The organism is Haloprofundus salinisoli (assembly GCF_020097815.1).
Taxonomy (GTDB): domain Archaea; phylum Halobacteriota; class Halobacteria; order Halobacteriales; family Haloferacaceae; genus Haloprofundus; species Haloprofundus salinisoli.
Genome location: NZ_CP083663.1, coordinates 2,580,962 through 2,694,394, shown reverse-complemented (window position 1 = coordinate 2,694,394; position 113,433 = coordinate 2,580,962). Strand labels below are relative to the sequence as shown.

Here is a 113,433-nt window from a genome sequence, read left to right as displayed (position 1 = left end):
GATGCCGAGTCGGGTCGCTTCGGCGTCGAGTTGGGCGGTGATGGCGTCAAGCAGCGTCGGGTCGTCGTCGGGGAGCAGAATCGTGCAGGTCAGCCACTCGGGGACGCCGCCGCAGGTAGCCACATCGTTCGAGACGATGGCCACGCCGAGCGTGCCGATTCGCTCCGCCGCGAGCGAGATGGGGTCGGTGCTGACGACGAGCGTCTCGCCGCCGACTCGCACGGCGGCGGCGTCCTCGCCGAACGCCGGGCCGACGAGCAGGTCGTCGTTCGGCGCGCCCGTCCGCGAGAAGACGTAGGCGGCGAGGTCGTCGGGCGTGAACTTGCCGGTCATGGCCCACACTGCGAACGGGCAGGACATGTGTCTTCCCGTCGCGGACGAGTGTGAAGGACTTCGTCGCGGACGTGAGTGAGAAGCGGCCGGCGATGGTCCCCGAGGGGTCGCCGTCGCCGACGAGCCACCGTCAGCGACAGGTCACTACCACCGACGGGTCGCCGCCACCGACGGGCTAAAGTTACACAGGACAGAGACACGAGTGTGCTACTCACACCCGGTCCGACGGCCGTTCCGGAACCCGTCCGCCGCGCGATGGCGCGCGAGCAACCGAACCCCGACGTAGAGAAGCGCTTCCGCGTCCGCTACGAGGACCTCACCGAGAAACTCGCCGAGGTCTACGACGCCGACCACGACGTCGTCGTCCCCGGTGGGGAAGGTATCCTGGGGTTGGAGGCGGCCATCGCTTCGCTCGTCGAACCCGGCGACCGCGTACTCTGCATCTCGAACGGACTCTACGGTAACGGGTTCGCCGACTTCGTGGAGACCTACGGGGGAGAACCGACGCTCGTCGGCGTCGAGCACACGGAGGCGCTCGACGTCGACGCCGTAGAGGCAGTGCTCGAACGGAGCGAGGAGATGGGCGAACCGTTCAAACTTGCGACGATGGTTCACTGCGAGACGCCGACGGGCACGCTTACGAACCTCGACCCAGTGCTCGACGCGCTGGACGACCACGGCGTGCTCTCCGTCGTCGACGCCGTCTCGTCGCTCGGCGGGACACCCGTCCCGACAGAGCGCATCGACGTCTGTCTCGGCGGGTCACAGAAGTGCTTCAGCGCGCCGCCGGGGTTGACGACGGCCGCCATCAGCGACGAGGCGTGGTCGGCGATGGAGGCGCGCGACCCTCCGTCGCTGTACACGAACTTCCTGCCGTGGCGCGACGTGAGCGAAGAGTTCCCGTACACGCATCTGGCGGCGAACGTCGCGGCGCTCGACGCCGCCGTCGACCTGCTTCTCGAAGAGGGGTTGGACGCGGTGTACGGTCGCCACGTCGCCGCCGCGGAACTGTGTCGCAAGCGCGGAGAAGAGATGGGGCTGGAGCTGTTCGCCGACGGCGCGCGGCCCTCACCCACGGTGACGGCGTTTCACGTCCCAGGGCGAGCGAGCGAGTTACAGCGCACCCTGGCCGAGGAGCACGACGTGACTCTCTCGACGGGGTTAGGCGACCTCGCCGACGACATCATCCGCGTCGGCCACATGGGCTACGGGGCGGATATCGAGAAAGTCGACCGGGCGATGGACGCGCTCGAAGCGACGCTCTCCTGAGTCGCCTCGAAGTTCCCCGCTGGTCGTCGCTCGTTCTCGGCACTCCCTCCGATCCACCTCTCGTCGAGACGCCCTCTCAGACTGTCGAGTTCGGCTCTCGTGGACTGTCCGAACCCGACGGCTGACAGTAGCCGAACATTTCTAATAAGGCTTATACTATCTCTATGAGTAATTAATAAAAATGTCCGGGCCGCTCGATAGTCCAAACGGAATCCACTACGACTCTGACAGAGAGCGGTACACGGTGGAGTACGACCGAGTCAGAGACACCCCCAGCATCCAACTCATCGTCGCGATAGCGGAGATAGAGGGTCGAAACATCGACCAGATCGACTCGCTGTACGAGACGATAGAGCCCGACGCGCTCGACGCCGTGTTTCGAGAGAGTTCCACGGCGGCCGTCGAGCGAAACGACCACCTCTCGTTCGTCTACAACGGTCGAGAGGTGACCGTGTGGGCAGACGGCCGAATCGACATTGGTCTCACGGAAACGGAACGACAGCGACTGAGCTCGGGGAACGACGCGAGCGAAGACGACATCGGTGAGTGCGACGAGACGCGCGAGGAGGGAGAGGAGAGCGGAGAGCGCGACGAGTCGACTGAGGAGTAACTGATCAGAGCGAAAAGCGGCGGCGTGGCCGCGGGAATCAGTCGGATTCGAGCAGCGAGTGCGTTCGGTCGGCGTCCTTCCAGAGCACGACGTCCCCGCTTCGAGGTTCGTAGTCGACGAACTGCTCGTCGGCGAGTTTCGGGAGGTGGCTGTGGTGCAGCATCAGTTCCAGACGGTCGGCATCGTCACCGGCGACCTCGCGGTCGGCCGCGAGCCGCTCGGATAGCTCCGTTCGGTTGAGTACCTCGTCAGCGGTGAGATACGAGAGGACATTTCGGCGGACGGGGTGGGCCAAGACGCCGACGCTGTTCAGCAGCATCGGCCCCAGTTCGTCGGTCAGACCGACCGTTGAGATTGCGATATCAGTAATCACCGTAAGTACCATGCTCTGCTTTCTGGACCCCACGCATATACGTCTCTCCGATGTTTTCGAACTACTTTATGTTCAGTGGTAACATCGGCAAGTAATCAGTCTATTGAGGGAAGTGTTGGTAGAAAATCAGTGATGCGACGACAACGCGTGCCGGGTCGATTCGCCGGAGGCCTACGCGTCGCCGCCGGTCGGCCACGCACCCGACTCGCGGACGCGGATGCCTTTCTCCGCGAGGTGCCGCAGCTGCCGTTCGGCGAAGTCCTCCTCAGGAGAGCCGCGGGTAGCGAGCACGTACATTAGCGCGTTACCGACGGGGCGCATCGTCCGCCCGGCTCGCTGGGCACCCTGTCGACGCGATCCGCCGAGACCGGAGGCGACGATGGCGATCTCGGCGTTCGGCAGGTCGATTCCCTCGTCGCCGACCCGGGAGATGACCAACGTCCGAAGGTCGCCATCGCGGAACTGCTGGAGTAGTTGCTGGCGGCGGTAGTGCGGCATCTCGCCGCTGATGAACGGCACGTCGAGTTCCTCGGCGAACGCTTCGCCCTGTTCAAGCCAGTCGACGAAGACGAGGCTCTTCGAATCGAGATGCTGGCCGCGCAAGTGGCGAACCTCGTCGACTTTCGCGGGGTTGAGCGCCGCGAGTTTGTACCGCTCGCGCCCATCTGCGCTGCGGTACTCGTTCTCCGCCATCTCGTCGGTCCACGGCACGTAACGAATCTCGACTTCGGGTTCTTGGACGAAGCCGGCGTCGAACAGCTTGCCCCAGTCGGTGCCGATAGGCGGGCCGACGAGCGTGAAGATGTCCTCTTCCTTGTCGTCCTCGCGGATGGGCGTCGCCGACAGGCCGAGTCGGTGTTTCGTCTGGAGGTCGGCGCTGCGTCTGAAGACGCGACTCGGGATGTGGTGGACTTCATCGTAAACGATGAGTCCCCACGCGCGCGAATCGAACAGTTGCCGGTGGCGGTCCATCCCCGCGGTCTGGTAAGTGGCGATGGTGACCGGCCGAATCTCCTTGGTGCCGCCGTGGTACTCGCCGATCTGATTCTCGGTGAGCGTCGTGTGTTCGAGCAACTTCTGTCGCCACTGTCCCGCGAGTTCGCGACTCGGCACGAGGACGAGCGTCTCGCCGCCGACGGCCGCGAGCACACCCATCCCGGCGATGGTCTTCCCGCTGCCCGGCGGACCGACCAGGACGCCGGAGCGTTGGTCCGCGAAGCGGTCGACCCAGTTCTGCTGGTAGTCGCGCAACTCGACGTTGAGTTCGACGTTGAGGGCGTCGCCGGTGTCGAGGTCGCGTTCGTCCGTGACGGGGTAGCCGGCCTCGTAGAGGACGCGTTTGATGGCCGCCTCCTCGCCCTCGCGGACCCAGCTTTCGGTGTCCGAGATGGGGGCGTGGAGGTGCTGTTCGGTGAGTTTCTCGCGGGCGACGTTGCCCATCAGGTCCTCGTTGGCCGCTTCGAGGACGACGTAGCCGTCCTCGTGGGTTTTCAGGGTGAACTGGTGGGCGCGTTTCCACTGGCGTTCGGCCCACTCCTCGAGGTGGGGCGAGCGCCGCGGCAGCACCGACCGCATGCTCCGTAGCAGACCCTCGAACTCGTCGAAGGGAGCCTGCCAGATGTCCTCGGTCCGAATCGTGTAGAGGTAGCCGCGCTCGCCGGTGTCGCCGCCGGTCGTGTCGACGAGGTGGGCGAACTGCGACAGTTGGGCGCGAGTGTACTGCTCGGGTCGGTCGACGACGATTTCGCGGCGCTCGGGGAAGAGAATGACGCGCTCGCGCGTGGCGACGTCGCCCCACTGCGTCGGATACCAGACGACGGGGTCGGACTCGACGTCGACGCGCTGGACGGTTCCGGCGTCGGCGAGCGCGTCGAGCGCCTCGGCGGCCTCCGCCTGCGAGATATCGAGTCGGCGGGCGACCTGCTGTGCGGTGACGACCGGTCGTCCTTCGGCCTGAAGCGCGTCGTAGAACGAGTCGAGCGTGACGGAGTCGTCGCCGTCGGAGTTCGTCGAGTCCGTGGAGTCCATGGAATCGGTGGAATGCGTGGAATCCGCGGAGTCAGCGGGCTTCGCGGAGTTCGCAGGGTCGGAAGGGTCCGCGGAGTCGGGAGGGTCCGCGGAGTCGGGAGGGCTCACGGAGTCGGAAGGGCCGTCGCTCGGCGGCTTCGATACCCCATCTCGGCGGCTCTCGTCGCCGTGGTCGTCGGTCATCGTCCCCGGTAGGAACGCCGACGGAAAACCGCTTCCGACTCTCTCGGAACCGAAACGGGAGGCGTTGACGTACCGTGAACGAACTCGCGCAACGCGGATACGAGCGTTCTTCGTTGCGCAACGCCGAGACGAGCGCCGTCCGCGAAACCGTATTCAACGAGCGAGCCAAAGGATAGTTCGATGAGAAAAGGCGTTGTGAGCACGCACGAGACCCTCCTGACCTACGGCGAGGACTGTTGCACTCGGGCCGGATACGCGGTTCGGCGTCCCGAGAGCGGGCGCGAGCCCGATGCCGTCGCCGAGCCCGTTAAGGTCCCCGACCCTCCCGAAGCCCGTAAACCGGTCGAAGTCCCCGAACCAGACGCCGCCGCCGAAGCGAGTGAGACAGCGTCGTCCGGCCTGGCCGAACCCGCGTCCACACCCACCAATCCTCCGACGTCCGACGGTGCGTCGTTTTTCGGCGGCGAACCCATCGCCATCGAACCGCTCGAGATCGACGAGGTGACCCCGACGACAGTGCTCTCGAAGCACGCAGACAACCGCGAGCGGGGTCGAAAGACGCTGTTCGTCGTCCCGCCCGCCGACCGAAGCCGACTCGTGGCAACGACCCACGAACCGTCGTCGGCGACGTCGCTGGTCGACGAGACGCTGGCGGCGACGGTCGCCGAACTGCTGTCGGAACCGGTCGGCGTCGAAACGGACGGTAGTGAACGGGAGTTCTACAACGGTCCCGACCGAATCGCCCTGGCGAGCGGCGGTGGCTCAGACGGCGGCTACGCGCTGTGTGCCGTCGCGCGGCCGGATACGCGACTGCGGTGGCGCGAGGAGCTGGGCGGCGGTCCCTCCCGCGACGAGAACGAGACGCGGACAGTTCTCCGCGCCGACGGAGACGTCGTGGCGGCCGTCGGCGAACCCGACGACCTGCGCTGTCCGCCGGCGTCGGTGTTCCCCTACTCGTACCGACGCGGTGCCGACAAACGCATGCACGTCCGCGACCCCGAGGGCGTCGTCGTCGGGTCCTTCGACGGCGTGACCGATATGCGGGAGGCGGGATTCGAGCCGATTCCGATGCCACTGGTTCCCGAGCATCTGTTCGACGCGTCGCTCAGCGGGACGTGGGCTGTCGCCGTCGCCGCCGCCACGACCGACCGATTGTATACGAGCAACGGGGTACAGTCGCTGGAGTCGACGTTCGAGGAGGAATGATCCGCCGCGTGAGTGGAGCGAACGACGAGAGTTACGGACGAGACCGGACGTTCACAGCGGAGACCTCGTGCTCACCGTAGAGACGAGTGTCACGACTGAGACCGGACAGCGACGGCGGAGACTGGACGGTTAGAGCGGAAACGGAGTCTTCGGCCAACCCTCCGGTGGGTGCGCACTCCGGCCGGCGTGTGCCCCCGACAATTGCGTACTTCGACAATTACGTACCCCGACAATCGCTCAGCCCGATTTCGTGCTCAGTGGTCTCATCCCAGTGCTCAGTGATCTTACCCCGGCGGGAGTTCACGTCGGTGCCGCTGTGCGAGCCGGCTGTAGGCTGATTCGAGGTCGGTCCGGTCGACCCAGTTCGGAAGCTCGTCGAGCGAACTGTAGCCGTCGAGATAGCAGTACTCGAACGGCTTCTCTGCGAAGTTCCGGAACGCTTCGACGGGGCGGCCATCGACGACGGCGACGAACATCCGCCCGTCGGCGTCGACGTGTGGTGTCACCCCGTACTGGAGATAGAGGGCGCTGACGGCGAGCGCGCTGGCGAGCGGAACGGGCCCTTTGGTGAGTTGCCACGTCACGTTTCTATCGGTGTACTCGACAGTTGCGAGATAGCCTTCGGCGACGCCGAAGCACTCGACGACGGTGTTGGCCTTGCGCCACCGTACGTCGTTTCGCGTGAGCCAGACGCGCTGCCACGACCGATTCGACCGCTCCGAAGTGAGCCGACTCTCGGCCCAGTCGGCACCCGAGCGAATCGACTCGACGACCGGTGAGACGACTCGCCGAACCGTCTGTCGTGTTCGTATCGCTGTTCTCTCGAATGCTGGTTTTCGCATAGTGAAATCTCCCGCCCCGAGGCCCGTCTAACCCCGTCGGACGATACCGTCCGTTCGTACTCTGAGTAGTTATATTTCCGCTTGTAGAGCCTCTACTAGACATTCACACAGTTTTGGGTGTCTGAATGAATTGACCGTTTTAGGCGACCGTTCTAGTGGCGAAACGACTGGGTCGTTTCAATGTCTGATGGCGATGCTGTTCAGTTTCTGGATGACGATGCTGTTCCAGTATGATGGTGCTGTTCCAGTTCCGGAGTCAGTTCTACGGCGGTCAAGTCCCCGAACGGAGGTCAGGTCCTCTCAGCCTCGACGGCAGACGGTCGTGAGTAGCTGCTGTTTCGACCTGAATCGATTGTCGCAGTCGCAGCACTCGACGTGACCGTCGCCTGCGGCGGTCGTGAGTCGGTGTTCGCCCACCTCGAACGGCCGTTCGACGATTCGCGGGCGGATGTGTGACGGGATCCGGCACTCGGGGTCTTCGCTGAGCGCCGCTCTGAGCCGAATCGTATGAACGTCGTCGGCCGTCCAGCGGTCGGCAGCCAGCGCCTCGTCCCAGTCGGCGATTTCGGTCCACGCGGTGACGACGACCGGCGAGGTCGTCTCCGTGTCGCCGATGACGACCAGAAACCGAACGCCGTCGCGGACGAGGGCGAACCGCCACCCTTCGGTCCGATTCCACCGGAGCTGTCCGTACTCGATAGCGTCGCTCACCGCGGAGAGCGAGACGTACCGACCCGGCTGTCGCAGTCGCTCACGGAAGTGATCGGTGAGCGCGTAGAGAGTCGGGTCTCTAATCGGAGGGTCGTGTGGCGTCCGTTTCGAGCGGATGCTCGGCGATTCGACGCGTTGACCGCCGTGTCGAGTGGCCACTGTTGACACGTATGCCCCCGCCAGATATTGACTGTTACGCCCATCGGCGCTGACTGAAAACTGGTCCTGGGAGATCACGAGTGCAGTATTGGTCTTTGTACTCAATGACCCGGTGTGATAGTACTATACAAATGATAGATCTATGTACCCGTATAGAGCGAATCGCAGTAGCGGCCGTGGCATCAACGGGCGTGCCATCACACCGCATTTCCGGTGAACGTGACCGTGCGGTAGATCGCGTCTGGGAGTTATATCCCGCGTGCGGTTCGACGCCGGAACAGTACTGCCCTCAAACGGAGGTGACTGACACCGAGTTTCCGGTGAATCCTGAGTGGGTGCGGGGGAGAAGGCGAGGACACCGAGTTTCCGGTGAAAGCCGAGGATGGCGCGGAGTCGTCAGAGCCAAACTATCGGAACGAAACCGTCGAAACAGGGGTATCGGAATGGGTCTTTTCGGGTTCCGCCGACGCTAGAAGTGACGTGTCGTCTACCAAATGCTGGAGAGACAGATGGAGAACGTCCGTATCTGTGTCAGGGAGACACCTTGTTTCCGGTGAAATTGGCTTCTCTGTGACGAGAGAAGATGTCGTCGCTTAGGAGGTACCACACCGCGTGGTACCCGGTGCGGAGTGTAAGGGTCAAACAGAGCACGAGAGTCGGTAAAGTATGCGAGTCGACCGAGAGTTGACGAAGTCCAAGAGTCGACAAAGCACGAGAGGTGGGCGAAGCACGAGATCGTCCGGATCCGTCTGCGGGTGAACGGAGTTGTCTGTTGGTAACTGAGTCGTCTACAGTAAGCCAGAGTGTCGCACACCACGTTTCCGGTGAAAGCGTGTTGACGTTGTCCGAGGGAGGAGACGCGTAGAACCTAGCGGGAGAATGACGTTCGAGGCCGTAAAGTCGAATTGTAACGTCTTACAATCGAAGCGAAATTCGTGTACGAGTGTCCAGAGGGTCGCGGACACACCACGTTTCCGGTGAACGGGTGAACGAAGGGGTAGGTGGGGACGGCAACTCGGACGAGGGAGCGGCTACGGTTATTGTTTCCAGGAACATCTCGCCGCTAGATTGCCCATTCTTGCCGCTAGTTATCTATCTACATTAGGGTAAAAGCCTATTGTTTTATTACTTGGGAACGATAACAGTCCAGTAAACTGGTTGCGAAAATTGTAGAATGAGGTTGCAAACGGGTTCCACGTGAACGGAGGGTTTTGGAGGTGCCCCGGACGGGGGCCGAACGGGCTTCGTATATCGATAGTAGAGTTGACCGGGTTTAGCTGGCTGACCGGTTTGAGTTGATCGACCGGTTTCGACTGATCGGCCTCCGTCGATCCGCCCAGAAAACGACTTTCCGTGGCTTCCGACTCCGTCGTTCTCACAGTTCTCGGCCCTTACCGCTCGAAATTCGCCGATATCTACCACTCGGAATCCGTCGAAATCTACCGCTCAAACCCCGTCGAAATCTACCGCTCGAACCCCGTCGAAAGAGGGGGTCACCTCGTTTCCGGTGAATCGAAACCCCCGTTTCGGGTGGACCCTCTCTTTTCCTTCGACCCCGTTCACCGGAAACGTGGTGTGTGTGTCGACGGTCGGTAATCCGGAAACCATTTCACCGGAAACGTGGTGTGCTCGGGTATGCCGGACGCAGGGGACGACCTCTTCACGCGTGAGGACCCGATATTCGCCAACAAAGAGTTACTCGAAATCAGCCACCTCCCGGGTGAGGGTCGTATCGTCGGCCGCGACGACGAGATTTCGGACCTCGCGACGGCAGTGAACCCCGCCATCTTCGGACAGAGTCCGAGCAACGTCCTCATCTACGGGAAGACGGGGACCGGAAAGTCGCTCTGCGCGAAGTACGTCTCCCAGCGACTCGTCGAGACCGCCAGCGAGGAGGCGGTCAACGCGACGTTCGCCTACGTCGACTGTGCGCAGGACACCACCGAGACCCAGGCCGTCCAGACTATCGCCGACAGCGTCAACCAGTCGGAGCTCACCGACATCAAAGTCCCCGACAAAGGACTCAGCACGGCGACGTACTACAAGCGCCTGTGGCGAATCTTGGACGTGACGTACGACGTCGTCCTCATCATCTTAGACGAGATCGACAAACTGGAGAACGACGATATCCTCATGCAACTCTCGCGCGCGGGCGAGGCCGGGAAGATCGAGAACTGCAAACTCGGCGTCATCGGCATCAGCAACAAGATACAGTACAAAGACCGGATGGACGAGCGGGTCAAGAGTAGTCTCTGCGAGCGCGAGTTCGTCTTCCCGCCGTACGACGCCAACCAGCTCCGGGATATCATGGACGCCCGCAGCGACGCGTTCCGCGAGGGCGTTCTCGACCCGTCGACGATACCGCGGGCTGCGGCGCTCGCGGCCCGCGAACACGGTGACGCGCGGAAGGCGATCGACATCCTCCGATACGCCGGCGAAATCGCGCAGTCGAACGGCGCACCGACGGTCAAAGAAATTTATGTCACGCAGGCGCGCGAGCGCGCGGAAACCGACCGGTTCCGCGAACTCATCCGGGGGTCGACGCCCCACTCGCGGTACGTGCTCCAGGCGCTCGCCGTGCTCTCGCTGTCGAACCAGCGAAAAGACGGCTTCCGGACCAGTCGGGTTTACGAGATCTACGAGAGCATCTGTCGCCAAGAGGGCTCCGACAGTCTCTCGCTCCGACGTGTGCGCGATTTGCTGAAAGAGCACGCATTTCTCGACATTATCGAACAGTCGAAACACAGCGGCGGAAGCGCAGAGGGGAGCTACACGAAACACCAACTGCTCGAGAATCCGGAAGTAGTCAAAGAAGTTCTGACCGAAAACGACGACTCGTAGCCGCTCTCGCGCTCTGAATCGGTCGAGGGCCGAAACGGGTCAGCGAACGCTGACTGCGTTGACTCGTCGGCGGGACTGTCATACATTTTATCACTGTAATACATCCGAAATCATCGAGTGTGACGGGGGTGTCTCAGCGATGCTCGACCCGGTGTCACAGCGACGTTCGATTCGGCGTTCCGTACCACCGAGTGTGAGATGATACTCCGGTGGGCGCTCTCGACCCACCCTCGATCGGTGAATCCTGGGAGGGCGCGCTGGACGGTTTCGCGCGTACAGGGACGCGTCTCCGCGAGTTCTCTCTTTTGTCCCATACGACTATCGGAGCGACCACCCGTAGTCGCACGAGTGCGTCGCTCCTGACAGAACGGTCGATGCGGTCGTCAGTCTTAACCGAGCAGACCGAGATTCTGGATTCGTTCGACGATCTCTTCGACGGCCGTTTCGGCGTCGTCGGTTCGCTTGCCGCCGGTGATGACGATTTTCCCGCTCCCGAAGAGGAGGATGACGACTTCCGGGAGATCCATCCGGTAGACGAGTCCCGGGAACTGCTCGGGTTCGTACTCGACGTCTTCGAGGCCGAGACCGATTGCGAGCGCGTTGAGATTGAGATTGTGACCGAGGTCAGCGCTGGAGACGATGTTCTGGACGGTGATCTCGGGGCTCTCTTCGACGGGGATGCGCAGTTCACGGAGCTTCTCGAAGATTATCCCGAGCGCTTCGTGGACATCGTCGATGCTCTTGGCACCCGTACAGACGATTTTCCCCGAACGGAAGATGAGCGCGGCCGCCTTCGGGTCTTGGGTCCGATAGACGAGGCCGGGGAAGTTGTCCGGATTGAAATCTGCCCCGGGAAGATCCTCCGCGAGCGCTTCCAGGTCGAGTTCTTGTCCGATACCAGTCGATGCGACTACGTTCTGTATCTCGATTGAATCTGCCGGCGTCGTCATTGTTCGCTCTGGTTTCCTCGCCCCGGCCTTATAAACCGACACGAATCTTGTTTCACACATGCGCGCGAATGACTATATGACTATCGCGTCCACCCGCTGTGTATCCCTCAACTACCGCATTGTCGCATCACATGAGAAACTGACCCGTTTCGTGTCGACGACTACCATGTTGGATGGTAACTCGAATTTCCAGATATTTTTCGTAGATAAGGTCGAATCAACAGTATTAAGTTCTACGTACCACTCAATAGAAATGCAGCAAGACGCAGTGTGATCCGGTGGCCGTTCGACTCGGTCACCAATCACGGGCCGCCAACGAGATTCGACGGGTTTATACCCGCGAATCGCATTGGTTCAGGTCCGAAGGAAATGAGGATTCCGCCCCTGCGGTCCGCCGTACAGACGGAATCTGATGTGAGCCAACGTAGTTCGGTGACACCCGACCGACCGACGGTCTCGTCGCCGAACTCGGACCATGCAATACCTATAACGGTGATTCGCTCCCGTCAGGGAGCAAATCCCGCCACGCCCCCCGAGCCTTGTGCTCGGGAGCATTCCGGTTGATCCTGCCGGAGGTCATTGCTATCGGGGTCCGATTTAGCCATGCTAGTTGTACGAGTTCAGACTCGTAGCGGATAGCTCCGTAACACGTGGCCAAACTACCCTACAGAGAACGATAACCTCGGGAAACTGAGGCTAATAGTTCATACCGTACTCACGCTGGAATGCCGAGTACTCGAAACGCTCCGGCGCTGTAGGATGTGGCTGCGGCCGATTAGGTAGACGGTGGGGTAACGGCCCACCGTGCCGATAATCGGTACGGGTTGTGAGAGCAAGAACCCGGAGACGGAATCTGAGACAAGATTCCGGGCCCTACGGGGCGCAGCAGGCGCGAAACCTTTACACTGCACGACAGTGCGACAAGGGGACCCCGAGTGCGAGGGCATACAGTCCTCGCTTTTGTGTACCGTAAGATGGTACACGAATAAGAGCTGGGCAAGACCGGTGCCAGCCGCCGCGGTAATACCGGCAGCTCGAGTGATGACCGATTTTATTGGGCCTAAAGCGTCCGTAGCTGGCCGTGTAAGTCCATCGGGAAATCCATCCGCTCAACGGATGGACGTCCGGTGGAAACTGCACGGCTTGGAGCCGGAAGACCCAAGGGGTACGTCCGGGGTAGGAGTGAAATCCTGTAATCCTGGACGGACCGCCGATGGCGAAAGCACCTTGGGAAGACGGACTCGACAGTGAGGGACGAAAGCTAGGGTCTCGAACCGGATTAGATACCCGGGTAGTCCTAGCCGTAAACGATGCCTGTTAGGTGTGGCACCCACTACGAGTGGGTGCTGTGCCGTAGGGAAGCCGCTAAACAGGCCGCCTGGGAAGTACGTCCGCAAGGATGAAACTTAAAGGAATTGGCGGGGGAGCACTACAACCGGAGGAGCCTGCGGTTTAATTGGACTCAACGCCGGACATCTCACCAGCATCGACAGTAGCGATGATCATCAGGTTGATGACCTCTATGTTGAGCTACTGAGAGGAGGTGCATGGCCGCCGTCAGCTCGTACCGTGAGGCGTCCTGTTAAGTCAGGCAACGAGCGAGACCCGCATCCTTAATTGCCAGCAGCAGCTCCGGCTGGCTGGGTACATTAAGGAGACTGCCGTGGCTAACACGGAGGAAGGAACGGGCAACGGTAGGTCAGTATGCCCCGAATGTGCTGGGCAACACGCGGGCTACAATGGCCGGGACAAAGGGTTCCAACCTCGAAAGAGGGCGGTAATCTCAGAAACCCGGTCGTAGTTCGGATTGTGGGCTGAAACTCGCCCACATGAAGCTGGATTCGGTAGTAATCGCGTATCAGAAGTGCGCGGTGAATACGTCCCTGCTCCTTGCACACACCGCCCGTCAAAGCACCCGAGTGAGGTCCGGATGAGGCTACCACACGGTAGTCGAATCTGGGCTTCGCAAGGGGGCTTAAGTCGTAACAAGGTAGCCGTAGGGGAATCTGCGGCTGGATCACCTCCTACTGACCCGTGACCACCCCGACGTGGGTGGCACACCTTTCATTGCAATCCTGAGTTCGCCGACGACCGCTCTGTCGGTCGGGCACCTCAGAACTACGTTGGCTCAAAAGACGCTCCTGCTTGGTTGAAAGCAGGAGTGGGCCCATAGCTCAGTGGTAGAGTGCCTCCTTTGCAAGGAGGATGCCCAGGGTTCGAATCCCTGTGGGTCCATCACTCGGACCGACCCGAGACCGTGTCCCTTAAGTGGGAGACGCCACTCGATTCAAGTCCGAAGCAAGACCGATGCACCACCTCGTGTAAGCGCGGGTGGGAAGGGTTGAACACGTGACCATTCACTCCGGCACGTGTCATGAAACCGTGTGTACGTGCAATCCAGACGTCCACTGGACCCGTTCAATCGAACGGATTACAGTGTCCATCACTATACCATCGTATGGCTACTTTGCCATCTGGTGGATAGCTCGGCTCGAGAACCGAAGAAGGACGCGCCAAGCTGCGATAAGCCTCAGGGAGCTGCATGGAAGCCAAGAACTGAGGATCTCCTAATGGGAATCCCTTCACAATTGCCTCTGCGCAATAGGGAACGTCGGGAACTGAAACATCTTAGTACCGACAGGAAAAGAAAGCAAACCGCGATGTCGTTAGTAACGGCGAGTGAAGACGACACAGTCCAAACCGAAGCCCTCACGGGCAATGTGGTGTTCGGACTGACCAACATCGGTCTGCCATTGACGAGAAGTCTTCTGGAACGAAGCGTGATACAGGGTGACAACCCCGTATCGTCAATGAACGACCGTGGGTCAACTCCAGAGTAGCGGGGGTCGGATATCCCTCGTAAATTTGGCTGGCATCCTCAGCCAAGACTAAACATTCCTCGAGACCGATAGCGAACAAGTAGCGTGAGCGAACGCTGAAAAGCACTCCGAGAAGGACCGTGCAATAGAGCTTGAAATCAGGTGGCGATGGAACGACGGGGCATGAAAGGCCTCACGACAAACGACACAGGAGCGATCCTGCAGTAGAACTCGTGAGGAGCCGATGTCGCGTCGTGCGTTTTGAAAAACGAACCAGAGAGTGTACCTATTCGGCGAGTCTAACTCGATTATCGAGGAAGGCACAGGGAAACCGATACGACCGCAGCCTCACGGCCAGGGTCACCGTCTTCAAGGGCGGGGAGCCGCGTGGGTACGACCCGAAACCGAGTGATCTACACGGGGGCAAGGTGAAGCGTGGCGAAAGCCACGTGGAGGCCTGTTAGAGTTGGTGTCCTACAATACCCTCTCGTGACCCATGTGTAGGGGTGAAAGGCCCATCGAACTCGGCAACAGCTGGTTCCGACCGAAACATGTCGAAGCATGACCTCAACTGAGATAGTCTGTGAGGTAGAGCGACCGATTGGGAGACCCGCCTCCGAGAGGAGTCGGCCTCCCTGTCAAACTCCGAACTTACAGACGTCGTAGACGTTGGGAGTCCGGTCTGCGGGGTAAGCCTGTGGACCGTAAGGGAGACAACCCAGAGCTGGGTTAAGGACCCAAAATGTGGACTAAGTGCAATCGAAGATAGTCTCGAGCCCTAAACAGCCGGGAGGTGAGCTTAGAAGCAGCAACCCTCTAAGAAAAGCGTAACAGCTTACCGGCCGAGGTTTGAGGCGTCGAAAATGATCGGGGCTCAAGTCCACTTCCGAGACCCGGCGGTACTCTTACAGAGTAATCCAGTAGGTCGGCACTCTGAGCGGGCGGAAGCACGGGTGAGAACTCGTCGTGGACCGCTCAGTGACGAAAATTCTGGTCACAGTAGCAGCGAGAGTCGGGTGAAAACCCCGACGGCCTAATGAGCAAGGGTTCCTCGGCACTGCCAATCAGCCGAGGGTTAGCCGATCCTAAGTCTCACCGTAACTCGAATGAGACAAAAGGGTAACTGGTTAATATTCCAGTGCTATCACCACTCAAAGTCGACGCCTGGGGGTAGATCGAGCTGAGCAGTCGCTCAGTCGAATCATCAAACTCCGTGGAAGCCGTCATGGCACGAAGCGGAAGAACGGTGAAACAGCGAAAGTCGATCCAACCTCGGGCCCGTGAAAAGACGAGCGTGATATTCGTACCGAGATCCGACACAGGTGCTCAGGCAGAGAAAGCCAAGGCCTGTCGGGATAACCGACGTTAGGGAATTCGGCAAGTTAGTCCCGTACCTTCGGAAGAAGGGATGCCTGCCCCTCACAGGGCAGGTCGCAGTGACTCGGACGCTCCAACTGTCTAGTAACAACACAGGTGACCGCAAATCCGCAAGGACTCGTACGGTCACTGAATCCTGCCCAGTGCAGGTATCTGAACACCTCGTACAAGAGGACGAAGGACCTGTCAACGGCGGGGGTAACTATGACCCTCTTAAGGTAGCGTAGTACCTTGCCGCTTCAGTAGCGGCTTGCATGAATGGATCAATGAGAGCGTCACTGTCCCAACGTTGGACCCGGTGAACTGTACATTCCAGTGCGGAGTCTGGAGACCCCCAAGGGGAAGCGAAGACCCTATAGAGCTTTACTGCAGGCTGTCGCTGGGACGTGGTCGCTGATGTGCAGCATAGGTAGGAGTCGTTACGCAGGCACCCGCGCTAGCGGGCCGCCGAGACATCATTGAAATACTACCCGTCAGTGACTGCGACCCTCACTCCGGGAGGAGAACACCGGTAGCCGGGCAGTTTGACTGGGGCGGTACGCGCTCGAAAAGATATCGAGCGCGCCCGAAGGTTCTCTCATTCGGGTCGGAAACCCGAAGAAGAGCGCAAGAGCAAACGAGAGCCTGACAGTGACATTCCCAACGAGTGTCGCTGACACGAAAGTGTGGTCTAGCGAACCGACGAGGCCCATAGATGGGGCCCGTCGATGACAGAAAAGCTACCTTAGGGATAACAGAGTCGTCACCGGCAAGAGCACATATCGACCCGGTGGCTTGCTACCTCGATGTCGGTTCCCTCCATCCTGCCTGTGCAGAAGCAGGCAAGGGTGAGGTTGTTCGCCTATTAAAGGAGGTCGTGAGCTGGGTTTAGACCGTCGTGAGACAGGTCGGCTGCTATCTATTGGGGGTGCGAGGTATCTGACGTGAACGATCGTATAGTACGAGAGGAACTACGATTGGTTGCCACTGGTGTACCGGTTGTCCGACAGGGCAGTTGCCGGGCAGCCACGCAACACGGGGTAAGAGCTGAACGCATCTAAGCTCGAAACCCACATGGAAAAGAGATACCACCAAGGTCACTCGTAGAAGACGAGTTCGATAGACTCGGGGTGTGCGCAACGAGGCAACGAGTTGTTCAGCCCGCGAGCACTAACAGACCAGCCATCACTCATACCGCATGGGTATAGAGGTTTTCAGACGCTGCATCCATTCGATCGAATGGGTCCAGGCGTTCACTGGATTGCACGTACACTACGGTTTCCGCAAGCCCAAGACAGCATTCGTCTTGCACAACCGACTTTGGAAGAAAGAACGGTTCGACTCCGTTCGTCGGCGTTAAGGCGGCCACAGCGGTGAGGTAACACCCGTACCCATCCCGAACACGGAAGTTAAGCTCACCAGCGTGAACGCAACTACTGGAGTGCGCGAGCCTCTGGAAACACGTTCTCGCCGCCTCTCACTCATACCTCATTCATCGCCCACAGAGCACGCGCTCTGCGGGCGTTCTTCATTTCGAAGGACCGTGACTATAGTTCGTCACGGCTAAACACAATCATCAGACTACCGACACACTTATCTTTCTATCCCGCACGACATGGATTAGGAACATCACTATGGGTGACTCGTCGACAACAACGGCCACCGGTTCGGGATTTCACCTCCGGAAAACGGGCGACGAAGCGCCGCTGCCGTCGACACTCACCCGAACACCGTCGGTGGATGTCGTCGCCGTCCTGACCGAGACGACCCCCGACGAGTGGCTGAACCGGTGGCGAGCGGAGGTCGGCCCAGAGCCGGCCGGACATACGATCCTCGCCGTCGACGAGCCCACACGGAGTGCGGCGTCCTCGGCGTCGAACAACTCGCTTTTCGGCGGCGTCGCCCTGAGAAACACGTCCGTACCGGTCTCACCCGACGTCGTCGCCGACACGCTCGAGACCGCACTCACGCGACCCGCACCGGAACGACTGCTGTTCGTCTGGGTCGAGTCGCTGACGGCGCTTTTGGAGGGCGAATCGGCGGTTCCGTTGCTGCGGACGCTCCACAAACTCGCCGAACGCGACACCGTTCTCGCGGTCTGTCACGCCGAGGCGGACTCCGTCGACGCGTCCATCGCCGGCCTGTTCGACAGCGTCGACGTCTGCGAGTCGATGTCGGCTCGCATCGACCGACTCCGCGCGGAGAACCCGACGAACTTCGGATATCTCCGTCGGCACTGGCGAGACACCAAGCGCGCAATCGAGAAGTCGACCCGAAGCTACCCGCAGGCACGCCAGCTCCACGCCGGATTAGAGGACACCGAGACGACGCCGCAGAGTCTCGGCGTCGCCCTGCAGACGCTCGTCGAACTCGGCGTCATCGAACTGTGGAACGACACCGTCGGCTCGAACCGGTACGACCTCACGACGTACGACGCCGACTTACTCGACGCGGTCGGCGAGTTGCTGGCGGGGATGGGCCACAGCGAGTAACTACGACTCCGGGGACGGCGAACGAAGCGACTCGTCGACGACGGTTCCGTCCGGTTCGAGCGTCACCGTCCCGAGAGAGACCGTCTCGCCGGTCGGTGTCGATGCCGAGATCTCCCGGAGCACCGTCTTCTGGTCGAGTCGCTCCCAGACAACGCGCTCGACGAGCCGCTGGAACTCTTCGGGGTCGGTCCATCCCGAGTCGATGTCGGAGGGAACCCGGACGACGAACTGGAGGTCGGTCTCGGTGACGTGGATGCCGACGCCGAACGTATCGCTCATGGGCGAGTATTGACCCGACGGGCCCAAATGTACACCGGACGACGGCGACGCGCAGTGCTCGGTGTGCCGACCGATCGACGCACGACAGAGTGTTTCACGCACACGCGATGCGGGTAGAACGGTTTTTGAGCGTCGCTACGCCAGAACGACCAATGAGTTACAAGATCGGTCTCGTGGGCAAGCCCTCGGTGGGCAAATCCAGTTTCTTCAACGCGGCGACGATGAACGACGTGCCGGAGGGCGCGTACCCCTTCACGACCATCGACCCGAGCATCGGAGAGGCGTACGTCCGCGTCGATTGCGCGGCTCCGGAGTTCGACGAGACGTGTACGCCGAACGTCGGCTTCTGTAGCCACGGCACCCGCTACGTTCCGGCGAAACTCGTCGACGTGGCCGGACTCATTCCCGGCGCTCACGAGGGGAAGGGCCTCGGCAACCAGTTCCTCACCGACCTCAACGAGGCGGACGTGCTCGTCCACGTCGTCGACTTCTCCGGCGAGACGGACATCGAAGGCGAGGCGACGGAGGGCCACGACCCCCGCGACGACATCGATTTCCTGGAAGACGAACTCGACATGTGGTATCTCGAAATCCTGGAAAAGGGCATCGAGCGCTACCACAGCGGCTACGACGGCGACGAGAAGCACGTCGAAGAGGACCTCGCAGAGCAGATGAGCGCGTTCAAAATCGACAAGGACCGGATGAAGCAGGTCATCCTCGCGGAGGGACTCGAACTTGACCCCGAGACGTGGGACGAGGCGGACCGCGAGTCGCTGGCGCGCGAGATTCGCAAGCGGACGAAACCGATGGTCATCGCGGCGAACAAGATGGACAAACCCGTCGCCCAGGAGAACTACGAGGAGATCGCCGCCGACCCCGACTACGACCACCTCACGTTCGTTCCCGCGAGCGCGCACGCGGAGAAGGCGCTGAAGAACGCCGACGAGGCGGGCGTCGTCGAGTACGACGCGGGCGACTCCTCGTTCGAAATCGTCGGCGACGTCTCCGAGGAACAGGAGGCGGGACTCGAACAGGTCCGAACGTTCGTCGAGGAGTACGACGGAACCGGCGTGCAGGCCGCGCTCGAAGCGGCGCTGTTCGACGAGCTCGGCTGTATCGCCATCTTCCCCGGCAGCGCCAACGGGAAGAAGGACGAGAAGGGCGTCTTCCGCGACTGCTTCATCCTCCCCGAGGAATCGACGACGGAGGACTTCGCCTACCACCTCCACTCCGATATCGGCGACGGACTGCTCCACGGCATCGACTGCCGTAGCGGCCGTCAGATCGGGTCGGGCCACGAGCTCGGTCACCGTGACGTAGTCGAGATCCTCACGACGAACTGAGCGGTCTCACCGCCGTCGGCTTCGCCGTCATCGTCTACTCGCTGTACGCCGACTGAGTTCGACGACCGACCGCGAAGTCAGTACCACGTCGAGTTCCGCGTTCCGCTCTCTCCCGTTCTGTTCGAGCAGCGCCGCCGAGTCGGTATCTGTATCCTCGATGTCTCGTCGCTATCACGCCGTGGGAGTCGCCGGAACCCGTTTGTCCTCCTGACGAGTACGGCACGCATGGCTCTGGAGACGGTTGCATCCACACTCGACCTCTCGGCGGACGACCGGAGGGGTCTCGCGGCGTGCATCGCCCTCTGCGAACTCGCCGGCGTCGCCCCCGGCGCGCTGACCCGCGAGGAGACCACCGAGTGGTATCCGACGCTCGAACGCCCCGAGTCGACGCCGCCGGGATGGGTGTTCGCCCCGGTCTGGGCGTTTCTGTACGCCACTATGGGCGTCGCGCTGTATCTGGTGTTCCGCGACGACGCCGGGTCGCTCCGCGGCCGACAGGCGCTGTGGGCGTTCGTCGGGCAGCTCCTACTCAACGTCTCGTGGACGCTGGTGTTCTTCGGACGACGGTCGATTCTCGGCGGGTTGGTCACCATCGCAGCTCTGTGGCTGTCGGTGCTAACGACGCTCGTGGCGTTCGCGCGCGTGAACAGACGCGCGGCGCTACTGCTCGTCCCGTACTTCCTCTGGGTGAGTTTTGCCACGGTGTTGAACGCCCGTCTCTGGCGACTGAACCGCTCGTGAACGGGTGAGATTTCGCCTCGCTACCGCTGTAATCGACGCGACTGACACGATTGTCTCGATAGTCGTGTGTCAATACTGAATATACTCTCACGAGATAGTGAATATGCATGCGTTCGACAGGCACGGTTCGCCACTCGGCGTCGTCGCACGCGCCTCTGGTGCGGTCGACGCCGGCCACCGTGTCCGTCCCCGCCGACGCCCCTCCACGCTGCCCGGTCGCAGCGGTCGGACGCATGCCGGACCGCGGCGTCGTCGCCGCCGGTCCGCTCCCGTCGGGAGGTCGCTCCCGACTCCGACGCACTCGGTTCCCGCCGACGACCGGCCCTCGCCGACGCTTCGGTCCTCCCGCCCCGGTCCGCCCCGATCGAAACGCTGACGCTTCGGCCCTCCGCCGACGCCCGCCCTCCGACCGCCGACATCCACGTCGGTATCCGCCGTCGTCCGGTTTTTCGCTCCGTACTCGCTTCCGAAGATTGATTATCTCGTTGCCGACACTGCGAACATGGACGGCAGCCGCGACATCCGGTCGATGCGCCGAGTGCAGATCGCACCGCTCGGCTACGAACGCGACCGGGTGTTTCTCCCGGCGACGCGACTCAACGCCGACCGCCTCTACCTCCTCGTCGAATCCGGCGACGACTCCACCATCTCCTACCACGAGACGCTCCGTAGCGACCTCGAAGAGGCGGGTGTCGAAGTCGACGAGCGGGAACTGAACCTCCACGACGTGTACGACGTGATGGGAGTGACGACGACAGTCGCGGCGAAACACGCCGACGACGAGGTGCTCGTCAACATCTCCAGCGGGACGAACGTCGCCGCCGTCGGCGCGGCTATCGCCTGCATGACGACCCACGCCACCGCTTTCAGCGTCGAACCGGAGACGTACGGCCACGACATCCACGAAGCGCCGCTGACCCGCGGTGTCGTCGACATCGGCCAACTGCCCGACTACCCCATCGAGTCGCCGACGAGCGAACAAATTTCCGTCATGGGCTACGTCCGCGAGCGCACCGACCGCGGTTACACGGTCCACAAACGCGACCTCATCGAGTTTTCCGAACGCGAGGAACTGTCGTTCATGACCGAGAGTCCGACGGAGAACCGCCAGTCGAAGTACCGCCGTCTCGACGCGCACGTCGTCGACCCGCTGAAGTCGAAAGGCTATCTCCACCTCCGCCGGGCGGGCCGACGAACGCTCGTCTCGCTCACCGAGACGGGAGAGAGCGTCTATCTCGCCTTCGAGCACAAGCTCCGATACGGCTGAGTGAGGGTTACTGTCGGCGGAAAAATCGAGTAAGCGACAGTGTCTAGTACGCCTCGTCGACAGAGGGAGCGTTCGACCCGCTTCAGTCGCCGTCCCGAGTCGTCGCGGTGTTGGCGTCGGTGGCTCGCCCGCGGCGGCGCGAGACGAACCGCCCGACTTCGACGGCGACGAGGCCCACGAGGCCGACGAGACCGACCGCGAGCGCGAACAGTTCGGGGATACCCATCCACACCGGCGTGATGTACATCAGGCCGTTGAGATACTTCCCGGGTATCACGTTCTTGAGACCGATCCAGAACTGCTCGTCTATCGAGGGGTTGCGCGAGCCGATGCCGGCGGACTGCGCGCTCGGACCGCCGGAGGACTCGTCACCCGTGCCGAGTCGCTCGGACTCGTACGGGAACGCGATGTTGACGCTCCAGACGATTTCGCCTTCCTCGTTCACCTCGAAGACGCGGTTACCGTTGGAGTCGGAGATGAGCGTGTGGCCGTTCGGCAGACGGTCGGCGTCGCGGGGCCACTGCATGCGGGCGTCGCGCCACTTCCACGTCTCGACCCACTCGCCGTCTTGGCGCTGGTACTCGACGACCCGGTTGTTCTCGGAGTCGCCGATGATGACCGCCGGCCCGCCCTCGGATTCGGGGATGTAGTCAGGGTTGTGCTGCTCGTTGAGGATGTCGTAGTTGTCTTCCTCGCCGAGCGTCCAGTTCTTCTGGACGCCCTCGCCGGGTTTGACGAAGAGGACCCGGTCGAGGTTGCGGGGGCTCAGCATGAACCGGCCGTCGTCGAGCACCTCGACATCGTTCATGTGCGTCCAGTCCTCCGCGTAGGGGCCGCCCGTGTCGTCGGTGTCGAACTCCTCGCTGGCGTTCCACGTCCACTCGACTTCGTCCGTCTCGGTGTTCACGACGAACATCCGGTCGAAGAGGATGTCGGCGACGGCGTAGTGCGTCTCGTTGACGCGGTCGCCGTCGTGCCAGCGCGAGGAGTGCTTGCCCGGCGTCTCCACCGAGTACACCTGCTCGACCTCGCCCGTTGTCAGATTCACGCGCTCGATACCGTTGCGCGTGCAGGCGTTCACGTCGCTGTGGGCTTCGAGGTAGGTGTCGAGCGTCTCCCGGTCGACGCCGAGCGTCTCGGGATCCCACTCGTCGGGGCACTGCTCGGGGTCGAGGTGGTCGGCGTACAGATACTCGACCGTCGCGTCGGTGCCCTCGACGGGGTCGACGTCCCAGTAGCGCGTGTGGGTGTCGTTGTAGTACAGCGTCGACCCGTCGGGGTCGAACGCCACCAGCTCTGCCCGCGCACGCGGTCCGTCGGCGCTCTCGCCGCGCCAGGAGTTCGAGTCCGTGGCGACGACGGTGATGCCGTCGGCTTCGGGGGCGATTTGGGCGCTCGGGTCGGCGACGCCGTCACCTGCGAGGTTGCTCTCGAATGTGGATTCGGTCGCCGACGAGACGTACCCGACTCCGACGGCGAGTACGGCAAATGCGATGAGGGCGGCGAAGATAACTCGCAGACTAATCCGTCCGGCCATACGAGTGACCATCGGCGACTGCGGGTTTATTGGTTATGTCAATTCTCACTGAGTAGGGTTGGAATACACCGGGAAATCATCATTTCAGATATAAGTTTTCGGATTCGAGCGAAAAAATCGTGGTGATTGCGATAGCGTTACGCTGACGCCATGTTTCGACAGGACTCCGCACACTCGCGGAGCACTTCGGCGCAGACCTGACAGTGTTCGTGGTCGTGCTGTTCGCACTCCTCGGCGCACTCTTCGCACGCGTCGGCACACACTTCCGCGAGGTGGGTGCTGTAGTTCGAGTTGCGAGCCATGAACCGCGCGTGCATCGACGCCACGTCGGCGACGTCTCGGCAGAGTCGGATGCAGCGTTCCATCCCCTCGCCCTCGTCGATGCACTCGTCGGCACACCACTCGCACACCTGCGTCGCTTCGAAGCAGTTGTCGAGGCAGTCGCGCTGTTCGTCGGACAGATGGGAGATCTGTTGAAGCGCCATGCACGGTAAAGTCAACGCCCATTTTTTAGCCCTTTGCGCCTACACGAACGCCCTCTCTCCGTGGCACCGACTTCGGTTTCGAATCCGAATCGAGGCGAAAGTTGTGCTTCGAAACCGCGTCCGCGCCGACCGGGGCAGTCGAGACGGGCGACGCTCCGACCGAGCGTCTGTCACCGTTGACACTATCAACGAGCGTGGGTATCACAACTGCTTAGGGCCGTTGTGTGGTCCTTCGCGTATGAGAGTAGTCGGTGGGTGGGTATAGCATGACTGAGTACTCAGACGACCGGACCGACTCGTTCGGGCATCGCATCACCGAAGAATCGTATCAGACGTTTCCTATCGCCGGAGAGCCCGTCAGCGAAGTCGTCGTCAGAGCCGTCGCGAGTACGGTCGGCTGCGACCCCCTCGAACTCGACCAACTGTACGGGACGGTCAACCCGGACGCGCTCGACGACCTCTTCACCGACGGTTCGCCGGGCTCGTCGACGGTCGACGGTCAGTTCGTCTTCTCGTTCAACGACTGTGAAGTCGTCATCTCGCCGGACGTCGTCGCCGTCCGACCGCTCGACGACTGACGGTTCTGCAGTCGCCTCTCACGCCCCGACCGGTCCGGCCGCCGAGAGCGACACGACCGATTTCAGCGAGGTGAACGCCCGTGCGACCCAGAACGACACGGGGTTCGTCGGCCGCGTCGGGTCCGTTCCCGCGCGGACCTCTCGCTCGTCGTCGTAGCCGTCGCCGTCGGTGTCGGCCCTCTCGGGGTCCGTGCCGAGTTCGCGCTCGGTGGCGTCGGCGAGTCCGTCGCCGTCCGTGTCGACCGCCGTCTCGTTCGACCCGGAATGCTCTTCGGCGTCAGCGGTGGAGCCGTCGCCCGCGCCGTCGGTTTCGCCGTCGTCTTCGGCAGCCGAGTCGTTCGTCCCCGGTCGTTCGTCCCCCGCCGCGGTACTGTCGGCGTCGGCGACGAACGGATTGGTCCCGGCCGCCCGTTCCTCGGCGTTCGTGAGGCCGTCGTCGTCGGGGTCGTCGCCCGGATACTGCGTGTAGCGGGTCGGTCGGTCCGGCACGGGCGGGGCCGTCGTCGTTCGGACGTACCGGTCGAGGTCGTCGGCAACGGACTCGTCGCTCACGTCGACGACGATCTCTCGGAACGCCTCGTAGTCGAGTCGTCCCTCGTGGGCGTTGACCCGCTCGAACACCGCCGTCAACGTCCGCTCGCCGTCGGTCGCCTCGTGAATCGACGCGTCCAGCGACGCGAGCACCCGGGGACCTTTCCGGTACGGCACGAGCGGGCTCGACCAGTTCGCCGGCGTCGACAGCACGGCGTCGGCGTGAGCGTCGGTACTCACGGTGCCCCGAAACCGCTCGTACGCGAGGTCGCCCGACTGCAGCGAGAGATAGCTGGCGTAGTACTCCGCGCTCGCCTCGCGGAACCACCGCATCTCCTCGCTCGCGCGGTACGACTGCCGCAGGTGGACGTACTCGTGGACCCAGACGTTGCTGTCGGCGTCGACCGAAGCGTCGTCGCGGACCCACGCCGTCGCCCCGCCGTCGAAACTCAGGCCGCCGGCGGTCGTCCGCACCGACTCCGCCGGAATCGCGAACAGATGCGTCGCCTCGTACTCGCTCTCCGGCAGCCGGGCACCCGCCGAGGTCACCGAGTCGAGCACCGCCGACGGTTCGGACGCCATCGACGCTGCCTCCGGGACGACGAGGGTGACTCGTTCGTCGCCGACGGTCTGCTCGTACACGTCGACCGGACCTAAGAACGCGAACACCGACGTGGCGTAGCCAGGGCCCTCGACGGTGACGTTCGTCGAGACGCCGGTCGCACCGGCGGTCCGCCCTCGAATCGAGGGAGTGAACCGACGGACGTCGACGGCGGCCCACTCGCCGGTGTCGACGCCCGCGCCGTAGTGGTCGAGCGTCGTCTCGCTCACCGGTCGCTCGAACGCCAGCGTGGGTCGAGGCGTCTCCTGGTCCCAGCGGTAGACGCCCGGCTCGACCCGCTCGAACCCGTCGGAGCCGGAGACGTTGTGAGACGAGTTCTCTCGGAACCGGAGTTCGAGCGCCGAGGTCTCGCTGGCGAGGTGGTACGTCACCTCGGCGGCGATCCGTCCAGACGCCTCGGGGTTGGAGAGCCGAACTCGCTGTTCGACGCCGATAGCCGCCGTCGGGTCGGTCTCCGACTGCTGGAGGGCCGTCGTCGCGGCGGACGGAGACGACGTCCGGTCGTCGACGGCCCCGCCACTGTCGCCGCTCTCAACGCCCCCGACGCCACCCCCGACCCCGATTCCGGCGCTCGCCGGTTGAACGAGTAGTAATACGGCCAGAAAGACGACGACAGGCCGCCGAATACGTCCGGTCACGGCCGTACTATCCACGGAAGCGACTATCAGCGTTTTGCCCATGTCGTCCGATCTGCACTGTTTGGTCGACGAACGTCCGGCGTAACCCGTTCGAAATCCGACGGAACGTCGATTTATGCTCGTGCAACCCCTGAGTAGCGTGCGAACAGACCACCGAACTTCGCCTCGCCGAAACACACCAGGGCGACATATGACTTCGACACCAGACGTTCCAGACACGACAGCAGAATCGACTCCGGACCCCGTCGACGAACGCGACGTGCGCGCGCTCACCGAGACGATGTTCGTCGACAGAGAGGCCCCCGACTTCTACCGCGTCCGAACGGGGAGCGGCGACGAGTACGTCGTCGACACGCGCGAACCAGCGTGCACCTGTCCCGACTTCCAGTACCGCGACGTCCGCTGCAAGCACGTCAGACGGGTGCAGTTCGAGGTCGGCGACCGCGACACCGACACCGTCGCGGACGACGTCTACGCCGCGCTCGACGATCTCGACGACCGACTGGCCGCGCTCGCTGCCCGGCGGGCCGAGTACGTCGGCCTCCTGTCGACGCTCGAACGGTTCGACCGTCGATAACGCCCCGACTGCGGCGGCTCTGCGGGACGGCGACGCACTCTCTTCTCGGCTACCGACCCCGATACAATTTCCACACAGTTTCGAAATTTTGCGATGTGGGGCGGTTCGACGCAGTCGAAACTCGATTCTGGAGGAGACTCTTCGAGGTTACAGCGACGCTCTCGGTCGTTTCGGGGCGGCGGCGAAAACAGTCGGGCGAGCTACAGCTCCCCGCGTCGGCCGTACTCGTCTTCGGCGTCGGCGGTGAAGAGGTTTCGCTCGACTTCTGGTTCTGTTCTGTCGGCGACGTCTCGGTAGGCTTCGAGTCCGGCCGAGAGCAGTCCCTCTATCGCGCGTTCCTCGTTGAGGAACTCCTCTTCGGTGAGACGCTCGAACTGTGCCTGTTTGTCGTTCGGGAGTGTGATTTCGATCTGCGCCACGCTGTCGACGTATGCGCGCCTTCGGCGTGAAGATAGCCCCTTAAGAGATAGGGACTCCGTCACCGGTTACAGACGAATGCCGCCGATATCGTCGGTGAGGTCGGTGACGACTCGTTCGCCCTCGTCGAAGTGGAGGATGTTCGCTTCGTCGAGTTTCGGTAGGTCGATGTGGTACAAACTGACTCGGAGCCGCCTTCGGACCGTCGTCTCGTCGGGGACCTCTCTTGGGTTCTGTGCGACGACAGCGTCGACAAGCGTGTCCAACGACGTCGGCTGCGAGCATGCTCGGAGCGCTCGAACGACCCGTTGGCGTCGACTACTGGCAAAGAGTATCTGGAGTTGTCCGGAGGAGAGCGACGCGACCGGACGACCGCCGAGTTCGGGCGTAGATGAGTCGACAGGGCTGTCCTGCATCGCTCGAACCCACGTCTCGAACCATTATTAGTGGACGGCCGAAAGAAATTGGTTCTCCAACGAGACAGTCCGGGTAACCGTACCCGGGCCCCAGCAATTATGGGTGTTCGGACGCTAAAACCGGTAACGACAGTCGAGCGCGAATCGAACGTGACCGCTCTCGTCCCGACTGTCCGTAGCTCGGTTGCGCGCTGGGAGCGTTCCGGTTGCGAACCGTGGTAGTTGACCGACACAGAGCCGTCTCACACATACGACCCATCGGTTTGCGACGCGCGTCTCGACAGAAATGACACGCCAAAACTCGCCAGAAGATAGACGCCGAATCGCTTCGGAACCTCCCGAGACGACACATCGGTGCACGATTTGGCTCAAGACCGACGGCACTATCGCCGCCGTGACCGATCTGTTCTTAGAGACGACCGGCTTCACCCGCGAGGAGTTCGTCGGCCACGACGCGCTGACGCTTCTGAGTCGCTCCGCCGTAGAGGATGCGCCCGTCGAAGACGGAGGCGACGACGCGCTCGCCGAGGCCATCCAGCGCCTACTCGACGCCGACACCATCGCAGTCGAGACCGTCGAGACGGAGATACCGACCGCCGACGGCGACACCGCCTCGTTCACACTGGACCTCGTCTCGCGGCCGTCGGACGAGGAGTTCCGCGGCTCCGTCGGCGTCCACCCGACCGAGAGCGAACAGGAGATCCGCGACCGCGAACTGTGGGTGAAAACTCACGCGATGGACGACGCCGACATCGCGCTCTGTCTGTCGGACCCGAACCGCCCCGACAACCCGCTCATCTACGTCAACAAGGGGTTCGAGGAGGTCACCGGCTACACGGCCAGCGAAGCCATCGGACAGAACTGTCGGTTCCTCCAGGGCGAAGAGACCGACCCCGAGACGGTCGACCAGCTGCGCGAAGCCGTCGACGAGGGCGAGCCCGCCTCCGTCGAACTCAAAAACTACCGGAAGGACGGCACGCCGTTTTGGAACCGGGTGGAAGTCGTCCCCATTCGGGACGAGAGCGGCGACATCGTCCACTTCCTCGGCTCACAGCGCGACATCACCGAGCGAAAACAGCGAGAGCAACAACTCCGCGAGCAGCGCGAACAGCTGTTGGCGCTCGACCAGCTCAACCGCGTCATCAGAGGCATCAACAGCGCGCTCGTCTCGATGTCGACCCGCGAGGAGGTTGAGGAGATCGTCTGTGAGCGCCTCGCGGACTCCTCGTCGTACGCCGCGGCGTGGATTGGCGAGGTGAACAGCGCCCGCGGGACGATCACGCCGCGCGCCAGCGCCGGCATCGACACCGCCTCGCTGAGTTCAGAGACCGAGTCGCTCGACGCCACCGACGGCGAGCGCGCCTCCCCGGCGATGCGAGCGACGCGAAGCCAGGAGGTCGAAGTCGTCACCGACGTCGAAGACGAACCGGACAGCGAGTGGCGCTCGTGGGCGCTGGAGAACGGTTACCGATCGGTCGCCGCCGTCCCCATCGGCTTCCAGGAGTTCCAGTACGACGTACTCACCATCTACTCGTCGCGCGAACACGGCTTCACCGGACAGGAACGCGACGCCGTCGCCCAACTCCGCGAAATCGTCGGCCACGCCATCAACGCCATCGAGCGCAAGGAAGCGCTGTTGGACAACATCGTCGTCCAACTGGAGTTCGTCATGCGCGACCCCGAGAGCCCGCTGTTCGCGGCGACCGACGGCAGCGACTGTACGGTGACGTACGAGCGGACGATTCCGCTCGCAGACGACAAAGCCATCCAGTTCATCCGCGTCCACGGCATGGGCTGGGAGGAGGTCAGAACCGCGCTCACCGACGACCCCTCCGTCGACCACGCCCGCGTCGTCTCCGAGCGGGAGGACGGCTGTCTGGTCGAGATTCGCTCGCCGGAGACGCCCATCACCTCGAAGTTGGCGGGCTACGGCGGCCAAGTAGTAGAGGCCGTCGTTGAGGACGGCGAGTTCCGCGTCGTCGTCGAGGTGCCCCACGAGATAGACCTCCGCGAAATCGCCACCGCGGTCCAGCGGGCGTACCCCGACGCCGAACTCGTCGCTCAGCGGTCGACGACGCGCAGCGTCCAGACGCTCAAGCAGTTCCAGTCGGCACTGGCTTCGCGCCTGACCGACAAACAGCAGGCCGCGCTCGAAGCGGCGTTCGCCGCCGGTTACTTCACGTGGCCGCGCGAGAGCACCGGCGAGGAGATCGCCGAAGGGCTCGGTATCGCTCCCGCGACGTTCCACGAACACCTCCGAAACGGCCTCTCGCAGTTGCTCGGCGCGTCGCTCGAAGGCGCTGACCGCTCGGACTGACTGGCCGTCGCCACACCGTGAGTACGGACTCCACCTTCTCTCACTCGTCTCTCAGACGCCCCACGGGTACGTCTCGGGCTCGACCGTCCCCTCCGGTTCCCCGTGGAGCGGGTGCAGTGCCGTCGATTCGTCGACGTGGACGAACGCGTCGTACCGCCGCGGCAGCACCGTCGGCACGTAGTTGCCCCGGTCGCGCTCGGGGTGGTAGACGACGCCGATGGCCCGGTGGCCGCGCGGTTCGGCCAACGCCTCCTCCCCCGCCATCTCGTCGAAGACGACGAATCCGTCGGCGGTCTGGTTGCCGCTCTCGCCGAGCGCGCGGTGGAACGCGTCACCGTAACTACCCTCGCGCGCGGGCGGGACGCGCATGCGCTTGTGGGGGTCGCCCCACGAGTCCGCGGCGACGACGCTCCCGCGGTGCGTGCCGAACCCGACTATCGCCACGTCGTCGTCGGCGTTCGACTCCCGGACGAGTTGGCCGAGGTTGAGTTCGCCGCGGCGGGCCATGTCGGTCGCACGGGCGTCGCCGACGTGGGTGTTGTGCGCCCAGACGACCGCCTTACCGCCGTCGTGGTGTTCGCGGAGTCGGTCGAGCGTCTCGGCCATGTGGCGGTCGCGGACGTTCCACGACTCGCTGCTGCTGCGAACCATCGTCCGGTAGTACCGCTCGGCGTTCTGCGCGACGAACGCGTTCTGCTCGGCCGAGAAGTAGGCGTCGGAGTTCTCGGCCTCGTACTCTCGGGCTTTCCGTCGGAGGTCGGTCAACGCCTCGACGACCTCGTCCTCGCAGGAGTCGGGGACCATCCGCGTAGAGCGGGCGTACGACCGCGCGTCCTCGCCGTACGGCGAGAAGCAGTTGTAGGCGTCGCGCGCCTGTTCGAGCGCGTCGGGGTTGACGTCTTCGAGGTACTCCAGCACCGCCTCCATCGACTCGTAGAGGCTGTACACGTCGAGGCCGTAGAAGCCGACTCGCTCATCTTCGGGCCGCTCGCCGTTGCGCTCGCGCATCCACTCGACCAGTTCGACGAGTTCCCAGTTCGCCCACATCCACGTCGGCCAGCGGTCGAACCGGTCGAGGGTATCGCGCGCACCGTCGACGTCGTCACGATGCTTAATGAACTCGTTCACCTCGTAGCAGTCGGTCCAGTTGCCTTCGACGGCGACGAACGAGAAATCGTGTTCGTCGAGTAGACGGGCGGTCAGCCGTGCACGCCAACGGTAGAACTCGCTCGTGCCGTGACTCGCCTCGCCGAGGAGGACGTAGTCGGCGTCGGCGACGCGCTCGACGAGCGGGCCGAGGTCTGCCGGTCCGTCCAGCGGACGCGCATGCGACCGGAGGCAGTCGGCGACCGCCTCGACTCCCTCGGTAGTCTCCGTGCCGCGCTCCCAGAGCGAACTCACGGTGTCACCTCGAATTCGCGCGAGACCGTCCGGTCGCGTCTCTCCTCGTAGTCGGTCGTCGTCTGGCTAACCGCATCGGACATAGCATGTGAATAGCACGCACTCGGCGCGTTTAGAGAGCGACCGAGTAAATACCACGTCGGCCCGGTCAGTCGGGTTCTCTCGCCATCGGGCTGCCGACTCCTTTTTTGAGTCGTCGACTCCCGGTTTCTCGGGCCCGTTGACGTTCCTGTCCCGACGACAATCGTGACGACGTGAGTTAGCTACATCGTCGTCTCACCAGTACATTGTCTCCCATGGCCGAAGCCGTCTCCACGCTCTCGACCCTGTTGGCCGTCTCCGCGCTCGCGCTTCTCGTCCGTCTGGTCACCGACCGCTTCTCGAACGTCTCCTACTCGGTGACGCTCGTGCTCGTCGGCTTCGTCGCCGCCGCCCTGAACGTCCCCGTCACACTCGCGCTCTCACACGACCTCATCGTGGCGGTCTTTCTCCCGACGCTGCTGTTCCACGGCGCGGTCGAACTCGACCACGGGATGTTCGAGCGGAACTGGGAACTGCCGCTCGTCCTCGTCCTCGTCGGTCTCCCGCTCACAATCGTCCTCTTCGCCGTTTCGACGCACGTCCTGCTGGCGTTGCCGCTGGCGGTTGCGACGTTGCTGGCGACTATCGTCTCGCCGACGGACCCCGCGGCGGTGCTCTCGCTGTTCGACGAACTGGACGCGCCCGAACGCCTCTCGGCAATCGTCGACAGCGAGAGTCTGCTCAACGACGGCGTCGCCATCGTCTTCTTCACCGTCGTGCTCGGGACGCTCTCGCTCGGCGCGCGCCCACCGTCGGCTTCGCAGTTTCTCTCGCTGGTTTCGATAGAGCAGTTGGCGGTTCGACTCGTCGTCGTCGGCGTCGGAGGATTTCTCGTCGGCGCACTCGCGGGTTACCTCGGACGCTTCGTGACGCGGTACATCGACGACCCGATGGGGACCGTGTTGTTCACACTGCTTTTGGCCTACGGTAGCTACGTTCTCGCCGAGCACTATCTGGGCGTCAGTGGCGTCCTCGCAACGGTCGGGGCGGGTCTCGCGTTGGGTCTGTCGGGTGAGTTCACCGAACGAAGCGACGAGACGCGATTCGTCCGGACGGTCTGGGACACGGCGGCGTTTCTCGTCACGACGGTCGTCTACCTCCTCATCGGGACCAACGTCCGGTTCGACGACTTCGTCGCACGACTCGACCTCGTTCTCGTCGTGACCGTCCTCGTCGTCCTCGCACGCGCGGTAGCGATCTACCTCCTCTTCGGCCTCGCAAACCGCGTCGCCGACGAGGACGTCCCGTTCACGTTCCAACACGTGATGGTCTGGGGTGGGCTCCACACCGTCGTTCCGGTCGCGCTGGTGTTGAGTCTCCCCGACGGCGTTCCGCGCCTCGGTACGCTCCGCACGCTCGTCTTCGGCGTCGCTGTCGTCGGCACCGTCATTCAAGGGCTCCTGATGCCGTTCGTCCTCCGCGCGACCGGAATGACGCAGTGACGCAGTGGCTCAGTGATTCGACCGACGTATCAACGAACTGTTTCGATGCTTGACGTTCTTCCGTCGTGGTTCCGTAGTCCTCGTGGTGCCGACCAATGACCGACCATCCACTCACCGACGACGTACTCGACGCCGTCGCCGAAGCGCGCGAGATCGACCGCGGCCGACTCGCCGAGACGCTGACGGCCGTCCAACACAGTTTTGAACGCGAAGACGGCGGGTACGAGTACTCGAACCGACACAACTTCGGGTGGCGCGACGACCGGGCGTACTACCTCTATGGGAGTGAACATCTGTGGGAACGATTGAGCGAGGACCTCGGACTCGACGACGACCTGACCGTGACAGCGCGGGACGCGCACTATCGCGAGATGGTCCGCTCGGCGGACGACCGAGGTGAGCGTGACCGCGTCACCGAGATGCTCGACGCCGACAACGAACCGCTCGTCCTCGCCTGGTTGGACGGAGAGGGACCGCCGCCCGGTATGGAGGGCTGAGGCGTCGTTCACGGCGTGGCGTCGTTCGCGGGGTCGCTTCACTCCGCGTGAGCGGCGCGGCGATCTCTCTACGGAGCGGTTTTCTCGCTGAGACAAAAAGCGTACGTCGAGACGCAGGCACTCGATTCGCGGTACTCGACTGACGACCCGAATCAGCCGGTGAGCTTCTGGAACAGTTCCTTGAGTTTCGACCCGGTCGCCATCGCCTGGAGTTCGTCCAGCGTCCGCTGCTCTTCGTCGAGGTTCTGCTTCAACGGGTCGGTCACGTCGCTGCCCATGTCGAGTCTGTCGGCCAGCATCTGGAGACTCTCGTAGCTCGTTATCTCGAATCGCTCGGTCTTCATTCCGGCACCGAGGTAGTGGACGTTGCGGAGTTCGTCCTCCCCGACCATCTCGTCGAACGACTGTTTGTCTCGCAGCAAGCCGTCGAGCGCGTCCACCTCGTGCTCGAACGGTTTGCGGTCGATGGCGTCGAACACGCGTTCGAGTCGTTCGACCTGTTTCTGCGTCTCGTCGCGGTGGTCGGCGAAGCCTCGACTGATGTTCTCGTTCGGCGTCTGCATCGCGAGCTCGTCGAGCGTGTCGACGAGCTGGTTCTCGACGTAGTACATACAGCCGAGTTCGTACTCGAACAGGTCTCGAAGCGTCTGCAGGGATTGTGTTTCGGTGGCCATGGGTCTGCGTATAGTCGGGCCACGAGCACGTGAATAAATGTTCGTCGACCGTCGGTGTTCGCTGACTGTTTCGTCTCGAAGTGTGTCTAGTATAGCCGAATATCCCCAGTACTAACTGGCCCCGGAAGCGCGGTCGGAAACCGAAGCGGCGGTCGTTACCCCTCTCGCGTCTCGACGACCACTGCGGCGATGTCGTCGGCGTGTTCGGCTGCGACGCGCACGAGAGCGTCGTGGAACTCCCGTCCGGTTACGTCGCGGACGCCGTACTCGCGCCGGAGGGCGACCTCCACCTCGAACTCCAAGTCTTCGAGCGCGTCGAGCGTCCCGTCGCGGACGTAGACGCTCTTGGGCGTCGTCTCCTCGAAGGAGAAGGCGGGCCCCTCATTCTCGTCGGCCGACGCGTCGGAGCCGGTTCCCTCTTCGACCGTTTCGTCGTCTTCGCCTGCTTCGTCCTCGCCGGTCGCATCGGAGGGCCGGTCGGTCCCCTCGGGTTCAACGGTCTCCTCGGGTTCGACAGTCCCGTCGTCCCGCTCCGTCTCGTCCCCGAGTGCGTCGCTCAACCCCGCGAACCGGTTGCCGTCAGGCACTGGCCGTCACCTCTTCCGTCTCGCTCTCGCCGACGTCGACGGTCCCGGCTTCGACGACGCGTGCGAGTTCGTCGAGTCGGCCGACCATGTCGTTGTCCGGTTCGTACTCGCGTAGCGTCTTGCCGTCGCGCCACGAACGTCGGAACGCGATGCGTCGACGGACGCCGGGGCCGGGGGAGTCGTCGTCGTCGAACTCGGCGCTCCGGGCGAACGCCGGGAGATAGTCGGCGAACGGAGAGGTTTCGAGGTCGTCGATGATGCGCTTCTCCTCGTTGTTACCGCTGAGGTCGTTCGGCACGATGGCGAGCAGCTCGAGGTCCACCTCCTGGCGAATCGGAACGATCTGTTGCTCCCACATCCGCTCGAATCCGCTGACGCTCGGTTCGCTCATCAAAAGCGGGACGATGACGTTCCCCGACCCGATGAGCGCCGCGTCCGACAGCGGCCCCAGACTCGGTGGCGAGTCGATGACCACGTAGTCGTATCTGTCGCCGAGGAGCGGTTCGACGATGCGTCGGCGGACCCACAGGACGCCGAACGTCGAGTTACGGATTCGGTCTTCCGCACCGTCCAAGTCGACGTGCGCGGGGACGACGTCGAACCCCTCGCGTTCGCGAATCACCGCGTCGATGTCGACGGGGTCGTCTTCGGTAAGCACGTCGCCGATGTGCGGCCCCTCGGACTCGTAGTACTCCTTGAACCCGACGCCCTCCGTCGCGTTCCCCTGCTGGTCTAAGTCGACGAGGAGGACGTCGTTGCCGCGTGCCGCGAGCGCGTCCGCGAGGTTGATGGCGACGGTGGTCTTGCCGACGCCGCCCTTCTGTAGCGAGACGCTCACCGCGCGACTCATCGGCGCTCACCCGGCCCGGACTGGGTGGACCGTCTACAATTTGTACACTGTCTACGATGTGAGCACCGCGTACCAACTGTCGGCCGTTTCATCGGTTCACCACGTCTCTCCGGCGTGTCTTAACGTTATCCACGTATCGACGACTGTATGAAAATTATACAATTTGTGAACCGTGTTTCGATTGGCCGACCAGGAGAGGTCCGATTCGAGCGCCTGCAAAACTGGTCACGTATTCAGTTCTCGGTTCGATGCGTCGCTCCTCGCAGAGAGCACCGTACCCCCGTCGGCCGATTCAACGAAAACTCAAAGAAACAGACGCGAAATTGATTCGGATACGTCCATTTTATATACCCGCTTGCGGTAGCGTCGCACGCGACGCCCGCGCACACTCTGGTCAGTCACGGTTCAGACATGCGTTGGGTACGGGCGTCGCATCGGTCTCCGTTTCTCTGTACTGGAGTGGCCGACGTCGAGAGTCGAGGCGTCGCTCGCGGTACCGTCCTGCCATCAGTTATTCACGTCTCGCGTCCGTTCTCTACAGTATGGCGTCACAACTGTCCGAGGACGACGTCGGCAAGTCCGTGTACGACGACGACGGAAACGAAGTCGGTACCGTCGACGAAGTGACCGACGAGGGTTTCTTCCTTCGGTTCGGCGAGGGTGTCGAAGTCACGTGGGGCGGCGCAGACGAGGACCGATACCCCATCGGTTCGGGCTCCGTCGCGGACGTGACGGCGGACCGCGTGACGCTCGAAGGCGACTTCGAGGGTTAGTCCCGCTTCAGAACTCGGTCGACTTCTCTCGCCGTCTCGGCCGCCCGGATGTCGGAGTACGACTCGTGGGTCGTCTCGATGCTCGCGTGTCTCAGCGCCGATTGCGCGAGCTCGGCGTGGCCGTTGGCGTACAGTTCGTGGCCGAGTCCGCGCCGCGCCCCGTGCGGCTTGAGATACTCGCCGCGCACGTCGATTTCCGCGTCGGCGCAGAGTCGCTTCATCACGCTCCGCGCGCCGTCCGTCGTGAGCGACGGCGGTGTCACTCGCTCCTCGCGGAGCACGGCGGGTAGAGGTAGCTCCGAACAGCGTTCGTCGATCTCCTCGTCAGTCCACCCTCGCTCGCCGAGCTGTGTCTCGACGGCCCGCCGAAGCGACGGACCGTGAGCGGTCGGGAACACCGGCCACGACGCATCCGCGGGCTCACACCGCTCGCGGTGGTCGAGAAGCGCCGCACCCGCACGCTCCGGTAACTGCGCGTACTCGTACTCGCGGGACTTTCCGAACACCCGGACGGCGTTGGCGTCGAGGTTGACGTCCGTCCATCGAAGTCCAACCCGTCGCTTGTCGGCGGTCGCGGCGAACACCTCGCCGCCGCGGACTCCCGAGAGCGCCAGCAACGAGACGAGCGCTCTGTTCCGGAACGCTCGGCGAATCTCTCGGTCGGAGCCGTCCGACTGGACCTCCTCGGTCCGCCGATCGACGTAGGTCAGTATAGCATCACGTTGTTTACGACGCCAGAACTGCCGGTCCCTATCACCGTGGTCTTCGGGGAGTTCGTCGGTCGCGCGCGCCGATTTTGCCGGATTCGTCGCGGCGAGTTCGTCGGCGACGCAGAAGCCGAGAAACGCTCGGACGTACGCGTAGTACGTGTTCGCCGTGCTCGCTCGGAGGTTGCCGTCGCGGACGAGTCTCTTGAGGTGGCGGGCGTAGCGCCGACAGTGCATGACCGTCACCGCGTCGACTGCGGTCACACCCGCCTCCGCTCGAAGCCACGCGGCCCACTCGGTCAACACCGACCGGTAGTTCTTCCGGGAGTTGCCCGCCTCGACGCCGTCGAGATACCGCTCGATAGTCGATTCGATAGCTGCCTCCTCGCGCATCGCTTCTCACTGGTGAACCCATCGGTAAATAGCTGTCAGTGGCTCGGTGCCGGAGACCGGTGAGTCAACCTGCTCGAAACGGACTATATACACCGAAAGATGCTATACGAACTATCGGACCAGCGCATCTCGTCAAGACAGGGCAACAGGCGGCGTGTCCCGCCGGTAAGATACAGAAGTTGATAGCGACGTAGCTGGTGCGTCCGTCACGCCGGCACCGAGCGCCGAGGTCGACGGCGACATCACTGAGACGGCCTGAGACGACCCGCGGACCCGACCGATCGGCCCTCCCATTTTAGCGCGAAGCGAGCGTAGTACACCGAACGATGAGATCGCCGACGCCGGGCGAGAGCTACACCGTCGAACGAACGTTCACGCCCGAGGAGGTCGACCGCTTCGCCGACCTCTCCGGCGACACGCAACCGCAGCACACAGACCCCGACGACGAGGGGCGGCGGATGGTTCACGGCCTGTTGACGGCCACGCTGCCCACGCAAATCGGCGGCGAACACGAGGTCCTCGCGCACACGATGGAGTTCACGTTTTCGCGTCCCGTCTACACCGGCGAGCGAGTCACCTGTAGGTGGACCTACGAGACGGTCGAGGAGCGGGCCGACCGCTACGACCTCACTGCGGGGGTCGTCTGCTCGCACGCGGGCGAGCGCGTGCTGTCGGGGAGCATCACAGGGTTGATCTGGAAGGGTGAGGGTCGATGACCGGCGTCTACGAGCGCGCGCTCGGCGACGAGGCCAACGACCTCCACCCAAAACTCAGAGAGCGGTACACCCTCGACGCCGACGACGGCGCGCTCTGCGTCGGCCGCGGCGAGATGGATATCAGTCGCGGAACGCACGTCCTCCCGGCGCTGTACGCGATGGCGTCACAGGACCTCCTGTTTCCGGAAGGCGGTCACGGCGTTCCCTTCACCGTCAAAACCGTCGGCTTCCGCGACGACGCCGGAGACGAAGCGCTGGCGACGGTTCGGGAGTTCTCCTTCGGTCGAAGACGCCGCCGGTTCGACTCGCTGACCGTTTGGGACGAGGACAACGAGCGACTGCTCGACTTCCTCGGCACCGACGGTCTCCTCGTCTCGGAACTTCTCCCCTCGGTCGAAGCGGGCGCGCTCGTCGTCGGAAGCGGTCGGCAGTGGGTCCGCCGCGACGAGCGATACGTTCGACTTCCCGGACTGCTCGCCGCGAACGTCGAGGTCCGCGACCGGTACGACGACGCTGACGAGCGATACCACGTCGACGCCGTCGTCGAGAACGTGCTCGCGGGCCACGTCCTCAGCTACCGCGGGAGCTTCACACAGGAGATGGAGACGCTCGACGCCGTCTCTGACGACTTCCGGCCGACGCACCGACTCGACGCGCTGCCACCGCGGTGAGCGGCCGGGGACCTCCCCGGGCCGACCGCTCGGCGTCCGACTCGTGGTGCGTCGACGACCGGTTGTTCAGGTCTCAACTCGATTCCGGAACGCCGCCGTCTCGTCGTTCTCCACGAGTCGGTCGACGTCCTCGGCGACGGGGGAGGCAAGCGTCGTGGTCGTCTCGGGGCGGCCGGCGGCGAGAGTGCCGGTGCCACAAGAGGCTACTGTTTCGCGGCCGTCTGTCCCTCTATGACGGTCGAAAATCTAAGCGACACGTTCGACATCGGCGGCGAGCTCACCGTTCATCGACTCGGCTACGGCGCGATGCGCCTCACCGGCGACGACATCATCGGCGAACCCGACGACACCGAGGAGGCCCACCGCGTGCTCCACGAGGTCATCGCGACGGGCACCGACTTCGTCGACACCGCCGACTCCTACGGCCCGGCCGTCAGCGAACGACTCATCGGCGAGGCGCTGCATCCGTACCCCGACGATCTGGTCGTCGCCACCAAGGGCGGCCTTCTGCGGAACGAGGACGGCGACTGGCTACCCAACGGCGACCCCGACTACCTCCGGAACGCGATTCTGGGAAGTCTCGACCGCCTCCGCGTCGACAGCATCGACCTCTACCAGCTCCACCGCCCGGACCCCGACGTCGGCTTCGAGGACTCCGTACAGGCGCTGGCCGAGCTGAAGGACGAGGGGAAAATCGGCCACGTCGGCCTCAGCAACGTCTCCGTCGAGCAGCTCGACACCGCCCGCGACATCGTCGATATCGCCACCGTCCAGAACCGATTCAACATCGGCGACCGCGAACAGGAAGACGTCTTAGCGGCCTGCGAGGACGCCGGTATCGGCTTCATCCCGTGGTACCCCCTCGGCGCGGGCGACCTCGGAGACAAAGCCGACGCCGTCGACGACATCGCCGACGCTCACGACGCGACGGCGCAGCAGATCGCGCTCGCGTGGTTGCTCCATCGCTCGGACGTCATGCTCCCGATTCCGGGCACTTCCAGCGTCGAGCACCTCCACGACAACGTCGCTGCCACCCACATCGACCTCTCCGACGAGGAGATGGCGCGACTGAACGAGTGACGACGCATCGTCGCGGACCTCCCGTCGGACCCCCGATTCCGTAGCATCTTAACGCGTCGCGCCCCTACCTCCGTCCATGAGCAACACAGAGACGGCGACGCTCGCCGGAGGCTGCTTCTGGTGTATCGAAGCCGCGATGAAGGAACTCGACGGCGTCCTCGAAGCCACCTCCGGCTACACCGGCGGCGACGTGGCGGACCCGACGTACAAACAGGTCTGCGCGGGTAACACGGGCCACGCCGAGGTCGTCCAGATTGAGTACGACCCCGAGAAACTGGGATACGAGGACCTCCTACAGGTGTTCTTCACCGTCCACGACCCGACGACGCTCAACCGGCAGGGCCCCGACGTCGGTACGCAGTACCGCTCTGCGGTGTACTACCACGACGACGAGCAGCGGAAACTCGTGGAGGCGTTCGTCGAGGAACTGGAAGCCGAGGGCGCGTTCGAGGACCCCATCGTCACCGAGATCGAACCGCTCGGCGAGTTCTACGTCGCCGAGGAGTACCACCAGGACTACTACGAGAAGAACCCCGGCGACGCCTACTGCACGTTCAACGCCGAACCGAAGATCAGGAAGGTCAGAGAGAAGTTCGCCGACAAAGCCAAGAAAGCGCCGGCCGACGACTGACGAGCCTGACACGAACTCCGGCGTATCGTACCTGTTTTGTATCGGTGTCGGGAGTTGGAAGTATGGGTTTTGGTAGCTACGACGAATCCGAGCAGCGAGACCAGAGCGTCAACGCCGACGCGAATGACGGTGTGAACGTCCACGAGAAGGACCACGACGGGAAAGTGACGTTCGACTCCGACGCGACGACCGACGACCTTCTCTCGAAACTCGAAGACATCAAGACCGCAGACGCGGACGACTGACGCCCGTCTGACACACGTTTATATTCTGGTTGTTCATATGCGATGATACAGACCGCAGGGTGTCGGGAACGCGGGTAGGGGTACACGTCGTTCACGCGCTCTGCGGAATTTTTAGTCCCCGAGCGGCCGCGCCGGGCGGAGCTGTCCTCCGTCGAACGTCGTGGTCTGTCGGACTCTCGTTACCAACCGGGGCGAATCCGCACGCTTATAGAGGGGAACGGATTTGCCGAATCCAATGTGGTTCCCCGCCCATCTCGCCCTCGGCTACCTCCTCGGCGTCCGCGCCCGCCTCGCGCTGGGGTGGTGTCTGCTGGGCACCGCGCTCCCCGACGTCGTCGACAAGTCGCTCGGACTCGCCGGCGTCCTGCCCGCCTACCAGACCGTCTCGCACTCGCTCTTCGGTCTCGTCCTCGTCGGGGCGGCGTTACACGTCGCCGTCGGCGAGGCCGCCAGTCGAGCGGGTGTCGCCTTCGCCGCCGGATGGCTCTCGCATCTCGGTGCCGACCTCCTCCAGTTGACGCTCGACGGGCGCGGAGCGCACGCCGCCGGAATGCTGGGATGGCCGCTGACGCACTGGTCGAATCCCATGGCCGACGGGTCGGTACCGGGGTACACCGATACGCTGCTGTCGGCGGTGCCGTTCCTCTCGGAGGGGTACGTTCTCCACTACTTCTCCTCGGCGTCGTTCCCGGTCGAACTGCTCGTCTGTCTCGTCGCCCTCGGACTGTTCGTCGCGGAGCGACGCCGGGGGCCTCGGCCGACTTCCGAGCGGTTACGACGATAACGCACGAAGGTCGGCTGTGACGACCGCCGTGTGTCGGCTTATCTCGTTGCTAAAGCCGCTCTTCGGGAAGCAACAGTCGAAACGGAGCTCTGGATTTATCTGACTCCCGACCCCAGTACTCCGCTAGTATGAGGGTCCACTCTCACCCAACGACAGCGCCGTCGAAGGCGGTGACACCGTCGACGAGCAGGTCCCGTCTCCGTAGGTGGACGGCCCCGTGCCGCTGAGCATGGGCGGCGACCCCGACGACCGTTCCGAACGGCGAACCGACGGCTCGCCGACGGCGTCCGACCTCGGGACGGACCACTACGACCTCGTCGTCGAAGCGTATCTCGCACACCCCTCCATCCTGCTGTGCCCGACGCTGGACGCCGCCTCCGAGGCGACCGTCCGACCGCAGTCACAGACGACGTACCGCGGCCGACGAACGCTGTTTTTCACCGCCGCGAACGTCGATTACGACGCGTTCGAGCGGGCACTCGTCGACGACCCGACCGTCGACGACCCGACGCTCGTCGGCGTCGAGTCGAACCACCGGACGTACCGTATCGGACTGGATGACTCGGCGCGGTGGCCGACCCAGATTCCGGAGGCGTTGGGCGCGTCGGTGATGGCGGCCGAGAACAACAGCGGCGGGTGGCACGTCCGCATGCGCCTCCCCGGTCGAAAGACGCTCTCGGAGTTGAGCGCCCGCTGTCGCGAGAACGACGTCGACTTCCACGTCCGGCAACTGTACAGCCCCGACGCGGAGAACGGCCGAAGCCGCGCGACGCGGTACGGTCTCACAGACGACCAGCAACGACTGCTCCGCGCCGCCTACGAGATGGGTTACTACGACGTTCCGCGACGGAGTTCACAGAACGAGTTGGCCGACCGGTTCGGCGTCTCGCCGTCTGCGGTCTCACAGCAGCTTCGCCGCGGCACCGGAGCCCTCGTCGAGAGCACGCTCGTCACCCCCGGCTTCGACCCCGAGTCGTGACCACCGTCCCCGACGAGGATGTTCGATGGGAGACCGTACCCCTCGACGTTGAGTCATAAAAGCTACACTATATCACATTTGTCTGAGTCTTAACACAAACACTGGTCCTCACCCACCTCCGCCGACTCTCGACCGCTCGTTGCCGCGATTCAACGAACTATTCCAAACAGCGGAAAAACACCGCGAGAGCCGATTTAGCAGGCTCATAACCCGCTGAGCCGTCGGATCGAAACCGGGAATGACCACCGTCGTCAGCGAGTCGAACTACACCTACTGCCGGCTACCGGTTTGGCGGCTAGTAAGCACCGATTAACCCCCGATTATCATCGACCTGTACTTAAAACCTACAGTGATGAACGACTGTCTATTAGAACTGATTGTTCTGTATTGTTTCCACGAACGTTGCACGCCAACCAAACGGATGGCCGCGTTAGGGGCACGATAACGGGGTGTCGAACACCGTTTTCGAGGATGAGTGGGGGTGCGACGGGTCAAACACTATGCCGAACAATACGTACGTCTGCGGAAACGAAGGGACAGTAGAATCGAACGACGATGCGACGAACCGAACACGACGTGGCTATCTCAAGGGCGTTCTCGGCGTGGGGGTCGCCGGAGCCGGTATCCGGTTGGGCACCGGTGTCGGCGCGGCGTCTTCGTCCGACATGACCGACCTCTTCGCGGAGTACGACCGCGTGTACGACGTGGTCGAAGCGGGTGCCGACAACACCGGCAACCAGCCGATAAACGACGTGCTGGAGAATCTCCGCGGCGACAACACGCTTCTCGTCTTCCCGCCGGGTCGCTACCGGATGGACCGACAGTTCCGGTTCTCGGGCTTCGAGAAGTTCGGCGTCGTCGGCAACGACGCGACGCTCGTTCCGGCGGACTACCACGAGTTCGAGGGACCGCAGTATCGGCTCTTCCGACTGGGCGTCCACTACGCCCCGGGTGCCGACATCCGATTCGAGGGGTTCGAGGTGGACTTCACCGCCGACGACACGGGTATCCGCGTCATCGACGCCCTCGCGTCGAAGCGACTGCAAGTCCGCGACATCGACATCGTCGGCCACCACGACAGCGGCACGTGGGGACCGGGTCGGTTCTGCGTCACCGACGCGGACGGCGTCGGTATCGTCGAGCGATTCCGCGCTCCCGGCGGCGGCGCGTGGGTCGACGAGACGCCCAACGACGGAAATCTCTGGAAAGGGCCGAGCGGCATCGTCTCGAACGTCCACAACCGCGGCGAGCTGACGTTCAAGGACTGCGAACTCGGCGCGTTCCCCGACAACGGCCTGTACGCCTCCGGCGGGACCGGGAAAATCGTCGTCGACGGCGGCCTGTACAAGAACAGCGACACCGCGAACATCCGGCTCGGCGGCGACGGGAGCGAGATCCGAAACGCGACCATCGTCGTCGACGACAACCGCCCGCAGGACGTCAACCAGCGGGCGATTCGCCTCGAAAACGGTGCGAACCTCTCGGTTCACGACACCGATATTCGCATCCCGTCGGTCAACGGACACGCGCTGACGGTGATGAACACCTGCGAGTCGACGTGGATTCAGGACGTCCGTATCTCGATGGCCGGTGACAAGGTGAAACACGGTATCGTCGTCTCTCCGGAGGCGGGCGAGACCACCATCTACCGCACGGCCATCGACATGAACACCCCCGGCGGCTACGGTATCAAACTCACCGACACTACCCGGACGGCGCGGGTGAACTGCGAGAGCGTGAAGATAACCGGCGACGTGGGCGACGAGGGAGCACGCTCGGGTATCTTCTGTGCGCGCGACAACGCGCGGTTCTCGATGGTGACCGTCGACCAGACCGGCGTAGGCCACCGCCGCGCTATCGAGAACGTCGGCGACGACTGTATGATATACGGCGGGGAGTACCTCGCGAGCGAACGGCCCATCTGTAACTACGGCGACGGCCTCCGCGTCGAGAGCACGTACGCCGAATCGACTGACGGTTATTACGCGCTGTATCTGTACGAACCCAGCCGCGACGCCTACGTCAAACAGAATACGCTCGTCAACGGCATCTACGACAAGTCCGAAGACGACCTTCGCGCGTGGGGCAACGAGTTCTAACGACGAGTAACGGGGACTAAACAGTCGGCGCGGCGGTCGCCCCGGTCGCGGATGTCGGCGGGTTACGACTGCCCGAATTTCGACGCCTCACCCGCATAGCGTCTCTATAATAATCACCCCGGAGCGCCGAGTGGCGACCATGTCACTGCGCCTCCACAGCATCGCCCCTGCCGGACGCCTCTCGCGTCGCTATCCGGTGAGTACCTGATGGACCGGTCGATCCTCAAAGGCATCCTCTCGGTCGGCGGCAGTCGCGTCGCCACGCTCATCATCGGCGCGGCGACGACGCCGCTTCTGTACCGCGAACTCGGCGATGCGAACGTCGGCGCGTACACGACGCTGCTTTCCGTGTTCGCGCTTTTGATGATCTTCGTCAGTTCCGGCGTCACCGACGGTGTCCGCAAGTACATCGCCGAGGACCGAAACGCGCCGAACTGGGAAGACGCCGTCGTCGGCTTCTACTTCCGCGTCGCCATCGTGCTCGCGGTCATCGGGAGCGGTGCGGTGCTCGTCATCGCCGAGACCGGCATCGGCGGCGTGCTGTTCGGCGACACGTTCGTCCAGTACGCGGCGGTTCTCGCCGGACTCGTCGTCGCCGCGCAGTTCCGCGCGTACACCCGCCGGACGCTGATGGGGTTCGGTCTCGAAGAGTACTCGGAACCCCTTCGGGTTCTCGACTCGCTTCTGTTCATCGGTATCGGCGTCTCGCTTGTCGTCCTCGGCCACGGCGTCCTCGGCGCGCTGCTCGGTCACCTCGTCTCCGGTATCGTCGTCGGTCTCATCGGCCTGGTGCTGGTCGGCAAGCAGGTGTCGCTCTCGGCGGTGTTTCGGGGTGCGCCCGACACGCTTCCGCGCCGCGAGATGCTGACGTTCAACGGGATGAGCATCGTACTGATGGCGCTCATGATGTCGCTGTACCACCTCGACATCCTGATGCTGCAGTACTGGGAACCGAACGCCGTCGTCGGCCACTACAAGGGCGCGCTCGCCATCGCGGAGTTCCTCTGGTTCGCCCCCATCGCCTTCCAGACGGTGTTCGTCCACTCTACCTCCGAGATGTGGTCGAAAGGGCAGACCGAGCGAATCTCGAAACTCACGGCGCAGACGACGCGCTACACGCTGCTGTTTACGGGTATCATGGCGCTCGGTCTCGCGGCGCTCGCACCGGTCGTCGTCCCCCTCTACCTCGGTGAGGAGTTCGTCAACGCGGTCATCCCGCTCATCCTGCTCCTGCCGGGGACGGTCGGATTCGCCGTCGCGCGCCCGATTCTCGCCGTCGCGCAGGGTAACGGGACGATGAAGTTCCCGGTTGCCGCGACGGGCGCGGCGGCGGCCATCAACGTCGCGCTCAACGTCACGCTCATCCCGCAGTTCGGCATGCGCGGGGCGGCCGTCGCCACCAGTATCGGCTACGGGACGATGTTCCTCTTTCACCTTTGGAGCGCGAAGAAGGTCGGCTTCGACCCCGTCTCGGAGGCCCGCCTCTTCCGGAGTCTGGCAACCATCGGCATCGCGGCCCCCCTCGTCCTCATCCTCCCGTCGCTCGTCGGCAACGACCTGCTCTCGTTGGTCGTCGTCCCGCCTGTCGGCCTGCTGCTGTTCGTCTGCGTCGCGTGTCTCACGGGTGCGCTCGGCGTCGGCGAGATACTCGAACTGCTCGCGGAGTTCCCCGGTCCCATCGGCAGCGTCGGCGACGACCTCTACTGGCGGCACACCCGGCTCGTCACCGACGGCGGGACCAATGTGATGCAGCGCGGCATGTTCGTCGCCGGCCTTCTGCTGTTCGTCGCCGCCGGCGGCGTCGTCCTCGCGGACGTGGGCGGCGACAGCGGCGACGGCGGCGGTCCGTCGATACCCGACTACGCCAACACCACGGAGACCGCGACACCGACGCCGACACCCACCCCGGACGCGTCAAACGAGACCACCGCCGGCGACGGCGGCAACCGGACCGGGGCGAACGGCACGAGCGAGTCGAACGCGTCGACGGCGACACAGACGCCCGAAAGCGGCGGCGGTGACGACGCCGGCGGCGACGGTGACGATGGTGACGACGACTCCAGCGGTATCGGCGACTGGTTCGGCGGTGGCGACGACGATGGTGACGGCAACGACGGCGACGACGGAGACAACGGCGATGGCGGCGACGGCGATCAGTCCGACACGCCGACGGAGACGCCGCCGACCACGTCGGAACCGACGGAGACGCCGAACGACACGACCACTTCGACACCCAACGAGACGGCGACGCCGGAACCGACGGAGACGCCGAACGACACGACCACGACGACGTCAGAACCGATAGAGACGACGACGTCCGAACCGACTGAGACGACAACGTCGGAACCGACCACAACGTCAGAACCCACGACGACATCGGAACCCACGACGACATCGGAACCCACGACGACATCGGAACCCACGACGACATCGGAACCGACGGAGACGACCACTTCGACGCCGAACGAGACGACGTCGGAACCGACCACGTCGGAACCGATAGAGACGACAACGTCGGAACCGACGACGACAGACACGTCGTCGGGCGACGACACGAGCAACGACGACGCTAGCCTGTTCGGCGCACTCCTGGCGCTTCGGTCGGCGTCACTGTTCTAAGCCGATTTCTCTGGATTTTGATGTCTATTTGAAGGGACGAAAATCCACAATTCTGTGTGATTCAATTGTTTCGAGCGTTGTGACGCGGGCTTCGGAGTATTAGCTGCGTGGTAATAAAATACATTCAGCAGCGCGTGAGAGACGTGCCTACCGACAACTCTCGAAACAGGCAACTGAATCGTCGCTCGTATCTCTCACTGGCCGGGGCCGCCGCCCTCGGCGTCGCATCGTCTTCGGGCACCGCCGCCGCGACGCACTCGTTGAACGACGACTACGGAACCGTCGTCGACATCGTCGACGCCGGTGCCGACCCGGAGGGGGACGAGTCGATTACACCAGTTCTGCGCGACGTAGCGGACGACGACACGCTCGTCAAGTTTCCACCGGGCCGGTACTACATGGACGAGCAGTTCCGCTTCACCGGGTTCGAGAACTTCGGACTCGCCAGCAACGGCGCGACCATCGTCCCGGCGAACTACTACGAGTTCGACGGCCCGCGGTACCGACTGTTCCGCCTCGGGGTCTCCTACGACCCCGGCACCGACCTCCACATCGAGAACTTCACCATCGACCAGACCGCCGCCGACACGGGTATCCGCGCCTTCCACGTCGAAGTCGACGACGGCCTCGTCGTCCGAGACATCGACATCGTCGGCGAACACGACAGCGGCACGTGGGGGCCGGGGCTGTTCAACATCACCAGTTCGTCGGGGTCGGGCCTCGTCGAGAACTTCCGCGCACCCGACGGCGGTGCGTACTCGACTCAGACACCGGGCGACCTTCGGTGGGGACCGACCGGCATCCTCGTCGACGTGAACCACGAGGGAACCATCGAGTTCCGCGACTGCGAACTCGGCGCGTTCCCCGACAACGGCCTCTACGTCTCCGACGACGACGGTCAGGTGATCGTCCGCGGCGGCGAGTACCGAAACAGCCGGGCGGCGAGCATCCGACTCGCCGGACGAGACAGCTACGTCCGCGGCGCGACGGTCGTCGTCGACCGAACCCGCGAGTACGACGTCTCTCAGCGGGGTATCCGCCTCGAAAACGGGTCGGGACTGTCGGTGTTCGACACGACGATTCGACTCGATGCGGCCAACGGCGCGGCGGTGTCGGTGCAGAACAGCGCCGACTCCGCGTGGCTCTCGGGGCTCTCCATCAGCGTCGACGGCGACCGACCGAACCACGGAGTCGTCGTCTCGCCGGAGGCCGGCGAGACCGTGCTCCTCCGTAGCGATATCGAACAGCATACCCCCGGCGGTTACGGCCTCTGGACTAAGGACGGGCTGAACCCCGCCCGCGTCGTCGCCGAGTACTGTACGTTCACCGGCAACGTCGGCGACGACACCTTCCGTGCGGCGATTCGCGCCGACCGGGACAACACCCAGATTCGCGCCGTCACCATCGACCAGATAAGCACGCGATACCGCCACGGCATCGAACTCACCGGCGACGACTGCTTCCTCTACGGCGGCCGGTACCGTTCCGGTGGCTATCCCGTCGTCAACGTCGGCGACGACACGTGGATGGAGGAACTCACGGCCGGGTCGACCGGCGGCAAGGAGGCGGTCCAGCTGTACGACCAGAGCAGCGGCGTGACCATCAAGGAGAGCGTCCTCGAAAACGGCATCGAGGATCTCGGGTCCGCGGGACTGCGAGCGTATCTCAACGAGTATCCGTAAGTCGATCTCGACTGTGGGTGGGGTGTCTATTCTGCGGGGTGCGCTCGCCGGCACTGTTCTCGGATATGGCACCGTATCGACGTCCGTTCGAGCGGCGCGACTCGTTTCTCCCATTTTCGTCAGAAGAAGAACCTGATGAGTCGAACGGTGTAGCGCGGGACGACGGAGACGGAGAGTACCGTGAGCACGGCGGCGAAGCAGAGAAAAACCATCCATTCGACGACGGCCCGCAAGCCTCGTGTCGTCACCGCGTGGGAGAGTATGGCGAGCACGACAGCGACGACGCTCACTGCACCGAGGACGAGGCTGTTTCGGGTGGACTGCACCGACGGTGAGATGTCGACGAGAGTTCCAACCGTCACTGCGAACACCACCGCCGCGAATACGAGTCCGACACCGAAACTCGCAACCGCGAGGACGTAGACGCTGACGAATCGCCAGTCGAACAGCGAGTTGACTTCTCGCCCGCTCACCCGTTCGGTGAGGGAGACGAACCGATAGCGGACGGTCGGCAACACGTACAGAACCGGCATGGAGACGGACGTGATGACGACTCCACCGAGCAATATCACGGCGAAAACGAGAAGCGCCACCACGAGGAAGAACAGGAAGAACCCGAGACCGCCGACGAGCAAGACCAACAGTTCCCGCAGCGTCTCGAACAGGCCGCCGAGTTCCATCGTAGACGCTTGTCACCGACGTGCGATAATTGCATCTATAAACGGATATGTCTGCGACAGCCGTCGGAGTTCGTTGGAAGACGCGAGAAACGAAAAGCGAGAGAAAACAGGGAACCGAACCCACGAATCGGCCCGATGCACGTCTGACCGAAACGGAGACCGCGTGGAGCCAACGGGGAGTCGAGCGACGGGTCGCAGCGAACCCGATTACGGCGCGGATTTCCGGAGCTTCCAGAGGTCAGAGAAGTTGATGACCTCGATGCCCTCCTTCTGCGTGACGTGTTCGAGGAGCTTCCGGTAGTCGCCTTTGCTCATCGTGTTGTCGTTGTTGAAGTCGTGGAAGTTGAGGATGCCAACGTTCTGGTGTTCCGCACAGAGGTCGACGACGCGCTTGGAGATGTCCAGGTCGTGACCGACCGTCCGCGGCAACACCAGCGGGTCGAACGCGTACGCGCTCGTCGTGTTCGGCTCGAACGACTGGTTCATGCCGCCCATGTAGTGGTACTTGTTGACGACGTCGAGCGCCGTCGCGTCGTAATCGTTGCCGGGGTAGACGACGAAGTTCGAGCCCTCGAAGCCGTGGCCGAGAAGCCACTGCTTGTTCTGACGAACCGTCTTCTCGAGTTCGTCGCCGGAGAGCGAGTGGAACCGGTTGCGGATGCTCTCGTGGGCGACGATCTCGTCGCCGGCCTCGTGACGCTCTTTCAGTTCGCCGAGCGTCATGAAGTTCTCCTGGCCGACGAACCGCGGTACGGCGGCCTGCACGGCCGGGACCTCGAACTCGTCGTGGAGCGGTGCGGCGTCGTCGTAGTAGCTCTTGCGTCCGTCGTCCCAGCTGAAGACGATGTAGCCCTTGTCGGGTTTGTCGTGGATGCGCAGGTCGTCGACCCACACCTCGATATCGTCGCCGGTGGCGTTGTTGGCGACGATTTCGATGCGCGAAATCTGCGTGAGGTCCGGCGGCGTGTTGCTCGTCTCGTAGACGCCCGGTGCGGTGCGGAACCAGCCCACGTCGGGCGTCTCCATCGTGATGTTCCGCAGTTCGAGCACGGCGTAGTTGCCGAACGGGTCGCGGAGGTAGACGAACAGCGCGAACTTCGAGGGCGTCGTCGAGCGCAGCGCGAGCGAGAAGTCCTTCTTCGTGAGGTCGCGGTTGTTCTCGAACGAACGCGCGATGCTGGCGTTGTCGCCGCCCTTGCCGACGAGTTTCGCGCTCTTGTCGCCGCGGAAGGCGTGCTCGGAGGAGGGCTCCAGTTCGCCCGCGTTCGAGAGCCACGTCGAGAGGTCGGTGAAATCGTCGAGCAACTCTCCCGGTTCGTTGTACTTCTCGCGGCTCTTGTACGTCGTCTCCACCTCCGCTGCCTCGTCGCTGACCGGTTCGTCGGTCTCGGCCGGTTCGTCGGTCGCCGCGCCGTCGCCCGCGGTCTGGTTCGCGCTCTGGGTCGACCCGTTGGCGGCGGAGTCGTTGGCGTCGTCGGGCGACTGGCCGCTACAACCCGCGACGGCGGCGAGACCGGCCAAGCCGGCCGCACCGGTGGTCTGGAGGAACCGTCTTCGGCTTCGACTGTCGTCCTTCATCTGTATCTCCCGCTTTGCAAACTGGGTCCATTACTATGGATCCGCTATGCGCTCGGTCCACCGGCGCTTACCGACGCGCTAATCGGGGCGAACGACTGTTCGCTCCGTTTCGAACGTTTCAGTCCGTTCGGTCGGACGCCGCCCGGCCCGAACGTCGGCGTACAGCGAGAGGAACTCGCCGACGACCCGTTCCCGCGAAAAACGCGCCAACTGGCCCGGAATCGCCGCTCGGTAACCGTCGTACCCTTCTCGCAGGCGTCCGAACGCGCGGGCGAGCGACTCGGGGTCGTCCGACTCGAAGCGGACGCCCGCGTCGCCGACGATGAAATCGGTGCTGCCGACGTCCGAGGAGAGCACGGGCGTCCCGCTCGACAGCGCTTCGAGGAAGACGCGGCCGAACGGTTCGTCGAGCAGACCGGGATAGACGAACGCGTCGGCGGCGGCGTACTCCGCCGGCAGGTCGTCGTGGTCGACGAACCCCAGCCAGTCGACGTGGTCGTCGACGCCGAGGTCGGTCGACAGCGACCGAAGCGCGTCGCCGTACGGGCCGGCCCCGGCGATGCGAACGCGCACGTCGTGGCCCGCGTCGAGTATCGACGGCAATGCTCGGAGCAGCACCTGAAAGCCCTTTACGTACTTGAACGCGCCGACGGCGAGCAGCGTGAACGGGTCCTCCTCGCTCCGTCCCAGGTCGGGATCGCCGCCGCGTTTGTACGCCGCCGGCTCGGAGACGGCGAACTCGCCGCTGTCGAAGTGCGGAATCACCTTCAGCCGTTCCTCGGGGAAGCCGAAGTCGGCGTAGTCGTCGCGCTGGTGCGGCGACAACAGATGATAGGCTGAGATGCCGTCCCGCGCCGCGATGGAGTTTTGGACGAACTCGACCTTTGCGAGCGAGTCGTAGGAGGACCGGAGCGTCGTCTCGGCGCCCGACTTGCGAGTGTATGCGCTCCCGGCGATGCAGGCCGTGCATTTGGCTCGACCGGGTCCGCCGCACTTTTCGCGGTCCATCCACATCATATCGCCCTTCGGGCACACCGGTTGGTAGGAGTTCAACGTCACGACAGTCGGGGTCGAAAGCGACGACAGCGGTTCGATGAACCCCGTCGAGTACGAGTGGACGAGGTCGTGTCGCTCTAGCCGGTTGGCGAGGTCCTCCACGACGTCGATTTTCGTCAGGAGGGGGTGCGGCAGTTTCGGAAGGTCGTCGCGGACGACGTAGTCGACGCGGTCGGTCGCCGGTAGCTGTGACCGGTCGGCGGTTCGCTGGCTAACGACGTACACCGTCAAATCGTGGTGTTTAGACAGTTCACGGATGAGGAGAGCGGCGGTGTACGTCGCGCCGGTGCCGTCGAGACCGGGGACCTCGACGGGGAGGAAACCGACGTCGAGACGCTCGGCGGGCGTCGCGTTCGATTTGCGCGCGTCGGTCGGGTCAGGCGTCGGGTCGTCGTCAGCCACGGATCGTCACCGGGGACTGGTCCCGACGGCGTCGACGCGAGCTCGGGAGGGTCGATGCGCGCGCGCGACGCTGGCGAGGTGGAGTAGTCATCGAGAGACACTGTGCGCTTTAGGGGGATTATTATGAACCGGATAAGCCCGCGTTCACGCCCGAGACGCCGGTTACGCCCACCACAATCGGGTCGGTGAACTCGCTTACCCGGTCCATAGCAAAGCCCCGGGCGTTCGCAGAGAGTCGTATCCGAACCTATCGACAGCTATGATATCGACTACCCGCCGCCCGAGTCGGCCCGACGCGTCGGCCGTTTGCGGTACATCCACCCCATCCGCAGTCGAACAGCGTTCCGTGCGCGTTCGTCGCCCCCGGCGAGAACGGAGTGTGAGACAGTGAGCATGCAAAAACAGTTCTTCGGCGTCTTCGGCGACGCCCGCGAGTTCGAGCGCCTGCGCTCACCACACGAGTTCGATACCGTCGTCGGCGGCAACGTCGCCACCGTCGGCATCCGCGACCCGGGACTCGGCCACCCCGGACGCAGCGACACGCACTCCGGACCGAAAGGCGAGTGTGTGGTCTGGGGCGAGGCGTACGCGCCCGGCACCCACGCCAACGTCGCCGAGTGGGTCCTCGACCGCTACGCAGAGGTCGGACGCGACGCGTTCTCCGAACTCAACGGCTCGTACCTCATCTTCATCGAACGGGACGGCGAGGCGTTCGTCGTCACCGACCCCATCCGTTCGTGGGACTGCTTCTACGCCGACACCGACCAGGGACGCGTGTTCAGCTCCGACGCGGCCGCCGTCGCGCGGACGCTCTCGGGGCACGCCGTCCGCCGCGACGCCCTCCTCGAGTTCCTCCACCTCGGCGTCGTCCTCGGCGAGAAGTCGCTGCTCGAACGGATGTTCCGCCTTCCCATCGACTCGGTGCTCACCGAGTCGGACACGTACGACCTCTCTCGGTTCGTCTACGAGCCGAAGGAGTTCGACTACGTCCAGGAACTGGCCGACCGACTCGGACGGGCGGTCCGCCGCCGCGCCCGCGCGCCGGGCCGGAAGGGGCTGCTGCTCTCGGCGGGCTACGACTCGCGGACCGTGCTCTCGAAGATGCCCGAGATCGAGCACTGCTACACCGTCGGCCACCCCGAAGGCCAGGAGACGGAGGGCGCACGGACCCTCGCCACCCAGTACGGCGCAGAACACACCGCCTTCCGACCGACGAACCGATACCTGATGGCCGACGAGTCGAAGGTCCGTTACTCGCAGGGTATCAAGGAGTCGTTGCACATCCACCACGCGGGCTACACCGACGAGATGAACGTCGACTCGATGTTCCACGGCCTGCTCTGCGACACGTTCCTCCGCGGGCACTTCCTCGCGCAGGACGGCGTCGAACTGTTCGGCAAGACGGTGCCGTTCCGCCGCCTCGACCCCGACCCGAACCCCGTCGAGAACCTGCTCTCGAAACTCGGCTACATGCCCGAGGCGAGTCAGGCAGTCGCCGGACAACTCGTCGGCCTCGACGTCGACCCGGCGACGTTCGTCAGAGACGCCGTCTCCCGCGAGTTCGAGAAGTCGTGGGACCGCGCCGACGGCGTCCAGAACGCCATCGACCTCACAGGCATCAGCAACCAGCCGTCGACGCCGTTCCGGACGCATCTCGCGGACAACTTCTTCGAGTCGTTCGTCGTCGCCGATGCGGAGTTGATCGACTGGCACCTGACGACGCCGCCGCAGTACCGCAACACCGCGACGTTCATCAAGGCGCTTCGTCGTCTCGACGACGACATCCTGCAGAACCCGCCGCCGGACCGCCCGTACGACACCCAGTTCCTCAACCACGTCGAGGGGTTCCTCCGTCGGAAACTGCCGCTCGTCGAAGGGTTCGAGTCGCCGTGGCCCGACCGCCGCGACATCTACCGCGAGTACGACCTCGACGAGGTGCTGTTCCCCGACGAACCGTACGTCCACGACCTGCCGGTCCGGCACAAGCTCCGCATCAACGACAGCTTCGGCTGGCTCGAACTCTGCACGGAGCGGTCAATTCGCCCGAAAGAGGTGTTCGCCGTCGACGAACGGGTCCCCGATACGGGCAAACGGGGTGCCTGAGGGCCGTGTCTCACTCCCCGTACTCGCGCCGCAGTCCGTGGTTCACCGACCTCGTCGCCGCGCTCGCGCTCCTCGGCGTCTCGGCCGCGGCGATTCACACCTCCCTCACCGGACTGCCGCGGCTCCTCCTCACGATGCCGCTCGTACTGTTCCTGCCGGGGTATGCGCTCGTCTCTACCATCTTCCCCGACCGGAACACGACTTCCCGAACCGCCTTCGACGACGCCGTCTCCGGCCTTCGGAACCCGCTTCCGACCGCGCGGTCGGTGACGGGTGTCGAGCGCGTCGCGCTCGCGGTTGTCGGGAGTGCTCTGGTCGTCCCGCTGGTCGCGCTGGGCGTCCACTTCTCGCCGCAGCCGATCGAACTGCTTCCCATCGCCGTCGGCGTCGAGGGGACGACGGGCGTGCTATTGCTCGTCGCCGCGGTGCGGCGAGCGACGCTCGACGCGGACGAGCGCTACGCGCCGCCGCACCCGACTGCCATCACCGGACTGTTCAGCTCGCGGCCGCCGGAACATCCGATGCGCGGACGCGCCGAGGGCGGACGGCTCCCGGCCGTCGCGCTCGCGCTGAGCCTGCTCGTCTTGCTCTCGACGGTCGGCTATGCGGCGACGGTACCGACCGACGACGCCGGCTTCACCGAGTTCTACGTCGAGACCGAGAACGTCGACGGCAACACGCAGTCGATGTACCAGAACCAGTTTACGGCCGGAGAGCCCGCGAACATCACCTTCGGCGTCGAGAACCGCGAACAGCAGACCGAGTCGTACACCGTCGTCGTGTTGAGCGAGCGCGTCCAGACGAACGACAACGAGACGACGGTGACCGAGTCCGAACAGATCGGCGCGGCCGACCTCACGCTCGACTCGCGGGAGAACGTCAGCCGCGACGTGACGGTGACGCCGTCGATGACCGGCGACGTTCGCTTCACGCTCCTCCTCTACCGCGACGGCGCACCGGCGGACCCATCGGCGGAGAACGCCTACCGGAGTCTCAAACTGTACGTCACGGTCTCCGGTGACGGCCAGAACGGGTCGCTCGCAGGTCCAGCCGCGAGTGATTCCACGCTCGTGACCGACTCGCTAAGTACGTCGGCGATTCGGACTACGAGCACCCCCTGATGTGGCCGTGGGAGCATCTCGCGTTCGGCTACGTACTCTACTCGCTGTTTCGCCACGCGACCGGCCGAAGTCCGACGGGTCCCGAGGTGTTCGTCCTCGCGGCGGCGACGCAGTTTCCCGACCTCGTCGACAAACCCCTGTCGTGGACGTTCGGCGTGATGCCGACGGGCTACGGCCTCGCGCACTCGATCTTCGTCGCGCCCGTACTCGTCGCCGCGGCGCTGCTCGTCGCCACGCGTCTCGGGAGCGTGATGTGGGGTGCGGCGTTCGCCGTCGGCTACCTCTCGCACCTCGTCGGCGACGTCGTCTACCCCTACATCGAGGGCGACGCGCTCTCGCTGGACCCGTTGCTCTGGCCGCTTGTCAACAACACCGGCGCGGCCCCCGAGGCCGGCTCTATCGAACTCGTCGTCTACTATCTCGTCCGGTGGCTAGGCGACCTGCTGCGACTCGATGTGGGTCTGCTACTCGCCTTCGAGCTGGCGCTGGCGACGTTCGTCTTCGGCCTCTGGGCGTACGACGGCTTCCCCGGCGTGGCGATGGTGGTTCGGCCGCTGCGTCGGTGACGGCCACTGACAGGATTTGTTCTGGTTTCGGTTTCTGGCGACGGCTCCGAGACGGTTACGGGTGCTGAACCGAGAAATCCACCCAGCCGCCGACGTCGAGCACTCGTCGAAGTTCGCACAACAACTGGTCCCAGTCTCGGACGTAGTGAACTGCGAGCGAGCTGATTACACCGTCGAACGTCTCGGCGTCAAACGGAACTCCGTCACCGAGGTCCGTCTGAACCAAGTCAGCATCCGGGACTCGGTTGCGTGCGTACGTCGGCATCTTTCGACTCCCGTCGAGGCCGACGACGGTCGCTCCTCGCTCTTCGAGTTCTTCGGTGAGTTCGCCCGCACTACAGCCAACTTTGAGGATTCGAGTCTGGTCGACGCTCGGGAGCAACGAGAGAGTCGCTAGCCGTTCGAGATAGGCGTTGGCGGGCTTCGTATCCCCTCTCAGCCGCACCCGGGCGCGAGCGTCTCGTACGTTCGGTGGGCGACCGGCCTGTGCGGATCGGTGGGTACGATATGGTCAGATACGAGGCGGCTACGAGAGGCTTTAGGCGAGTAACTTGCGGAGACGTCTTCTGAGCGTACGGCTCTTGTGAACGTCCGAAGGGAGAGATGACGGTAGCGACACGACGCCGAAAAAATAGCTACGACTGCGACTCGGCGTCTGACGGCGTGACGCACATCGTCACGTCGCCGTTGTCGTACAGGGTGCTCTGGTCGGGCCGGCAGATGCGCTCCTGTGGAATGTCGCGCGGTTGCCCGATGCCCTGCTCGTTGACGAAGTACGTCGTCCCCGAGGACTGGAACTCGCGGTAGACGGTCACGTCGTGGTCGACGGGGTCCCCGTCGGTGACGTTCGCCGTGTCGGCGGTGTACGCCCCCGTTCGCTTGAACACCGTCTGGTACGGGTGGTCGGTTCGCAGTTGCTGTTCGGGGCGAATCTCCATCGGACCGGGCCCGCCGGTCATCTCGCCGATCGTGTGGACGGCGGCGACGGACTCCTCGTTGTAGCTCAGCGTCTCGCCCTGCGGCAGCACCGGGTTGTCGATGGTACCGTTGCGCGAGACGATCATCGCGCCGGGGAAGATCAACGCGGTGACGAGCAGTCCCGCGACCAGCAGTTTAGGGTTCAGATTCGCGACGAGATAGCGCACGCCGACGGCGGTCAGAATCGCCATCGGCGCGTACATGAACGCGAACCAGCGCTGGGGGATGAAGTTCCGGATACCGAACATCGGCAGCCCCAGCGTGAACACGAGCATGATTGCCGTCCCGATGAGCAGCGTGAACACCGACTGCTTGGCGTGGTCGCGGTGGACCACGTACAGACAGCCGACGAACGTGCCCAAGAGCAGGAGCAGGAAGCCGAGCACGTCGATGTACATCGCCGCCTGTTCGAGCGGCAGCTGCGCTCCGGACTCGGCGCTCTCGGTGGCCGCACCCGCGCTCGCGCCGCCCGCGAGGTTCCCGAAGCCGGCGCTCGACGACACCGTCTCCGCGAGGAAGCTCAGAATCGTCTCTAAGAACGTCCCGCCCTTGTACGGCGTGAACGACCAGAGGAAGGTGATGAGTCCCACGTCGAAGACGACGAGACCGAGGATGTTCACCGGGTTGCGCGCGCGGAACACGTCCGGGCGGAGCCGCGAGACGCGGTAGATACCCAAGTTCAAGAGGAAGTACGCGATGACTGCGCCGCCGAAGACGACGAGCATGATGAACGACGACACCTGGTGGGTGAGAATGAGCGCCACCGAGAGACCGGCGAGCAGCGCGAAGTCGCGCGCCGCGTAGTCTGTCTGCATCAGCCGAATCAGCGCGTACAGCACCGTCAGGAAGATGACGAGCCCCATGCTCGTCGGGATGATGTGGATGCCCCACTCGACGACGTAGTCGCCGAACGAGAACAGCGCCGCCGCGAGTACCGCCCACCGCTCGGCGACGAGTTCGCGCGTCGCCATGTAGACGAGAAGCGGCGACAGCGGGATGATGAGGCCCAGCGAGAGGTACAGCGCGGTCCGCAGCGGGACGTCGTAGATGAGCGACGCCGACGCGACGAGCAGGTGGTACAGGGGCGAGACGTAGTGCTTGTCGTCGGAGATGGCGTCTAGCGACCCCGCTTCGAGGATACCGGTCGTCAACTCCGGCAGGTGCGTCCAGATGTCGATGCCGACGAACCCGGGTACCGTCGCGAGCGCCGAAAAGCGGACGGTTCCGGCGACGAGGACGACCTGCAGCAACAGTATCGAGGGGTTGAACGCCTCCTCCTTGGCGAACAGAATCTGCATCAGAAGCAGTGTCCCGGTCACGCCCGCGATACCGTAGAAGGCGACGCCTCGCTCGCCCGCGAGAACCGCTGCGAGCAGCATCCCGGCGGTGCCGAGCACGACGACACTAGGCAGGAGCCGGGAGACGCCCGTCGGTAAGACGAACGACCCCTCTGCGGTACCGCCGCGACTGCTGTACACCGAGAGCAGATACAACACGGCGGCCCCGCCGAGAACCAGGGGGATGGTCTCGACGTACACCTGCGAGAACAGCAACCGCAGCGGCAACATCACGAGCGCCGCGAGCAGGGCGAGCACCGCCGCGTCTACGTCGAATCGACGGGTGCGAAGCCAGTCGGCGACCGAACCCATGCTCATCTCAGGCGGCCCTCCGTGCGACGCACTCGTACAGCGAAGCGAGACGCTCGCCCATCCGGTCGACGCTCACGTCCGGGGACACCGACCGCCGGCGCTCTCTGTCCGCGAGCGTGTCCACTTCCGCTACCATCCGGTCGAGTTCGAACGCGAGTTCGTCGTCCGTGGTTCCGACGGCGACGCCCGGCGCGTCGGCGAACTCGTCGCGGACGAAGCCCACGTCGGTAGAGACGACCGGTAGGCCGCAGGCGGCGGCCTCCTTGACCACCATCGGGCCGCTCTCGCGGCGCGAGGTGACGAGCAGTGCATCGCTGGCGTTCATGTAGTACGGCATCTCCTCGTAGGGAACGTTCGAGACGGTTCGGAGGGTGACGTCGGCGTCGGCCGCTTCGACGACGGCCCGTGCGCGCGGGTAGTTTTTCTCATTGCGTGATTTTTCGTACGGAAATAGGGCGACCGTCTCGTCTGTCTCCCAGCCGAGTCGCTCTCGGGCCTCGTCGCGGCCGACGGGGCGGAACCGGTCGGTGTCGACGCCGAACGGGAGGTGGGTGTAGTTCTGGCCGAGGTGACTCGCCATCGCGCGACTCGGAAGAACCGTCTCGTCGGCCGCGCGCGCGCCGACACGACTCATGTGACGGAGCCAACCGTACTCGCCCATGATGTCCGTCCCCCAGAGGGTGAGCACGAGCGGACGGGTCGGCTGTGCCAGCGCGAACGGGACCGTCAGGCCGTAGTTCGCGTGGACGAGGTCGTAGGCGTCGAGTCCTTCGGCGAGCACCTCGGGGTAGTACCGGAGGTAGTCGCGGACGGTGCGGGGGGAGTCGGGGCTGTACTCGGCGGGAACCGAGACGACGGTACAGTCGACGCCCTGCGATTCCAGCGCCTCGACCTGCTGTTCGAAGAACGAGCGCGTCGAGGTGATGAGTTGGAGGACTCTCATGCTGTGAGTGTCTGTCGTCTGTCGCTGCCGCCGCCCGCGGACTCCACCTGGTCGACGATGACGTCGGTCACGTCGACGTGGTCTGCGAGCAGTCGGTCGCGGCGGGCGCGCCACGCGTCGGCGTCGCCGTCGCGGCCTTCGAGGATGTCGACGGCGTAGCCCAGCGCCTCTCGGTGTCTGTTCGGCCCGTTGCAACTGTAGACGAGGTCGTATTCGTCGTCGAGTTCGCTGACGTATCCCAGAGCGAGGCTGTTGACGTAGACGGCCGGGGTGCCGAGCATCGCGCACTCGGCGGCCGTCGTCGCCCCCTCGCCGACGTAGCAGTCGGCGTAGTACAGCAGGTCGTGCATCCGCTCGGGCGAGAGGTCGAGGCGGTGGCCCTCGACGTCTTCGGGCAGGTCCATCTCGGCGGTGACGAACACTTTCGCGCCCGTCTCGGCGAGGCGCTCGACGACCTCGTCGATGTCGTCGAAGCCGCTCTGACCCACGTCGTGCGACGACCCCCAGTCGTTGAACCGGGTGACGACGAACGAGTCGCCCTCGTCGAGGCCCAGGTCGTTGAGCACCGTCGGGTCCGGCGCGAAGCGGTCGGGGTGGAGGTATGCGAGTTCGTGGTAGCCCGAGTACCGCACCTGCTTGGACCCGATATCGTCGACGTAGCACGAGGGCGTACAGACGGTGTGGGCGAACGGGTACGCGAGGTTCTTGATGATGGTCGCGTGTTCGGTATCGTAGAAGACGACGCTCCGCGCGCCGACGAGCGGCGCGACGTGGGCGGCGGCGACGCCGCCGATGGCGGTGATGACGTCGGGGTTCAACTCCCGGGCGCGGCGGAGCAACCGGAGTTCGTACGTCGCCTGCACCGCCGCTAACGAGGCCAGTCCGTGCGACTCGCCCGCCAGCACCTCGTGTTCGATGCCGTACAGTTCGAGCAGGCGGACGGCCATCTCCTTCTCGCGCGCGAAGACGTGGACCTCGTGACCCCGCGCTTCCAGCTCCTCGATGGCGTGTTTGAAAAAGTGGACGTGGCCCGGATGTTGGACGGTGACGGCGACTCTCACTCTCGGCGCACCTCCAACTCCTCGTTCTCCTGCATGTCGAACACCATCGCCAGGAGCATCGAGACGACGCCAATGGAGGCGAGGACGCCGCCGGAGCTCTCGTTCTCGGCGTCGACGACACCCTTCAGCGCGTCGAGGACGCCCGCACCGGCGATCGCCGCGCCGAACAGGTACAGTCCCGCGAGCGGGTGGAAGTCGACGGTGAGGTACTTCACGCGCAGTCGCCACAGGAAGTCCCGCGCCAGAAGCGCCGACAGGCGAGGGACGAACGTCTTGTACTCGATGGTGCTCTCCTCGTCGCCGTAAACCGCCGGAATGGCGACGTCGGCGACGCGGAGGCCGTGGGCGTTGAGTTTGACGAGCACGTCGTTACAGAAGCCGTAGCGCTCGTACAGCGACTCGTAGTCGATGGTCTCCAGCGCCTCCCGCGAGATAGCGGTGTAGCCGTTCTGGGGGTCCATCGTTTTCCAGTAGCCGCTCGCGGCCTTCGTCAGCAGCGTGAGCACCCAGTTGCCGAACGAGCGCCACGCGCTCATCCCCTCGCGGTACTCGCGGTAGCGGAGGCGGTTGCCCTTCGCGTAGTCGGCTTCGCCGGAGACGACCGGGCCGATGAGACGGTCGAGTTTCTCCGGATCCATCTGACCGTCGCCGTTCATCACGGCGACCACGTCGATACCGTCGGCGAGCGCGCGCGCATAGCCGGTTTTGATCGCGCCGCCGACGCCGCGGTTCGCTTCGAGGCGGATGGGTACGACGCGCTCGTCGAAGGCCGGAGCCGACTCGGCGGCCTCGGTGCTGCGTTCACGTTCGCCCGCGGCGGTGTCGTCGGTATCGTCAGCTGTCGTCGACTCGACGGGTCGGTGAAGTTGCGCCGTCCCGCCGTCGGTTTCGACCAGACGGCCACTGACGTGCGCGACGTTCGCACGCTTGGCGTGGCGCTGAATCTCGTCCCACGTGTCGTCGGTCGACTGGTCGTCGACGACGTACACCCGGTCGACGAACGCCGGCATCGTGTCGATGACCTCGCCGACGAGGCCCTCTTCGTTGTATGCGGGGACGACGACACCGACTCTCGAATTCCGGTACATCAGACCCTCCGATAGGTGAAGCCGTGTCCGACGACCTCCTCGGCGTCGAGCGCGCCGCAGACGTCGAGCAAGAAGGGGTCGTCGTTCATCTCCTCGCGCGCGGCGTCGAGGTCGAGGCTGTCGAACACGTCGTGCGGCGTCGCCAGGACGATGCCGTCGGCGTTCTCGAAGGAGGGCTGGTCCAGCACGTCGATGCCGAACGCTCGACTGGTCTGCTCGGGTTCGGCGTAGGGGTCGAAGCCGAGCACGTCGACGCCGTACTCCTGCATCGTCTCGATGACGCCGTCGACTTTCGAGGTGCGGATGTCGGCGACGTTCGGCTTGTACGTCAGGCCGAGGACGACGACGCGGCTCTCGCCGAGGACGTTACCGCAGTCGTTCAGCGTCTTCAGCGCGAGTTCGGAGACGTGCTCGGGCATGCGGCGGTTGACGTCGCGCGCCTTCAGCGTCAGTTCCGGCACGTACCCCTCCATCTTCGAGCGGTACGCGAAGTAGAACGGGTCGACGGGGATACAGTGCCCGCCGACGAGGCCGGGCGAGTAGTCGTGGAAGTTCCACTTCGTCCCGGCGGCGTCCAACACTTCCTGGGTGTTGATGCCGATGCGGTCGAAGGCGACGGCGAGTTCGTTCATCAGCGCGATGTTCAGGTCACGCTGGACGTTCTCGACGACTTTCGACGCCTCGGCGGCTTCGAGCGACGACGTGCGGTGGACGCCCGCGTCGACGACGCACTCGTAGAGCTCCGCCACGTCTTCGAGCACGGCGGGGTCGTCGGCACCGACGACTTTCACCACGTCGCGGAGACCGTGTTTCTCGTCGCCCGGCGTGGCTCGCTCGGGCGAGTATGCGACGAAGAACTCCTCGCCCGCGGTGAGCCCCGACGCCGCTTCGAGCGCCGGGGTGAGGACCGACCGCGTCGCACCGGGGAACACCGTCGATTCGAGGACGACGGTCGTCTCGGGTGTCATCTGCGCGCCGACGGTCTCGGCGGCGCTCTCGACGAAGCGAAGGTCCGGGTTCTCCATCTCGTCGACGGGCGTCGGCACCGTGACGATGACGTAGTCGGCGTCGGCGATAGCCGCGGAGTCGGTGGTGAACTCGACGTCGCTGTCGGCGACTACCGAGTCGCCGAGGTCACCAGTCGTATCGGTGCCGCCGACGAGTGTGCCGACCTTCTCGTCGTCGATGTCGTAGCCGATGACCTGCTGGTCGACGCGGTCGAAGTGGACCGCCAGCGGGAGACCGACGTATCCGAGGCCGACGACGCAGATCGTCTCGGTCCGGCTCACTGCGTCGACGTGACGGCTCTCGCCCCGACGACGGGCACCGGTCAGTCCCGAACTCATCGCTGCTCCTCCCTACGGGGGAACCGTCCGTGTTCGACTGTGCAGTTCCGTCTGTCGTGACGAAGCGTCTGTGTCTCGCTCATGTGGGTGATTTCCTGCCTGCGTAGACCGCAGGCGGGCTTCGACTTTCCCGTATCACGATACCGGCTTTATTATAGAGCGAGTAAGCGAATCGCGCGGAATTTCGATACTCGAGACGGTCCGAAACAGCCGCTTCGTCAATTCTCGCGCCTCTGACGGTGGTTTTCCTCAGACAGGTGGTCGACTGTTTCGTCTCTCCCTCCGTTTAGGAGGTCCACAAGCCCTCTCGCGGTACTTCAGCGCATCGAGATGCTCCGAAACTCGGCGACCGTCCGAATAGCTGCGCGAGGCCCCATTTCAACGAATCTCACTGTTTCCGAGTTTGTGCCGCGTATAACAATGAGGGTCACCGCCCTCTCTACTGGTGCGGGATGCTCCCGTGAACAGATGAAGCGCACGACTCCACTCCACGTCGACTCCAGGCCCCGTACGACGTCGCATCGGCGTCACTGGGCCGTCGAGTCGGAAGCCACGGACGGGGTGACCGAACAGCGCGACGAGTGAGACCCTAGAACGGGCACCGCGGACTCTCGCCGAGAACCCCTCTCTTCGGCGGCACAACGAGTGACTGTCAACCCTCTCTCCACGCCCGTTCTACCAGATTCGTTACCATTCTGAGACGGGATCCGCGCTCGCTGGACGCAGCTCGCATCAGACTTTCGATTGAACTCCCAAGAACGTTCAAAACGGTCGAATACAACGGTGTGAAACGGTCTGCAACAGTTCATCCGACCGTTTGCAACAGTTGCGACTATCGATACGGACAGCCTGATTTATTACCCACCCAGGGTTTGTACCTGGCACATGACAGTCACAGAGTCCGATAACACGGCCCCGTTCGAGCCCCCCCAACTGGACACCGAAACCCCCCTCTCGAAAGACCAGTTGTTCCACATCCTCCAGAACCGTCGTCGCCGCGATGTGCTCTGGTATCTCCGCGGTACCGAGGGCCCGGTTCGCATGCGCGATATCGCAGAACAGGTCGCCGCCTGGGAGAACGACACCACAGTTGAAGCGTTGATGTCCGACCAGCGTCAGCGCGTGTACATCGCCCTCTACCAGGAACATCTCCCGAAGCTCGACGAAGACGGCGTCATCGACTACAACAAAAGCCGGGGTATCGTCGAGCGAAACGACACCGCCGACCAGTTCGACCCCTACCTGACGAACAAAATCGTCGAGGAGGTGACCACATCTAGCCCCGCAACCCCAGGGGTCGAGGCGGCAGGATCGGCTCCCTGGCAGAAGTACTCCATCGGCGTTTCGGGTATCGGTGCGCTCGCACTCTTCGGAATCACCCTCGATGCACCCGTACTCGGCCAATCCGGAAGTCTCGCGGTCGGCGTCGTCGCGGTGATGCTCGCGATGGTCACCTTCGCGTACGCCCTGTCGGGGTACTCCCAGTCGTCGTTCTCAGTGGACACCAACGGCGAGTAACTCCGTCGCCCGACGCGCCCCCTCCCCCGTTTGCCTCCGTCGGGCGCTATGTAAGAACATCGCCAAGAACTTCCGAACGTTCGTCTCTCTCAATGATCGATTACCGGTTGATTCGCGCCCTTACGGCGTGCCCGAATCGACACCTGAAATCTGTCATTGGGATACATTTGTATCGGTAATGAGACATTACAACATCGAAAGAACTACGTTCGACATCCGCCGACCTCTCGTATCCACCGGTCGAAGGGAGAGTGTGACGTGACGCAATCGAATCACCGAGTCGCCCGGACGATGCTAGCCCTCCTACTGGCTATTGCGAGCGCCTCCGCGCTCGTGGCGGCAACTCCGGTCGCCGCATCGCAGCCCGCACCGAGTGCGAACTCCTCGTTCGAGCCGATTTCGCTCTCGGAGGAAGGAACCGTTCAGCAGGAGGACCAGACGTACGTCTGGCGGAACGAGTCGAGTACGCTCTCGACGCGCTTTCACAACGCCGGCAACAGCTCGCTGTACGAGTTCTGCGCCTACGTCGAGAACGGTGACGGCGGGCGGGTCAAGCTCGACTGCCAGCAGATGAACGTCGACCCGAACGGGTCGCGGAAAGTCACCTTCGACTTCGAGCGATATCCGAAGGGTATCTCCGGCGAGCGTAACGTCACTGTCGTCGCCACTCGCGGCTTCGGAAACGAGGAAACCGTCGCCGAGACGACCAGCACGTACACGTTCATCGAACGAAGCGGTGACTACGACGGCGACGGCCTGGTGAACGAACGCGAAGTCGAACTCGGGACCGACCTCGATTCGCGCGACACCGACGGCGACGGCCTCTCCGACGGCGCGGAGGTCGACGACCACGGGACGGACCCGCAGGACCCCGACACCGACGACGACGGCCTCCGAGACCAGCAAGAGATAATTCTCGGAACCGACCCGCTGAACTCCGACACCGACGGCGACGGCCTCACCGACGGTGCAGAAGTCAACGACCACGGGACGGACCCGCAGGACCCCGACACCGACGACGACGGCCTCACCGACGGTCAGGAACTCGCGTTGGGGACCGACCCGCGGAACGAGGACACGGACGGCGATGGACTCCTCGACGGCGAGGAGGTCGACAGACACAACACGGACCCGCTGAACTCCGACACCGACGGTGACGGTCTCACCGACCGCGCCGAGGACGATCTACGCGGTACGGACCCACTACGCGTCGACACCGACGGTGACAGCCTGACTGACAGCCAGGAGATCGCCCTGGGCACCGACCCGACCAATCCGGCCACGACCGTCGGATTCGCCGGCTTGGCGCTGGCCGTGCTCGCCGGTCTCGGCGTCTGGTACCGTCGGAGCGGGTACAGCGTCCCCGCCGTGGTTCGCAAACAAAGCAGCGACGTCGTCAAGGCGGTGAAGACAGACGGCAACCGGCGCGCGGAGGAGTCCGACCCCGTCGTCGACGGCCCGGCGAGCGCACCGCCGGTGGAGACCCAGGTGCCGCTGTCGGACGACGGCCGCGTCCTCCAGATGCTCCAGGAGGAGAGCGGTCGGGTGAGACAGAGCGAGATCGTCGACCGAACCGAGTGGTCGAAGTCGAAAGTCAGCCGCCTCCTCTCGCGGATGGAGGAGGAGGGCAAACTCACGAAGATAAACGTCGGCCGTGAGAACGTCATCGCGCTCACCGACGAGACGCCCGACTGGGCCGACTCCGCCCTTCGGTGACCAGCTCACCGGCCGAGCCACGGATCAGGCCAGTATCGGATTCGGCCAGATATCATCGACCGTCGCGTTCGCCGCGCTTGCGCGGCCCCCGGCGTCGGTTCGCTCGACCTTGTCCTTCTCTCCGCGAACTCCGGTACGTAGCCCACCTCCGAGCGCTGCGGCTACCCACAGAGAGGGCTTCGTACTCGACCGAACGCAGTTGGCTTCGATGTCCGGTCGAATCGCGCAGTTGACTTCGATGTCCAGTCGAATCAGTTATACTCCGCGTGGCGTCTCACACCCAGAGTCGAAAGCGCTGACGCCGTCGCTGGCTTCGAGCGGTCGTCCAGCCGGGCCCCCACCGACTCCGCGAACCGAGGTCGTTCTCGACGCGCGAACCGACGCTGTCGGCGACGATCGAGGTGCCACGAGCGGCCTGAGCTGATTTCCCGTCAGTCGTCGCATTCGGCTGGGCCGGCCGATCTGCGAGAGGAGGCGGACCTGGAGCGGTCGGCCGTACTGCGGGTCCGATGACTGTGCGCCGCACCGTCGGAGGGGGTTGGCCTGGCGACGCCAGAGGGCGATTCGCCGGCGTCGAACCCTCTCGTTCTCCCGGCGTCAGACCTCCGTCACGCGGCGTCCAGACCGGCCCGCGGCGAACTCATTGGGCTGGTGGCGGGCGAATGGTGTCTGACGAGGTTGCTACTGTTGCACGTCGAAACGGTCTTTAGCGCCGGAATAAGTCCGCGATTACCTCGTTCATAGTAATTGATACGGGGGAAGAGGTGTGAGTATGGTCCGCCACAGTTCCGCCCTATCGGGACGCAGTACCGAATGCAACCGCTGTGCCAGCCCTCTGGCCCGACTCACCACGGAGGTAATGTAGATGTGCGGCATCATCGCTCGCGTCGGCCGGTCTGACTCGGTCGGTGCGCTCGTCTCCGGACTGGAGAGCCTCGAGTACCGAGGCTACGACTCCGCCGGCGTCGCCGTGAAGAACGGCACCGGTATCAAGGTCCACAAGCGGTCGGGCAAGGTTTCGGAACTGAAAGATGCCATCCGCGGCGCGGAGCCGAACGGCAACGTCGGCATCGGGCACACCCGCTGGAGCACCCACGGTGCGCCCACCGACGACAACGCCCATCCCCACACCGACGAGTCGGGTCGCGTCGCCGTCGTCCACAACGGCGTCATCGAGAACTACGAGGAGCTGAAGTCGAGCCTCGAAGCCGAGGGCGTCGAGTTCGTCAGCGACACCGACACCGAAGTCGTCCCGCACCTCATCGCCTCGCACCTCGCGGAGGTCGGCACGCCCGAGGAGGCGTTCCGCCGCGCCGTCCGGGAACTCGACGGGAGCTACGCTATCGCCGCCATCGTCGACGGCTTCGAGGCCGTCTACGCCGCGCGGCAGGGCTCCCCGCTCGTACTCGGCCTCGACGAGGGCGAGTACTTCCTCGCCAGCGACGTCCCGGCGTTCCTCGAACACACCGCCGAGGTCGTCTACCTCGAAGACGGCGACATGGTCGTCGTCGAACCCGACAGCGTCGCCATGACCACCGTCGCCGGCACCCCCGTCTCCCGCGATATCGACACCGTCGACTGGGACCCCGAAGACGCCGGCAAAGGCTCCTACGATCACTACATGCTCAAAGAGATTCACAACCAGCCGACCTCGCTTGCGAACACGGTCGAAGGCCGAACCGACGACAGCGGCGTGACGCTCGCCGAACTCGACACGTTCGACGACATTGACGAAGTTCAGTTCGTCGCCTGCGGCACCTCTTACCACGCGGCGCTGTACGGCGCACGACTGCTCAACGCCGCGGGCGTCCGCGCCCGCGCCTTCCGCGCGAGCGAGTACGGTATCTCCGACCCTATCACCGACGAGACGCTCGTCGTCGCCGTCACGCAGAGCGGTGAGACGGCCGACACCCTCGGTGCGCTCGAACGCGCCGACGTCGAGGGTGCCCGAACCGTCGCGGTCACGAACGTCCAGGGTTCGACCGCCTCCCGCGAGGCCGGCGAGACGATGCTTGTCCGCGCCGGCCCCGAAATCGGCGTCGCGGCGACGAAGACGTTCTCCTCGCAGGTCGCGGCGCTCTGCCTGCTCAGCCACCGCATCGGCGAGGACGTCACCGGCGACCTGCCGTGGGACGACCCGACGGCGTTCTTCGAGTCGCTGCGCTCGCTGCCCGCGAACGTCCGCGACGTGCTCGACGGCGACCGCGCCCACGAGCTCGCCGACCGCTACCTCGGCAGCGAGGCGTTCTTCTTCATCGGCCGCGGTCTCGGCTACTCCGTCGCCGTCGAAGGCGCGCTGAAGTTCAAGGAGATCACCTACGAGCACGCCGAAGGGTTCGCCTCCGGCGAACTGAAGCACGGCCCGCTGGCGCTCGTCACGGCCCAGACCCCGGTGTTCGCGGTGTTCACGGGCACCGACGACCAGAAGACGCTGACGAACGCCAAGGAAGCCCAGACCCGCGGCGCGCCCATAATCGCCGTCGCACCCGAGGGTCACCCGGCCGTCGACGCCGCCGACGCGCACCTGCCCATCCCGGACACCGACCCCGCGCTGGCCGGTCTGCTCGCCAACGTTCAACTCCAGCTGGTGTCGTACCACACGGCGAACCTGCTGGGTCGCTCCATCGACAAGCCGCGGAACCTCGCAAAGAGCGTCACCGTCGAGTAGACGCGACCTTCCACCGCGGACCATTCCTTTTCGACGACCGCTGTACCCTCGAGTCGGTACCGAACCGTCGAGTGGTTCACTCGCTGTCCCGAGTCACTGCTGGCCTTCGGTCGACTCGCTGCCGTTTCGACGCTTCGGAGACCAGTAGGCGAAGGAGCGCAGAGGACGCGAAGCCGACGGCACGGACGTACACAGAAAAGAGGTACAAGAGAGCACCACAAAAGAGGTACAAGACAGCACCACCGGTCACGGCGTCGGTCGAGCGATTGCAGACTACGTTGCGGCCTCCTCGACCATCGCGTACGCCTCGTCGAACAGTTCCTGTGCGCGCGCTTCGTCGCGGGCCTCCGCCGTCACGCGAACCAGCGGTTGGGTTCCGCTGGCGCGGACGAGGAACCACCCGTCGTCGAGCGCGACACGGACGCCGTCCATCTCGTCGACATCGTCGAACTCGCCGTGAACGCGCTTGCTCACCGCGGTCATCGTCGCCCTCTTGTCCGCGACTTCGACGCTGTCGCGCAGCGTCGGGTAGCGCGGCAGTTCGCCGAGCTGCGTCTCAAGTGAACCTTCGACGCTCACGAGTTCGGCGAGTTTGACGGCCGCGAGCGGACCGTCGGGGCAGAGCGTCTCGTCGGGCCAGATCCACGCGCCGCTGGGTTCGCCGCCGAACGCGACGGCCGGGGCACTCGCCGCCTCGGCGACGTACACGTCACCGACGGGCGTCCGCTCGACGGTCACCCCCTGCGGCGAGAGCGCGTCGTCGAGGGCGAGACTCGTGTTCAGCGGGGCGGCCACGCGCTCGCCGTCGCCCGCGGCCCGGCGACCGAACAGCGCCAGCAGGTGGTCGCCGGGGACGAACTCGCCGCTCTTGGTGACGGCCATCATCCGGTCGGCGTCGCCGTCGTGGGCGATGCCGAGGTCGGCGTCGGTCGACGCGACGACAGAACAGAGCGTCTGGCAGTTCTCGGCCGTGGGTTCGCTCGGCCGACCCGGGAAGCTGCCGTCGGGTTGGGCGTTCAGCGTCGTCACGTCACAGCCGAGTTCCGAGAGCGCGTGCGCCGTCAGCGCGCCCGGCCCGTTGCCGGCGTCGACGACGACCGAGAGGCCGCGGTCGAGGTCGACCGCCGAGACGAGCGCTTCGACGTGGTTCTCGATGGCGTCGCTTCGCTCGCGCTCGATCCCGACGCCCTGCCAGTCGGCGCGCTCGAACGACTCGTCTCGAATCCGCTCTTCGATGGCCGCGCGGCGCTTCGCGTCGAACGCCTGGCCGCTGGGCGTCCAGAGTTTGATGCCGTTGTCGGTCGCGGGGTTGTGCGAGGCGGTGATGACGACGCCGGCGTCGGCGTCGAACTCGGCGACGCTTCGGGCGACGGTCGGCGTCGACGCGACGCCGACGCGGGTGACGTCGGTGCCGCACTCCTGTGCGCCCGCGGCGACGGCGTTGGCGAGGAAGGCACCGCTTTCTCGGGCGTCGCGTCCGAGGACGACGTGGCCGTAACCCGCCGCCGCGAGGGCACGACCAACGGCGAGGGCTAACTCCCCCGTCACGTCGTCACCGACTGCTCCACGGATACCGCTGGTTCCGAACATTGCGCGTAGTTCGTACTCACGGGTGGTAGTTATAGAGTGAATAAACTGGTCCCCGACACACCTGACACACCACCGTCGGGCGTCTCCGACGAAGGACGAGAGGGGGAGAGTAGGTGACGGGTCCGGCGACCCTCGGGTCAAAGGGCCGGCGGGCCCGCGATGGGTTGGCCGCGCGAACGGGTGCCAGTTCACGTGCCGTGGGGAACCGCTGTGCCCGGAACACCGCGTTCGACGCGACGCATGCTATCGGTGGTCTCCTACCAGTATTATTATGAACGAGATAAGCGCTCTGCGCCCGCTCGACGGCCGACCGTTCGACCGTCGCCGGTCCGCTGAACCGTTCGAAACCGACTCCAACTGTCCGCACTGAACCTGCGCTACCGACCCGAGAGAGCCGGATTCGGGTTTATCATGTCGATAGTAATGCCCCGTCTGAGGTGACGTACTCACACGAATGCCATCGAAACGTACCTCACGCCGAAGATACCTGCACGCACTCGGAGCGGCGGCGACGATTGGTGTCGCCGGGTGTGCATCCTCCGGAGACGACGGCGCTTCCGGGACGTCGACGCCGGCGAACGAGTCGACGCAGACCGCAGAACCGACCGAGACGCACACCGATGCGGCGGCGAACCAGACGACCGACTCGGCGACGGAAGAACCCGCCGACGAAGCCAGCTCGTTCGAGGATCTGGAGGGGCCGCGGAACGGCGACGACCTCCCCGAGGAGACGAACCCGCTCGACGGTTACCCGCCGGAGTTCGAGACCGTGCCGGCCGAGCGCGAGGTCAAGGCGGGCTGGTTCGCCGCTAATCGCGTCCAGCGCGACTCCGGCGTAGTGAACGTCCCACTCGTCCCCGCAGACGTCGCCTACTACTGGTACGCGCGAGGCGAAACCCGGGTCGTCGACGCGCGCAGCGCCGCCGCCTACGACGTCTCGCACGTGTTCGGCGCGGTCCAGAGTATCGCCCCCGAGGGGTTAGAGCGGAACGACCCGGTCGCCGACTGGCCGAAATCCGACCGCATCGTCATCTACTGCGACTGTCCGAACTACCTCTCCTCGCAGCGCGCGGCGACGCTCATCGAGAACAGCTACACGAACGTCTACGCAATCGAGGAGGGGTACCGCGCGTGGGTCGACAAGGAGTACCCGATGGCCGGCTCGGACACCGACCGCTCGGTGGAGGTTCGGACCATCAGCGGCCAGACGGAGCCCGAGTACGCCGACGAAGGCGCGTGGGCGTACCACGAAGCGTCCGGCCAGCAAGAGGCGTCGAAGATAGAATCCGACGGGAGCTACGAACTCGAACTCCGTTGGGTCGACGTCGCCGCCTCCGACGAGGTCACCGTCGAGACGCCCGGATACACGATTACCGACACGCTCGGCGCGATCACGAGCGCCGAGATCACGGCCGACGGTGAGCTTTCGACCGACGGCGGGTCCGGCAACGACTCCGCGAACGCGCTTCTTCGGCGGTTGCTCGGGTAATCGCCGACGAACTCGCCGGCACACGTGGTGTTCTGATTCTGGCGCACTGACTGTGAGTTCGATGCTTGTGGGGTGCAGACAGTCGCTGTGGTTTCTCCTCCGAGGCGGTTCACTGACGCTCGTAGACTCGAATACGACTCGCTGCGCTCGGTGATTCGATATTTAGAGAAGTGCTCCGTCAGGGATTCGAACCACGGTCGTTCCGCTCGCTTCACTCTCTGATTCGAATCCCGTCCAGCATCTACTGGACCGAGCCTCGCGGCGGAATGAAATCCACCGCTCGGAGTATAAGTCTGATAGAAGTGCTCCGTCAGGGATTCGAACCCTGGTCCTTGCCGTGAGAGGGCAAGATGATTGGCCGGACTACACCAACGGAGCGCATCTTCCACTATCCGCGAGTGATGTTTAACGTTTGCGTTTCAGAAGGGCCGTGTTTCGACGTAGCGTACCGCGCTACTCGTCGTCGAACGGCGACTTCGTCGCCTCGGGTTCGTGGCCGTCGAGGCTGATGACGTTCTCGCGGCCGACGCGGAGTTTCGAGATGAAACCCTCGTCTTCCATCTCCGAGAGCAGCATGCTCACCTTCGATTTCGACCACTCGGTCTCTTCGACGATACGGACCTGCCGCATCCGTCCGCCGTGGTCTTCGAGCATCGAGATGACGCGGTCCTCGTCGGAGAGGAGCTCCTCGTCGGACACCGACGGCTCCGGCGGGATGGCCGCCGCCTCGGTGCTGGTACCCGTCTCCGTATCGACGCTGTCGACCGTCTCTTCGCGGCCGCGGCGGTACCAGAGCGCGACGGCGACGCCGCCGAAGATGACGAGTACCGCCCCGGCGAGCCACATACTCCCGCCGCCGCTCCCGATGGGCGTCGTGGTCACGCCGTCGGTGCCGGCCGCGCCTCCGCTACCGTTGCCGTCACCGTTGGCGACGATGGTCTGGGTTCCCTCGGGAACGAAGACGATCTGCGGACGATTGTCGGTGAACCGCTTCTCGCCCATCCACGTCACCGAGTCGCTGGCGGGAAGCGAACTGGTGTTCGACTGCATCGCCGCCGGCGTGACGTTCTTGAACTCGAGGTTCTCGCCCGACTCGACGACCAGCGACTGGTTCTCGCTGATGTAGAGGCCGCCCTCGAAGACGTCACCGACGGTCACCGCTCCGCTGTTTTCGTCGATCTGTGCGAAGTTCGTCCAGACGAACGACATCTCGACGACGCCGATGGTGTTGCCGAGACTGTCGGTCACGTACGCTTGCCGCGAGTGGTTCTGCGCGTTCATCGGCCGCTCGGTACTGTTCGATCCGCTCTTGACGAGCGACTGCGACTCGCTCTTGAAGCCGTTGTACAGCGGCGTCTGGCTGTTGTTGAACTCGGTCGCGAACGTCTCGAAGTTCTCGCGCTCGGTCTCGTTCGCCAGCGTCTGCTCGTAGTGGAACGTCCACCGAGCGGAGCCATCCTCGTGAACGACGATGCGAACTTCACTACTGTCAAACGACTGTTGCATCGCCGCCATCGAGTTCGGCGCGGTGTCGGCGGTCGATCCGCCGGCTCTCGTGCCCGAAAACGCCGCCGCTGGCGGCGCTACCGCCGCCGCGACGAGAAAGATGGCGAGTAGAACGAACGGTGCCCGGCGGTGCATCGGCCGGATACACTCAGCGATGGGCAAAAGAGTTTGTGACACCAATCGGCTGTGTTCTCGACTCTCACAATCGCCTTCGACTGACCGTCGCCATGGCATATGAGTCGACTTCGACGGTTTTTTCTGTCGTTAGCTGACCCGTTTACCGTCCGCGAACACCGCCGTCGGCGACTGCCACGCCGTCGCGTCGGTGTTGGGGTCCGTCTCGAGGACGACGAGGTCCGCGCGATACCCCTCGGCGACGCGGCCGAGATCGTCGCGCCCGACGAGCGCCGCCGCGTTCACGGTCGCCGCCTCAAGCGCGGCGTCCGGCTCCAGCCCGTAGTCGACCATCAGTTCGAGTTCCCGCGGGATGTCGCCGAAGTAGTTGAACGGCGTCCCGGCGTCGGTGCCCATCGCGATGTCGACGCCCGCCTCGAGGGCGTGTTCCCACGCACGCTCGAACCGCGACGCGGCGTCCTCGGCCTTCTCGACCGCTTCCTCGGGGATGCCCGCCTCGATGCCGTTCTCGACGATGTTGACGAGGGCGCTCGCCGTCGGCACCCAGTAGGTCCCGTTGTCGGCCATCATCTCCGCCGCCTCGCGGTCCATGAACGTTCCGTGTTCGACGCTCGATATGCCGGCGCGGACCGCGTTCTTGATACCTTCCTCGCCGTGGGCGTGCGCCGCCGTCGGAACGCCTTTCGCACTCGCCGCGGAGACGGCCGCGCGAAGCTCGTCCTCGGTGAGTTCCGGCGATCCGGTCACCGCGCCGGCGGTCAACACGCCGCCCGTCGCCATACACTTGACGACGTCGGCGCCGCGTTTCAACTGCTCGCGGGCACCCTTCAGCACCTCGTCAGTTCCGTCGGCCTCGTACCCGAACGGGTGCCCGTGACCGCCGGTCATCACGATGGCCTCGCCGGCTCCGAGCACCCGCGGTCCGTCGAGGACGCCGTCGTCGACGGCCGCGCCGGCGTCGAGCGCCAGCGTCTCGCGGCTCCCCAGGTCCCGAACCGTCGTCACGCCCGCCTCGACGGCGGCTTCGAGGTTCGCGACCGTTCGGTAGCCCGCGGTGTACGGACTGTCGCCGAACACCGTGCTCACGTCGGGACGTCCGTCCATCGAGACGTGGACGTGCGTATCTATCAGACCCGGTGCGATCACCTGTCCGGAGACGTCGGTCTGGCTGTCGCCCTCGGGAACGTCGCCGACGGCGACGATTTCGCCGTTTTCGATGGCGACGTCCGCCTCTCGCGCCCCGTCTGCGTCCGAGACTAACCCGCCAGTCAGAACATGCATGGCTCCTGGTTAGCGTCGCACCTCCTAAAAGAGGCGGTGGCGGCAGACTACGATGCGTGTCGACGGTCGACAGCCGTCGCGGCCGTCGCAATCGACTCCGACGACGCTCGCGTAGCTACTCGCTCGAGCGGGACCGGGCTCGACGTTCGAGCACCACGCCGTCGTCGCCGACGGCGACAGCGTCGTTCGGCCCGAGACAGACGCCGCGGAGCGTCTCGTCTGTCGGCGTCTCCTCCGACTGCCACCGCGCGTCGGTTCTTTCGATGACCGTTCCGTGGTCGCCGACGGCGAGAAGCCGACGCTTCGAGTCGGCCGCCAGCGACCAGAGACTCTCCTCCGTCGGACGGCGAGGAGTCCACCGCGTGCCGTCGAACCGATAAACGGTCCCGTCGTCTTCGGTGACGAACGCCTCGGCGTCCCCTGGGTCGTCCGGTATCGGCGCGACGGCCGTCAACGCCCCGGCGTCGTCGATACCGACCTTGTCGAACCTCTCGCCCCCGTCGGTCGTCCGGAACACCGACCCGTTCGTATCGACGAGGTAGCCGCACTCGCCGTCGGCGAAGGAGACGGCGGCGAAACTCGACCCGCTTCCGGGTTTCTGGGCGTCTCCCCACCGGACGCGCTCACCGTCGTACTCACCGCGGCGGACCTCGCCCGACCCGTTCACCAGCACGACGATTTCTTCGCCCGCACGCCCCACGACGGCGAGGTCGGTGACGGTGCTCGTGTCTCCGTCCGGCGCGGAGTAGTCGGTGTGTCGGTTCGACTCCGCGTCGAGTCTCCCGAGCGCGCCACCGTCGCCGGCGACCCAGACGGCGCGTCCGTCGTCGGTGGCCTCGATGCCCGTCAGATTCTCCCCCTGCGCGCCGGGACCGTTTTCGAGCACCGCCGACCACTCGTCGCCTTGCCGTGCGAGGACGACCCCATCCTCTCCGACGGCGTACACCCCGTCGCCGGCAGCGACCGCATCGGAGAAGTCGACGGTAACCGGCGAGTCGACACTCGTCCACTCGCCTTTGTTTTCGTCCGCTCCGTCGGAGTGGCTCCCGTCGCTTTTCTCCCACTCGTCCTCGTTCTCCCCGACCTCGCTGACATCGCCGTCGTCAACGACACCGTCGCTGCGGCCCGCCGTCGCCGACGGTGGGGGTCGGGACCCGGCGCGTTCACGGCGCTCGCCGCTCCCGCGGTCGTCGCGTTCGGCTTCGCCGGCGCTTCCGGCGTCCGACTCGGACGGGTCCATGGTCGACGCGGGTTCGGACCGACTCGCGTCGGCGTCTCGACCGCGGTTCGGTTCGGAGTCGACGCCACTGCCGCGCTCGGCGTAAGCGTAGAGTGCCGGCACCACGTACGACACCACCGCCAACAGCGCGAACACATCGTGGTAGATGGTGAGTAGACCGAACGCGGTCATCGCGGCGGCGCTGGCAGCGTGGATACCGCCGCGGGCGTACTCCCGGTAGAACTTCGAGAAGTCGTGCACCCGGCCGTTCGACGACATAGGTTCCGATAGTCGGGCGAGCACAATCAGCGTTGTCGCCGTCGGAGAGTGAACCGTCGCCCCGTTTTTCACTTCGGCCTCGGAAACTAAGTCACCGCCCGCGTATCGGGACATATGGCAGACAAACTCTCCGGTCGCGTCGCGCTCGTGACAGGTGCGAGCTCCGGAATCGGCGCGGCAACGGTGCGGAAACTGGCGGCCGCAGGCGCGAACGTCGCGCTCTCCGCGCGCCGCGAAGAGCGACTGACCGAACTCGCCGACGAACTCGAAACCGACTACGGCGTCGAGACGCTCGTCGTGCCGGCGGACGTGCGCGACGAAGAGGCGGTCGAATCCGTCGTTTCCGACACCGTCGACCGGTTCGGCCAGATAGACATCGCCGTCGTCAACGCCGGGCTGGGGCTCGGCTCCGGCGTCGACATCTCCACCGAGGAGTACCGGACGATGATGGAGACGAACGTCGACGGCGCGTTCTTCACCACGCGCGCGGCGCTGCCGCATCTCCGCGAGACCGAGGGCAACCTCATCTACGTCGGCAGTTTCGCCGGCAAGTTCCCGCGGCCGTTCAACCCGGTGTACGCCGCGACGAAGTGGTGGCTCCGCGGATACGCCCACAGCGTCGAGGCGGCCGCCGGCGAGGACGGCGTCGGCGTCACCGTCGTCAACCCCACCGAGGTCAGAACCGAGTTCGGGTCCGAGGACGACCGGGCGTTCGAGGATCAGTTCGACCCCGGCGAGGTGACCGAACCCGCGGAGATAGCCGACGCCATCGCCTTCGCCGCCGAACAGACGAACTCCACGGTGAGCGAACTGGACCTCTTCCGACGAGACAAGTTCTCAGGTTGGTAACCCGGTCCAGAATTAGACTGGTTTTGTCCCCCGTATCTCCACCTCGTCGCCGACCGAGAGCGTCTCGCCCCAGTCGGCCTCGTCAACGCGGGTGTTGACCATCACGCGGAAGTGGTGGTCGAACCAGTCGCCGCCGCTCCACTCGGGCATCGTCTCGCGGCGCTTCTCGACGAACCGCTCGCGGAAACCGTCGTACTCCTCGCCGGTGTGGGGGTCACGTGAGGGGACGACGCAACGCTGACACGGGTTGACGCCCTCGAAGACGACCGAGTCGTCACCGTCGCCGACGGCGAACTCGACAGTCTCGCCGCGACTCGAAAAGAGACGGTCCTCCCAGAACGCGGGAACGCCGTCGACTTCGAGGTTCGGCCGGAGGCGACGGCGCATGCTCTCGGCGCCGATGTCGGGATACCACGACGCGAGCGCTCGAATCGTCGCCGTCGAGATAACCGTCGGGCCGGAGGCGTCGGTGTCATCGGGGAACCCGCCGGCGCGCTCGCGTTCCAGTGTGACGGGTTCGCCGAAGTACGACGAGATCCAGTCGGTCAGTTCGTCGCTGTCGAGTGCGAACGTCCGGACGTCGCCCCCGTGCGGTTCGAGCCGCACCGTCTCCTCATCGCGGTCGACCGACGAGCGAAGGCGGTGGACGTCGCGGTTGCGCTTGCCGTTGACGTACCGACCGTCGGCGTCGAACAGCGCGAACTCCCTATCGCCGTCGAAGCCGCCGTTTTCGACGATGGTGGCGGCGTCGACCGGCTGCGGGTCGAGCGATTTTATCGGATAGACGAAGATTCGACGAAGCGTCGCCATCGTCGGCCGTTCGCCGCGCGTCCGCAAAACAGTCGTGGTCGGCGGCGACTCTACGGAGACCGTCGATTACTCGTCGTCGCTGCCGGCGTCGAGTTCGTCGATGAGGGTGGCGATCTCGTCAGCGCTGTAGGTGTGGTGACCCGACTCGTCGACCGTCGAGAGACTGACGCTCTCGGCGGCGATCTCGTCGTCTTTCGCCCCTTCGAGCAGCGCCTCGACGGCGAGGCTCACGCCGTCGTCGACGCTCATTTCGGGGTCGTAGGCGTCTTCGAGATACTCGCGGATGGTCGCGCTCTCGCCGCCGATGGCGACGGCTTTCCACTCGTGGGGCGTCCCCGAGGGGTCGGTCTCGAACAGACGCGGCCCGCTGGCGTCGACGCCCGCGACGAGCAGCGCCGCGCCGAACGGGCGCGTGCCGCCGCGCTGGGTGTTCTCCTGGATGAAGTCCGTCACTTCCTTCGTGAGTCCCTCCACGCCCGCCGGTTCGCCGTAGCGGAGGTGGTTAACCTGTGCCTCTCGGCGGGCGTAGTCGACGAGTCGTCGGGCGTCGGCGACGTGGCCGGCGCTGGCCGCGCCGACGTGGTCGTCGACCTTGTGGAGTTTCTCGATGCTCTCGGTGACCATCAGCGGCGAACTCGACCGAGTCCGGGCGGCGAGGACGACGCCGTCCGCCGCGCGGATGCCCACGACGGGCGCGCCGCGCTTGACCGCTTCACGTGCGTATTCGACCTGGTAGATGCGTCCGTCCGGGGAGTACAGCGAGGTGCCCCGGTCGTACGCTTGCTGGTTAGAGTTGTTCATCGCGTATCACCGTCGGTTCGACCTGTCCGTACGAGGACGCTGCCGGTCATCGGACCCGTCTACGAGGCCCGCCCGGAAAAACTCTCGCTAAGGCGAATTTTTGCAGATATCACTGCCCGTCGGGACACTCAGAAACGGTGATACCCGAGATTCACCGCCCAGCGGCGCGCTCTCGCGGTTACGACTCTCGCCGTCGGTACTCGACGAAGTCGAAGGCGTCGTGCTCGTCGCGCTCGACTTCGGTCCAGGAGTCGCGGTCGAACGCCGGAAACTCGGTGTCTCCCTCGAACGTCTCGTGAAGCTCGGTCAACACGAGTCGGTTCGCGCGCGGGAGAAACTGCTCGTACACCGTCTCCCCGCCGATGACGAAGATGGGTTCGTCACACTCGCCGTCGCAGACCGCCTCAGACGCTCTCTCCAACGCCGCATCTACCGACGCTGCGCGGACCGCGCCGTCCGGGAGGTCCATCTCGCGTCTGCTCAGTACGACGTTCGTCCGCCCCGGCAGCGGCCCGCTGATCTGTCGGACGATGCTCTCGTACGTCCGCCGGCCCACGACGACCGGGTGGCCCGTCGTCGTCCGCTTGAAGTGTGCGAGGTCGTCGGGGTAGTGCCACGGAATGTCACCGTCGGCCCCGATGACGCCGTTTTCGGCGACGGCGGCGATGAGGACGAGTTCCATCTCGGCTACGGCGCGAGACGGTTCTTCCGGTTGCGCATCCGCTCGTTGTAGTACTCGAACGTGATGGGACACCACTCCTCGGCGAGCTCCAGCACCGACTCGGTGAGTTCTCGAATCTCCCACTGGGCGTCGGCGGCGGCGCGCATGTCGGCGACGTGCATCAGCATCCGGACGTTCATCGACATCACGATGTTGACCTCCGTGCCGATGGGGAGGACGAACCGCGCGTCCTCCGGCGGCATGCCGAGGTCCAGCAGTTCCTGGTAGTCGGCGACCGAGCGACTGACCGACTCGCGGAACAGTTCCTTGCGCTTCTCGACTGTCTCCCCGTCGACCGCGCCGGTTTTCTGATTGCGGCCGACCCAGTTGGGGTCCGACGCCGACGGCGGCGTGACGACCATCTCGCCCGCGGCGACGTCCTCGGGGTCGACGTCGTCGAAGGCGACGTACCGCATCGACTGCACGTCGAAACTGACGTGTCGGTGCCGCGTGATCTGCGCCATGCAGGACCGACTGACGCCCTCGATGGCGAACGTCGCCTGCGGGTGCTCGAACGGCCCGAAGTGGCCGTGGCTCAGCAGGTGACCGATGAGCGTCTCCATCTTCTCTCTCTCGCTGTCGCCGTCGACGGTCTCCATCGTCTCCTCGAACGACTGACTGCCGACGAATCCCGCGGAGTAGTCGTTTCTCGCGCCCTTGCAGACGAGTTTCTCCGGGTTCGGCGTGGCTTCCAGCAGGCGTACGTCCATATCCGAGGGGAGGTGACTCAGGGCGCAAAAAGGGCACCCATTGTCGTCAGCCGTCGACTGTTCCCGCGGCGGACCGATGGAGTCGAGTCCTCCCCGCGCGAATCGAGCGTATGAGCTCCAACCTCGCGGAAGGCGTCTCCGCCTTCACGAGCAACGCATTTCTCGTCGAGGGCGAGCGGACCGTCCTCGTCGACGCCGGCGCGAACTTCGATATCGTCTCTCGAATCCGCGAACGAGTCGACGAAACCGACGACCTCGACGCCGTGATTCTCACTCACACGCACCCGGACCACGTCGGAAACGTGGACGCGGTCCGCGACGCTTTCGACGCGGAGACGTGGGGATTCGACCCCGACCAACCGGCGGTCGACAACGTCATCGAGGACGAATCGAGGGTGAGAATCGGCGACGACGATTACGTCGCGCTCCACACGCCCGGGCACAAGAACGACCACCTCTGTTTCTACAGTGGGGACGCGAGCGCGCTGTTCGCCGGCGACCTCGTCTTCCAGAACGGCGGCTTCGGGCGCACCGACCTGCCGGAGGGTGACCGCGACCTGCTGATCGAGAGCATCGACCGCTTGCGGTCCGTCGTCGACGACTCTCTCGCGGCGATGCACGTCGGCCACGGCCCGAGCGTTACCCAACGACCGTACGACCACGTCGAGATGGCCGCCCGCGCGGCGAGGCTCGGATAGAACTCAGCGCTCCGCCGCCTCGACCAACGCGTCGTACGCTTCGGCGTGGGCGTCGGCGACCCGTTCGGGGTTCCCGCGCGCCTCGTTTCCGAGCGCTCGCAACCCGACCGTCGACAGCGGTTCGAGCATCCCGACGACGCTGTCGACGTACTCTTCGAGTTGGCCCTCTCGGGGGCCGCCGCTGGCGGCCTCGCGGGCTTTGAGGTATCGAGCGCCGTCGTAGATTCGCGCCCGCCCCGGTTCGACGACGGCGACGGCGTCGAACGGAGCGTCCGAGAGCGGAACGGCGATATCGGCGTACGACTCCACGACACTCGTCTCCGTCGCGGCGACGCGTCGGGCGAGACGTTCTGCGGCCGGCACGTATCGCTCGCGCATCACCTCGTTGAACCCCGAAAGCGAGTCGACGCGACGGGCGTCGTCCAGCGGAAGCGAGTCGAGAACTTCGTCGGGCAGGAGTCCCTCCGCCTCGGCGTCGGCGTTGACGACGAACTCCGGGCCGGCCTCCCCGGTCACCCTGTCGACCAGAAACGTTCGGCCGCTCTCTCCGAGCAGTCCGGTTTTGCCGGGCGTGGGCCGCCAGAGACGGTGGACCGGATTGATGGTCTCCGGTTCGACGTCGCCCGCGCTCGCCGCCGCAAGTTTCTGGGCGTCCTTACCGTACAGTCGCCCGGCGTCGCCCGATGCACGGACATCGTCGTGGTCGAACCAGTAGTCGTTGCCCGCGCGCGGTTTGAATCCGACGGGCGCGTAGCCGTCGCGTCGGAGCGACGCGAGCAAGCCGACCGAGAACGTCGTCTTGCCGGCGTCGACGCGGTCACCGCCGGCGACGAGGAGGCGCATCCCTCAGTCGTCTCCCTCGCTTTTCAGCCCGTAGTAGCCGGGTTCCTCGTCGCTCGGCGGTTCGGCGACGACCATCTCGTCGGAGTTGCGCATGATCCACGGAATCGCCCAGTCGAGCAGGATATCTTCGATCCCTTCGTCGATCTCGGCGTCGGCGTCGAGTCCCTGCAGCAGGCGGGCTATCTCGTAGACGGTGTACAGCTGGTCGGCGTCGAGCAGTTCCTCCGGCGTGTAGAAGTCGCACGGAAACAGCTCGTCGAAGTCGGATTTCGGTCGCGGCATGGCCCGAGATACGCCAGCCCCATCGTAAACTCCTGTGGTCGAGCGACGCCACCTTCTGTTTCGCAACTCGTCTCGGAGCGTCCCTCGGGGTGGGACCCATTTCGGATCGCTCGACGGAGTGGAACCGCTCGGCCGGCCGACCGCGTGTGACGCTCGTCTGACTTCTGTCCAATCTATCGCAAAAATGATTATGGCACCCCGGCGAATGGAGGTAGTATGAGCGACGCGACAGAGCGACTCCTCGCTGCGATTCGGCGATTCGGCGACGGGTCGCTCAGAGACGTCTGGCTGTTCGACCAGTGGACGCACGAACAGCTGTACGTCCGCTCGGACGTCGCGGACGACCTCTCGGCGCTCGACGTGGGCGCGCTCGTCGACAACGAGCGCTACGGCTACGTCACCCGAGACACCTACGAGTCGCTGTTCGCCGACGAGTACGCCTACACGGTTCGCGGCTTCGAGCACACCGAACAGTTCAGAACGTTTCTCGCCGACTGCGACCACCGCGTCGGCGTCTTCGCCGGATTCGACCGTCGAACCGGCGGTCACGACTTCGCAAAACTCCACGAGGATATCGTCGCCGCCGTCGAGCAGACGCCCGTCGAGGAGTTCATGCCGAGCACCTGCGACTGAGCCGTCGGCGAAACCTGCTTCTCCGCTCGATTCACCCGTCGCTCGGCGAGCGGCGGCGGCGTCGAAAAAATTGTCGGGGTTGCGGCGTTACTCGAACAGTTCGACGGCCTGGTCGTAGCGGGCGCTGGGCTCGTCCCAGTCGACGACCTCGAAGAAGGCGTCGATGAAGTCGCCGCGCGCCGGACCGTAGTCGTAGTAGTACGAGTGCTCCCAGACGTCGAGCGCGACGATGGGGTGACTTCCCCAGAGCGCGCCCTGGTCGTGCTTGTCGACGACGACGTTGCGGAGCTGGTTCGAGAACGTGTCGTAGACGAGAAGCGCCCAGCCGCTGGCGTTCTTCGCCGCGGCCTCGAACTCGCCCTTCCAGGCGTCGTAGGAGCCGAAGTCCTGCTCGATACGGTCGGCGAGGTCGCCCGACGGCTCGTCGCCGCCCTCCGGCGACATGTTCTGCCAGAACAGGTCGTGGAGGATGTGGCCGCAGCCGTTGTGGGTGACGTTGCGCAGCGCGCTCCCCGACGAGCCGAAGTCGCCTGACTCGCGGTTCTCCGCGAGCGTCTCTTCGGCCGAGTTCCAGCCGTTGACGTAGCCCTGGTGGTGGGTGTCGTGGTGCCACGTGAGCACCTGCTCGGAGATGTGCGGTTCGAGTGCGTCGTAGTCGTACGGGAGTGGGTCGAGTTCGTGACTCATAATGATACCTCCAGTTTGAGTGATACTCTGGAACGGTGTTAAAGTTTGAGGAAGGGTATGATAGCACGCGGCACGTTCGGTGGGATCGGGGTCGCTCTCGACCCTTCGAACCGACTCACCGACAGACTCATCGACGAACTCGCCGGATAAAAGAGAGAGCCGCTGATGACGCGAACGGACGCTTCAGTGGGTGTGCTGGCCGAGCAGATCTGCGTTCTGCGCCTGGTCGTAGCGTTCGGCAACGTCGTCCCAGTTGACGACGTCCCAGAAGTTATCGACGTACTCGCCGCGGCCGTTCTCGTACTGGAGGTAGTAGGCGTGCTCCCAGACGTCGAGCACCAAAAGCGGCGTCACGCCCTGCGGCGTCTGGTTCTGGTGGTTCTCGGCCATCGTCACGATGGGCTTGTCCGCGATGTGGTCGTACGCGAGGAAGCCCCACCCGGAGCCTTCGACGCCCTTGGCGGCCGCCGAGAAGTGGTCCTTGAACTGGTCGAAGCCGCCGAAGTGCTCGTCGAGGGCGTCGGCGAGTTCGCCGCCGGGTTCGCCGCCGCCGTCGGGCGACATGTTCTCCCAGAAGACGGTGTGGTTGACGTGTCCCGAGAGGTTGAACGCGAGGTTTCGTTCGACGCCTTTGATGTCGCCGTAGTCGCCGTCGCTCCGCATCTGCTCCAGTTTCTCGAGCGCCGAGTTCGCGCCGTCGACGTAGCCCTGATGGTGCTTGTCGTGGTGCAGTTCCATGATACGCGCGTCGATGGACGGTTCGAGCGCGTCGTAGTCGTACGGGAGGTCCGGAAGTTCGTAGGTTGCCATTCCGTGAACGTACTCAACGAAGAGACGATTAAGCGTACTGTCTTCTAACATTATCGAAGACTGTCTTCGATAGGCGTCTCTCTCGTCGTCGAACGGATTCGCGGCCCCGTCCGCCGAACTCCGCTGTTACAGTTCGGGGTCGCACTCCGGAACGTCGTCGCTGCCACGCAGCCGACGAAGTGGATAGATAACCTACCCCCTCTCGCGCCGCTATCAGTCGCTCGACGTCGGCGATTCGTTCGGGTGCCGCCGGAAGTTCGCACCGTCGTCCGGGTCGCGCGCTGCGTCCGCCGCCTGCGGGTTGTCCGCCGGGAGCGTCGGCACCTCGACGGTGACCGCCGACCCCGTCGGGTCGTTCTCCTCGAACTCGACGGTACCGTCGGCGATGCCGACCGCCCACGTGACTAACCAGAGGCCGAGGCCGCTGCCGTGGTCCAGCGCCGTCTCCGTCCCGCGTTCGAGCACCGCCCGCTCGTGGGCGTCGATACCCGGACCGTCGTCGGCGACGACGAGACGAACGCGTCCATCGTCGACGGTGGCGCTCACCTCGACGGTCGGGGTCGCGTCGGCGTTGTGTTCGACCGCGTTCTCGACGAGATTCGAGAGCGCCGGGCCGAGCACCGCGTTCACGTACACGTCCTCGGGCAGTGTTTCGACGCGGACCTCCGCATCCGGGAATCGGTCGGCGACGTCGGCGGTCCGTTCGGCCGCGAGGTCCGAGAGCGGCACCGTCCGCGGGGCCCGGCGAACCTGATCGAAGATATCGACGATCTGCCTGGCTTTCTCGCCCATATCCGCGATGGCTATCGCGCGTTCCTTGATTATCTCCGCGCGGTCACTCTCGGGTCCGTCCTCGTCGGCGACCAGATCGGCGTAGCCGTAGATGACGTTCGTCTCGTTGCGGATGTTGTGCCGAAGCGCTCGGTTGAGCACTTCGAGGCGCTGCTGGTGACGTAGGTGCTCGTCGACGTTGTGATAGGAGATGACGCGGCCGACGTTCCGACCGTGGAAGTCGCTGACCTCCGTGACCGTCACGTCGTAGTGCCGCTGGCCGTTCCAACCGTCGACGGTGACGTGCTCGGAGGAGGTTCCGACGCTCGGGACGTGGTCGTACTTCGGGAGCACGTCTCGGGCGGGTCGACCGAGCGCCGCGCGGGCCGTCGTCCCGAGCATCTCGGTCGCGCTCTCGTTCATGTCGACGACGTAGTCGTGGTTGTCGACGACGACGGCCGCGTCCTGCATACGCTCGAAGACGAGTCGGCGCGCCCGGCGGTTCGGAGCGGGGCTGGTGCCGAGCAGTCGAAATTTGGTGAGCGCACTGAGATACGCGACGCCGGAGATTGCGAACGCGACGGGCGTCGGGTCGAGTCCCGAGATCGGAATTGCGCCGTACAGAAAGAGGATATTGCTCACCCACGGCACGATAGTCCCGATCAACAGTGCGACGCTCTGCCCGCGGAACTGCGAGGTCTCGCTTCGGACGTAGCCGAGAAGTGGAACCGACCCGACCAGTCCCAGAAGGTACGTGTAACTGGCAGCCAGCCAGTACCAGGGGCCGCCGTCGCGCCGCAGTATCTCGGCGTCACCTCGTTCGACGAGTTCCGACCCTGTGTAGAGCAGGTTGTGGTAGTCGCCCGTCGCCGCTAGCACCACCGTCACGACGGGGACGACCGACAGAAGAGCGACGTACTTTGGCCGGACGTACTGGTCGCGGCCGGTGTACTCCATCGCGAACAGCACCCACGCGACGGGGATGACGACGACGCCGACCCACTGGATGTCGGACCAGAACGTCTTGGCGGCGAGCGTCGTCGCCTGCAGTTCGAACGCGAAGAACACCGACCACCAACTCTGTCCGGCCAGCATCGCGACCAGCGGCGTCGCTCCCGGTTCGGGCCGCTCACGCCAAGCGAGCAGCGCGGCGGTTAATCCGATACCGACGGTGGCGAGTACGACCACGTACAGTTGGCTCAGTGCGCTCACCGGCGTACTCTCCGATACAACTGCTCACATATTAACTTCCCGACGAAAGTCAGTGCTTTCGACGCGTGCTCGCCCGACGCCACAGTTACGAGATATCCGTCTCGGTTTCAGACGAAGACGACTGTCGCGAGGGTGCCGCCGACGAGCAGGTACTCACACTCGGACGCGAGCGTGAGGAGTTCGTAGTCGTCCATCCGTCCGATACGGGAGACGAGCAACGACGAGTACGCGACACCGACTCCGAGCGCCGCAGCGACCGCGGACGGGAGGAGACCGGTCCCGGCCGCGTAAGCGACCAACACGAGCGAGAGAAGGTCGACTCCGTACAGGGCGTATCGCGTGCCGCGGACGCCGAGGACGAGCGGGAGCGTCGACACGTCGGAGGCTCGGTCGCTCTCGGTGTCGCCGACGTTCGGTAGTTCCGTGTCGACGAACGACCGCAGGAAGAAGTAACAGAAGACGACGGCGGCGGCGGGGGTGGACACGCGCCCGGCGAACGCCAGCGGCAGGAACGTCAGGGTGACCGCCCACGCGAACGCCACGACGGCTGTGTTGACGACGAGTACGTCCTTGAACCGAGCGAAGCGAACACCGACGTCGGGTACCCAGTCGGAGGCGTACAGGACGCCGAACATTCCCGGGAGGAGGGTAATCGCCAACGCGTACGGACCGCCGAGCACCGACAGCGCGACGGCGAGTCCGTAACAAACCGACGCCATCAGGTACAGTACGTCGCGGTGGCGTCTGATGAAGGCGGCCTGACGCGGGTTCGACACCTCGTCGGCGTCGACATCGACCAGTCGGTCGTAGGCGTAGACGGCGAACGTCACGAACGCCACGACGACCGGCGCGGGGTTCGCTTCGATACCCAGAAGCATCATCACGATAGCGAGCTCCACCGCCGCGATGACCGCGAGGTACGCCGAACTGTACATCAGAGCGTCGCCCGCCCGTTCGCCGTACACTGTCATCCGGTCGACGACTCGCTCCCACCACGCTGCTGTCCTCTCCGTGTCTACCGTCTGCTGTGAACTTTCGTGTGTCATTGGTCGCCCGTAGCTCGACGGAGGAGGGCGTTCGGAGGGCCCGAATCCGTCGTCTCGTTCTGTGAGAGTACCCACTCCATTATAATCAATCACCGTCTAACTGGAATCTGTCTCCGGCAGAGGCTACACGAACGCGTTCTGTGCCCTCCAGAACTCGCTCTGGGCGTGCCAGATACGGAGAGTACGGGCCTCTTCCCCCGATTTTCGAATGGGTCGATTCTACTCGTCAACCTTGCCGCAAGCCCGACGATGGTCGTCCCGTCGAGAACGCGGCTCCGCCTACGCTCGATTCGCTCGTGTCCGTTTCGTCTCCAGTGGGCATCGTGTTCGGTAGTCAGCTATCCGTTCGGAAAACTGCTCGATAAAAGATACTGTAGCCGTCGACTGTGAGAAACCCCGTTACCGTTGTCGTGAGGAACGGCAGACAACCGACTGGCCGTTCACCGGGGCTTATCGGTGGTCGCCCTTTACACGACTCCATGCGCGCGATTCGTGTAACCGAGTTCGGAGGAACTGACGTGCTCGACCCCGTCGATATCGAGGAACAGGACCCCGGTCCGGGCGAGGTCCGAATCGACGTGAAGGCCGCCGGCATCAACTTCGCCGACATCATGCAGCGCCGCGGCCACTACCGCGGCGGCCCGGAACCGCCGTACGTTCCGGGGATGGAAGCCGCCGGGACCATCGACGCCGTCGGTGAGGGCGTCGACCGCGAGGTGGGCGACCGAGTCGTCGCCATGACCGGCGGCGGCGCGTACGCCGAGAAGGTCGTCACACCCGCCAACGGCCTCTTCGACGTGCCGCCGGGGATGGAGTTCGCCGAGGCCGCCGGGTTCCCCGTGCAGTTTCTCACGGCGCACTGCTGCCTCCACGAGTGGGGCGGACTCGACTCGGAGGATGCGGACGAGCGGGTGCTGATTCAGGCTGCCGCGGGAGGCGTCGGCACCGCGGCCGTCCAGTTAGCCGCGGCCACGGGCGCGGAGTCGTTCGGCACCGCTAGCAGTCAGGAGAAACTCGATCTCGCGGCGCGTCTGGGGTTGGACCACCCCATCGACTACACCGAAGAGGCGTTCGAGGAGGTAATTGAGGCCGAAACCGATGGCAAGGGTGTCGACCTCGTGCTCGACGGTGTCGGCGGCGACGCGTTCGACGCCAGCCTCGACGCGCTCAACTATCGCGGCCGACTCGTTACCTACGGTGTCGCCAGCGGCGACCCCGCGCAGGCGGACACGACGCGCCTTTTGTTCGAGAACAAATCCGTCGTCGGCTTCCACCTCGGCCGCGCGATGCAGCGCGACCCCCAGTCGGTGCTGAAGGCGGTGCCCGAACTTACGGAGTTGCTCGCCGAGGGCGAGCTTGAGGTCGTCGTCGGCGAGCGATTCCCGCTCTCTGCGGCCGCCGACGCCCACGAGTACATCGAGAACCGCGAGTCGACCGGGAAGGTCGTACTCGAACCGTAGGACGGTCGAACTCCAGGGATTCGCTCCGAGTGAAGACGACCCACACACCTATGCTACCGGAGGCGAACGACCCAGTATCGTCCGCGGACGGACGGTGAGTCGATTCGATGACATCTTCACTACTCGAACGCGTCCGAAAACCCGAGTACGTCGGCGAGAATCGCTGTGCCCCCTGCACAGCGGTCAACATCGCCATCGCGGGCGCCGTTACGCTACCGGTGGCTGTTCTCTCGCCGCCGGTCGGGATCGCGGCCTTCGCCGTATCGCTGGCGCTCGTCTACCTCCGAGGCTACCTCGTCCCAGGAACGCCGGCGCTCACGAAACGCTACGTCCCCGACTGGCTCCTGCGGCGTTTCGACAAGTCCGAACACGCGAGGTCGATGCGGCCAGCGGCGGTGGCATCCGACTGGGACCACGACGTCGACCCGGCGACGTTCGACACCGAGACAGTTGACATCGAAACGCTCCTCCTCGACGTCGGCGCGCTGCGAGACGTCGACGCCGACGTCGTTCTCGACGCGTCGTTCGAACGGGCGTGGTATCACCGAATAGACGCGCTTCGTGACGGCGACGGCGGCGTCGACCAACTCGCCCGAACCGTCGGCGTCGACGCCGACCGGGTGTCGCTGAGCGACCATGGCAACGCCGTGGCCGCGTGGCTCGACGACGACTGGTTGGGGCAGTGGGAGTCCCGAGAGGCGTTTGCCGCCGACATGGCCGCGAGCGCGGAGCTCGACGACAGAACCGACGTCTGGTCGCGACTCTCCGTCGACGTTCGGGGCCAAATGCTCAGCGGTCTTCGCGCCTGTATCGAGCACTGCCCGGCCTGCGGCGGTCCGGTTGACCTCGGTACGCACGCCGTCGAGTCGTGCTGTCGAAGCTACGACGTCATCGCGGCGGCCTGCGAGCACTGCGAGGTGCGGTACTTCGAGGCCGAGTACGACGCGACAGACGACGCGTTCGTCGACTGATCGACACCGCGTCGCTGGCGGCGAAGAAATCAGAGAGAAGAGATTGTCGATGCGTGTGAAACCGAGGAGGTTCCACCACCTTCACGTGTGCTGTATGGCTGCTCAGACCGTCAGCACCGACAATCGGTTTCCGATACAGAGTAGTCGCTGATAACTATTTTGATACGAGATTGGTTACGAAACTTACTGGCAACCGTTCTTTCGCCGCGAGCGATATCACTCGGCGCTGTACCAGAGCTCTGAGCACCTGCTATTGTTTGGTCCACAGTTGGTACAGCGCCGAGCAGGCGAAGAGATCCACGACTCCCTCTGACGAGGCGAACGCCGTGAAGCCCGCCCGGCGAGTGTCCGGCAGACGATGGACGTACTCGCCTCGAACGGTCGTTTCGTGGTTCGCACTCCGTGCCGATGCCCCGACGCGAAACGCCCTGTTCGTGCTCTGGCATCTGTTACTGCTGATTCTCGTCGTCGGCCTCGCTCTCTAGGAGGGAGTCGACCGAGGGAGGCGATTCGAGCGACGACCGCCGGCCGTCCAGAACCGAAAAGCGCTCGCCACGGCGTCGTTCCAACCACGCCAGAAGCCGCGCGGCCCACGCGAGTTTCTTCGCTTTCATCTCGTCGACCGTCGGGTCGTCGAACTGCCAGCCGGCGAATCTCAACTCTCTGGCTCCGAACTCGTCGGCCAGAAACGCCGCCCGGTCGCCGTCGGTGAACCCGCCGTAGTCGACGACGGGGCCGACGGGGGCCGCCTGCGTCGTCGCCAGTACGTGCTCGGAGTCGAACCGTGGCACCCACTCGCGAATCGCGGGTCGGTTGTCCCCGTGGGCGTGCGCTGCCACCGGGGTTCCCTGCCGGGTCAACTCGCGGGCCGTCTCGGGGTTTTTGTCGAGGTCGGTTACCATGAGGTCGACGCCGACGCCGTGGTCACGCAGTACGTCGGCGGCCGTCGAGGCGGCGAAGACGTAGTCCGCGTCGGCCGCGCGGTCGACCTCGTCGGGGAGCGACGGCGCGGCACCGACGACGGCGACGCTCGCCCCCTCGACGACGCGGAGACGTGACTCGTCGAACGGTTCGGCGAGCGCCGCCAGGTCGTCGCGGGCGCGTTCGTCGGCGCTCCGGTCGAAGCCGAAGTCGGCGAGAATCCGCTCGTAGACGGGTTCCCAGGCGTCGAAGTTCACGCTTCGCCCCGGTCGAGTCGAGGGTGCCGCCGCTGGCGAAGCGAGTGCTCGGCGGTAATAATACTGTATGGGCCGGAGTGGCACCAAGTACCCCTACCCGCGTGCCGTTCCGGCGTCCACTTCCTCGGTTCAAGCGCGTCCGCCATAAGTTTTCTCGTACGTGAATGTTTCCGCTATCTCCGACAGGACGGCGTCGAGGGGTTCCGAAACGCCGTATGCCGCGTCAGCAGTCCGGACGAGTGCCCCCGCCGTCCCCACTAGCAGCGTCCGACCGCTCTCGCCGCCGACGAGCATCGCCCCTGACTCCTTCGTCGCGGCGACGAGTGCCCCGCGCTCTTCGGGCGACAGCGACGCGAACTCGAAGACGTTCGAGACGGTTTCGGGCGCGGCGTTCGGGTCACCTCCGACGCGTTCGATGTGGCGGGCCGCCTCCCGCGGCGTCGTCACGTCGAGTTCTCGGACGGAGACTGCACCCTCTCTGCGGACGCGTTCTCGCGCGAACGCCGCGCCGACCAGCGCCGCGTCGCGCGTCTCGGCGACGTCGTGGGTCCGAATCACGTGTGCGCCGCGTTCGACGGCCATCGAGGTGGCCGCGAGACTCACCGGCAGCGCCTCCTCGGTGGAGCGACCGGCGAGTTCGCGGAGGAAGTTTTTGCGGTTGACGGAGACGAGAACCGGCTGGCCGAAGCCGCGGAACTCGCGGAGGCGGCGGAACGTCTCGCGGTCGTCTTCGAGCGTCTTCTCCTCTGACCACCCGCCGAACGCCGGGTCGACGATGGTCTTGTCCGTCAGACCGCTCTGCTTCAGCGCCTCGTAGATGTCGTCGACTCCCTCGACCGCTCCGGGCCGTTCGAGGTCCGGCGGACTCGCCATCTTGACGACGGCGACGTCGTGGGCCTCGCACACCTCGGGCATCTTCGGGTCGGCGAAGCCGCAGATGTCGTTGACCATCTCGAAACCGCGCGAGAGCGCCTCGTCGGCGACTTCGTGGTACCGCGTCTCGATGGAGAACACCGCGTCGCCGGAGACGTGCTCCAGCGTCTCGATGGCGGTATCGAGGCGGTCGAGTTCCTGTTCGGCCGTGAGGACCTCGAACCGCTTGTTCGCCGATTCGAGGCCGACGTCGACGATGTCCGCGCCCCGGCCGATGAGCGCATCGTCGACGTAGTCGGCCGCCTCTTCGGCGTCGTCGAAGACGCTCGGCTCGTACGGCGACTCCTTCGAGACGTTGAGTACGCCCATGATTCGGGGCGGATAGTCGTCGCCGATGCCGAGACCGGCGGCGTCCACGTTTCGCATGTCTCTGTCGTAGAACGCATCCGTGATAGGCAGTCCGGTGTCGGTAGTCGGCGTCACAGTCGGTCGCTTCGCCCCGGAATGGCGTCCATAACTATCAATCAATTATCCGAAGCGTGTGCAATGAACTGGACGCCGGATACGGCGCTTCGCCGTCGGATGGTACGGACGCTCGTGTTGCTCGTCCTCGTCGCGGGTCCACTCGTGCTGCTACCGTTGGCGGTCATAGTCGCTATCTTCGCCGGCATCTACACCATGTACGTCTCGGGAACGTGGGCGATTTCCATTCCGTTCCAGTCGATGACCGGCCGTGAGGTGCTGTTTTTCGTCATTATCGTGCTCACAATCCCGATGTTCTACCTCAAAATGCTCGAAAAGTTTGTCGGCGGACACTTTGCCGAACAGCGGCGGACGCTCCTCGACAGAAACCTCCACTACCCGAGTCGGTCGAACGCCGGCGAACTCCACCGCGCTGTCGAGTACGCCGCAAAGCAGTACGGCGTTCCGAAACCGGATGTCGAACTCGCCGAGACCGACGAGTTGCGGGCGTACACGCTCGGAGTCCGGTCCGAATCGACGACGGTGACCCTCTCGACGGGGTTGCTCAGGGAACTCGACGACGCGGAGTTGCGGGCGGTTGTCGCTCACGAACTCGCGCACGTCCGAAACCGTGACGTGGCCGTCATGACCGCGGTTTCGATGCCCGTCGTCCTCGCCGAAGAACTCAGTGACGAGCCGCTTCTCGGTCCCGTGCTGTCGGTCGTGACCGCCCCGCTGCGTCTCGTCGGCGAACTGCTGCTCGCGGATTTCTCCCGAGCGCGAGAGTTCGCGGCCGACCGCGCCGCTGCCGCCCTAACGGGCGACCCCAGCGCCCTCGCCAGTGCGTTCCGAAAACTCGACGGCGCGACCGTCGACACACCGGAGGATATGCGACGCCACGATGCCGCGTTCGGTATCGTCTCGCCGTACACCGATACGTCGACGGTGCGTTGGTGGAACAGACGCCACCTCCTTGCGACGCATCCCTCACTCGAAGAGCGTTTGAGCCGCCTTTCCGAACTCGAAAACGAACTCGAAACAGGGTCGCCGACGGAGTTATGAAACCTGAATGAACAGTACACGCATGGACCGGTCCCTCCTCGCTCGAATGGCGTTCGCCACCGCCCTCCTCGGCGTCGTCGCCCTCGCGTTCACCGTCGCACTCGTCGCAGGATTCGGCGCGCTCGCGGTGTTTTTCGGTTGGCCGATGGTTGTCGCGCCCGTCGGCGCTGCAGTCGTCCTCCTCGGCTTCGGTGCGCTCGAACTCACGCAGGGCGCGCGCGTCGTCCGCGAAGCCGACGCCTACGAAGTCGACGCCGACACCTCGCCGCGCCTCCACCGTATCGTCCGCATCGTCGCCCAGCAGGCTGACCTGCCGATGCTCGCAATCGCCGTCTCCGACGACGACGCCCCCGAGGCGTTCGTCACCGGCTACACCGCCGGCAGCGCGACGCTCGTCATCTCGCTCGGGATGCTCCGCGCGCTCGACGACGCGGAACTCCGAGCCGTGGTCGCCCACGAACTGGCGCACGTGAAAAACCGCGACGTGGCGCTGATGACCGCGATTTCGGTGCCGACGGCCGTCGCCAGTCGGTTGCACGAGCTTTCGAGCGCGACGAGCGAGCGACTCGTCGGGAGCGGCGGTGCGGTCCGCGGCCGCGGTCTCGTCGCCATCGTCGCCTTCCTCTCGGCTGTCGTCTCGCTCGTCGCCGGACTGTTCTCCTTTCTCGGCCGCTCGCTCATCGCCTCGTTCTCGCGGGTGCGCGAACTCGCCGCCGACCGCGGGGCCGTCGCGATCACTGGCGACCCCGCGTCGTTGGCGAGCGCGCTTTCGTCCATCGAGACGGAACTCGGCAAACACCCGGTCGAAGACCTCCGGAGCGCCCAGAGCGTCGCGGCGTTCACCGTCGTCTCCCCCGAGCAAGTCGAACCGGACGAACCGCTGATGCTCGGCGCGGAGGGCGACCAACCGGCGACGCTGACGTACTACTCGGACCGCTACGAGGCGTTCGTCTACCGGACGTTCCTGCGGACGCACCCGTCGGTGGGCGACCGGGTGTCGAGGCTTCAGGCGGCCGAGCGCGAGGTGCAAACTGCGACCCCACCATAACATATCTGAGAAACATAACGACTTTAATGTGGCTCGCATCTGTCAACGTATGTACACTGGACTGGTCGAAGCGACCGGCCGCATCTCGAAAACCGAACCCGCCGCCGAAGGCCGTCGACTCCGCGTCGAAACCCCTCTTGCATCTGACCTCGCCGTCGGCGACAGCGCCGCTATCAGCGGCGTCTGTCTCACCGTCGAACGCCGAAGCGACGACTGGTTCGAGGCGTTCGCCACGGAGGAGACACTCGCGCGGACGTATCTCTCAGACCTCCGCGTCGACGACGCGGTGAACCTCGAACGGCCGATGCCCGTCGACGGCCGGTTCGACGGCCACGTCGTCAAAGGAACCGTCGACACCACGGGCACTGTGGCCGAAATCCGCGAACAGGAGAAAGGAGTGGAGTTCGCCTTCGAGGTTCCCGACTCCTTCGCGGGTTATCTCGTCGAGAAAGGGGCCGTCGCCGTCGACGGCGCATCGTTGACCGTCGCCGACTACGACGACCGACGTTTCACGGTCGCGGCGATTCCGGAGACGCTTCGGCTGACGACACTCACGGAGAAGGACATCGGCGACCCCGTTCATCTGGAAGCCGACGTGCTGGCGAAGTACGTCGAGCGGCGGTTGGCGGTCGAAGCGGCGCAGTAGACAGTCGCCGCCGAAGCGTAGCGACCCCGCACCGCCGAAGTCACGTGCTTTTTATCCGCCGACCGGCTACGACCGCGTAATGGCGAAAGTGAGCGTCGGACTCCGCGGTTGGCGGTTCGAGGAGTCCGAAATCTTCACCGAGGAGGGCGAGTTCAAACCGCTCGACGAGATTCCGGAGGACCCCCGCCAGCGACTCCTCCGGCTCAGTATGCTCGTCGAGAAACCGTGTCAGGCCTGTTACCTCGTCCACGGAGAGGAGAACGTCGAGCGCTGCCGACAGGCGAAAATCGTCTACGGCGAACCACTGAACGAGGTCGTCCTCTGCGAGGTGCACGAGGCGGACTTCCTCTACTGGTTCCGCGAGGCCGGCGGCCGCGAGTTCGTCGGCGACGAACTGTTCCGCGACGAGTTCCAGGAGTGGTTCGCCGACGGCGGCCGCGCGCCCGACGGCTACGCCGGGATGGAACACGTCGACACCGACCCCGACAACATGCCGAGTCCGCCCGACGCGAACGAACTCCAGGAACGCATCAACGAGGAGTTCGACGGCGAGCGTATCGACCTGCGCGAGTACGGTCCCGACGCGGCGGAGGCGGGCGCGGACGGCGTGGACGACGCGGACGATGCGGACGACGAAGGCGACGAACCCGAGGAGTTGGACTTCGAGGGCGTCGACCTCGGCCAGCAGTACCCGCGGAAATGAGCAGGCAGAACCCCGTCGTCGTCGTCGTCGAACCGAAGACGCCCGGCAACATCGGCACCATCGCGCGGGCGATGAAGAACTTCGGTCTCTCCGAACTGAAACTCGTCGACCCGCCGGAACTACACCGCGACGGCGACGCCTACGGGTTCGCCGGTCACGCTCGCGAGGACGTTTTGCCGAACGCCGAGACGGTCGAGTTCGACGATGTCGTCGAGAACTACCACACTGTCGCCACCACGGCCATCACGAACGAGGACAGCCGTCGCCACGTCCGCTACCCGTTCAAGACGCCGGTCGAACTCCGCGAGAGCCTGAAAACCGTCGAGACGCGCACCGCGCTCGTCTTCGGCCGCGAGGGGACCGGCCTGGACAACGGCGAACTGGAGCGGATGGACGAGATCTGCTCGATTCCGGCGAGCGACGAGTACCCCGTGCTCAACCTCGGACAGGCCGCCACCGTGCTGATGTACGAACTGCGGGAGCTGACCGTCGAGGAGACGCAACTCCCCGACGTGGAGCTGTCGCGCGCGCCCGAGGAGGACATCGAGCGGTTCTACGACCTGTTCGACGACCTGCTCGACGCGACCGGTTACGACGAGCACAAACGCGACAAGACGACGCGGTTGGTGCGCCGCTTGGTCGGCCGGGCGCACCCGACCGACCGCGAAATTTCGACGCTCTTGGGCCTGTTCCGCCGGACGAACCGTCAACTTCGGCACCGACGCGACCTCTTGGAGGAGTACGACGAACCCGACCGCTGGCGGTAGCGCGAACTACTCCGGTTTTCGTCCGAACATCACCAGTCCGACCATCGAGAACACTTCCTCGTCGTTGCCGTTCAGCGTCGTCGTCCGCACGTGCGCGAGACCCCGCTCGTCGCTCTCGACTGCCTTCTCCAACACCTCGTTTCGCACCCGCAACACGTCACCCGGTCGCACCGGACGGTACCACCGGAGTTCGTCGACGCCCTTCGCACCCATCGAGGCCGCCTCCGAGAGGAAGCCGTCGACGAGCATCCGCATCGTCATCGACGCCGTGTGCCAACCCGAGGCGATGAGGCCGCCGTACATCGTCTCCTCGGCTTTCTCGGGGTCGACGTGGAAGAACTGCGGGTCGTAGCGCCCGGCGAACTCGATTATCTCGTCTTCGGTCACTTCGTACTCGCCGAACTCGGTCGTCTCGCCGACCGCGAGGTCCTCGAAGTAAATCGGCATGTCCGTCCAGACACGGGAGCGGCGCAAATAGCTTGCCCGCGTCGGAACCGCGCCGGACCGGTCACCCCGATTTCGCAGGTGACTGGCGACTCCTCCCGTCGACCGCCGCTTCCACAACCGTATTGCGTCGAGACTCCGAAGCGGGTGTATGGCGCGGTCAGACGCGGTGAGTTCGGACTGATGTCGAACCGACTGGGCGTCGATTCGCAGGTGCTGGCGCTCGCGCTGGCGAGGATGACCGAGTCCGTGGGAAATTCGTTTCTCATCGTCGTCCTCCCGCTTTTCATCGGAACTGAACTGGTTTCGGGCGACACCTTCGGGCTGACTGAGGTTGCGGTCACCGGCATCGTCCTCTCGCTGTTCGGCTTCGTCAACAGCCCGCTCCAGCCGTTCACGGGACGACTGTCGGACCGGACCGGGCGACGCAAGATATTCGTCCTCGCCGGCTTGCTCCTCATCGGCATCGCCAGTTTCTCGTACTCGCTGGCCTCCGCATACTGGCATCTCGTCGGGCTGCGCGTCCTGCAGGGGGTCGCCGGCGCGCTCATCATCCCGACGACCGTCGCGCTCGTCAACGATCTGGCGTCGGAGACGAACCGCGGCGGCAACATGGGGACGTACAACACGTTCAGGCTCGTCGGCTTCGGCGTCGGCCCCATCGCGGCCGGGGCCGTCGTCTCCGCCGGCCCGTACGCGATCGGCGTGGGCGGAACGCAGGTCCAGTTCAGCGGCTTCGACGCCGCGTTCTACTTCGCCACGTTCACCGCGACCGTCAGTTTCGTCCTCATCCTCTCGCTGATCCGCGACCCCGAGAACGTCACCGCGGACGCGTCGGTCGGCGAGGACGGCGGCGCGCTCGACGGCATCTCCGTGTTCGACCGCAGCGGACGGGGCGTGCTCGACCCGGTGTTCACGCTTGGCGTCGTCTCCTTCTTCATGGCCGTCGGTATCGCGCTGTTCGCTACGCTGGGCGACATCATCAACGCGCGACTCGACCAGGGGCCGACGCTGTTCGGCCTCCAGTTCGCGGCGTTCGTGTTGGCCCAGATATTTCTCCAAGTGCCGATCGGGCGAGCGACCGACTTCTACGGTCGGCGGAGATTCATCCTGGTCGGGATGGTGCTGTTGGTCCCGACGACGCTCGTCCAGGGCGTCATATACGACCCGTGGCCGATGTTCGCCGCCCGCTTCGCGCAGGGCATCGCGGGAGCGATGGTGTTCGCGCCCGCACTCGCGCTCGCGGGCGATCTCGCACCCGACGGCAAGTCGGGGACCACGCTCTCGGTGCTGACGATGGCGTTCGGCTTCGGCGTCGCGTTCGGCCCGCTGGCGGCGGGTTTTCTCGTCTCGTTCGGGTTCGTGGTCCCGTTCGCCTTCGGGGCGTCGCTGGCGGCCGTCGGCGCCGTCTTGGTCTGGACGCAGGTCGAAGAGACCGTCACGGCGCGACGCTCGCCGTTTTCGACTGACTAGCTCCGAGAGCGGGCGTACGGACCAGCCGTCGTCCCGCCGGTCGGCGTCGAGGGACGGTCGGTCGGCGTCGAGGGACGGTCAGTCCGCGTCCGGGTACGTGTCGTTGGCGGCGGGCACGTCGCGGGCGACGAACTCGCGGAGTGCATCGCGCTTCAGTACGGCGAAACCAGCGAAGATGGCGGCGAAGCCGACGAACGCGTTCGCCTCGACGACGTGACCGACGAGCGCCGCGCTCGCAAGCGTTGCGACGACCGGTTCGGCGTAGCCGACGAGGTTGATTTCGGTCGGTCCGGTCCGGTCGAGCAGCTCGAAGTAAAGGAGAAATCCGACGACGCCGGAGACGAACGTCAGGTAGATGAACGACGCGACGGCGACGGGCGTCACGTGAATCGCCGCTACCGATTCACCCCGGAGCGCGCCGCCGACGAACAGCGACCCCGCGCCGAGCAGCATCGCCCACGCCTCCATCGACACCAGCGGGAGGTCAGACTCCAGCGGCCGGGTCAGCACGGAGCCGAGCGCGAACGAGGCGGCGCTGAGGAACACGAGCGCGACGCCGAGCGCCGAGCCGAGTTCGAGCGCCGTCGGGTCGGGAGCGACGAGAACGACGACGCCGACGAGACCGAGGCCGAGGCCGGCGAGTTCGCCGGCGCTCAGCCCCTTCGAGGGGAGGAGCGCGCTCGCGCAGACGGCGGTGAGAATGGGCGTGAGGCTGATGACGACGGCCGCGACGGGTCCCGACACCCGCAGCTCGCCGAGATACAGCAGGCCGTGGTACGCGCCGATGAGGAACAGACCGGCGATGCTCACGACGAGCCACTCGTCGCGTCCCGAGGGGAGCCACCGGTCGCTCCTGGCGACGGCGTACGCGAAGACGACTGCGCCCGCGACGGCGTACCGCGCGCCCGCGAAGTACAGCGGCGGGACGTAGTGGAGGCCGACTTCGATGGCGACGAAGGAGGTGCCCCAGAACGCGGCGAGACAGGCGAACAACACTGCGGTCGAATGTTGGTGATAGAGACGACGGAGAGACATCGGTTCGTACTTCGTTCGTCTTTTCCGCATCTTCTTAAATTTGTCTACAATAGAATGGGTTACGGTCGAACGTGATAGTGTTGACCGGAGTGTCGGTTGGAGAACGGCGCTCTCGGTTCGAATCTGATTGGACGAAGCTCCAACCCGTCGGTCGTCGGTGGCTACATAGGGGCATCGTCCGAACTGACTGGCCATGGACGAGCGCGACATCACGCTTCTGAAGGCCATCTCGGACCTCGGGACCGGCAGTCCCGAACGCCTCCACGAAGAGACGGGTATCCCGGTGTCGACGATTCACTACCGGTTGAACAACCTGAAGGAGGACGGTATCATCGAGAACGACCTCTACGACGTGGATTTGGAGAAGTTCGGCCTCGGCGTCACGGTCATCGTCGAAGTGCTGGCCGATTACAGCGGGTCGTACGAGGACGTCGGCGGGAAACTCATGGAGATCGAGGGGGTCACGCAGACGTACTTCACGATGGGCGAGACCGACTTCATCGTCATCGCCCGCCTGACCGGCAGCGAGATGGTCGAACGACTCATCTCGGAGTTCGAGGCCATCGAGGAAGTCGACCGGACCAACTCGACGTACGTGATCTCGACGCTGCGCGACAGTCAACGAGTGCTCCAGAGCTACAGCGTCGAGACGCTCGTCGAGGAGCTCGCCGAGGAGTGACCGCGCCACTCGTCCGTCCCATCTCCCTCACTGTTCGACCGACGTATCGGTTCGCCGAGACGACACTCTGCCAGGGGTGGAAGCAGCCATATTTAGTGAGATACCCCGGGTTATTTCTCTCGGTCCCATACTGGGAGTGATGTCGGCACAGAACCACGTGAGCAACGCTTCGGCTCCAAGCGATTACTGCACCCTCTTCAACCCGTGCGTCGACTCGGTCGTCGAGGAACTCGTCCGGACGGTTTCGGCGCTTCGTGACGCCTCCCCCGTCGAGATTACCCCGCTGTACAGGGTCGTCGACTCCGACGCACTCGAAACGCTGTTCGACGAGTCAGCCACGAGAAAGCGACCGAGTCACCGGGTCGTCACGTTCGATTACGAGGGGTTCGAGGTGACGATTCGCAGCCCCGGCTGTATAGCCCTCGACCCCATCGAGGCGACGTAGCGACGCGGACCGACGAAATACACTGGACCGACGACTCACGACCCGATTACGGAACTGTAACGACCGACCGATAGAATCGAGACGCTTGCGACTCAGGCGCGCTTTTGGATCTCTTCGCGGAGCACGCTACTCACGACTTCGCCGTCGGCGCGGCCGCGAAGCGCGCCCATCGCTTCGCCCATCAGTCCCGAGAACGCGGCCATTCCCTCCTCCTCGACCTGTTCTTCGTTGCGCTCGACCACGCCGACGACGGCGTCGCGCACCTCGTCCTCGCTCACGCCCGAGAGGCCCGCCTCCTCGACGGCCGCCTCCGCCGAAAGCTGGGGATTCTCGGCCAGCAGCGCCAGCACCTCGTTGACGCCCTCCTTGGCGAGGTCGCCGTCGGTGACGAGTCTGATGACGGCCAGGAAGTGCTCGGCGTCGAGGTTCTCGACGGCCACGTCGTCGCGCCGCAGTTCGGTCACAGTACTCTCGACCAACCCGGCGACGAACGTCGGGTCCGCGCCGTCGCGGACGGCCCGCTCGAACAACGGCATCCGGCGGCCGTAGGCGACCTGTTCGGCGAGACCGGCGTCGAGGCCGAACTCCGCCTGATAGCGCTCGACCTTCTCGGTGAGCAGTTCGGGCACCTCGACTTCGGTGGGGTCGGGTTCGACCGGCGGCACGTCCGTCTCGGGGTACATCCGCGCTGCACCCGGCAGCGGCCGGAGGTATCGCGTCGTACCGTCGTCGTTCGCGCCGCGCGTCTCCTCGGGGACGCCTTCGATGGCGGCCTCCGCACGCGCCGCGGCGGCGTCGATGGCGAGGTCCGCGGTTCCGCTGTCGGCGGCGACGATGGCCACGGCGTCGTCGGGTTCCGCGCCGACCGCCTGGCGCAGCGCCGCGACTTCCTCGTCGGTGACGCCGTAGGCGGGCAGTTCGTCGGTGTGGAAGATGCCGCCCGCGCCGTGGCGCTTGGCGTGGTCCGACAGTTCGGTGCCGAGACGGCGGTCCGGTTGGAGTTCGCGGCCGACGAGACCGTCGAAGCCGGTGAGGCGGACGCCGGTTACTTTGCCGCCCGAATCCAGGGCACCGCGAATAACCCCGGAGTCGCTGTCGGCGAACACGTCGGTCACGTCCCGCGGGTCGCCGACGTGCGCGTCTCGCTCCTGCAGTTCGTCACGGATGGCCAAGAGTTCGACCTGCCGGCCGACCTCGTTGCGGACGATGTCGTCGATGTCGTCGAGGCTCTGGACGCCTTTCATCTCCACGCGCGCGCCGTCGGCGATGGAGACGTTCACGTCCTGTCGGATGGTGCCGAGGCCGCGCTTGACTTTGCCCGTCGACCGGAGCAGCATCCCGATGGTTTCGGCGGCCTCCCGCGCCTGTTCGGGCGAGGAGATGTCGGGTTTCGTGCCGATTTCGACCAGCGGAATCCCGAGACGGTCGAGGCTGTAGAGGACGCCGTCGTCGCGCTCTTCGATGCGCTGGGCGGACTCCTCTTCGAGCAGGAGGTCCTCGATTCCCACTGCGCCTTCGCTCGTTTCGATTTCGCCGTCCTGGGCGACGAGCGACGAGCGCTGGAAACCGGAGGTGTTCGACCCGTCGACGACGATTTTCCGCATCACGTGCGCCTGGTCGACGACCGACATCTCCATCAGTTCGGCTATCTGCATCCCCACGTCGAGCGCCTCGCGGTCGAGCTCCGCCGGCGGTTCGTCGTCCTCCTCGACGAGACAGGTGGTGTCGTAGGCCAGATACTCGAACTCGCGGTCGACGCGGCTCTCTTCCAGCGCCGCCTCGTCGATCTCGCCGAGTTCGCTCCGCGTGGGGTGGAGGTATCGCGTGAACGTCCGGGTCGCCTCCTCGGGTTCGCGGCGCACCGTCGGCGAGTCGCAGAACAGCTTCGTCGCGGTGTCGAGCTGCTGGTGAATCTCCAGCCCCGCGACGAGGCCGAGCTCCTCGTAGTCGTACTCCGTCATTGTCTCTCCCTGTGCGCGGGGGGCGTAAAAATGGTTCAGTCTCCCGCTCGCGGGACGTCGGCGGGAGGTCCCTCGTCGGTGAGGAGGCGCGAAAGAGCGTGAGTGATGAGAGCGTCCGACACGGGTCGCAGTCGATGTTCCGCAGGGCCGCAGTGAGTCGTTCTCGTGGCGATACGGTTAGCGAGGTGCGCTCAGGCGCGCCGAAGTCCCTCGCCGAGTCCTTCGGCGTCGCAGTCGTCCTCGGGGCACCGATAGTGCCAGCCGTCTCGGGTGGCCTGGCCCTCCGGGAACTCGGCTCCGCACTTTCGGCACAGCAACATGTCGCGGCCCTTCGACTCGCGTAGGACGTTCATCCCGACCATGAGGAAAAAATCACGTGCACACCCCATCAAGATGTCGCTTTTCGACGGTTTCGTGAACAGTTAGCGCGCCGTATCGCCGTCTGTCGGTTTCGTTTCGACGAACCGGTGACGAATGCGAACAGTCGTCGAACCCGGCCCTCCGTGCGGTCAGTCGTCGCCGAGGATGCCGCGGTGGGTCATCTTCTCGGGGTCGAGCACCTCGTCGGCCTCCTCCTCGGTGAGGTAGCCTTCCTCGACGGCGACTTGGCGGACGGTCTTGCCTTCTGCGAGCGCTTGCTTCGCCACTTTCGACGCTTTGTCGTAGCCGATGGCGGGGTTGAGTGCCGTCGCCAGCGCCATGCTCCGCTCGACCTGTTCGGCGGCGTACTCCTCGTTGGCTTCGAGTTTGCGGACGAACCGGTCGGCGAACACCTCCGCGGAGTTCGAGAGCAGTTCCGACGATTCGAGGAAGTTGTGCGCCAACACCGGCTTGTAGAGGTTGAGGTCTATCTGGCCCTCTGCCGCACCCGCGGCGACGGCGGCGTCGTTGCCGACGACCTGCTTGTGGACCTGGTTGACCGCCTCGGCGACGACCGGGTTGATCTTGCCGGGCATGATGGAGCTACCGGGCTGGTTCTCGGGCTGTTCGATCTCGCCGAGGCCGTTTCGGGGACCCGACGCCAGGAGGCGGAGGTCGTTGGCTATCTTGTTCATCGACCCCGCGACCGTTCGGAGCGCGCCGTGGGCCTCGCCCATCGCGTCGTGGGCGGCCTGCGCCTCGAAGTGATCGTCGGCCTCGCGGAACTCGATGCCCGTCTCCTCGGCGATGTACTCGGCCGCCCTCTCGGGGAACTCGGGGTGGGTGTTGAGGCCCGTTCCGACGGCCGTCCCGCCGAGCGCCAACTCCGAGAGGTGTTCGCGGGTGTGTTCGACGCGGCGGATGCCCTTCTCTATCTGCGTGCGGTAGCCGCCGAACTCCTGTCCGAGACGGACCGGTGTCGCGTCCTGCAGGTGCGTCCGACCGGTCTTGACGACGCCGTCGAACTCGGTCTCTTTCTCGCCGAGCGCCGCGGCGAGTTCGTCCAGCGCCGGAAGCAGGTCCTTCTCGACGGCTTCGAGCGCCGAGACGTGCATCGCGGTCGGGATGACGTCGTTCGACGACTGCCCGAAGTTGACGTGGTCGTTCGGGTGGACCTCGCGGGAGCCGATCTCCGCGCCGACGAGCTCGGCGGCGCGGTTGGCGATGACCTCGTTGGCGTTCATGTTCGACGACGTGCCCGAACCGGTCTGGAACACGTCGACGGGGAACTGGTCGTCGTGCTCGCCGGCGATGACCTCGTCGGCGGCGGCGACGATGGCGTCGGCTTTCTCCTCGGGGATCAGCCCGAGGTCGCGGTTCGCCTGCGCGGCGGCCTTCTTGACGACGCCGAGCGCGCGGACGAACCGTCGTCCGAAGGTGATCCCCGAGATGGGGAAGTTCTCCACGGCGCGCTGGGTCTGTGCGCCCCAGTAGGCGTCGGCCGGTACCTGCATGTCGCCGAGGCTGTCCTGCTCCGTACGGTAGTCGTCGCTCATGGTCGCCCCCACGTAGACTGAGGCGTAAAAGCCACCGATACCGGCTGTCCCACACGTGTACCGGTAGGGACTGAGCGGCCGTATTGTGGCGTCTCGACGCTCAAAACTCGCGAACCGCGAAGACGCTCGTGACCCGTCACAGGTCCGTCCGACGGTCAGTCGTTACACGTGGTGCTAATTCACTCGCAACCGAAGAAATCCGGGACAATACTCACCTATCGATGGGAGTCGGCGATCAACCTCTCCGACGCCGAGACCGGCGAGGCGCTGAAGAACCGGTCGCTCGAAGCGCTCGAAGACGCCGAACCGCGGCTCTGAGGCGTCAGTCCAGACTCCGCAGCGCCTCCCAACACGCCCCAACCGGGTGATAGCCCGGCTCGACGGCCGGCCCCTCGTCAGTGTCGACGTACTCGTTTTCACGCGTGAGTCGCGTGTACCAGTTTCCGCCGGAGGCGACGAAATTCGATTCGGCGTACGCCCAGAGGCGGTCGTACCACTCCAGATACCGCTCTTCGCCGCTCCCGCCGACGGCGTCCGACAGCGCCGCCGCCGCACCGATGGCTTCGGCGACCGGCCACCCGTACTTGTCGTCGACGACCGGCTTTCCGTCCCGGTCGAGCGTGTAGTAGAACCCGCCGTACTCGTCGTCCCAGCCGTCGAGTGCGGCCTCGAACAGTTCGGTCGCCCGCCGCCGGAGCCACGGCTCGTCGCCGTGTCGGGAGAGCATCGCGGTCAGCTTCGCCCACTCGGCGTGGTGGCCCGGCTGGTACCCCCACGGCCGGAACTGGTCGGCGGGGCTGTCGCGGTTGTACTCGAAGTCGTGCTCCCACTCTTCGGTGTAGTGTTCCCAGAGGCGACCGCCCGTCGCCTCCGCGAGGTCGACGGTCATCCGCCGCGCGATTGTCAGCGCCCGGTCGAGGTATCGGCGCTCGTCGGTTGCCTCGTACGCGCCGAGCATCGCCTCGCACATGTGCATGTTCGCGTTCTGTCCCCGATAGGGTTCGACGGGGTTCCAGTCGGCGTCGAGTTCGCTCCGGCAGAGACCGTACTCTTCCTCCCAGAACCGGTCGTCGATAACGTCGTACGTCGCTTCGAGGCGTTCGCGCGCGCCGGAGACGCCCGCCATCGTCGCTTCGGCGTAGGCGAGCAGAACGAACGCGTGGCCGTAACAGGAACGTCGCTCGTCGACGGGGTCGGTGCCCGAGAGGAGCCAACGATAGCCGCCCGTCTCGGCGTCGTGGTGGGCGTCGGCGAGGAAGTCCGCGCCGCGGGTCGCCGCGGAGCGGCACCATCCGAGGACGTCGGCGTCGGTGGCGTCGACGCCCGCCGTCGTCTCGTCGAGACGCGCGCCGCGGGCGAAGTTGACGACGAACCGCGCGGAGGCGACGAGATGTCGGGGTCCGGGGTCGTAGATGCGACCCGTCTGCTCGTCGAGCTGGGCCACGAAGCCGCCGCGGGCCTCGTCGACGCAGGTCGGATAGTAGAACGTCAACACGTCTGCGACGTGGCCGCGAAGCCACGCGGGGTCCCGAAACCGGTCGGTCATTGCTGTGGGACCCGACGCGAGCGCGGAGCAAAAACGTAGGGGCGCGGGTAGTCGAGGTGGGGCCGGAGTGGTCGGCCGAGACGCTACCGCGCGTCGTACTCGTCGGGCGTGTACGTCTTGATCTCCATCGCGTGGATGTCCGTCGTCATGCGCTCACCGAGGGCGTCGTACACCATCTGATGTTGCTGGACGAGCGACTTTCCCTCGAACGTCGGGGAGACGACGACGGCCGCGAAGTGGGCGTCCTCGTGGTTCTCGTCGGGGCTTCGCGGCCGCGATACGGTCGCCTCGGCGTCCTCGATACTGGCTTCGATGAGCTGCTCTATCTCGCTGAGATCCATGTGAGATGCGGGGCGCGCAACGACTAAAAACGACGCGAATGTTCTATGGACCGTTCTCGCAGGTCCGCCGGCCGGATACCCCCGACGGTCATGAGCGTGCGCCACGTGGCGGAGACGTCGGCGACGGGACGGTCTCTCTGCATCGAGACGTTTCTTGAGAACTCACCGCGGTCGACAGCCGTGTGACGGTTGCACAAACGTGTAAACTAACATTTATAATCTACCCGACTATCGTCCGTCGGAACCGGTCGGGCCGCGGTCGGTACGCCGCCTCCGGTGGTCAACCGTTTTGTAGCCGTAGCGTGAGCACCCGCCGTGTCGTCTGTCACCGACCGTGTTCGAGCGCACCTACTCTCGGAGGAGTCCACTCTTCTCGCCAGCGTCGTCGATTGCGCGGACGCCGTCGCCGCCGGGTGGCCCGACGAGACGACGACCGACCGCGGGCACGTCGTTCCCCCGCTCGAAGCCGTTCTCGCCCGCGCAGGTATCACCGACCGACTACCGGGCCTGCTCGCCCGCTGCGTCGACGCCGGGGGGTACCAGCTCGCGGCCCCGGCGGTCGCCGCACCGCCGTATGTCGTCATCACCGCGACGGGGCCGGTGCTCCGAGCGACGCTCGAACCCGGTCGCCTCGTGATTTCGATTCGCGTCTTCGAGGTCGAACGCGGCGACGGCAGCGACATCGACGCCGGCGACCCGCGGTACCGCCGCCGCGGCGAAACGCCCGACGAAATCGTCTCCGTCGAATTCAGATAATCAGGTCCAGCGGTCCAGTCCGGTCTGACTGAGCGCGTCGTCGATGCGGTCGAAACCGCGTTCGACCTCGTCAGCGTCGACTTCCCACTCCTCGGTGACGTACGCCCGCGCCGCCGAGATGTCGGGGTCGAGGTCGGTGTCGAACTCGTACTCGTTGGTGACCGGCGGGTCCAAAAACAGGTCGCGGATGCGGTCGGCGAACTCGACGTGTTCGCCGCGCGCCTCCAGCACCGAGAAGAGGTCGCCGTGTTCTCTCACCAACTTGAGCGCCGTCTTCGGGCCGATGCCGTCGACGCCGGGGTTGAAGTCCGTCCCGCAGAGGATGCCGACGTCGACGAGTTGCTCGTAGGTGAGGTCGTGCTCTTCGAGCGTCGCGTCGAGGTCCATCAGTTCCGGATTACCCGAACTAGTGAGCTGGCGGAGCGTCAGCGGCGCGCCGAACAGCAACGTGTCATAGTCCTCGCTGCCGACGTAGTCGGCGTCGCCGCGGCGGGCCATGTACGACGCCTGCGCCTCGCCCTCGGCGGGCGCTTCGACGTAGGGAACGTCGAGGAAGTCGAGCAACTCGCGGCTGGTCTGCTGGATGACGCTCGTCAGCCGCTGCGTGCGCGCTTCGAGGCGGGCGACCTCGATGTGGTCGCCGCGTTCGCGGGCGTCTTCGAGCAGCTCTTCGGCCTTCTCGCGTTGTTCGCGCCGCTCGGCCACCTCGTCGTCTTTCAACTCCGTCACGCCACCGTCGAAGACGAAGACGGGGACGAGATCGTGCTCGAAGAACTTGGGGAGGCCCTGGACGATGCCGACGAGGTTGGCGACTTCCTCGCCCCCGCTCGTCGTGTACACCTCGTCGCGGGTCCACTTGACGGTCGTCGTCAGATACCGGTAGAGCCAGTTGTGCGCGTCGACGGCGACGATTCTCCCGTCGAGGTCGTCGAACGACACCTCAGAGAGCGCCGCCAACTGGCGCAACGCTGCGTTTCCCATTGGCCGTCGTTAGACCGTCTCGGAGTTAAACGTCCGCCCTTCCGGGCGCGTCGATTCGTTCCGGCGGGTCGGCGTCGGCCCTCGATTCGAGAAACGTCCGCTCGTCGTCGCCGAGTTCGCGCTCTCGATAGACGTCCAGCCCGGACTGGTAGCGGCCGCGGTCGCCGTGGTCCGCATCTCCGCCGCTCTCGCCGCCCAACTCGCGCGCCAACACCAACTCCGCCAGTCCGGTCTGTCGACCCGTGTACGCGAATCCCGCTTTGTACAGCGCCTCATAGGCGAACGGGTTGTTGACGGCGATTCGGAGGCGGTGGAAACCCCGCTCCTTCACCCGCTCCGCGAGAAACGCGACGAGCCCCGGACCGAGCCCGTCGCCGCGGCGGTCCTCGCGCACGGTGACGTAGCGAATCCAGAGCGTACCGGGGTCGGTCCGGTCCTCGTTGAACGCGACGGCGGCGAGCACGTCGCGGTCGAACTCGTCTTCGTCGGCCGCTCCTCGCGCTTCCTCGGCCAGTGTCTCGTCGTCGACGCGGACGACCGCTTTCCCCGTGTTCGACATGACGAACTTCCCGGCGTAGCTGAACTGTCGGTAGTCGAGGCGCAGCGTCGGCCCGTCCGCCGGCCAGCCGAGCACGCGGTACTCCATACCGTTCGATTCGCGCGCCGCGACAAAGACCGTGTGGTCCGCCGTCGCGCCCGGTGGTCGCCGCCAGCGACTGCGAGCGAAACTCCGCACCGAGGACAGCGTGTCACACACTCACGTGCGAAAACGACAAACCGGACAATCATTAGGCCCCATGCAAATCTCCCGATATGGCCACCCAATCGGAATCGTTCTGGGACCAACGAATCGACCGGGGGACGTTGCCCTTAGCCGTCGGTGACGTGCTCGTCATCGGCCTCGTGCTGACGCTCGGCGTCATGATGCACAACGGCGGCGTCTCCTACCTCACGACCGACACCGTCGGTTGGGTCTCGACGCTCGTACCGTTCTACGTCGGCTGGCTCGTCTGCGCCCCGCTGGTCGGCGCGTACTCCGCCGGCGCGGGCGAGTCGGCGAAGGCGTCGATTCCGCTCGCCGTTCGGTCGTGGATACCCGCGGACATTATCGGTCTCGGCATCCGCGCCTCGCCGTTCTTCGAGGGCGGCGCGGACCCGATTTTCATCGTCGTCACGCTGGTCACCGTCGGCGTCGGACTCGGCGTCTGGCGATGGCTCGTGTTCAAAGTCCGCTGAAAACCAACTCCGATTCTTCCGACAGCCGACTCGAACTCAGACCTTCGACGCGCTCCGCGAGAGGTAGACGCCGACCAGCGACGCGACTGCGGCGAACGCCGCGAGCGTGACGAACAGCACCTCGGGCGAGGCGTATTCGAGAATCGCGCCCGCGATCGCGCCGCCGAGCGCGCCGATGCCGAAGACGCCCAGATAGGTGTAGCCGTACGAGAGACCGCGCGTCCCCGCGGGCGTGTACTCCGCGACGGTCGCTTGGTACAGCGGCTGGACGACGAACAGCGCGAAGCCGAGAATCGCGGCGACGACGAGTAGCGGGACGATACCCATGTTCGCCACCGGGAGGAAGACGAGCGCGAGAACTGCCAGTCCGGCGAACGCGCCGGCGATACCCTTCTCGGGGGCGTACCTGTCGGTTAGTTTCCCGCCCGCGTACTGGCCGAGAACGCCGATCATGAGCAGCCCCGAGTAGATGTAGCGCTCGGGGTTGAGTTGACTGTCGCCGGAGGCCTCGAGGCCGACCGACGCGAGCAGGTCGTCGGGGATGAACGCCGAGATCGACACGGGGTCGACACCCGGCAGCCCCGCCAGCAACTGCGGCAGGAACGTGAGAACGCCGCGGTAGTACAGTCCCGAGCACATCACGACGACGAAGACGAAGACGAAGCTGCCGGCGAACAGCCGTCTCGACTCGGTGACGAACTCCGCCCACGACTCGACGCCGGCGTCGGCCTTGGAATCGCCCCCGCCGTCCGTCTCCACGGCTGCCCCGCTGACGGCGGCGTTCTCGTCGAACTCGGCGCGGCTGGCGAACAGCGCCGCCAACAGCGCCGGGACGGCGAGGACGACCGCCACGATGCGCCAGTCGACGAACAACAGGAGGATGGCGGCGACGAGCGGCCCGAGGCCGATGCCGATGTTTCCGGCCATCCCGTGGTAGGCGAACCCGGTTCCGCGCTCCTCGACGCCCTTACTGATGAGCGCCAGTCCCGCGGGGTGATAGACGCTCGCGGCCGCACCCCAACAGAGGAAGGCGACGGCGATAGCGAGAACGCCCGGCGAGACGCCGAGAACGAAAAACGAGACGGACATTCCGAGCAGACAGAGCGTGATGAGACGGCGCGAGCCGAGCCGGTCGACGAGCACCCCGCCGGGGAGCGCGCCGAGACCGAAGAGGCCGTAGCCCGCGGTGACGACTAACCCGAGCGTCGCCGAGTTCACCGGAAACTGTGCGAGACCGAGATTGATGGTCTCGAACTCGCTCAGCCAGATCGTGACGAAGATGGGAACGGACAACTCGTAGGTGTGGACCATCCCGTGCGCGAGCATCACGAGCGCCACAATCGAACGGTCGTTACGGTTCACGATGGTGATTCTGACGACGGAACGGTTTAACGCACCGATGGGGGCAAACCGGACGAAACTCCAGCCGGCGCGCCGAATTCAGAGAGAATAGCGGAGTCGTTACACGGACGCTGCGAGCTACCTTTGAGATAGAGACACACCCTAGGACGTCCCACTGAGTGTCGATTTCAGCCGTTTCCGGGGCTGAAACGCCATTTTCGAGAGAGCCGCGCTCCGGGTCGACGACGGCCCGAAGCGGCCGTGTATTCTCATAACTTATAGAAATCCTACCTGCTAATTTTCTGGTGGTTGTGTTTTGGTCACAGGAAAGAATTATATATCCCCCATGCATACTTTGTAATACATTATGACGGGATACTACGACTACGTTCTTGGACTCATTCCGCTCGTGTTGTTCGGAGTCACTGCAATACTCACCACCGTCGGCGTCGGTCTCACGACCGCCGTCCCCATCGCGGCGATGGGTTCGGTCGGCATCATGGGCCACGCCCTGTTCGTCAACGGTCCGGTGGAGAGCCAACCCAGTCCGGTCTCGCAGAACACCCAGCCCCAGCAACTCAACGCTGACTGAGCCGGTTCCCGTCTCTTCTCTCTTCTCGCATTTCGGATTCTCCGTTCTCCGGTTCGTCTTCTCGACGAGGTCTTGCTCTTCTGGCCGACGCCCGCACGGTTTTAGGCGTCGCGTCCGTCTCGTCGAGTATGACAGACGCGTTGTTTCTCACGAGTGACGATGTGGCCGGACTCGCAACGTCCGCAGAGTACGTCGACGCAGTGCGGGAGGGCTATCGGCAGCGCGGCGAGGGCGCGCCCGCCGAACCGCGGACCAAACTCGTCAACAGCGACCCGCCGGGGATGTTCACCACCTACGCCGCCGTCCTCCCCGAGACCGGCGCGATGGGCGGCTACATGTACGCCGCAGGCTTCGGCGAACGCGACGCGTGGTTCATGACGCCGCTCTTCGACGCCGAGTCGGGTCAACCGCTCGCGTTGCTCGACGGCGCGAGCATGAACCCGTTCAAGACGGGGGCGGCGGGCGGCGTCGCCGTCGACGCTCTCGCCCGTGAGGACGCCGAGTCGGTCGCAGTCATCGGCAGCGGCGCGCAGGCCCGCGGACAGTTGCGCGCGACGGCCGCCGTCCGCGACCTCGACACCGTCTGGGTGTACTCGCCGACGAAGGAACACCGCGAGTCGTTCGCCGGGGAGATGGACCGCCTGCTGGACGCGAGCGTCGCCGCCGTCGCCTCCAGCGCCGCCGCCGTCGAGGGCGCGGACGTCGTCATCACGGCGACGAACGCCCCGGAGCCGGTGTTCGACGGCGACCTGCTCGAACCGGGAACCCACGTCACCGCGATGGGCCAGTACAACGCCGACAAACGGGAGGTCGACGCGACGACTATCGAGCGCTCGAAGTACGTCCCCGACCTCCGAGCGCGCGCGACCGAGGACGCCGGGTCGTTCCTCCACGCGATGGAGGCGGGCGTCGTCACCGAAGCCGACATCTACGCCGAACTCGGCGAGGTGGTCGCCGGCGAGGTGCCGGGCCGCGAGGACGACGAAGAGATCACGCTGTTCGACAGCGGCGGCACCGGCATCGAGACGGTCGCCGCGGCGTACATGCTGTACGAGAAGGCGCGCGACGAAGGACTCGGGACGACTATCGACCTCGCGCCCGCCAGCGAGGCGCTTACCGGCGAGTGACCGCCGCGCACCGACCCGCTGGTCAGAGACTCGCCCGAGAGACGCGAAACAGCGTGTCGAGGGCGCGAGGCAACGCCGCCAGCGCGAGCACCGAGAGGAGGGCGGGAACGACGACGACGGCCCACCCGACGCCGGTTTCGAGGTGAACGACCGTTCCGAGATGCGTTCCGCCGCCGATGACGGCACCGTAGTACGCCGACCGAATCGGCATCGTCCGAAGCTGACCGACGCGCGGCCACGCGCCGACGTCGAGGGTCCGTCCCCGAAAGCTTCCGACGGCGACGACGGTGGTCGAAAGCGAGGTCAGCGCCGCCGCCGACACCGGTCCGGCCGGCCGGACGCCGAGCAGAAGCACGAGCACCGGCAACGAGAGAAACGACACCTCCATCGCCGCGAAGAAGACGAAGTCGAGCCACCGCTCGAACCGGTCGGTCAGCGTCCGTCGGTCCGATCTGCGGCGCGCCACGGGCGGAGGTAGGATTCGACACGCAAAAGCGTCATCCCCGTGGCGTGACGCTCTCCCACGGGCGAATGCGACCGATTCCTGGCGAGGGAACGACGGTGGTGAGAACTACTCGAGTCGGTACCGAAGGAGCGCCGCGATACCGCCGAGGTTCTTCAACTGCTGGCCGGGTTGGAACTCCGCGGAGAAGACGGTCACCTCGCCGCCCTTCTGCTCGGCGGTTTCGATTATCTCGTTGACGTCCCGTTCCC

Annotated in this window: 104 protein-coding genes, 2 tRNA genes and 3 rRNA genes (2 of these 109 only partly in view); 54 read left to right on the top strand and 55 right to left on the bottom strand. The window is 64.9% G+C overall.

Annotated elements, in window-relative coordinates:
* Positions 1 to 333, bottom strand: partial view of an AIR synthase family protein gene (locus LAQ73_RS14185; protein ID WP_224268914.1) — the 5' end (the start) only. It extends 645 nt beyond the left edge of the window; 333 of the gene's 978 nt are visible here — the first part of the coding sequence; its start codon is at positions 331 to 333; its stop codon lies beyond the left edge, outside the window.
* Between the two features lie 50 nt (positions 334 to 383).
* Between LAQ73_RS14185 and LAQ73_RS17650 the strand changes: the two genes are divergently transcribed.
* The 3 genes from LAQ73_RS17650 (at position 384) to LAQ73_RS14175 (ending at position 2,212) form a co-directional block, all read left to right on the top strand.
* Positions 384 to 512, top strand: coding sequence for a hypothetical protein (locus LAQ73_RS17650; RefSeq protein ID WP_255634875.1), 129 nt, complete (start codon positions 384 to 386; stop codon positions 510 to 512).
* Positions 513 to 537: 25 nt separating this feature from the next.
* Positions 538 to 1,602 carry a pyridoxal-phosphate-dependent aminotransferase family protein gene (locus LAQ73_RS14180; RefSeq protein WP_224268913.1) on the top strand — a complete coding sequence of 355 codons (1,065 nt, stop codon included), beginning with the start codon at positions 538 to 540 and terminating at the stop codon, positions 1,600 to 1,602.
* A 181-nt stretch (positions 1,603 to 1,783) separates the two neighbouring features.
* Complete coding sequence (locus tag LAQ73_RS14175) at positions 1,784 to 2,212, top strand: HalOD1 output domain-containing protein (protein ID WP_224268912.1); 429 nt, start codon at positions 1,784 to 1,786, stop codon at positions 2,210 to 2,212.
* Positions 2,213 to 2,249: 37 nt separating this feature from the next.
* On the opposite strand, the gene LAQ73_RS14170 is transcribed toward LAQ73_RS14175, so the two are convergent.
* Both LAQ73_RS14170 and LAQ73_RS14165 read right to left on the bottom strand, forming a co-directional pair.
* Positions 2,250 to 2,597, bottom strand: a complete 348-nt coding sequence (locus LAQ73_RS14170) for a DUF7344 domain-containing protein (RefSeq protein ID WP_224268911.1) — start codon at positions 2,595 to 2,597, stop codon at positions 2,250 to 2,252.
* 159 nt (positions 2,598 to 2,756) lie between these two features.
* The gene (locus LAQ73_RS14165; protein WP_224268910.1) at positions 2,757 to 4,613 is read right to left on the bottom strand and encodes a DEAD/DEAH box helicase; all 1,857 of its coding nucleotides are present in this window, start codon (positions 4,611 to 4,613) and stop codon (positions 2,757 to 2,759) included.
* Between the two features lie 363 nt (positions 4,614 to 4,976).
* Between LAQ73_RS14165 and LAQ73_RS14160 the strand changes: the two genes are divergently transcribed.
* Positions 4,977 to 6,002: a hypothetical protein gene (locus tag LAQ73_RS14160; RefSeq protein WP_224268909.1), complete on the top strand. Its 1,026-nt coding sequence runs from the start codon at positions 4,977 to 4,979 to the stop codon at positions 6,000 to 6,002.
* A gap of 284 nt (positions 6,003 to 6,286) precedes the next feature.
* Here LAQ73_RS14160 and LAQ73_RS14155 read toward each other — a convergent pair whose 3' ends face one another.
* Both LAQ73_RS14155 and LAQ73_RS14150 read right to left on the bottom strand, forming a co-directional pair.
* Positions 6,287 to 6,844, bottom strand: coding sequence for a hypothetical protein (locus tag LAQ73_RS14155; protein WP_224268908.1), 558 nt, complete (start codon positions 6,842 to 6,844; stop codon positions 6,287 to 6,289).
* 300 nt (positions 6,845 to 7,144) lie between these two features.
* On the bottom strand, positions 7,145 to 7,714 hold the full coding sequence (locus tag LAQ73_RS14150; RefSeq protein WP_224268907.1) for a hypothetical protein: 570 nt from the start codon (positions 7,712 to 7,714) through the stop codon (positions 7,145 to 7,147).
* Between the two features lie 1,635 nt (positions 7,715 to 9,349).
* On the opposite strand from LAQ73_RS14150, the gene LAQ73_RS14145 reads away from it, so the two are divergent.
* Positions 9,350 to 10,555, top strand: coding sequence for a Cdc6/Cdc18 family protein (locus tag LAQ73_RS14145; RefSeq protein WP_224268906.1), 1,206 nt, complete (start codon positions 9,350 to 9,352; stop codon positions 10,553 to 10,555).
* A 389-nt stretch (positions 10,556 to 10,944) separates the two neighbouring features.
* Here the strand turns inward: LAQ73_RS14145 and LAQ73_RS14140 are convergent, their stop codons facing one another.
* Positions 10,945 to 11,505, bottom strand: coding sequence for a TATA-box-binding protein (locus LAQ73_RS14140; protein WP_224268905.1), 561 nt, complete (start codon positions 11,503 to 11,505; stop codon positions 10,945 to 10,947).
* Positions 11,506 to 12,058: 553 nt separating this feature from the next.
* Here LAQ73_RS14140 and LAQ73_RS14135 point away from each other — a divergent pair.
* From LAQ73_RS14135 to LAQ73_RS14115, 5 genes are all read left to right on the top strand, one after another.
* A 16S ribosomal RNA gene (locus LAQ73_RS14135) occupies positions 12,059 to 13,531 on the top strand.
* 137 nt (positions 13,532 to 13,668) lie between these two features.
* A tRNA-Ala gene (locus tag LAQ73_RS14130) sits at positions 13,669 to 13,740 on the top strand.
* A 218-nt stretch (positions 13,741 to 13,958) separates the two neighbouring features.
* A 23S ribosomal RNA gene (locus LAQ73_RS14125) occupies positions 13,959 to 16,874 on the top strand.
* 163 nt (positions 16,875 to 17,037) lie between these two features.
* Positions 17,038 to 17,159, top strand: a 5S ribosomal RNA gene (gene rrf / locus LAQ73_RS14120).
* The 16S, 23S and 5S rRNA genes sit together here with 1 tRNA gene alongside, the layout of an rRNA operon.
* Before the next feature lie 155 nt (positions 17,160 to 17,314).
* The gene (locus LAQ73_RS14115) at positions 17,315 to 18,172 is read left to right on the top strand and encodes a hypothetical protein (protein WP_224268904.1); all 858 of its coding nucleotides are present in this window, start codon (positions 17,315 to 17,317) and stop codon (positions 18,170 to 18,172) included.
* On the opposite strand, the gene LAQ73_RS14110 is transcribed toward LAQ73_RS14115, so the two are convergent.
* Positions 18,173 to 18,451, bottom strand: coding sequence for a DUF8124 family protein (locus LAQ73_RS14110; protein ID WP_224268903.1), 279 nt, complete (start codon positions 18,449 to 18,451; stop codon positions 18,173 to 18,175).
* A 152-nt stretch (positions 18,452 to 18,603) separates the two neighbouring features.
* On the opposite strand from LAQ73_RS14110, the gene LAQ73_RS14105 reads away from it, so the two are divergent.
* From LAQ73_RS14105 to LAQ73_RS14095, 3 genes are all read left to right on the top strand, one after another.
* Positions 18,604 to 19,794 carry a redox-regulated ATPase YchF gene (locus tag LAQ73_RS14105; RefSeq protein WP_224268902.1) on the top strand — a complete coding sequence of 397 codons (1,191 nt, stop codon included), beginning with the start codon at positions 18,604 to 18,606 and terminating at the stop codon, positions 19,792 to 19,794.
* Positions 19,795 to 20,019: 225 nt separating this feature from the next.
* Positions 20,020 to 20,535, top strand: coding sequence for a TspO/MBR family protein (locus LAQ73_RS14100; protein ID WP_224268901.1), 516 nt, complete (start codon positions 20,020 to 20,022; stop codon positions 20,533 to 20,535).
* Positions 20,536 to 21,037: 502 nt separating this feature from the next.
* A complete protein-coding gene (locus LAQ73_RS14095; RefSeq protein WP_224268900.1) occupies positions 21,038 to 21,802 on the top strand; it encodes an HFX_2341 family transcriptional regulator domain-containing protein in 765 nt (254 codons plus the stop codon).
* Between the two features lie 82 nt (positions 21,803 to 21,884).
* On the opposite strand, the gene LAQ73_RS14090 is transcribed toward LAQ73_RS14095, so the two are convergent.
* The gene (locus tag LAQ73_RS14090; protein WP_224268899.1) at positions 21,885 to 23,339 is read right to left on the bottom strand and encodes an arylsulfotransferase family protein; all 1,455 of its coding nucleotides are present in this window, start codon (positions 23,337 to 23,339) and stop codon (positions 21,885 to 21,887) included.
* A 137-nt stretch (positions 23,340 to 23,476) separates the two neighbouring features.
* Positions 23,477 to 23,824: a four-helix bundle copper-binding protein gene (locus LAQ73_RS14085; RefSeq protein WP_224268898.1), complete on the bottom strand. Its 348-nt coding sequence runs from the start codon at positions 23,822 to 23,824 to the stop codon at positions 23,477 to 23,479.
* 266 nt (positions 23,825 to 24,090) lie between these two features.
* Here LAQ73_RS14085 and LAQ73_RS14080 point away from each other — a divergent pair, with 266 nt between their 5' ends.
* The gene (locus LAQ73_RS14080) at positions 24,091 to 24,402 is read left to right on the top strand and encodes a HalOD1 output domain-containing protein (RefSeq protein ID WP_224268897.1); all 312 of its coding nucleotides are present in this window, start codon (positions 24,091 to 24,093) and stop codon (positions 24,400 to 24,402) included.
* A gap of 18 nt (positions 24,403 to 24,420) precedes the next feature.
* Here LAQ73_RS14080 and LAQ73_RS14075 read toward each other — a convergent pair whose 3' ends face one another.
* Positions 24,421 to 26,193: a thrombospondin type 3 repeat-containing protein gene (locus tag LAQ73_RS14075; protein WP_224268896.1), complete on the bottom strand. Its 1,773-nt coding sequence runs from the start codon at positions 26,191 to 26,193 to the stop codon at positions 24,421 to 24,423.
* A 190-nt stretch (positions 26,194 to 26,383) separates the two neighbouring features.
* Here LAQ73_RS14075 and LAQ73_RS14070 point away from each other — a divergent pair, with 190 nt between their 5' ends.
* A complete protein-coding gene (locus LAQ73_RS14070; protein ID WP_224268895.1) occupies positions 26,384 to 26,770 on the top strand; it encodes an SWIM zinc finger family protein in 387 nt (128 codons plus the stop codon).
* Positions 26,771 to 26,970: 200 nt separating this feature from the next.
* On the opposite strand, the gene LAQ73_RS14065 is transcribed toward LAQ73_RS14070, so the two are convergent.
* Both LAQ73_RS14065 and LAQ73_RS14060 read right to left on the bottom strand, forming a co-directional pair.
* Complete coding sequence (locus LAQ73_RS14065) at positions 26,971 to 27,189, bottom strand: DUF7120 family protein (RefSeq protein ID WP_224268894.1); 219 nt, start codon at positions 27,187 to 27,189, stop codon at positions 26,971 to 26,973.
* Positions 27,190 to 27,255: 66 nt separating this feature from the next.
* Complete coding sequence (locus tag LAQ73_RS14060; RefSeq protein ID WP_224268893.1) at positions 27,256 to 27,603, bottom strand: DUF7344 domain-containing protein; 348 nt, start codon at positions 27,601 to 27,603, stop codon at positions 27,256 to 27,258.
* A gap of 394 nt (positions 27,604 to 27,997) precedes the next feature.
* Here LAQ73_RS14060 and LAQ73_RS14055 point away from each other — a divergent pair, with 394 nt between their 5' ends.
* The gene (locus LAQ73_RS14055) at positions 27,998 to 29,920 is read left to right on the top strand and encodes a bacterio-opsin activator domain-containing protein (protein WP_224268892.1); all 1,923 of its coding nucleotides are present in this window, start codon (positions 27,998 to 28,000) and stop codon (positions 29,918 to 29,920) included.
* A gap of 51 nt (positions 29,921 to 29,971) precedes the next feature.
* Here LAQ73_RS14055 and LAQ73_RS14050 read toward each other — a convergent pair whose 3' ends face one another.
* Positions 29,972 to 31,321: an erythromycin esterase family protein gene (locus LAQ73_RS14050; protein ID WP_224268891.1), complete on the bottom strand. Its 1,350-nt coding sequence runs from the start codon at positions 31,319 to 31,321 to the stop codon at positions 29,972 to 29,974.
* A 296-nt stretch (positions 31,322 to 31,617) separates the two neighbouring features.
* Here LAQ73_RS14050 and LAQ73_RS14045 point away from each other — a divergent pair, with 296 nt between their 5' ends.
* Together LAQ73_RS14045 and LAQ73_RS14040 are read left to right on the top strand one after the other, a co-directional pair.
* Complete coding sequence (locus LAQ73_RS14045) at positions 31,618 to 32,844, top strand: cation:proton antiporter (protein ID WP_224268890.1); 1,227 nt, start codon at positions 31,618 to 31,620, stop codon at positions 32,842 to 32,844.
* 95 nt (positions 32,845 to 32,939) lie between these two features.
* Positions 32,940 to 33,341: a DUF8048 family protein gene (locus LAQ73_RS14040; RefSeq protein ID WP_224268889.1), complete on the top strand. Its 402-nt coding sequence runs from the start codon at positions 32,940 to 32,942 to the stop codon at positions 33,339 to 33,341.
* A gap of 152 nt (positions 33,342 to 33,493) precedes the next feature.
* Here the strand turns inward: LAQ73_RS14040 and LAQ73_RS14035 are convergent, their stop codons facing one another.
* From LAQ73_RS14035 to LAQ73_RS14025, 3 genes are all read right to left on the bottom strand, one after another.
* Positions 33,494 to 34,015: a YciE/YciF ferroxidase family protein gene (locus tag LAQ73_RS14035; RefSeq protein ID WP_224268888.1), complete on the bottom strand. Its 522-nt coding sequence runs from the start codon at positions 34,013 to 34,015 to the stop codon at positions 33,494 to 33,496.
* Between the two features lie 155 nt (positions 34,016 to 34,170).
* Positions 34,171 to 34,602: a DUF7970 domain-containing protein gene (locus LAQ73_RS14030; RefSeq protein ID WP_224268887.1), complete on the bottom strand. Its 432-nt coding sequence runs from the start codon at positions 34,600 to 34,602 to the stop codon at positions 34,171 to 34,173.
* Positions 34,595 to 35,452 (bottom strand): ParA family protein, encoded by an 858-nt coding sequence (locus LAQ73_RS14025; RefSeq protein ID WP_224268886.1) that lies wholly within the window; start codon positions 35,450 to 35,452, stop codon positions 34,595 to 34,597. The genes LAQ73_RS14030 and LAQ73_RS14025 overlap by 8 nt, the downstream gene beginning before the upstream one ends.
* 542 nt (positions 35,453 to 35,994) lie before the next feature.
* Between LAQ73_RS14025 and LAQ73_RS14020 the strand changes: the two genes are divergently transcribed.
* Positions 35,995 to 36,225 (top strand): hypothetical protein, encoded by a 231-nt coding sequence (locus LAQ73_RS14020; RefSeq protein WP_224268885.1) that lies wholly within the window; start codon positions 35,995 to 35,997, stop codon positions 36,223 to 36,225.
* On the opposite strand, the gene LAQ73_RS14015 is transcribed toward LAQ73_RS14020, so the two are convergent.
* Entirely contained in the window at positions 36,222 to 37,325 is a 1,104-nt protein-coding gene (locus LAQ73_RS14015; protein ID WP_224268884.1) for a tyrosine-type recombinase/integrase, read from the bottom strand. The genes LAQ73_RS14020 and LAQ73_RS14015 overlap by 4 nt on opposite strands.
* 326 nt (positions 37,326 to 37,651) lie before the next feature.
* On the opposite strand from LAQ73_RS14015, the gene LAQ73_RS14010 reads away from it, so the two are divergent.
* The 10 genes from LAQ73_RS14010 (at position 37,652) to LAQ73_RS13960 (ending at position 48,831) form a co-directional block, all read left to right on the top strand.
* On the top strand, positions 37,652 to 38,041 hold the full coding sequence (locus LAQ73_RS14010) for a MaoC/PaaZ C-terminal domain-containing protein (protein ID WP_224268883.1): 390 nt from the start codon (positions 37,652 to 37,654) through the stop codon (positions 38,039 to 38,041).
* Entirely contained in the window at positions 38,038 to 38,712 is a 675-nt protein-coding gene (locus LAQ73_RS14005) for a DUF4166 domain-containing protein (protein ID WP_224268882.1), read from the top strand. Before LAQ73_RS14010 ends, LAQ73_RS14005 begins: the two co-directional genes overlap by 4 nt.
* Before the next feature lie 231 nt (positions 38,713 to 38,943).
* Positions 38,944 to 39,792: an aldo/keto reductase gene (locus LAQ73_RS14000; RefSeq protein ID WP_224268881.1), complete on the top strand. Its 849-nt coding sequence runs from the start codon at positions 38,944 to 38,946 to the stop codon at positions 39,790 to 39,792.
* A 76-nt stretch (positions 39,793 to 39,868) separates the two neighbouring features.
* The gene (gene msrA / locus LAQ73_RS13995; protein ID WP_224268880.1) at positions 39,869 to 40,423 is read left to right on the top strand and encodes a peptide-methionine (S)-S-oxide reductase MsrA; all 555 of its coding nucleotides are present in this window, start codon (positions 39,869 to 39,871) and stop codon (positions 40,421 to 40,423) included.
* Positions 40,424 to 40,485: 62 nt separating this feature from the next.
* Positions 40,486 to 40,668: a DUF5786 family protein gene (locus LAQ73_RS13990; protein ID WP_224268879.1), complete on the top strand. Its 183-nt coding sequence runs from the start codon at positions 40,486 to 40,488 to the stop codon at positions 40,666 to 40,668.
* 235 nt (positions 40,669 to 40,903) lie between these two features.
* Entirely contained in the window at positions 40,904 to 41,452 is a 549-nt protein-coding gene (locus tag LAQ73_RS13985) for a metal-dependent hydrolase (protein WP_224268878.1), read from the top strand.
* 205 nt (positions 41,453 to 41,657) lie between these two features.
* Complete coding sequence (locus LAQ73_RS13980) at positions 41,658 to 42,431, top strand: helix-turn-helix domain-containing protein (protein WP_224268877.1); 774 nt, start codon at positions 41,658 to 41,660, stop codon at positions 42,429 to 42,431.
* Positions 42,432 to 42,931: 500 nt separating this feature from the next.
* Entirely contained in the window at positions 42,932 to 44,530 is a 1,599-nt protein-coding gene (locus LAQ73_RS13975) for a right-handed parallel beta-helix repeat-containing protein (RefSeq protein WP_224268876.1), read from the top strand.
* Between the two features lie 207 nt (positions 44,531 to 44,737).
* Positions 44,738 to 47,149, top strand: a complete 2,412-nt coding sequence (locus tag LAQ73_RS17645; protein ID WP_255634868.1) for a flippase — start codon at positions 44,738 to 44,740, stop codon at positions 47,147 to 47,149.
* Between the two features lie 107 nt (positions 47,150 to 47,256).
* The gene (locus tag LAQ73_RS13960) at positions 47,257 to 48,831 is read left to right on the top strand and encodes a hypothetical protein (protein WP_224268875.1); all 1,575 of its coding nucleotides are present in this window, start codon (positions 47,257 to 47,259) and stop codon (positions 48,829 to 48,831) included.
* Positions 48,832 to 48,950: 119 nt separating this feature from the next.
* Here the strand turns inward: LAQ73_RS13960 and LAQ73_RS13955 are convergent, their stop codons facing one another.
* The 3 genes from LAQ73_RS13955 to LAQ73_RS13945 form a co-directional block, all read right to left on the bottom strand.
* Complete coding sequence (locus LAQ73_RS13955) at positions 48,951 to 49,511, bottom strand: hypothetical protein (RefSeq protein WP_224268874.1); 561 nt, start codon at positions 49,509 to 49,511, stop codon at positions 48,951 to 48,953.
* Between the two features lie 207 nt (positions 49,512 to 49,718).
* Positions 49,719 to 51,089 (bottom strand): polysaccharide deacetylase family protein, encoded by a 1,371-nt coding sequence (locus LAQ73_RS13950; RefSeq protein ID WP_224268873.1) that lies wholly within the window; start codon positions 51,087 to 51,089, stop codon positions 49,719 to 49,721.
* A 78-nt stretch (positions 51,090 to 51,167) separates the two neighbouring features.
* Positions 51,168 to 52,547, bottom strand: coding sequence for a glycosyltransferase family 4 protein (locus LAQ73_RS13945; RefSeq protein ID WP_224268872.1), 1,380 nt, complete (start codon positions 52,545 to 52,547; stop codon positions 51,168 to 51,170).
* Positions 52,548 to 52,940: 393 nt separating this feature from the next.
* Between LAQ73_RS13945 and LAQ73_RS13940 the strand changes: the two genes are divergently transcribed.
* Genes LAQ73_RS13940 through LAQ73_RS13930 form a run of 3 tightly spaced genes read left to right on the top strand, consistent with a single transcriptional unit; the run spans position 52,941 to position 56,337 of the window.
* Complete coding sequence (locus tag LAQ73_RS13940) at positions 52,941 to 54,650, top strand: asparagine synthase-related protein (RefSeq protein ID WP_224270772.1); 1,710 nt, start codon at positions 52,941 to 52,943, stop codon at positions 54,648 to 54,650.
* Positions 54,651 to 54,655: 5 nt separating this feature from the next.
* Positions 54,656 to 55,771 carry a DUF1616 domain-containing protein gene (locus LAQ73_RS13935; RefSeq protein ID WP_224268871.1) on the top strand — a complete coding sequence of 372 codons (1,116 nt, stop codon included), beginning with the start codon at positions 54,656 to 54,658 and terminating at the stop codon, positions 55,769 to 55,771.
* Complete coding sequence (locus LAQ73_RS13930; protein WP_224268870.1) at positions 55,771 to 56,337, top strand: metal-dependent hydrolase; 567 nt, start codon at positions 55,771 to 55,773, stop codon at positions 56,335 to 56,337. Before LAQ73_RS13935 ends, LAQ73_RS13930 begins: the two co-directional genes overlap by 1 nt.
* 55 nt (positions 56,338 to 56,392) lie before the next feature.
* On the opposite strand, the gene LAQ73_RS13925 is transcribed toward LAQ73_RS13930, so the two are convergent.
* The 6 genes from LAQ73_RS13925 to LAQ73_RS13900 form a co-directional block, all read right to left on the bottom strand.
* Positions 56,393 to 56,719 carry a class I SAM-dependent methyltransferase gene (locus LAQ73_RS13925; protein ID WP_425601111.1) on the bottom strand — a complete coding sequence of 109 codons (327 nt, stop codon included), beginning with the start codon at positions 56,717 to 56,719 and terminating at the stop codon, positions 56,393 to 56,395.
* A gap of 253 nt (positions 56,720 to 56,972) precedes the next feature.
* Positions 56,973 to 58,970 carry a hypothetical protein gene (locus LAQ73_RS13920; protein WP_224268868.1) on the bottom strand — a complete coding sequence of 666 codons (1,998 nt, stop codon included), beginning with the start codon at positions 58,968 to 58,970 and terminating at the stop codon, positions 56,973 to 56,975.
* A 1-nt stretch (position 58,971) separates the two neighbouring features.
* Positions 58,972 to 59,907 (bottom strand): glycosyltransferase, encoded by a 936-nt coding sequence (locus LAQ73_RS13915; protein WP_224268867.1) that lies wholly within the window; start codon positions 59,905 to 59,907, stop codon positions 58,972 to 58,974.
* On the bottom strand, positions 59,904 to 60,968 hold the full coding sequence (locus LAQ73_RS13910) for a DUF354 domain-containing protein (RefSeq protein WP_224268866.1): 1,065 nt from the start codon (positions 60,966 to 60,968) through the stop codon (positions 59,904 to 59,906). Before LAQ73_RS13910 ends, LAQ73_RS13915 begins: the two co-directional genes overlap by 4 nt.
* Positions 60,965 to 62,056, bottom strand: a complete 1,092-nt coding sequence (locus LAQ73_RS13905; protein WP_224268865.1) for a glycosyltransferase family 2 protein — start codon at positions 62,054 to 62,056, stop codon at positions 60,965 to 60,967. Before LAQ73_RS13905 ends, LAQ73_RS13910 begins: the two co-directional genes overlap by 4 nt.
* On the bottom strand, positions 62,056 to 63,402 hold the full coding sequence (locus LAQ73_RS13900; RefSeq protein WP_224268864.1) for a nucleotide sugar dehydrogenase: 1,347 nt from the start codon (positions 63,400 to 63,402) through the stop codon (positions 62,056 to 62,058). Before LAQ73_RS13900 ends, LAQ73_RS13905 begins: the two co-directional genes overlap by 1 nt.
* 885 nt (positions 63,403 to 64,287) lie before the next feature.
* Between LAQ73_RS13900 and LAQ73_RS13895 the strand changes: the two genes are divergently transcribed.
* The 3 genes from LAQ73_RS13895 (at position 64,288) to glmS (ending at position 69,304) form a co-directional block, all read left to right on the top strand.
* Positions 64,288 to 64,920, top strand: coding sequence for a DUF7344 domain-containing protein (locus LAQ73_RS13895; RefSeq protein ID WP_224268863.1), 633 nt, complete (start codon positions 64,288 to 64,290; stop codon positions 64,918 to 64,920).
* 291 nt (positions 64,921 to 65,211) lie between these two features.
* The gene (locus LAQ73_RS13890; protein WP_224268862.1) at positions 65,212 to 66,636 is read left to right on the top strand and encodes a helix-turn-helix transcriptional regulator; all 1,425 of its coding nucleotides are present in this window, start codon (positions 65,212 to 65,214) and stop codon (positions 66,634 to 66,636) included.
* An 865-nt stretch (positions 66,637 to 67,501) separates the two neighbouring features.
* Positions 67,502 to 69,304: a glutamine--fructose-6-phosphate transaminase (isomerizing) gene (glmS, locus tag LAQ73_RS13885; RefSeq protein ID WP_224268861.1), complete on the top strand. Its 1,803-nt coding sequence runs from the start codon at positions 67,502 to 67,504 to the stop codon at positions 69,302 to 69,304.
* Between the two features lie 273 nt (positions 69,305 to 69,577).
* Here the strand turns inward: glmS and glmM are convergent, their stop codons facing one another.
* Positions 69,578 to 70,894 carry a phosphoglucosamine mutase gene (glmM, locus tag LAQ73_RS13880; protein WP_224268860.1) on the bottom strand — a complete coding sequence of 439 codons (1,317 nt, stop codon included), beginning with the start codon at positions 70,892 to 70,894 and terminating at the stop codon, positions 69,578 to 69,580.
* Between the two features lie 454 nt (positions 70,895 to 71,348).
* Here glmM and LAQ73_RS13875 point away from each other — a divergent pair, with 454 nt between their 5' ends.
* The gene (locus LAQ73_RS13875; RefSeq protein WP_224268859.1) at positions 71,349 to 72,383 is read left to right on the top strand and encodes a rhodanese-like domain-containing protein; all 1,035 of its coding nucleotides are present in this window, start codon (positions 71,349 to 71,351) and stop codon (positions 72,381 to 72,383) included.
* A gap of 303 nt (positions 72,384 to 72,686) precedes the next feature.
* Here LAQ73_RS13875 and LAQ73_RS13870 read toward each other — a convergent pair.
* The 4 genes from LAQ73_RS13870 to LAQ73_RS13855 all read right to left on the bottom strand — a co-directional run bounded on the left by LAQ73_RS13870 (position 72,687) and on the right by LAQ73_RS13855 (position 76,803).
* Positions 72,687 to 72,761 (bottom strand) — tRNA-Glu (locus LAQ73_RS13870).
* Between the two features lie 75 nt (positions 72,762 to 72,836).
* Complete coding sequence (locus LAQ73_RS13865; protein ID WP_224268858.1) at positions 72,837 to 74,024, bottom strand: helix-turn-helix transcriptional regulator; 1,188 nt, start codon at positions 74,022 to 74,024, stop codon at positions 72,837 to 72,839.
* Positions 74,025 to 74,153: 129 nt separating this feature from the next.
* Entirely contained in the window at positions 74,154 to 75,305 is a 1,152-nt protein-coding gene (locus LAQ73_RS13860; protein WP_224268857.1) for a metal-dependent hydrolase family protein, read from the bottom strand.
* Positions 75,306 to 75,420: 115 nt separating this feature from the next.
* The gene (locus LAQ73_RS13855) at positions 75,421 to 76,803 is read right to left on the bottom strand and encodes a sialidase family protein (protein ID WP_224268856.1); all 1,383 of its coding nucleotides are present in this window, start codon (positions 76,801 to 76,803) and stop codon (positions 75,421 to 75,423) included.
* 114 nt (positions 76,804 to 76,917) lie between these two features.
* On the opposite strand from LAQ73_RS13855, the gene LAQ73_RS13850 reads away from it, so the two are divergent.
* Entirely contained in the window at positions 76,918 to 77,652 is a 735-nt protein-coding gene (locus LAQ73_RS13850; RefSeq protein WP_224268855.1) for an SDR family oxidoreductase, read from the top strand.
* 12 nt (positions 77,653 to 77,664) lie between these two features.
* Here the strand turns inward: LAQ73_RS13850 and LAQ73_RS13845 are convergent, their stop codons facing one another.
* The 4 genes from LAQ73_RS13845 to thyX form a co-directional block, all read right to left on the bottom strand.
* Positions 77,665 to 78,462, bottom strand: coding sequence for an MOSC domain-containing protein (locus LAQ73_RS13845; RefSeq protein WP_224268854.1), 798 nt, complete (start codon positions 78,460 to 78,462; stop codon positions 77,665 to 77,667).
* Positions 78,463 to 78,528: 66 nt separating this feature from the next.
* On the bottom strand, positions 78,529 to 79,263 hold the full coding sequence (psmA, locus tag LAQ73_RS13840; protein ID WP_224268853.1) for an archaeal proteasome endopeptidase complex subunit alpha: 735 nt from the start codon (positions 79,261 to 79,263) through the stop codon (positions 78,529 to 78,531).
* 178 nt (positions 79,264 to 79,441) lie between these two features.
* Positions 79,442 to 79,945 (bottom strand): dihydrofolate reductase, encoded by a 504-nt coding sequence (locus LAQ73_RS13835; RefSeq protein ID WP_224268852.1) that lies wholly within the window; start codon positions 79,943 to 79,945, stop codon positions 79,442 to 79,444.
* A gap of 5 nt (positions 79,946 to 79,950) precedes the next feature.
* Positions 79,951 to 80,694: an FAD-dependent thymidylate synthase gene (gene thyX / locus LAQ73_RS13830; protein ID WP_224268851.1), complete on the bottom strand. Its 744-nt coding sequence runs from the start codon at positions 80,692 to 80,694 to the stop codon at positions 79,951 to 79,953.
* A 110-nt stretch (positions 80,695 to 80,804) separates the two neighbouring features.
* On the opposite strand from thyX, the gene LAQ73_RS13825 reads away from it, so the two are divergent.
* A complete protein-coding gene (locus tag LAQ73_RS13825; RefSeq protein ID WP_224268850.1) occupies positions 80,805 to 81,392 on the top strand; it encodes an MBL fold metallo-hydrolase in 588 nt (195 codons plus the stop codon).
* Positions 81,393 to 81,395: 3 nt separating this feature from the next.
* On the opposite strand, the gene LAQ73_RS13820 is transcribed toward LAQ73_RS13825, so the two are convergent.
* Together LAQ73_RS13820 and LAQ73_RS13815 are read right to left on the bottom strand one after the other, a co-directional pair.
* Positions 81,396 to 82,235 carry an ATPase gene (locus tag LAQ73_RS13820; protein WP_224268849.1) on the bottom strand — a complete coding sequence of 280 codons (840 nt, stop codon included), beginning with the start codon at positions 82,233 to 82,235 and terminating at the stop codon, positions 81,396 to 81,398.
* 3 nt (positions 82,236 to 82,238) lie between these two features.
* A complete protein-coding gene (locus LAQ73_RS13815) occupies positions 82,239 to 82,517 on the bottom strand; it encodes a DUF5827 family protein (protein WP_224268848.1) in 279 nt (92 codons plus the stop codon).
* Positions 82,518 to 82,733: 216 nt separating this feature from the next.
* Between LAQ73_RS13815 and LAQ73_RS13810 the strand changes: the two genes are divergently transcribed.
* A complete protein-coding gene (locus tag LAQ73_RS13810; protein WP_224268847.1) occupies positions 82,734 to 83,150 on the top strand; it encodes a DUF7522 family protein in 417 nt (138 codons plus the stop codon).
* Positions 83,151 to 83,237: 87 nt separating this feature from the next.
* Here LAQ73_RS13810 and sod read toward each other — a convergent pair whose 3' ends face one another.
* The 4 genes from sod to LAQ73_RS13790 form a co-directional block, all read right to left on the bottom strand.
* The gene (gene sod / locus LAQ73_RS13805) at positions 83,238 to 83,837 is read right to left on the bottom strand and encodes a superoxide dismutase (protein WP_224268846.1); all 600 of its coding nucleotides are present in this window, start codon (positions 83,835 to 83,837) and stop codon (positions 83,238 to 83,240) included.
* Between the two features lie 183 nt (positions 83,838 to 84,020).
* Positions 84,021 to 84,647 (bottom strand): superoxide dismutase, encoded by a 627-nt coding sequence (locus LAQ73_RS13800; RefSeq protein WP_224268845.1) that lies wholly within the window; start codon positions 84,645 to 84,647, stop codon positions 84,021 to 84,023.
* A gap of 213 nt (positions 84,648 to 84,860) precedes the next feature.
* On the bottom strand, positions 84,861 to 86,630 hold the full coding sequence (locus LAQ73_RS13795) for a histidine kinase N-terminal 7TM domain-containing protein (RefSeq protein ID WP_224268844.1): 1,770 nt from the start codon (positions 86,628 to 86,630) through the stop codon (positions 84,861 to 84,863).
* A 107-nt stretch (positions 86,631 to 86,737) separates the two neighbouring features.
* Positions 86,738 to 87,676: a UbiA family prenyltransferase gene (locus LAQ73_RS13790; RefSeq protein WP_224268843.1), complete on the bottom strand. Its 939-nt coding sequence runs from the start codon at positions 87,674 to 87,676 to the stop codon at positions 86,738 to 86,740.
* 479 nt (positions 87,677 to 88,155) lie between these two features.
* On the opposite strand from LAQ73_RS13790, the gene LAQ73_RS13785 reads away from it, so the two are divergent.
* Entirely contained in the window at positions 88,156 to 89,136 is a 981-nt protein-coding gene (locus LAQ73_RS13785; RefSeq protein ID WP_224268842.1) for a quinone oxidoreductase family protein, read from the top strand.
* A 107-nt stretch (positions 89,137 to 89,243) separates the two neighbouring features.
* Positions 89,244 to 90,107: a DUF8054 domain-containing protein gene (locus LAQ73_RS13780; protein ID WP_224268841.1), complete on the top strand. Its 864-nt coding sequence runs from the start codon at positions 89,244 to 89,246 to the stop codon at positions 90,105 to 90,107.
* A 449-nt stretch (positions 90,108 to 90,556) separates the two neighbouring features.
* Here LAQ73_RS13780 and LAQ73_RS13775 read toward each other — a convergent pair whose 3' ends face one another.
* The gene (locus LAQ73_RS13775) at positions 90,557 to 91,285 is read right to left on the bottom strand and encodes a 6-hydroxymethylpterin diphosphokinase MptE-like protein (RefSeq protein WP_224268840.1); all 729 of its coding nucleotides are present in this window, start codon (positions 91,283 to 91,285) and stop codon (positions 90,557 to 90,559) included.
* Positions 91,286 to 91,414: 129 nt separating this feature from the next.
* Positions 91,415 to 92,584, bottom strand: coding sequence for a dihydropteroate synthase (locus LAQ73_RS13770; protein ID WP_224270771.1), 1,170 nt, complete (start codon positions 92,582 to 92,584; stop codon positions 91,415 to 91,417).
* A 120-nt stretch (positions 92,585 to 92,704) separates the two neighbouring features.
* Here LAQ73_RS13770 and LAQ73_RS13765 point away from each other — a divergent pair, with 120 nt between their 5' ends.
* The 5 genes from LAQ73_RS13765 (at position 92,705) to LAQ73_RS13745 (ending at position 96,846) form a co-directional block, all read left to right on the top strand.
* A complete protein-coding gene (locus tag LAQ73_RS13765) occupies positions 92,705 to 93,682 on the top strand; it encodes a M48 family metallopeptidase (protein WP_224268839.1) in 978 nt (325 codons plus the stop codon).
* 22 nt (positions 93,683 to 93,704) lie between these two features.
* Positions 93,705 to 94,730, top strand: a complete 1,026-nt coding sequence (locus LAQ73_RS13760) for a M48 family metalloprotease (protein ID WP_224268838.1) — start codon at positions 93,705 to 93,707, stop codon at positions 94,728 to 94,730.
* Positions 94,731 to 94,779: 49 nt separating this feature from the next.
* Positions 94,780 to 95,376, top strand: coding sequence for a riboflavin synthase (locus tag LAQ73_RS13755; RefSeq protein WP_224268837.1), 597 nt, complete (start codon positions 94,780 to 94,782; stop codon positions 95,374 to 95,376).
* A 79-nt stretch (positions 95,377 to 95,455) separates the two neighbouring features.
* Positions 95,456 to 96,079 (top strand): DUF8114 family protein, encoded by a 624-nt coding sequence (locus tag LAQ73_RS13750; RefSeq protein WP_224268836.1) that lies wholly within the window; start codon positions 95,456 to 95,458, stop codon positions 96,077 to 96,079.
* A complete protein-coding gene (locus LAQ73_RS13745) occupies positions 96,076 to 96,846 on the top strand; it encodes an RNA methyltransferase (RefSeq protein WP_224268835.1) in 771 nt (256 codons plus the stop codon). The genes LAQ73_RS13750 and LAQ73_RS13745 overlap by 4 nt, the downstream gene beginning before the upstream one ends.
* Positions 96,847 to 96,852: 6 nt before the next feature.
* Here LAQ73_RS13745 and LAQ73_RS13740 read toward each other — a convergent pair whose 3' ends face one another.
* A complete protein-coding gene (locus tag LAQ73_RS13740; RefSeq protein ID WP_224268834.1) occupies positions 96,853 to 97,293 on the bottom strand; it encodes a MaoC family dehydratase in 441 nt (146 codons plus the stop codon).
* A 180-nt stretch (positions 97,294 to 97,473) separates the two neighbouring features.
* On the opposite strand from LAQ73_RS13740, the gene LAQ73_RS13735 reads away from it, so the two are divergent.
* The gene (locus LAQ73_RS13735) at positions 97,474 to 98,763 is read left to right on the top strand and encodes an MFS transporter (RefSeq protein WP_224268833.1); all 1,290 of its coding nucleotides are present in this window, start codon (positions 97,474 to 97,476) and stop codon (positions 98,761 to 98,763) included.
* A gap of 78 nt (positions 98,764 to 98,841) precedes the next feature.
* Here the strand turns inward: LAQ73_RS13735 and LAQ73_RS13730 are convergent, their stop codons facing one another.
* On the bottom strand, positions 98,842 to 99,798 hold the full coding sequence (locus tag LAQ73_RS13730) for a DMT family transporter (protein WP_224268832.1): 957 nt from the start codon (positions 99,796 to 99,798) through the stop codon (positions 98,842 to 98,844).
* Positions 99,799 to 99,991: 193 nt separating this feature from the next.
* On the opposite strand from LAQ73_RS13730, the gene LAQ73_RS13725 reads away from it, so the two are divergent.
* A complete protein-coding gene (locus tag LAQ73_RS13725) occupies positions 99,992 to 100,477 on the top strand; it encodes an Lrp/AsnC family transcriptional regulator (protein ID WP_224268831.1) in 486 nt (161 codons plus the stop codon).
* Between the two features lie 139 nt (positions 100,478 to 100,616).
* The gene (locus tag LAQ73_RS13720) at positions 100,617 to 100,922 is read left to right on the top strand and encodes a HalOD1 output domain-containing protein (protein WP_224268830.1); all 306 of its coding nucleotides are present in this window, start codon (positions 100,617 to 100,619) and stop codon (positions 100,920 to 100,922) included.
* Between the two features lie 92 nt (positions 100,923 to 101,014).
* Here LAQ73_RS13720 and gatE read toward each other — a convergent pair whose 3' ends face one another.
* The 3 genes from gatE to LAQ73_RS13705 form a co-directional block, all read right to left on the bottom strand.
* Positions 101,015 to 102,883, bottom strand: a complete 1,869-nt coding sequence (gene gatE, locus LAQ73_RS13715) for a Glu-tRNA(Gln) amidotransferase subunit GatE (protein WP_224268829.1) — start codon at positions 102,881 to 102,883, stop codon at positions 101,015 to 101,017.
* 191 nt (positions 102,884 to 103,074) lie between these two features.
* Positions 103,075 to 103,245 (bottom strand): HVO_2901 family zinc finger protein, encoded by a 171-nt coding sequence (locus LAQ73_RS13710; RefSeq protein ID WP_198665728.1) that lies wholly within the window; start codon positions 103,243 to 103,245, stop codon positions 103,075 to 103,077.
* Positions 103,246 to 103,392: 147 nt separating this feature from the next.
* A complete protein-coding gene (locus LAQ73_RS13705) occupies positions 103,393 to 104,799 on the bottom strand; it encodes a class II fumarate hydratase (protein ID WP_224268828.1) in 1,407 nt (468 codons plus the stop codon).
* Between the two features lie 171 nt (positions 104,800 to 104,970).
* Here LAQ73_RS13705 and LAQ73_RS13700 point away from each other — a divergent pair, with 171 nt between their 5' ends.
* Entirely contained in the window at positions 104,971 to 105,117 is a 147-nt protein-coding gene (locus tag LAQ73_RS13700) for a hypothetical protein (protein ID WP_224268827.1), read from the top strand.
* A 4-nt stretch (positions 105,118 to 105,121) separates the two neighbouring features.
* On the opposite strand, the gene LAQ73_RS13695 is transcribed toward LAQ73_RS13700, so the two are convergent.
* Positions 105,122 to 106,345: an AGE family epimerase/isomerase gene (locus tag LAQ73_RS13695; RefSeq protein WP_224268826.1), complete on the bottom strand. Its 1,224-nt coding sequence runs from the start codon at positions 106,343 to 106,345 to the stop codon at positions 105,122 to 105,124.
* Between the two features lie 83 nt (positions 106,346 to 106,428).
* The gene (locus LAQ73_RS13690; RefSeq protein ID WP_224268825.1) at positions 106,429 to 106,686 is read right to left on the bottom strand and encodes a BolA family protein; all 258 of its coding nucleotides are present in this window, start codon (positions 106,684 to 106,686) and stop codon (positions 106,429 to 106,431) included.
* 315 nt (positions 106,687 to 107,001) lie between these two features.
* Here LAQ73_RS13690 and LAQ73_RS13685 point away from each other — a divergent pair, with 315 nt between their 5' ends.
* Positions 107,002 to 107,442, top strand: a complete 441-nt coding sequence (locus LAQ73_RS13685) for a DUF7988 family protein (RefSeq protein WP_224268824.1) — start codon at positions 107,002 to 107,004, stop codon at positions 107,440 to 107,442.
* On the opposite strand, the gene fen is transcribed toward LAQ73_RS13685, so the two are convergent.
* Both fen and LAQ73_RS13675 read right to left on the bottom strand, forming a co-directional pair.
* A complete protein-coding gene (gene fen / locus LAQ73_RS13680; RefSeq protein WP_224268823.1) occupies positions 107,443 to 108,423 on the bottom strand; it encodes a flap endonuclease-1 in 981 nt (326 codons plus the stop codon).
* A gap of 25 nt (positions 108,424 to 108,448) precedes the next feature.
* Positions 108,449 to 109,069 (bottom strand): GNAT family N-acetyltransferase, encoded by a 621-nt coding sequence (locus LAQ73_RS13675; protein ID WP_224268822.1) that lies wholly within the window; start codon positions 109,067 to 109,069, stop codon positions 108,449 to 108,451.
* 167 nt (positions 109,070 to 109,236) lie between these two features.
* Here LAQ73_RS13675 and LAQ73_RS13670 point away from each other — a divergent pair, with 167 nt between their 5' ends.
* On the top strand, positions 109,237 to 109,659 hold the full coding sequence (locus LAQ73_RS13670; RefSeq protein ID WP_224268821.1) for a DUF3054 domain-containing protein: 423 nt from the start codon (positions 109,237 to 109,239) through the stop codon (positions 109,657 to 109,659).
* 36 nt (positions 109,660 to 109,695) lie between these two features.
* Here LAQ73_RS13670 and LAQ73_RS13665 read toward each other — a convergent pair whose 3' ends face one another.
* The gene (locus LAQ73_RS13665; RefSeq protein ID WP_224270770.1) at positions 109,696 to 110,985 is read right to left on the bottom strand and encodes an MFS transporter; all 1,290 of its coding nucleotides are present in this window, start codon (positions 110,983 to 110,985) and stop codon (positions 109,696 to 109,698) included.
* Positions 110,986 to 111,367: 382 nt separating this feature from the next.
* Between LAQ73_RS13665 and LAQ73_RS13660 the strand changes: the two genes are divergently transcribed.
* The gene (locus LAQ73_RS13660; RefSeq protein WP_224268820.1) at positions 111,368 to 111,592 is read left to right on the top strand and encodes a DUF8015 family protein; all 225 of its coding nucleotides are present in this window, start codon (positions 111,368 to 111,370) and stop codon (positions 111,590 to 111,592) included.
* Between the two features lie 128 nt (positions 111,593 to 111,720).
* Positions 111,721 to 112,719 carry an ornithine cyclodeaminase family protein gene (locus LAQ73_RS13655; RefSeq protein WP_224268819.1) on the top strand — a complete coding sequence of 333 codons (999 nt, stop codon included), beginning with the start codon at positions 111,721 to 111,723 and terminating at the stop codon, positions 112,717 to 112,719.
* Between the two features lie 22 nt (positions 112,720 to 112,741).
* Here the strand turns inward: LAQ73_RS13655 and LAQ73_RS13650 are convergent, their stop codons facing one another.
* A complete protein-coding gene (locus tag LAQ73_RS13650) occupies positions 112,742 to 113,185 on the bottom strand; it encodes a DUF8215 family protein (RefSeq protein ID WP_224268818.1) in 444 nt (147 codons plus the stop codon).
* A 105-nt stretch (positions 113,186 to 113,290) separates the two neighbouring features.
* On the bottom strand, positions 113,291 to 113,433 hold the end of the coding sequence (locus LAQ73_RS13645) for an mRNA surveillance protein pelota (protein WP_224268817.1). The gene runs 925 nt beyond the window's last position; only the last 143 of its 1,068 coding nucleotides appear in the window; the start codon falls outside the window, past its right edge — the gene reads right to left on this strand; it ends in the stop codon at positions 113,291 to 113,293.

Bases quoted from the DNA above. Each gene is read 5' to 3' on its own strand.
- LAQ73_RS14000 (WP_224268881.1), top strand. From the start codon at position 38,944: ATGACGGTCGAAAATCTAAGCGACACGTTCGACATCGGCGGCGAGCTC.
- LAQ73_RS14010 (WP_224268883.1), top strand. From the start codon at position 37,652: ATGAGATCGCCGACGCCGGGCGAGAGCTACACCGTCGAACGAACGTTC.
- LAQ73_RS13670 (WP_224268821.1), top strand. From the start codon at position 109,237: ATGGCCACCCAATCGGAATCGTTCTGGGACCAACGAATCGACCGGGGG.
- LAQ73_RS14005 (WP_224268882.1), top strand. From the start codon at position 38,038: ATGACCGGCGTCTACGAGCGCGCGCTCGGCGACGAGGCCAACGACCTC.
- LAQ73_RS13710 (WP_198665728.1), bottom strand. From the start codon at position 103,245: ATGGTCGGGATGAACGTCCTACGCGAGTCGAAGGGCCGCGACATGTTG.
- LAQ73_RS13675 (WP_224268822.1), bottom strand. From the start codon at position 109,069: ATGGAGTACCGCGTGCTCGGCTGGCCGGCGGACGGGCCGACGCTGCGC.
- LAQ73_RS14145 (WP_224268906.1), top strand. From the start codon at position 9,350: ATGCCGGACGCAGGGGACGACCTCTTCACGCGTGAGGACCCGATATTC.
- LAQ73_RS13950 (WP_224268873.1), bottom strand. From the start codon at position 51,089: ATGAAGGACGACAGTCGAAGCCGAAGACGGTTCCTCCAGACCACCGGT.
- LAQ73_RS13660 (WP_224268820.1), top strand. From the start codon at position 111,368: ATGACGGGATACTACGACTACGTTCTTGGACTCATTCCGCTCGTGTTG.
- psmA (WP_224268853.1), bottom strand. From the start codon at position 79,263: ATGAACAACTCTAACCAGCAAGCGTACGACCGGGGCACCTCGCTGTAC.
- fen (WP_224268823.1), bottom strand. From the start codon at position 108,423: ATGGGAAACGCAGCGTTGCGCCAGTTGGCGGCGCTCTCTGAGGTGTCG.
- LAQ73_RS13800 (WP_224268845.1), bottom strand. From the start codon at position 84,647: ATGGCAACCTACGAACTTCCGGACCTCCCGTACGACTACGACGCGCTC.
- LAQ73_RS13735 (WP_224268833.1), top strand. From the start codon at position 97,474: ATGTCGAACCGACTGGGCGTCGATTCGCAGGTGCTGGCGCTCGCGCTG.
- LAQ73_RS14155 (WP_224268908.1), bottom strand. From the start codon at position 6,844: ATGCGAAAACCAGCATTCGAGAGAACAGCGATACGAACACGACAGACG.
- LAQ73_RS13765 (WP_224268839.1), top strand. From the start codon at position 92,705: ATGAACTGGACGCCGGATACGGCGCTTCGCCGTCGGATGGTACGGACG.
- LAQ73_RS13905 (WP_224268865.1), bottom strand. From the start codon at position 62,056: ATGTACCGGAATTCGAGAGTCGGTGTCGTCGTCCCCGCATACAACGAA.
- LAQ73_RS14100 (WP_224268901.1), top strand. From the start codon at position 20,020: ATGGCTCTGGAGACGGTTGCATCCACACTCGACCTCTCGGCGGACGAC.
- LAQ73_RS13815 (WP_224268848.1), bottom strand. From the start codon at position 82,517: ATGCCGCGACCGAAATCCGACTTCGACGAGCTGTTTCCGTGCGACTTC.
- LAQ73_RS13760 (WP_224268838.1), top strand. From the start codon at position 93,705: ATGGACCGGTCCCTCCTCGCTCGAATGGCGTTCGCCACCGCCCTCCTC.
- LAQ73_RS13835 (WP_224268852.1), bottom strand. From the start codon at position 79,945: ATGGAACTCGTCCTCATCGCCGCCGTCGCCGAAAACGGCGTCATCGGG.
- LAQ73_RS13955 (WP_224268874.1), bottom strand. From the start codon at position 49,511: ATGGAACTCGGCGGCCTGTTCGAGACGCTGCGGGAACTGTTGGTCTTG.
- LAQ73_RS14040 (WP_224268889.1), top strand. From the start codon at position 32,940: ATGACCGACCATCCACTCACCGACGACGTACTCGACGCCGTCGCCGAA.
- LAQ73_RS14105 (WP_224268902.1), top strand. From the start codon at position 18,604: ATGAGTTACAAGATCGGTCTCGTGGGCAAGCCCTCGGTGGGCAAATCC.
- LAQ73_RS14165 (WP_224268910.1), bottom strand. From the start codon at position 4,613: ATGGACTCCACGGACTCGACGAACTCCGACGGCGACGACTCCGTCACG.
- LAQ73_RS13720 (WP_224268830.1), top strand. From the start codon at position 100,617: ATGTCGGCACAGAACCACGTGAGCAACGCTTCGGCTCCAAGCGATTAC.
- LAQ73_RS13655 (WP_224268819.1), top strand. From the start codon at position 111,721: ATGACAGACGCGTTGTTTCTCACGAGTGACGATGTGGCCGGACTCGCA.
- LAQ73_RS13780 (WP_224268841.1), top strand. From the start codon at position 89,244: ATGACATCTTCACTACTCGAACGCGTCCGAAAACCCGAGTACGTCGGC.
- LAQ73_RS13755 (WP_224268837.1), top strand. From the start codon at position 94,780: ATGTACACTGGACTGGTCGAAGCGACCGGCCGCATCTCGAAAACCGAA.
- LAQ73_RS14025 (WP_224268886.1), bottom strand. From the start codon at position 35,452: ATGAGTCGCGCGGTGAGCGTCTCGCTACAGAAGGGCGGCGTCGGCAAG.
- LAQ73_RS13850 (WP_224268855.1), top strand. From the start codon at position 76,918: ATGGCAGACAAACTCTCCGGTCGCGTCGCGCTCGTGACAGGTGCGAGC.
- LAQ73_RS13825 (WP_224268850.1), top strand. From the start codon at position 80,805: ATGAGCTCCAACCTCGCGGAAGGCGTCTCCGCCTTCACGAGCAACGCA.
- LAQ73_RS13860 (WP_224268857.1), bottom strand. From the start codon at position 75,305: ATGCATGTTCTGACTGGCGGGTTAGTCTCGGACGCAGACGGGGCGCGA.
- LAQ73_RS14095 (WP_224268900.1), top strand. From the start codon at position 21,038: ATGGACGGCAGCCGCGACATCCGGTCGATGCGCCGAGTGCAGATCGCA.
- LAQ73_RS13810 (WP_224268847.1), top strand. From the start codon at position 82,734: ATGAGCGACGCGACAGAGCGACTCCTCGCTGCGATTCGGCGATTCGGC.
- LAQ73_RS14175 (WP_224268912.1), top strand. From the start codon at position 1,784: ATGTCCGGGCCGCTCGATAGTCCAAACGGAATCCACTACGACTCTGAC.
- LAQ73_RS13705 (WP_224268828.1), bottom strand. From the start codon at position 104,799: ATGAGCGACGACTACCGTACGGAGCAGGACAGCCTCGGCGACATGCAG.
- LAQ73_RS13695 (WP_224268826.1), bottom strand. From the start codon at position 106,345: ATGACCGACCGGTTTCGGGACCCCGCGTGGCTTCGCGGCCACGTCGCA.
- LAQ73_RS13730 (WP_224268832.1), bottom strand. From the start codon at position 99,798: ATGTCTCTCCGTCGTCTCTATCACCAACATTCGACCGCAGTGTTGTTC.
- LAQ73_RS13690 (WP_224268825.1), bottom strand. From the start codon at position 106,686: ATGGATCTCAGCGAGATAGAGCAGCTCATCGAAGCCAGTATCGAGGAC.
- LAQ73_RS13845 (WP_224268854.1), bottom strand. From the start codon at position 78,462: ATGGCGACGCTTCGTCGAATCTTCGTCTATCCGATAAAATCGCTCGAC.
- LAQ73_RS14110 (WP_224268903.1), bottom strand. From the start codon at position 18,451: ATGAGCGATACGTTCGGCGTCGGCATCCACGTCACCGAGACCGACCTC.
- LAQ73_RS13790 (WP_224268843.1), bottom strand. From the start codon at position 87,676: ATGACACACGAAAGTTCACAGCAGACGGTAGACACGGAGAGGACAGCA.
- LAQ73_RS14170 (WP_224268911.1), bottom strand. From the start codon at position 2,597: ATGGTACTTACGGTGATTACTGATATCGCAATCTCAACGGTCGGTCTG.
- LAQ73_RS13740 (WP_224268834.1), bottom strand. From the start codon at position 97,293: ATGCCGATTTACTTCGAGGACCTCGCGGTCGGCGAGACGACCGAGTTC.
- LAQ73_RS14115 (WP_224268904.1), top strand. From the start codon at position 17,315: ATGGGTGACTCGTCGACAACAACGGCCACCGGTTCGGGATTTCACCTC.
- LAQ73_RS14015 (WP_224268884.1), bottom strand. From the start codon at position 37,325: ATGCGCGAGGAGGCAGCTATCGAATCGACTATCGAGCGGTATCTCGAC.
- LAQ73_RS14045 (WP_224268890.1), top strand. From the start codon at position 31,618: ATGGCCGAAGCCGTCTCCACGCTCTCGACCCTGTTGGCCGTCTCCGCG.
- LAQ73_RS14070 (WP_224268895.1), top strand. From the start codon at position 26,384: ATGACTTCGACACCAGACGTTCCAGACACGACAGCAGAATCGACTCCG.
- LAQ73_RS13750 (WP_224268836.1), top strand. From the start codon at position 95,456: ATGGCGAAAGTGAGCGTCGGACTCCGCGGTTGGCGGTTCGAGGAGTCC.
- gatE (WP_224268829.1), bottom strand. From the start codon at position 102,883: ATGACGGAGTACGACTACGAGGAGCTCGGCCTCGTCGCGGGGCTGGAG.
- LAQ73_RS13915 (WP_224268867.1), bottom strand. From the start codon at position 59,907: ATGAGAGTCCTCCAACTCATCACCTCGACGCGCTCGTTCTTCGAACAG.
- LAQ73_RS13975 (WP_224268876.1), top strand. From the start codon at position 42,932: ATGCCGAACAATACGTACGTCTGCGGAAACGAAGGGACAGTAGAATCG.
- LAQ73_RS13725 (WP_224268831.1), top strand. From the start codon at position 99,992: ATGGACGAGCGCGACATCACGCTTCTGAAGGCCATCTCGGACCTCGGG.
- msrA (WP_224268880.1), top strand. From the start codon at position 39,869: ATGAGCAACACAGAGACGGCGACGCTCGCCGGAGGCTGCTTCTGGTGT.
- LAQ73_RS14090 (WP_224268899.1), bottom strand. From the start codon at position 23,339: ATGGCCGGACGGATTAGTCTGCGAGTTATCTTCGCCGCCCTCATCGCA.
- glmM (WP_224268860.1), bottom strand. From the start codon at position 70,894: ATGTTCGGAACCAGCGGTATCCGTGGAGCAGTCGGTGACGACGTGACG.
- LAQ73_RS13665 (WP_224270770.1), bottom strand. From the start codon at position 110,985: ATGCTCGCGCACGGGATGGTCCACACCTACGAGTTGTCCGTTCCCATC.
- LAQ73_RS13875 (WP_224268859.1), top strand. From the start codon at position 71,349: ATGCCATCGAAACGTACCTCACGCCGAAGATACCTGCACGCACTCGGA.
- LAQ73_RS13865 (WP_224268858.1), bottom strand. From the start codon at position 74,024: ATGCACCGCCGGGCACCGTTCGTTCTACTCGCCATCTTTCTCGTCGCG.
- LAQ73_RS17645 (WP_255634868.1), top strand. From the start codon at position 44,738: ATGGACCGGTCGATCCTCAAAGGCATCCTCTCGGTCGGCGGCAGTCGC.
- LAQ73_RS13930 (WP_224268870.1), top strand. From the start codon at position 55,771: ATGTGGCCGTGGGAGCATCTCGCGTTCGGCTACGTACTCTACTCGCTG.
- LAQ73_RS14060 (WP_224268893.1), bottom strand. From the start codon at position 27,603: ATGCAGGACAGCCCTGTCGACTCATCTACGCCCGAACTCGGCGGTCGT.
- LAQ73_RS13920 (WP_224268868.1), bottom strand. From the start codon at position 58,970: ATGAGCATGGGTTCGGTCGCCGACTGGCTTCGCACCCGTCGATTCGAC.
- LAQ73_RS13895 (WP_224268863.1), top strand. From the start codon at position 64,288: ATGACAGTCACAGAGTCCGATAACACGGCCCCGTTCGAGCCCCCCCAA.
- LAQ73_RS14080 (WP_224268897.1), top strand. From the start codon at position 24,091: ATGACTGAGTACTCAGACGACCGGACCGACTCGTTCGGGCATCGCATC.
- thyX (WP_224268851.1), bottom strand. From the start codon at position 80,694: ATGGACGTACGCCTGCTGGAAGCCACGCCGAACCCGGAGAAACTCGTC.
- LAQ73_RS13890 (WP_224268862.1), top strand. From the start codon at position 65,212: ATGCTAGCCCTCCTACTGGCTATTGCGAGCGCCTCCGCGCTCGTGGCG.
- LAQ73_RS14140 (WP_224268905.1), bottom strand. From the start codon at position 11,505: ATGACGACGCCGGCAGATTCAATCGAGATACAGAACGTAGTCGCATCG.
- LAQ73_RS13990 (WP_224268879.1), top strand. From the start codon at position 40,486: ATGGGTTTTGGTAGCTACGACGAATCCGAGCAGCGAGACCAGAGCGTC.
- LAQ73_RS14020 (WP_224268885.1), top strand. From the start codon at position 35,995: ATGGCGTCACAACTGTCCGAGGACGACGTCGGCAAGTCCGTGTACGAC.
- LAQ73_RS13940 (WP_224270772.1), top strand. From the start codon at position 52,941: ATGCAAAAACAGTTCTTCGGCGTCTTCGGCGACGCCCGCGAGTTCGAG.
- LAQ73_RS13785 (WP_224268842.1), top strand. From the start codon at position 88,156: ATGCGCGCGATTCGTGTAACCGAGTTCGGAGGAACTGACGTGCTCGAC.
- LAQ73_RS13745 (WP_224268835.1), top strand. From the start codon at position 96,076: ATGAGCAGGCAGAACCCCGTCGTCGTCGTCGTCGAACCGAAGACGCCC.
- sod (WP_224268846.1), bottom strand. From the start codon at position 83,837: ATGAGTCACGAACTCGACCCACTCCCGTACGACTACGACGCACTCGAA.
- LAQ73_RS14035 (WP_224268888.1), bottom strand. From the start codon at position 34,015: ATGGCCACCGAAACACAATCCCTGCAGACGCTTCGAGACCTGTTCGAG.
- LAQ73_RS13900 (WP_224268864.1), bottom strand. From the start codon at position 63,402: ATGAGTTCGGGACTGACCGGTGCCCGTCGTCGGGGCGAGAGCCGTCAC.
- LAQ73_RS13770 (WP_224270771.1), bottom strand. From the start codon at position 92,584: ATGCGAAACGTGGACGCCGCCGGTCTCGGCATCGGCGACGACTATCCG.
- LAQ73_RS13820 (WP_224268849.1), bottom strand. From the start codon at position 82,235: ATGCGCCTCCTCGTCGCCGGCGGTGACCGCGTCGACGCCGGCAAGACG.
- LAQ73_RS13855 (WP_224268856.1), bottom strand. From the start codon at position 76,803: ATGTCGTCGAACGGCCGGGTGCACGACTTCTCGAAGTTCTACCGGGAG.
- LAQ73_RS14085 (WP_224268898.1), bottom strand. From the start codon at position 23,824: ATGGCGCTTCAACAGATCTCCCATCTGTCCGACGAACAGCGCGACTGC.
- glmS (WP_224268861.1), top strand. From the start codon at position 67,502: ATGTGCGGCATCATCGCTCGCGTCGGCCGGTCTGACTCGGTCGGTGCG.
- LAQ73_RS13985 (WP_224268878.1), top strand. From the start codon at position 40,904: ATGTGGTTCCCCGCCCATCTCGCCCTCGGCTACCTCCTCGGCGTCCGC.
- LAQ73_RS14160 (WP_224268909.1), top strand. From the start codon at position 4,977: ATGAGAAAAGGCGTTGTGAGCACGCACGAGACCCTCCTGACCTACGGC.